Source organism: Streptomyces sp. NPDC051133 (assembly GCF_040682635.1).
Classification (GTDB): Bacteria; Actinomycetota; Actinomycetes; order Streptomycetales; family Streptomycetaceae; genus Streptomyces.
This window is the reverse complement of sequence record NZ_JBFBBK010000019.1, coordinates 55413-165822: the sequence shown is the minus strand read 5'-3', so window position 1 is coordinate 165822 and position 110410 is coordinate 55413. Positions and strand designations below refer to the sequence as shown.

At 73.1% G+C, this 110410-nt stretch carries 97 protein-coding genes and 3 pseudogenes (1 of these 100 running past the window's edge); 59 read left to right on the top strand and 41 right to left on the bottom strand.

What is annotated here, in order from left to right:
- Window positions 1–123: 123 nt before the first annotated feature.
- From AB0N17_RS21295 to AB0N17_RS21285, 3 genes are read right to left on the bottom strand one after another with little or no spacing between them, the layout of a single operon-like run.
- Window positions 124–1113 carry an acyl-CoA dehydrogenase family protein gene (locus AB0N17_RS21295; RefSeq protein ID WP_366012962.1) on the bottom strand — a complete coding sequence of 330 codons (990 nt, stop codon included), beginning with the start codon at window positions 1111–1113 and terminating at the stop codon, window positions 124–126.
- On the bottom strand, window positions 1113–2291 hold the full coding sequence (locus tag AB0N17_RS21290) for an acyl-CoA dehydrogenase family protein (RefSeq protein ID WP_366012961.1): 1179 nt from the start codon (window positions 2289–2291) through the stop codon (window positions 1113–1115). Before AB0N17_RS21290 ends, AB0N17_RS21295 begins: the two co-directional genes overlap by 1 nt.
- The gene (locus AB0N17_RS21285; RefSeq protein ID WP_366012960.1) at window positions 2291–3163 is read right to left on the bottom strand and encodes an enoyl-CoA hydratase; all 873 of its coding nucleotides are present in this window, start codon (window positions 3161–3163) and stop codon (window positions 2291–2293) included. The genes AB0N17_RS21290 and AB0N17_RS21285 overlap by 1 nt, the downstream gene beginning before the upstream one ends.
- A 75-nt stretch (window positions 3164–3238) precedes the next feature.
- Here AB0N17_RS21285 and AB0N17_RS21280 point away from each other — a divergent pair, with 75 nt between their 5' ends.
- The 4 genes from AB0N17_RS21280 (at window position 3239) to AB0N17_RS21265 (ending at window position 7101) form a co-directional block, all read left to right on the top strand.
- Window positions 3239–4405 carry an acyl-CoA dehydrogenase family protein gene (locus tag AB0N17_RS21280; protein WP_366012959.1) on the top strand — a complete coding sequence of 389 codons (1167 nt, stop codon included), beginning with the start codon at window positions 3239–3241 and terminating at the stop codon, window positions 4403–4405.
- A gap of 77 nt (window positions 4406–4482) precedes the next feature.
- A complete protein-coding gene (locus AB0N17_RS21275) occupies window positions 4483–5268 on the top strand; it encodes an SDR family oxidoreductase (protein ID WP_366012973.1) in 786 nt (261 codons plus the stop codon).
- A 42-nt stretch (window positions 5269–5310) separates the two neighbouring features.
- A complete protein-coding gene (locus tag AB0N17_RS21270) occupies window positions 5311–5934 on the top strand; it encodes a TetR/AcrR family transcriptional regulator (RefSeq protein ID WP_366012972.1) in 624 nt (207 codons plus the stop codon).
- Window positions 5935–5943: 9 nt separating this feature from the next.
- Window positions 5944–7101, top strand: a complete 1158-nt coding sequence (locus tag AB0N17_RS21265; RefSeq protein WP_366012958.1) for an acetyl-CoA C-acetyltransferase — start codon at window positions 5944–5946, stop codon at window positions 7099–7101.
- A gap of 264 nt (window positions 7102–7365) precedes the next feature.
- On the opposite strand, the gene AB0N17_RS21260 is transcribed toward AB0N17_RS21265, so the two are convergent.
- The 5 genes from AB0N17_RS21260 to AB0N17_RS21240 are packed head-to-tail and all read right to left on the bottom strand — an operon-like array spanning window position 7366 to window position 11794.
- On the bottom strand, window positions 7366–8301 hold the full coding sequence (locus AB0N17_RS21260) for a tyrosine-protein phosphatase (protein ID WP_366012957.1): 936 nt from the start codon (window positions 8299–8301) through the stop codon (window positions 7366–7368).
- A 52-nt stretch (window positions 8302–8353) separates the two neighbouring features.
- Complete coding sequence (locus tag AB0N17_RS21255; RefSeq protein ID WP_366012971.1) at window positions 8354–9403, bottom strand: nitronate monooxygenase; 1050 nt, start codon at window positions 9401–9403, stop codon at window positions 8354–8356.
- A gap of 8 nt (window positions 9404–9411) precedes the next feature.
- Window positions 9412–10176 carry a CoA-transferase gene (locus AB0N17_RS21250; RefSeq protein ID WP_366012956.1) on the bottom strand — a complete coding sequence of 255 codons (765 nt, stop codon included), beginning with the start codon at window positions 10174–10176 and terminating at the stop codon, window positions 9412–9414.
- Window positions 10173–11042: a CoA-transferase gene (locus AB0N17_RS21245; protein ID WP_366012955.1), complete on the bottom strand. Its 870-nt coding sequence runs from the start codon at window positions 11040–11042 to the stop codon at window positions 10173–10175. The genes AB0N17_RS21250 and AB0N17_RS21245 overlap by 4 nt, the downstream gene beginning before the upstream one ends.
- A complete protein-coding gene (locus AB0N17_RS21240) occupies window positions 11039–11794 on the bottom strand; it encodes an enoyl-CoA hydratase family protein (protein ID WP_366012954.1) in 756 nt (251 codons plus the stop codon). Before AB0N17_RS21240 ends, AB0N17_RS21245 begins: the two co-directional genes overlap by 4 nt.
- 79 nt (window positions 11795–11873) lie before the next feature.
- Between AB0N17_RS21240 and AB0N17_RS21235 the strand changes: the two genes are divergently transcribed.
- From AB0N17_RS21235 to AB0N17_RS21195, 9 genes are all read left to right on the top strand, one after another.
- On the top strand, window positions 11874–12650 hold the full coding sequence (locus AB0N17_RS21235; protein ID WP_366012953.1) for an SDR family oxidoreductase: 777 nt from the start codon (window positions 11874–11876) through the stop codon (window positions 12648–12650).
- A gap of 130 nt (window positions 12651–12780) precedes the next feature.
- Entirely contained in the window at window positions 12781–13692 is a 912-nt protein-coding gene (locus tag AB0N17_RS21230; protein WP_366012952.1) for an SDR family oxidoreductase, read from the top strand.
- A gap of 175 nt (window positions 13693–13867) precedes the next feature.
- Entirely contained in the window at window positions 13868–14668 is an 801-nt protein-coding gene (locus AB0N17_RS21225; protein WP_366012951.1) for a 2-keto-4-pentenoate hydratase, read from the top strand.
- Window positions 14665–15579 (top strand): acetaldehyde dehydrogenase (acetylating), encoded by a 915-nt coding sequence (locus AB0N17_RS21220; RefSeq protein WP_366012950.1) that lies wholly within the window; start codon window positions 14665–14667, stop codon window positions 15577–15579. Before AB0N17_RS21225 ends, AB0N17_RS21220 begins: the two co-directional genes overlap by 4 nt.
- Window positions 15580–15592: 13 nt before the next feature.
- A complete protein-coding gene (gene dmpG, locus AB0N17_RS21215) occupies window positions 15593–16651 on the top strand; it encodes a 4-hydroxy-2-oxovalerate aldolase (RefSeq protein ID WP_366012949.1) in 1059 nt (352 codons plus the stop codon).
- Between the two features lie 70 nt (window positions 16652–16721).
- Window positions 16722–17876, top strand: coding sequence for a Rieske 2Fe-2S domain-containing protein (locus tag AB0N17_RS21210; protein ID WP_366012948.1), 1155 nt, complete (start codon window positions 16722–16724; stop codon window positions 17874–17876).
- A gap of 1 nt (window position 17877) precedes the next feature.
- The gene (locus AB0N17_RS21205) at window positions 17878–18105 is read left to right on the top strand and encodes a hypothetical protein (protein WP_366012947.1); all 228 of its coding nucleotides are present in this window, start codon (window positions 17878–17880) and stop codon (window positions 18103–18105) included.
- Window positions 18106–18157: 52 nt separating this feature from the next.
- On the top strand, window positions 18158–19204 hold the full coding sequence (locus AB0N17_RS21200) for a ferredoxin--NADP reductase (RefSeq protein WP_366012946.1): 1047 nt from the start codon (window positions 18158–18160) through the stop codon (window positions 19202–19204).
- A gap of 34 nt (window positions 19205–19238) precedes the next feature.
- Window positions 19239–20012, top strand: coding sequence for an SDR family oxidoreductase (locus tag AB0N17_RS21195; protein ID WP_366012945.1), 774 nt, complete (start codon window positions 19239–19241; stop codon window positions 20010–20012).
- Between the two features lie 173 nt (window positions 20013–20185).
- Here the strand turns inward: AB0N17_RS21195 and AB0N17_RS21190 are convergent, their stop codons facing one another.
- On the bottom strand, window positions 20186–21067 hold the full coding sequence (locus AB0N17_RS21190; RefSeq protein WP_366012944.1) for an IclR family transcriptional regulator: 882 nt from the start codon (window positions 21065–21067) through the stop codon (window positions 20186–20188).
- Window positions 21068–21245: 178 nt separating this feature from the next.
- Here AB0N17_RS21190 and hsaA (AB0N17_RS21185) point away from each other — a divergent pair, with 178 nt between their 5' ends.
- The 9 genes from hsaA (AB0N17_RS21185) to AB0N17_RS21145 all read left to right on the top strand — a co-directional run bounded on the left by hsaA (AB0N17_RS21185) (window position 21246) and on the right by AB0N17_RS21145 (window position 32485).
- On the top strand, window positions 21246–22415 hold the full coding sequence (hsaA, locus tag AB0N17_RS21185; RefSeq protein ID WP_366012943.1) for a 3-hydroxy-9,10-secoandrosta-1,3,5(10)-triene-9,17-dione monooxygenase oxygenase subunit: 1170 nt from the start codon (window positions 21246–21248) through the stop codon (window positions 22413–22415).
- Between the two features lie 213 nt (window positions 22416–22628).
- Complete coding sequence (locus AB0N17_RS21180; protein WP_366012942.1) at window positions 22629–24278, top strand: FadD3 family acyl-CoA ligase; 1650 nt, start codon at window positions 22629–22631, stop codon at window positions 24276–24278.
- 105 nt (window positions 24279–24383) lie between these two features.
- Window positions 24384–25949: an FAD-dependent oxidoreductase gene (locus tag AB0N17_RS21175; protein WP_366012941.1), complete on the top strand. Its 1566-nt coding sequence runs from the start codon at window positions 24384–24386 to the stop codon at window positions 25947–25949.
- A 429-nt stretch (window positions 25950–26378) separates the two neighbouring features.
- Window positions 26379–27545: a 3-hydroxy-9,10-secoandrosta-1,3,5(10)-triene-9,17-dione monooxygenase oxygenase subunit gene (gene hsaA / locus AB0N17_RS21170; protein ID WP_366012940.1), complete on the top strand. Its 1167-nt coding sequence runs from the start codon at window positions 26379–26381 to the stop codon at window positions 27543–27545.
- 13 nt (window positions 27546–27558) lie between these two features.
- Entirely contained in the window at window positions 27559–28419 is an 861-nt protein-coding gene (gene hsaD, locus AB0N17_RS21165) for a 4,5:9,10-diseco-3-hydroxy-5,9,17-trioxoandrosta-1(10),2-diene-4-oate hydrolase (protein ID WP_366012939.1), read from the top strand.
- A gap of 13 nt (window positions 28420–28432) precedes the next feature.
- The gene (locus AB0N17_RS21160; protein WP_366012938.1) at window positions 28433–29326 is read left to right on the top strand and encodes a VOC family protein; all 894 of its coding nucleotides are present in this window, start codon (window positions 28433–28435) and stop codon (window positions 29324–29326) included.
- Complete coding sequence (locus AB0N17_RS21155) at window positions 29314–29814, top strand: flavin reductase family protein (protein ID WP_366012937.1); 501 nt, start codon at window positions 29314–29316, stop codon at window positions 29812–29814. The genes AB0N17_RS21160 and AB0N17_RS21155 overlap by 13 nt, the downstream gene beginning before the upstream one ends.
- A gap of 86 nt (window positions 29815–29900) precedes the next feature.
- On the top strand, window positions 29901–30809 hold the full coding sequence (locus AB0N17_RS21150; protein WP_366012936.1) for a MaoC/PaaZ C-terminal domain-containing protein: 909 nt from the start codon (window positions 29901–29903) through the stop codon (window positions 30807–30809).
- A 14-nt stretch (window positions 30810–30823) separates the two neighbouring features.
- On the top strand, window positions 30824–32485 hold the full coding sequence (locus AB0N17_RS21145; protein WP_366012935.1) for an FAD-dependent oxidoreductase: 1662 nt from the start codon (window positions 30824–30826) through the stop codon (window positions 32483–32485).
- Window positions 32486–32492: 7 nt separating this feature from the next.
- On the opposite strand, the gene AB0N17_RS21140 is transcribed toward AB0N17_RS21145, so the two are convergent.
- Genes AB0N17_RS21140 through AB0N17_RS21130 form a run of 3 tightly spaced genes read right to left on the bottom strand, consistent with a single transcriptional unit; the run spans window position 32493 to window position 35337 of the window.
- The gene (locus AB0N17_RS21140; protein WP_366012934.1) at window positions 32493–33455 is read right to left on the bottom strand and encodes an alpha/beta hydrolase; all 963 of its coding nucleotides are present in this window, start codon (window positions 33453–33455) and stop codon (window positions 32493–32495) included.
- Window positions 33452–34198, bottom strand: coding sequence for a glucose 1-dehydrogenase (locus AB0N17_RS21135; RefSeq protein ID WP_366012933.1), 747 nt, complete (start codon window positions 34196–34198; stop codon window positions 33452–33454). Before AB0N17_RS21135 ends, AB0N17_RS21140 begins: the two co-directional genes overlap by 4 nt.
- Window positions 34195–35337 (bottom strand): LLM class flavin-dependent oxidoreductase, encoded by a 1143-nt coding sequence (locus AB0N17_RS21130; RefSeq protein WP_366012932.1) that lies wholly within the window; start codon window positions 35335–35337, stop codon window positions 34195–34197. Before AB0N17_RS21130 ends, AB0N17_RS21135 begins: the two co-directional genes overlap by 4 nt.
- A 275-nt stretch (window positions 35338–35612) precedes the next feature.
- Here AB0N17_RS21130 and AB0N17_RS21125 point away from each other — a divergent pair, with 275 nt between their 5' ends.
- From AB0N17_RS21125 to AB0N17_RS21105, 5 genes are all read left to right on the top strand, one after another.
- Window positions 35613–36380 carry a glucose 1-dehydrogenase gene (locus tag AB0N17_RS21125; RefSeq protein WP_366012931.1) on the top strand — a complete coding sequence of 256 codons (768 nt, stop codon included), beginning with the start codon at window positions 35613–35615 and terminating at the stop codon, window positions 36378–36380.
- 224 nt (window positions 36381–36604) lie between these two features.
- Window positions 36605–37432 carry an FAD binding domain-containing protein gene (locus AB0N17_RS21120; RefSeq protein ID WP_366012930.1) on the top strand — a complete coding sequence of 276 codons (828 nt, stop codon included), beginning with the start codon at window positions 36605–36607 and terminating at the stop codon, window positions 37430–37432.
- Window positions 37429–40146 (top strand): molybdopterin cofactor-binding domain-containing protein, encoded by a 2718-nt coding sequence (locus AB0N17_RS21115; protein WP_366012929.1) that lies wholly within the window; start codon window positions 37429–37431, stop codon window positions 40144–40146. The genes AB0N17_RS21120 and AB0N17_RS21115 overlap by 4 nt, the downstream gene beginning before the upstream one ends.
- 6 nt (window positions 40147–40152) lie before the next feature.
- Window positions 40153–41127, top strand: a complete 975-nt coding sequence (locus AB0N17_RS21110) for an antibiotic biosynthesis monooxygenase (protein WP_366012928.1) — start codon at window positions 40153–40155, stop codon at window positions 41125–41127.
- Between the two features lie 110 nt (window positions 41128–41237).
- Entirely contained in the window at window positions 41238–43307 is a 2070-nt protein-coding gene (locus AB0N17_RS21105; protein WP_366012927.1) for a SpoIIE family protein phosphatase, read from the top strand.
- A 31-nt stretch (window positions 43308–43338) separates the two neighbouring features.
- Here the strand turns inward: AB0N17_RS21105 and AB0N17_RS21100 are convergent, their stop codons facing one another.
- Entirely contained in the window at window positions 43339–45711 is a 2373-nt protein-coding gene (locus tag AB0N17_RS21100; RefSeq protein WP_366012926.1) for a SpoIIE family protein phosphatase, read from the bottom strand.
- A gap of 160 nt (window positions 45712–45871) precedes the next feature.
- Here AB0N17_RS21100 and AB0N17_RS21095 point away from each other — a divergent pair, with 160 nt between their 5' ends.
- The 3 genes from AB0N17_RS21095 to AB0N17_RS21085 are packed head-to-tail and all read left to right on the top strand — an operon-like array spanning window position 45872 to window position 46684.
- Window positions 45872–46102, top strand: a complete 231-nt coding sequence (locus tag AB0N17_RS21095; protein WP_366012925.1) for a DUF2945 domain-containing protein — start codon at window positions 45872–45874, stop codon at window positions 46100–46102.
- Window positions 46103–46108: 6 nt separating this feature from the next.
- Window positions 46109–46441 carry a DUF3140 domain-containing protein gene (locus AB0N17_RS21090; RefSeq protein ID WP_366012924.1) on the top strand — a complete coding sequence of 111 codons (333 nt, stop codon included), beginning with the start codon at window positions 46109–46111 and terminating at the stop codon, window positions 46439–46441.
- Window positions 46442–46477: 36 nt separating this feature from the next.
- On the top strand, window positions 46478–46684 hold the full coding sequence (locus tag AB0N17_RS21085) for a hypothetical protein (RefSeq protein WP_366012923.1): 207 nt from the start codon (window positions 46478–46480) through the stop codon (window positions 46682–46684).
- Window positions 46685–46831: 147 nt separating this feature from the next.
- Here AB0N17_RS21085 and AB0N17_RS21080 read toward each other — a convergent pair whose 3' ends face one another.
- Both AB0N17_RS21080 and AB0N17_RS21075 read right to left on the bottom strand, forming a co-directional pair.
- Complete coding sequence (locus tag AB0N17_RS21080; protein WP_366012922.1) at window positions 46832–48049, bottom strand: cytochrome P450; 1218 nt, start codon at window positions 48047–48049, stop codon at window positions 46832–46834.
- A gap of 252 nt (window positions 48050–48301) precedes the next feature.
- Window positions 48302–48955 carry a GntR family transcriptional regulator gene (locus AB0N17_RS21075; protein WP_366012921.1) on the bottom strand — a complete coding sequence of 218 codons (654 nt, stop codon included), beginning with the start codon at window positions 48953–48955 and terminating at the stop codon, window positions 48302–48304.
- 101 nt (window positions 48956–49056) lie between these two features.
- On the opposite strand from AB0N17_RS21075, the gene glyA reads away from it, so the two are divergent.
- The 7 genes from glyA to AB0N17_RS21040 are packed head-to-tail and all read left to right on the top strand — an operon-like array spanning window position 49057 to window position 57243.
- Window positions 49057–50400, top strand: a complete 1344-nt coding sequence (gene glyA / locus AB0N17_RS21070; protein WP_366012920.1) for a serine hydroxymethyltransferase — start codon at window positions 49057–49059, stop codon at window positions 50398–50400.
- Window positions 50400–51644 (top strand): sarcosine oxidase subunit beta family protein, encoded by a 1245-nt coding sequence (locus AB0N17_RS21065; protein WP_366012919.1) that lies wholly within the window; start codon window positions 50400–50402, stop codon window positions 51642–51644. The genes glyA and AB0N17_RS21065 overlap by 1 nt, the downstream gene beginning before the upstream one ends.
- Window positions 51645–51670: 26 nt before the next feature.
- Entirely contained in the window at window positions 51671–51997 is a 327-nt protein-coding gene (locus tag AB0N17_RS21060) for a sarcosine oxidase subunit delta (protein ID WP_366012918.1), read from the top strand.
- Window positions 51994–54864 (top strand): 2Fe-2S iron-sulfur cluster-binding protein, encoded by a 2871-nt coding sequence (locus AB0N17_RS21055; RefSeq protein ID WP_366012917.1) that lies wholly within the window; start codon window positions 51994–51996, stop codon window positions 54862–54864. Before AB0N17_RS21060 ends, AB0N17_RS21055 begins: the two co-directional genes overlap by 4 nt.
- Entirely contained in the window at window positions 54854–55447 is a 594-nt protein-coding gene (locus AB0N17_RS21050; protein ID WP_366012916.1) for a sarcosine oxidase subunit gamma family protein, read from the top strand. Before AB0N17_RS21055 ends, AB0N17_RS21050 begins: the two co-directional genes overlap by 11 nt.
- Before the next feature lie 39 nt (window positions 55448–55486).
- Window positions 55487–56335: a formyltetrahydrofolate deformylase gene (gene purU / locus AB0N17_RS21045; RefSeq protein WP_366012915.1), complete on the top strand. Its 849-nt coding sequence runs from the start codon at window positions 55487–55489 to the stop codon at window positions 56333–56335.
- 53 nt (window positions 56336–56388) lie between these two features.
- The gene (locus AB0N17_RS21040; protein ID WP_366012914.1) at window positions 56389–57243 is read left to right on the top strand and encodes an alpha/beta fold hydrolase; all 855 of its coding nucleotides are present in this window, start codon (window positions 56389–56391) and stop codon (window positions 57241–57243) included.
- Window positions 57244–57278: 35 nt separating this feature from the next.
- Here AB0N17_RS21040 and AB0N17_RS21035 read toward each other — a convergent pair whose 3' ends face one another.
- From AB0N17_RS21035 to AB0N17_RS21000, 8 genes and pseudogenes are all read right to left on the bottom strand, one after another.
- On the bottom strand, window positions 57279–58937 hold the full coding sequence (locus tag AB0N17_RS21035; RefSeq protein ID WP_366012913.1) for a penicillin-binding transpeptidase domain-containing protein: 1659 nt from the start codon (window positions 58935–58937) through the stop codon (window positions 57279–57281).
- Between the two features lie 86 nt (window positions 58938–59023).
- On the bottom strand, window positions 59024–59839 hold the full coding sequence (locus AB0N17_RS21030) for a carbohydrate ABC transporter permease (RefSeq protein WP_366012970.1): 816 nt from the start codon (window positions 59837–59839) through the stop codon (window positions 59024–59026).
- Between the two features lie 29 nt (window positions 59840–59868).
- A complete protein-coding gene (locus AB0N17_RS21025) occupies window positions 59869–60723 on the bottom strand; it encodes a sugar ABC transporter permease (RefSeq protein ID WP_366012969.1) in 855 nt (284 codons plus the stop codon).
- Between the two features lie 64 nt (window positions 60724–60787).
- Window positions 60788–62032 (bottom strand): extracellular solute-binding protein, encoded by a 1245-nt coding sequence (locus AB0N17_RS21020; protein WP_366012912.1) that lies wholly within the window; start codon window positions 62030–62032, stop codon window positions 60788–60790.
- Window positions 62033–62243: 211 nt separating this feature from the next.
- On the bottom strand, window positions 62244–64991 hold the full coding sequence (locus AB0N17_RS21015) for an AAA family ATPase (protein ID WP_366012911.1): 2748 nt from the start codon (window positions 64989–64991) through the stop codon (window positions 62244–62246).
- Window positions 64992–65050: 59 nt separating this feature from the next.
- Window positions 65051–66115: a helix-turn-helix domain-containing protein gene (locus tag AB0N17_RS21010; RefSeq protein WP_366012910.1), complete on the bottom strand. Its 1065-nt coding sequence runs from the start codon at window positions 66113–66115 to the stop codon at window positions 65051–65053.
- Window positions 66116–66225: 110 nt separating this feature from the next.
- Window positions 66226–67077, bottom strand: a complete 852-nt coding sequence (locus tag AB0N17_RS21005; RefSeq protein ID WP_366012909.1) for an NmrA/HSCARG family protein — start codon at window positions 67075–67077, stop codon at window positions 66226–66228.
- Window positions 67078–67220: 143 nt separating this feature from the next.
- A pseudogene (locus AB0N17_RS21000) lies at window positions 67221–67541 on the bottom strand (ferritin-like domain-containing protein); the annotation flags it as partial.
- 336 nt (window positions 67542–67877) lie between these two features.
- On the opposite strand from AB0N17_RS21000, the gene AB0N17_RS20995 reads away from it, so the two are divergent.
- The 4 genes from AB0N17_RS20995 (at window position 67878) to AB0N17_RS20980 (ending at window position 71712) form a co-directional block, all read left to right on the top strand.
- Window positions 67878–68867, top strand: a complete 990-nt coding sequence (locus tag AB0N17_RS20995; RefSeq protein WP_366012908.1) for a pirin family protein — start codon at window positions 67878–67880, stop codon at window positions 68865–68867.
- 262 nt (window positions 68868–69129) lie between these two features.
- Window positions 69130–70101: an alpha/beta hydrolase gene (locus AB0N17_RS20990; RefSeq protein WP_366012907.1), complete on the top strand. Its 972-nt coding sequence runs from the start codon at window positions 69130–69132 to the stop codon at window positions 70099–70101.
- 30 nt (window positions 70102–70131) lie between these two features.
- Complete coding sequence (locus AB0N17_RS20985; protein ID WP_366012906.1) at window positions 70132–70848, top strand: alpha/beta hydrolase; 717 nt, start codon at window positions 70132–70134, stop codon at window positions 70846–70848.
- A gap of 366 nt (window positions 70849–71214) precedes the next feature.
- A complete protein-coding gene (locus AB0N17_RS20980) occupies window positions 71215–71712 on the top strand; it encodes a hypothetical protein (RefSeq protein ID WP_366012975.1) in 498 nt (165 codons plus the stop codon).
- Here the strand turns inward: AB0N17_RS20980 and AB0N17_RS20975 are convergent.
- The 10 genes and pseudogenes from AB0N17_RS20975 to AB0N17_RS20930 all read right to left on the bottom strand — a co-directional run.
- Window positions 71625–71867: pseudogene (locus tag AB0N17_RS20975) on the bottom strand (hypothetical protein); the annotation flags it as partial. The gene AB0N17_RS20980 and the pseudogene AB0N17_RS20975 overlap by 88 nt on opposite strands.
- Window positions 71857–72756: a DUF4231 domain-containing protein gene (locus tag AB0N17_RS20970; protein ID WP_366012905.1), complete on the bottom strand. Its 900-nt coding sequence runs from the start codon at window positions 72754–72756 to the stop codon at window positions 71857–71859. The gene AB0N17_RS20970 and the pseudogene AB0N17_RS20975, both read right to left, overlap by 11 nt.
- 95 nt (window positions 72757–72851) lie before the next feature.
- Window positions 72852–75296, bottom strand: coding sequence for a SpoIIE family protein phosphatase (locus AB0N17_RS20965; RefSeq protein ID WP_366012904.1), 2445 nt, complete (start codon window positions 75294–75296; stop codon window positions 72852–72854).
- A gap of 102 nt (window positions 75297–75398) precedes the next feature.
- A complete protein-coding gene (locus tag AB0N17_RS20960; RefSeq protein WP_366012903.1) occupies window positions 75399–76832 on the bottom strand; it encodes an aminobutyraldehyde dehydrogenase in 1434 nt (477 codons plus the stop codon).
- Window positions 76825–78138, bottom strand: coding sequence for an NAD(P)/FAD-dependent oxidoreductase (locus AB0N17_RS20955; protein ID WP_366012902.1), 1314 nt, complete (start codon window positions 78136–78138; stop codon window positions 76825–76827). The genes AB0N17_RS20960 and AB0N17_RS20955 overlap by 8 nt, the downstream gene beginning before the upstream one ends.
- Window positions 78139–78172: 34 nt before the next feature.
- Window positions 78173–79252: an ABC transporter ATP-binding protein gene (locus tag AB0N17_RS20950; RefSeq protein ID WP_366012901.1), complete on the bottom strand. Its 1080-nt coding sequence runs from the start codon at window positions 79250–79252 to the stop codon at window positions 78173–78175.
- Between the two features lie 5 nt (window positions 79253–79257).
- Window positions 79258–80139: an ABC transporter permease gene (locus AB0N17_RS20945; protein WP_366012900.1), complete on the bottom strand. Its 882-nt coding sequence runs from the start codon at window positions 80137–80139 to the stop codon at window positions 79258–79260.
- Window positions 80136–81029: an ABC transporter permease gene (locus tag AB0N17_RS20940; protein ID WP_366012899.1), complete on the bottom strand. Its 894-nt coding sequence runs from the start codon at window positions 81027–81029 to the stop codon at window positions 80136–80138. Before AB0N17_RS20940 ends, AB0N17_RS20945 begins: the two co-directional genes overlap by 4 nt.
- Window position 81030: 1 nt before the next feature.
- Window positions 81031–82155, bottom strand: coding sequence for a spermidine/putrescine ABC transporter substrate-binding protein (locus tag AB0N17_RS20935; RefSeq protein WP_366012898.1), 1125 nt, complete (start codon window positions 82153–82155; stop codon window positions 81031–81033).
- Between the two features lie 173 nt (window positions 82156–82328).
- Window positions 82329–83504, bottom strand: coding sequence for an aromatic ring-hydroxylating dioxygenase subunit alpha (locus tag AB0N17_RS20930; RefSeq protein ID WP_366012897.1), 1176 nt, complete (start codon window positions 83502–83504; stop codon window positions 82329–82331).
- 416 nt (window positions 83505–83920) lie between these two features.
- Between AB0N17_RS20930 and AB0N17_RS20925 the strand changes: the two genes are divergently transcribed.
- The 8 genes from AB0N17_RS20925 to AB0N17_RS20890 all read left to right on the top strand — a co-directional run bounded on the left by AB0N17_RS20925 (window position 83921) and on the right by AB0N17_RS20890 (window position 91982).
- Complete coding sequence (locus AB0N17_RS20925) at window positions 83921–84349, top strand: hypothetical protein (RefSeq protein WP_366012896.1); 429 nt, start codon at window positions 83921–83923, stop codon at window positions 84347–84349.
- Window positions 84346–85602 (top strand): NADH-ubiquinone oxidoreductase-F iron-sulfur binding region domain-containing protein, encoded by a 1257-nt coding sequence (locus tag AB0N17_RS20920; RefSeq protein ID WP_366012895.1) that lies wholly within the window; start codon window positions 84346–84348, stop codon window positions 85600–85602. Before AB0N17_RS20925 ends, AB0N17_RS20920 begins: the two co-directional genes overlap by 4 nt.
- Window positions 85603–85652: 50 nt before the next feature.
- The gene (locus AB0N17_RS20915; protein ID WP_366012894.1) at window positions 85653–85844 is read left to right on the top strand and encodes a ferredoxin; all 192 of its coding nucleotides are present in this window, start codon (window positions 85653–85655) and stop codon (window positions 85842–85844) included.
- 1 nt (window position 85845) lies between these two features.
- Complete coding sequence (locus AB0N17_RS20910; RefSeq protein WP_366012893.1) at window positions 85846–87912, top strand: acetate--CoA ligase family protein; 2067 nt, start codon at window positions 85846–85848, stop codon at window positions 87910–87912.
- A gap of 35 nt (window positions 87913–87947) precedes the next feature.
- Window positions 87948–89120 (top strand): acyl-CoA dehydrogenase family protein, encoded by a 1173-nt coding sequence (locus AB0N17_RS20905; protein WP_366012892.1) that lies wholly within the window; start codon window positions 87948–87950, stop codon window positions 89118–89120.
- Window positions 89121–89155: 35 nt separating this feature from the next.
- On the top strand, window positions 89156–90328 hold the full coding sequence (locus AB0N17_RS20900; RefSeq protein WP_366012891.1) for an acyl-CoA dehydrogenase family protein: 1173 nt from the start codon (window positions 89156–89158) through the stop codon (window positions 90326–90328).
- Between the two features lie 114 nt (window positions 90329–90442).
- Window positions 90443–91309 carry a 3-hydroxybutyryl-CoA dehydrogenase gene (locus AB0N17_RS20895; protein WP_366012890.1) on the top strand — a complete coding sequence of 289 codons (867 nt, stop codon included), beginning with the start codon at window positions 90443–90445 and terminating at the stop codon, window positions 91307–91309.
- Between the two features lie 58 nt (window positions 91310–91367).
- Complete coding sequence (locus AB0N17_RS20890; RefSeq protein ID WP_366012889.1) at window positions 91368–91982, top strand: TetR/AcrR family transcriptional regulator; 615 nt, start codon at window positions 91368–91370, stop codon at window positions 91980–91982.
- Between the two features lie 11 nt (window positions 91983–91993).
- Here the strand turns inward: AB0N17_RS20890 and AB0N17_RS20885 are convergent, their stop codons facing one another.
- A complete protein-coding gene (locus tag AB0N17_RS20885) occupies window positions 91994–92209 on the bottom strand; it encodes a DUF4177 domain-containing protein (RefSeq protein ID WP_366012888.1) in 216 nt (71 codons plus the stop codon).
- 204 nt (window positions 92210–92413) lie between these two features.
- On the opposite strand from AB0N17_RS20885, the gene AB0N17_RS20880 reads away from it, so the two are divergent.
- Window positions 92414–94531: a SpoIIE family protein phosphatase gene (locus AB0N17_RS20880; protein WP_366012887.1), complete on the top strand. Its 2118-nt coding sequence runs from the start codon at window positions 92414–92416 to the stop codon at window positions 94529–94531.
- A gap of 7 nt (window positions 94532–94538) precedes the next feature.
- Here AB0N17_RS20880 and AB0N17_RS20875 read toward each other — a convergent pair whose 3' ends face one another.
- A complete protein-coding gene (locus AB0N17_RS20875; protein WP_366012968.1) occupies window positions 94539–95285 on the bottom strand; it encodes a helix-turn-helix domain-containing protein in 747 nt (248 codons plus the stop codon).
- A gap of 233 nt (window positions 95286–95518) precedes the next feature.
- Here AB0N17_RS20875 and AB0N17_RS20870 point away from each other — a divergent pair, with 233 nt between their 5' ends.
- Window positions 95519–96184 carry a DUF4097 family beta strand repeat-containing protein gene (locus tag AB0N17_RS20870; RefSeq protein WP_366012886.1) on the top strand — a complete coding sequence of 222 codons (666 nt, stop codon included), beginning with the start codon at window positions 95519–95521 and terminating at the stop codon, window positions 96182–96184.
- A 131-nt stretch (window positions 96185–96315) separates the two neighbouring features.
- On the opposite strand, the gene AB0N17_RS20865 is transcribed toward AB0N17_RS20870, so the two are convergent.
- Window positions 96316–98766 carry a tetratricopeptide repeat protein gene (locus AB0N17_RS20865; RefSeq protein WP_366012885.1) on the bottom strand — a complete coding sequence of 817 codons (2451 nt, stop codon included), beginning with the start codon at window positions 98764–98766 and terminating at the stop codon, window positions 96316–96318.
- 209 nt (window positions 98767–98975) lie between these two features.
- On the opposite strand from AB0N17_RS20865, the gene AB0N17_RS20860 reads away from it, so the two are divergent.
- The 3 genes from AB0N17_RS20860 to AB0N17_RS20850 all read left to right on the top strand — a co-directional run bounded on the left by AB0N17_RS20860 (window position 98976) and on the right by AB0N17_RS20850 (window position 101046).
- Window positions 98976–99431 (top strand): carboxymuconolactone decarboxylase family protein, encoded by a 456-nt coding sequence (locus AB0N17_RS20860; RefSeq protein ID WP_366012884.1) that lies wholly within the window; start codon window positions 98976–98978, stop codon window positions 99429–99431.
- 165 nt (window positions 99432–99596) lie between these two features.
- Complete coding sequence (locus AB0N17_RS20855) at window positions 99597–100061, top strand: DUF1801 domain-containing protein (RefSeq protein WP_366012883.1); 465 nt, start codon at window positions 99597–99599, stop codon at window positions 100059–100061.
- A gap of 340 nt (window positions 100062–100401) precedes the next feature.
- Window positions 100402–101046: a class I SAM-dependent methyltransferase gene (locus AB0N17_RS20850; RefSeq protein ID WP_366012882.1), complete on the top strand. Its 645-nt coding sequence runs from the start codon at window positions 100402–100404 to the stop codon at window positions 101044–101046.
- Here AB0N17_RS20850 and AB0N17_RS20845 read toward each other — a convergent pair.
- Together AB0N17_RS20845 and AB0N17_RS20840 are read right to left on the bottom strand one after the other, a co-directional pair.
- Complete coding sequence (locus tag AB0N17_RS20845) at window positions 100983–101384, bottom strand: IclR family transcriptional regulator C-terminal domain-containing protein (protein ID WP_366012967.1); 402 nt, start codon at window positions 101382–101384, stop codon at window positions 100983–100985. The two genes, AB0N17_RS20850 and AB0N17_RS20845, sit on opposite strands and share 64 nt — an antisense overlap.
- A 629-nt stretch (window positions 101385–102013) precedes the next feature.
- Complete coding sequence (locus AB0N17_RS20840; RefSeq protein WP_366012881.1) at window positions 102014–103078, bottom strand: NAD(+)/NADH kinase; 1065 nt, start codon at window positions 103076–103078, stop codon at window positions 102014–102016.
- 353 nt (window positions 103079–103431) lie between these two features.
- On the opposite strand from AB0N17_RS20840, the gene AB0N17_RS20835 reads away from it, so the two are divergent.
- The 5 genes and pseudogenes from AB0N17_RS20835 (at window position 103432) to pqqB (ending at window position 108004) form a co-directional block, all read left to right on the top strand.
- Window positions 103432–103680, top strand: coding sequence for a hypothetical protein (locus AB0N17_RS20835; protein WP_366012880.1), 249 nt, complete (start codon window positions 103432–103434; stop codon window positions 103678–103680).
- 116 nt (window positions 103681–103796) lie between these two features.
- Entirely contained in the window at window positions 103797–105302 is a 1506-nt protein-coding gene (locus AB0N17_RS20830) for a cytosine permease (RefSeq protein ID WP_366012879.1), read from the top strand.
- 11 nt (window positions 105303–105313) lie between these two features.
- A pseudogene (locus AB0N17_RS20825) lies at window positions 105314–105862 on the top strand (isochorismatase family protein); the annotation flags it as partial.
- A 631-nt stretch (window positions 105863–106493) separates the two neighbouring features.
- Complete coding sequence (locus AB0N17_RS20820; RefSeq protein ID WP_366012878.1) at window positions 106494–106892, top strand: SseB family protein; 399 nt, start codon at window positions 106494–106496, stop codon at window positions 106890–106892.
- Window positions 106893–107113: 221 nt separating this feature from the next.
- Window positions 107114–108004 carry a pyrroloquinoline quinone biosynthesis protein PqqB gene (pqqB, locus tag AB0N17_RS20815; protein ID WP_366012877.1) on the top strand — a complete coding sequence of 297 codons (891 nt, stop codon included), beginning with the start codon at window positions 107114–107116 and terminating at the stop codon, window positions 108002–108004.
- 24 nt (window positions 108005–108028) lie between these two features.
- Here the strand turns inward: pqqB and AB0N17_RS20810 are convergent, their stop codons facing one another.
- The 3 genes from AB0N17_RS20810 to AB0N17_RS20800 all read right to left on the bottom strand — a co-directional run.
- On the bottom strand, window positions 108029–108427 hold the full coding sequence (locus tag AB0N17_RS20810; protein WP_366012876.1) for a MarR family transcriptional regulator: 399 nt from the start codon (window positions 108425–108427) through the stop codon (window positions 108029–108031).
- Window positions 108428–108503: 76 nt separating this feature from the next.
- Window positions 108504–108854 carry a VOC family protein gene (locus tag AB0N17_RS20805; RefSeq protein WP_366012875.1) on the bottom strand — a complete coding sequence of 117 codons (351 nt, stop codon included), beginning with the start codon at window positions 108852–108854 and terminating at the stop codon, window positions 108504–108506.
- A gap of 123 nt (window positions 108855–108977) precedes the next feature.
- Window positions 108978–110410, bottom strand: partial view of an FtsX-like permease family protein gene (locus AB0N17_RS20800; protein ID WP_366012874.1) — the 3' portion only. The gene runs 880 nt beyond the window's last position; only the last 1433 of its 2313 coding nucleotides appear in the window; its start codon lies off the right edge, out of view — the gene reads right to left on this strand; it ends in the stop codon at window positions 108978–108980.

Sequence of the window (110410 nt, the reverse complement as noted above, 5' to 3'; positions counted from 1 at the left end):
GAGGACGTCGGGGTGGCGCAGCAGGGTGAGGGTCGTGTTGGTGATGGCGTTGACGGTGGTCTCGTGGCCGGCGACCAGGAGCAGCACCCGGACGGGATGTCCGGGAGAGCGAGCCGTGGGGGTTCAGGGAGCGAGGACGCGGGCGCGGCAGACCGACGGCGTGCCCCAGGAGGAGCGCAGGGCGCGGGCCTTGCGGATCCACAGGGACAGGTCCAGCTCGTCGGTGTAGCCCAGGGCGCCGTGGACCTGCAGCGCGGTGCGGGCCGCGGCACAGGCCGCCTCGCAGGCGGAGACCTTCGCCGCGGCGATCTCCCGCCCGGCGCCCGGGTCGTGCGCGGCGAGGGCCAGGGCGGCGGCGTGGACCAGCGGCCGGGCGAACTCCAGGGCGAGGAGGGTGTCGGCCAGCCGGTGCTTCACCGCCTGGAAGGAGCCGATGACCACCCCGAACTGGACGCGGTGCCGGGCGTGTTCGACGGTCCGGTCCAGGAGGGCGCGGCCCAGCCCGAGGGCCTGGGCGGCGGTGGCCAGCCGGGCGACCTCGGCGGCGTACGCGGCCGCGGCGGCCACTTCGGGCCCCTGCGCCAGGACGGTTCCGCCGGCGGGGCGGGCCAGGCGGCGGGCCGGGTCGAGCGAGTGCTGCAGGGCGCCGTGGTCCTGTGCCAGCCGTACGGTGTCGCGCTCGACGACGAACACCGCGTCGGCGGCGTCGGCGTCCAGGGCGTAGGGGCTGTCGGGGGAGAGCAGGCACAGGGAGGCGATCGTCTTGCCGGAGGCGATTCCGGGCAGCCAGACGGCGGCCGTCCTCTCGTCGCCGAGGCGGTCCAGCAGCGCGGCCGCCGCCACCGTCTCCACCAGCGGGCCCGGCACCGCGTGACGGCCCAACTCGGTGAAGGAGACGGCCAGCTCGGCCGGCAGCACGCCGAGACCCCCCTGCTCCTCGGGCACCGCGAGGCCGAAGACCCCCGCCTCCGCCAGCCGGGTCCACAGGGCGCGTCCGGGACCGTGATCGCCCTTCGCCCAGGCACGGACGGCCGCGGGGGTGCCGGCCGCCGCCAGCATGCCGTCCAGCGAGCGGGCGAACTCCCGCTGCTCGTCGTCGAGGAGGAACCGCATCACCGGCGTCCCTTCGGCAGGCCGAGCAGCCGCTCGGCGATGATGTCGCGCTGGATCTCGTTGGTGCCGGCGTAGACGGGACCGGCGAGGGAGAAGGTGTAGCCCTCGGCCCAGCCGCCGTGCGCGGGCGCCTCCCCGGCATCGTCGGCGAGTTCGCCGTACGGGCCGAGCAGGTCCAGGGCGGTCTCGTGCAGGGCGATGTCCAGCTCGGACCAGAACACCTTGTTGAGGCTCGACTCCGCGCCGATCGCTTCTCCCGCCGCCAGGCGCGAGGCGTTGGCGTAGGTGAACAGCTCGTAGGCGCGGGCGCCGATCACCGCGTCGGCGACCCGGTCGCGCAGCGCGGTGTCGGCGGGGTCCGCCGCGGAGCGCCACAGCGCGGTGAGGCGGTCGGCCGCCGCCGTGAAGCGGCCGGGGCTGCGCAGGGTGAGCCCGCGCTCGTTGCCCGCGGTGCTCATCGCGACCCGCCAGCCCTGCCCGGGCTCGCCGATGACGTCCTCGTCCGGCACGAAGACGTCGTCCAGGAACAGCTCGGCGAAGGCCGGTTTGCCGTCGAGCCGCCCGATGGGCCGTACGGTCACCCCCTCGGCGTCCAGCGGGAACATCAGGTACGTCAGCCCCCGGTGGGGCTTGCCCGCGTCCGTTCCGGCCCGGTCGCTTCGGAACAGGCCGAAGGCGCGGTCGGCGAACGCGGCCCGCGACGACCAGGTCTTCTGGCCGCTGAGCAGCCAGCCGCCGTCGGTGCGCCGGGCCGTGGAACGCAGCGAGGCGAGGTCCGAACCTGCCTCCGGTTCGGACCAGGCCTGCGCCCAGATCACCTCGCCGCTCGCCATGGACGGCAGGACGCGGGCGCGCTGCTCGGCCGTGCCGTGCTCGAACAGGGTCGGGGCCAGCAGGCTGATGCCGTTCTGGCCGACCCGGCCGGGCGCGCCGGCCGCGTAGTACTCCTCCTCGAAGACCAGCCACTGGACGATCGAGGCGCCCCGGCCGCCGAACTCCTCGGGCCAGGAGACCACCGACCAGCGGTCGGCGGACAACGTGCGCTCCCATTCCCGGTGGGCCGCGAAACCCTCCGCCGTCTCCAGCGAGGGCAGCGGGTGCGCGGGCACGTGCGCGGCCAGCCAGGCCCGGGCCTCCGCCCGGAAGGCGTCGTCCGCAGCGGTGAAGACGAGATCCATCAGGCCCCCGCCTCCGCCCCGCCGGCCGCCTTCATCGCGCGGACGTCCATACCGCCGAGCGCGTCCTTCGCGGTCTCGGCGTTGTGCGCGTGGGCGAGGTGGTGCAGCCCGAAGACCGAGTCCATGCCGGCGTGCATCCCCTGCAGGTCCTCGGCCTGGTTGACGGCACGCTTGGTCAGGGCCAGGCCCAGACGCGGCATCTCGGCGATCCGGTGCGCCAACTCCATGGTGCGAGCGGCCAGTTCGTCGCGCGGTACGACACGGTTGACCATGCCGATCTCGTACGCCCGCCGGGCGCTCATCCGCTCGCCGGTGTAGAGGAACTCCTTGGCGATCCGCGGTGGCATCACCCACGGGTGGGCGAAGTACTCGACGCCCGGGATGCCCATGCGGACCACCGGGTCGGCGAAGAACGCGTCGTCGGCGGCGACGACGAGGTCGCACACCCAGGCCAGCATCAGCCCGCCGGCGACGCAGGCCCCCTGCACCGACGCGATCGCCGGCTTGGGCAGCTCGCGCCAGCGGCGGCACATGCCCAGGTAGACCTCCGACTCGCGGGCGAAGCGGCTCTCCGCACCCTGCTTGTCGGAGTGGTCCCACCACAGTCCCGCCGTGCGGTCGAACGGCAGCTGGGCGTCCCGCTCGGGGGTGCCGATGTCGTGGCCGGCGGAGAAGTGCTCCCCCGCTCCGGCGAGGACGACGACCTTGACCTCGTCGTCGTCGGCCGCGCGGTAGAAGGCCCGGTCCAGGGCGTAGGTCATCGCGGAGTTCTGGGCGTTGCGGTAGGCGGGCCGGTCCATCGTGACCACGGCGACGGGGCCGTGGCGTTCGTAGCGGACGGGCTGCGGGGTCGCGGTGCGGGCGGCGGACATCCACCCCTCCTTTTCTAACAAGTGTTTGGTAGGTTAACGTGCGAGCCGTCAGCCGTCGAGCGTCCGGAGCCGTCCATGAGCAGCGTCGAGGAGTTCCGCACCGAGGTCCGCGCCTGGCTGCGCGCCAACCTCACCGGCGAGTTCGCCGGCCTGCGCGGACGCGGCGGCCCCGGCCGCGAACACGAGGCGTTCGCCGAACGCCTCGCCTGGGAACGGCACATGGCGGCCGCCGGCTGGACCTGCGTCGGCTGGCCGGCGGAGTACGGCGGCCGGGGCGCGACCCTCGAACAGCAGGTGGCCTTCCACGAGGAGTACGCCCTCGCGGACGCCCCCGCCCGCGTGAACCACATCGGCGAGCAGCTCCTCGGGCCCACCCTCATCGCCTTCGGCACGCCGGAGCAGCGCGCACGCTTCCTCGCGCCGATCGTCGCCGTCGAGGAGCTGTGGTGCCAGGGTTACAGCGAGCCGGACGCCGGGTCGGACCTGGCGAACGTACGGACCCGGGCCGAACGCGACGGCGCGGACTGGGTGGTGACGGGGCAGAAGACCTGGACCTCGCTCGCGCACGAGTCCGACTGGTGCTTCGTCGTCGTCCGCACCGAACCCGGCTCCGTCCGCCACGCCGGACTGTCCTACCTGCTGGTTCCGCTGGACCAGCCCGGTGTGCGGATCCGGCCCATCACCCAGCTGACCGGCACCTCCGAGTTCAACGAGGTGTTCTTCGACGGGGCCCGCACCCCGGCCCGCAACGTCGTCGGCGCCCCCGGGGAGGGCTGGAAGGTCGCCATGGCCACCCTCGGCTTCGAACGGGGCGTGTCCACGCTCGGCCAACAGGTCGGCTTCCGGCGCGAGCTGGAGGCGCTGACCGAACTCGCCCGGCGCACCGGGGCGGCCGCGGACCCGCTGATCCGCGACCGCATCGCCCGCGCCTGGACGGGCCTCGCGACCATCCGGTTCAACGCCCTGCGCATGCTGGAGGGCGTGACGGCCGGAGCGCCGGGCCCGGAGGCGTCCATCGGAAAGATCTTCTGGGCCACATGGCACCGGGAACTGGGCGAACTCGCCATGGACGTCTGCGGCGCCGCCGGCACGCTGGCCGCCGGCGCACCGTACGACCTCGACCCCTGGCAGCGGCTGTTCCTCTTCGCCCGCGCCGACACGATCTACGCCGGCTCCAACGAGATCCAGCGGAACATCATCGCCGAACGCGTCCTCGGCCTGCCCAAGGAGGCCCGCCCGTGAACCCCTCCGCCCCGAAGCCCGCAGCCCCGACCCCCTCCGCCCCGGACCTGTCCGCCCCGAACCCGTGCACGCCGGACCTGTCCGCCCCGCCCCCGTACGTCCCCGGCCACTGCCTCCTGCGCGGCCGCACCGCCGTCGTCACCGCCGCAGCCGGCGCCGGCATCGGCGGCGCCACCGCCCGCCGGCTGCTGGAGGAGGGCGCCCGCGTCGTCCTCTCCGACGCCCACGCCCGCAGACTGGAGGAGTCCGCGGCCGAACTGACCGCGGACTTCGGCGCGGACCGCGTCGCCGCGCTGCCCTGCGACGTCACCGACGAGACCCAGGTCGCCGCACTGTTCGAGTTCGCCGAGGAACGGCACGGCCGCCTCGACGTCGTCGTCAACAACGCCGGACTCGGCGGCACCGCCGACCTCGTCGAGATGACCGACGAGCAGTGGGGAAGGGTTCTCGACGTCACCTTGAACGGCACCTTCCGCTGCACCCGCGCCGCACTGCGCCGGATGAAGGCGACAGGCGGCGGGGGCGTCGTCGTCAACAACGCCTCGGTGATCGGCTGGCGGGCGCAGAAGGGCCAGGCGCACTACGCCGCCGCCAAGGCCGGCGTCATGGCGCTCACCCGCTGCGCCGCTCTCGAAGCCGCCGAGTACGGGGTACGGGTCAACGCGGTGGCGCCCAGTCTCGCCATGCACCCGCACCTGGTGAAGGTCACCACGCCGGAGCTGCTGGCGGACCTCACCTCCCGCGAGGCGTTCGGCCGCCATGCCGAGCCGTGGGAGGTGGCCAACGTGATCGTCTTCCTGGCGTCCGGCTACTCCTCGTACATGACGGGGGAGATCGTGTCCGTCAGCAGCCGGCACGCGTGAGGCGACAATGACCGCGTGCCGAAGAACAGCAGCAAGAAGACCATGGTGAGCCCGTCCCCCGAGCGGCGGGAGGAACTCCTCGCGACCGCCGCCGAGGTGTTCGCCGAACAGGGCTACAAGGCCACCACCGTCCGCAGGATCGCCGACCACGCCGGGATGCTCGCGGGCAGCCTCTACTACCACTTCGACTCCAAGGAGTCGATGCTGGAGGAGATCCTGCGGACCTTCCTCGACGAGCTGTGGGACGGCTACGACACCGTCCTGGCGTCGGGACGCGGGCCGCGCGAGACCCTGGAGGCCCTGGTCACGGAGTCGTTCCGGGAGATCGACCGGCACCGCGCGGCCGTCGCGATCTACCAGAAGGAGAGCAGGCAGCTCGTCGCCCAGGACCGGTTCGCGTTCCTCGCCGAGTCCCAGCGCCGGTTCGAGAAGGCGTGGCTGTCCACGCTGGAACGCGGGGTCGGCGAACGCGTCTTCCGCGCCGACCTCGACGTCCGGCTCACCTACCGCTTCGTGCGCGACACCGTGTGGGTCGCCGCGTCCTGGTACCAGCCGGGCGGACAGCACAGCCCCGAGGAGATCGCCCGCCAGTACCTGTCGATGGTGCTGGAGGGCATCGCCCTGCGCACCCGACACGACGTCGCAGACACCGAATCAGTCGAATGAGGAGTGGCCATGGCCGAGGCATACATCGTCGAAGCGGTCCGCACGCCCGTCGGGCGGCGCGGCGGAGGACTCGGCGCGGTCCACCCCGCCGATCTCGGCGCCCACGTGCTGGCGGCGCTGATGACGCGCGCGGGCGTCGACCCGGCCGCCGTCGAGGACGTCGTCTTCGGCTGCCTGGACACCGTCGGCCCACAGGCCGGCGACATAGCCCGCACCTGCTGGCTGGCGGCCGGACTGCCCGAGGAGGTGCCGGGCGTCACGGTGGACCGTCAGTGCGGCTCCTCGCAGCAGGCCCTGCACTTCGCCGCCCAGGGCGTCCTCTCCGGCACCCAGGACCTCGTGGTGGCGGGCGGCGTGCAGAACATGTCGCAGATCCCCATCGCCTTCGCAAGCCGCCAGGCCGCGGAGCCCCTCGGGCTGACCGAGGGCCCGTACGCCGGCTCCCGGGGCTGGCGGGCCCGGTACGGCACCCGGCCGGTCAACCAGTTCCACGGCGCCGAACTCATCGCCGAACGGTGGGACATCTCCCGCCGCGCCATGGAGGAGTTCGCGCTCCGCTCCCACCAGCGGGCGGTCCGGGCCATCGACGAGGGCCGCTTCGCGCGCGAACTCGTCCCGTACGGAGACGTGACGGCCGACGAGGGCCCGCGCCGCGACACCAGCCTGGAGAAGATGGCGAACCTCAAGCCGCTGGTCGAGGACGGCCGGCTGACCGCCGCCGTCTCCTCCCAGGTCTCCGACGGCGCCTCCGCGATGCTGCTGGCGAGCGAACGGGCCGTGCGGGAGCACGGTCTGACGCCCCGGGCCCGCATCCACCACCTGTCGGTGCGCGCGGAGGACCCGGTCCGGATGCTGTCCGCGCCGATCCCCGCCACGGCGTACGCGCTGAAGAAGGCCCGGATGACGCTCGACGACATCGACCTGGTCGAGATCAACGAGGCGTTCGCGTCCGTCGTGCTGGCCTGGCTGAAGGAGACCGGCGCCGACCCGGACAAGGTCAACGTCAACGGCGGCGCCATCGCCCTCGGACACCCCCTGGGCGCCACCGGCACCAAGCTCATGACCACGCTGCTGCACGAACTGGAACGCACCGGCGGCCGCTACGGCCTGCAGACGATGTGCGAGGGCGGCGGCCAGGCCAACGTCACCATCGTCGAACGACTCTGAACCGCGCCGCCCGCCCGCGGACGGCCCGCCGGACCGGCCACGGGCGGGCGGTCGTCCACGCCTCGGGGCGACACCAGCACCGGGCCCTCGCTCCCGCGGAACACATGGGCCGTCCGGGCTCCACGATCCCGCCGCCGGGCACCTCGCCGTCGAACCACCGGTCCACGCAGGTCCAGTGGTAGGGATGGCCCAGATGCTCCCCGGTCAGGCCCGTGACGTCCGCGAACTCCTGCTCCCACAAGGTGATCAGGCCGGGGTGATTCCTCACTTCAGCAGATGGGCGCGGAGCTTCGCCAGGGTCGGGGCGTCCAGGCCGAGGCCCCGCGTCAGATAGCCGTACAGGCCGCCGTAGTCGCGTTCGGCCTGGTCCAGGGCTGCCGCGAGGTAGTCGCCGCGGACTTCCTGGAGCGGGACGAGCAGGTCCGGGTCCTGCATCAGGCCGGCCTGGCGCAGTCCCTCGCGGGTCTTGCGGTCGGCCTCGGCACGGAAGGAGTTGGAGAGCAGGTAGTCCCGCTCCGCGGTCCGGGACGGGACGCCGAGGGCGCGCAGCAGCAGATAACTCATCCAGCCGGTGCGGTCCTTGCCGGAGGTGCAGTGGTACAGCAGCGGGGACCGCTCGTGGTCCGCGATGTCCCGCAACGTGGCGGCGAATTGACGGCGGTCGTCCGCGTCGGTGACGAAGGTGCGGTAGACGGCGCGCATCAGCCGCTCCGCCTTCCCGTCGCCCAGCACCTCCCGCTGCCTGACCGGGTCCCGGGAGCCGATGACCCCCAGGACGGTGGCGGACAGGCCGAGGTCGTCCACGGGCCGGGAGACCGCGGTGAGGCCGTCCGGCAGGCGGTCGGCGCCGTCGCGGCCGACCTCGTCCGCAAGACGGAAGTCCACGACGGTGCGCAGGTGCAGCGCGGACAGTTCCGCGACGTCCGCGTCGGTCAGCTTCCCTAGGGCGTCGGCGCGGAAGACCCGGCCGTAGCGCACCTCGCGGCCCGTGCCGGTGCGGTAGCCACCGAGGTCGCGGACGTTGACCGCCCCGTCGAGCACGACGGGGCGTACGCCCGCCTCGCCGGTGGCACGAGGGGCGCCGGCGGTGGCCGCGGGCGGTGCCGGGGAAGCACCGGCCGCGACATGAGCGGGGACACAGCCGAGGGCCACGGCGGAGACCACCGCTGCGGTCGTCCGGCGGAAACGCGTAGCACGCATGAGATCGACTCCAAGGGTGGGGAGGTTCCCTGAGGGAGCGGGGTGCGGCCCGTCAGCCCGCGTGGGGCAGGGCGCGGAGAGTGGCCTGTGCCTCGGCCATGATCCGGTCGACGAGGTCGGCGCAGCTGGGCAGGTCGCCGATGAGCCCGGCGACCTGACCGGACGCCATCACGCCGAGATCGGTACGGCCCTCGACCATCGAGGCCTTCAGCAGCATGGGCGTGTTGGCGGCCAGCAGCACCTGACTCCAGGACAGGTCCCTGCCGTGCTTCATCGCCAGGCCGTCGCGCACCATCCGCGCCCAGCTCATACCGGTGTGCTTCTTGAAGGCCGTGGCGTGGCGGACCGCCCGCAGCAGCGCGGCGGCCCGGCCCGAACGCTCCAGCGCGTCCACCAGTTCGGTGCGCAGCATCCGGTGCGGCAGACCGTCCACCTTGGTGGTGACGGTGACGTCCCTGACGGTCGCGGCCAGGTACTCGGCCTTGACCGCGTCCGGGACGGTGCTGTCGGCGGTGAGGAGGAACCGGGTGCCCATGGCGATCCCGGCGGCGCCGTAGGCGAGCGCGGCGACCAGGCCGCGGCCGTCGTGGAAGCCGCCGGCCGCGATCACCGGGATGTCCACCGCGCCGACCACCTGGGGGAGCAGGACGCTGGTGGCGACGTTCCCGGTGTGGCCGCCGCCCTCCCCGCCCTGCACCAGGACCGCGTCGGCGCCCCACGCGGCGACCTTCACGGCGTGCCGCTCGGCACCGACGGACGGGATGACGACCACCCCGGCGTCCTTCAGCCGCGCGATCAGGTCCCGGGACGGCGCGAGCGCGAACGAGGCGACCTTCACTCCCTCCTCGACGATGATGCGGACCCGTTCGGCCGCGTCCCCGGCATCCGCCCGCAGATTGACGCCGAAGGGCGCGTCCGTACGGGACTTGACCTCGCGGACGGCGGCGCGGAGCCCGTCGGTGGTCATGGTGGCGGAGGCGAGGATGCCCAGGGCCCCGGCTCCGGCGGCGGCGGAGACCAGGCGGGGCCCGGCGACCCACCCCATGCCGGTCTGCACGACGGGGTGCCGCACGCCGACGAGCTTCGTCAGCGGGGTGTCGATCGTGAAGCTCATGCGGGCACCTCGCGCTCGCGCAGCCGCTTCGGGTCGAGGACCTCCCGGATCAGCCGCAGCTCCTCGGCGGTGGGCTCGCGCGTGCGGGGCACCTCGTCGGGGATCGTCAGCGTGAAGCCGGTGGCTTCTACGACCTGCTCGACCGTGACGCCCGGGTGGACCGAGCGCAGGCGCATCGTGCGGTCCGGGGTGTCGAAGTCGAAGACGCCGAGGTCGCTGACGACGTCAGCGATGCGGTGGTGACGGGTCGCGGACGGGCCGGCCGCGGCGGCACGGTCGTAGCCGACACCGCAGACCATGTCGACCCGCTCGACGAACACCCGAGGGGAGTGCCGGGGGACCCAGTAACTCGTCGGATTGTTCAGGGTGTTGACCGGAGCGCCGCGCACGCCGAGCAGTTGCCGGGTGGGCCTGGACCAGTCGCCGATGCAGGAGATGTTCTGGTTGCCGTACCGGTCGAGCTGGCTCGCGCCCATCATCACGTGCCGCCGCCCGGTGGCGACCAGCGCCAGGTGCCCGCGGTACGGCAGCCAGCCCTCGACCGTCCCGGCCCCGGCGCCGAGGGCCGGTACGTCGCCGGCGATCAGCGCCTCGCCGTCGGTGAGCAGCAGCTCGGGGGAGAAGGTGAGCTTCGCCAGCCGGGCCCCGATCGCTGGAACCGTCCCCATGGGGCCGGCCAGCACCTCGCCCGCGCCCCGCCACGCCTCGGCGCAGGCCACCACGCAGTACTCGGCCCGCGTCGTCGTCGTACCCCTGCTCATGCCGCTGCCTCCTCCTCGTGGAAGGCCGCCACCGCGGCCTGGTACGCCTCCTCGTCGCCGGACAGGAACCGCCCGGCGAAGGCCTGCCAGGCGTCGGGGTCGCGGGCGGCCCGGACGTAGGCGCGCTGGAACGCCTCGTCGCGGTCGTAGTCCGGTGCGCAGGAGGTGAAGTGCGCGCCGTTCGGCGTTTCCACCACACCCTCGACGAACGCCCGCTTGACCAGCAGGGTCTGCGGTCCGGCGTCCTTGAGCAGGTCGGCCGTGTCCACGATCCGCTCGCAGGAGACGAACGCTGCGTCGGCGGCCTCGCAGAACAGGTCGTCGAAGTACGGGTCCGGGCCGAGGTACTGGCCGTTGCCGTACGCGTCGGCCCGGTTGAGGTGGACGAGCGCGGCGTCCAGGCGCAGCGCGGGGACGGCGACCAGTTCCTCGCCGTCCTCGTACGGGGAAGTGACGGTCCGCAGCCCGGGGTTGACCCGCATCACGTCGGAGCCGAGGCCGGCCCGGACCGGCAGGAACGGCAGGCGCTGGGCGGCGGCGGTCAGCCCCCACATGAACATCGCCTCGTCCAGCTCCACCATCTCGAACGCACCGCGCTGCCGGGCCGCGGTGAAGTGGGGCTCCAGCGGGACGGAGTCGAGGGTGGCGAAGGCCGCCACCAGCTTGCGGATCTTCCCGGCGGCGGCGAGCAGACCGACGTCCGGGCCGCCGTAGGACACGACGGTCAGATCGGTGACGTCGGAGCGCAGCAGCGCCCGCACCAGCGCCATCGGCTTGCGGCGTGAACCCCAGCCGCCGATGCCGATCGTCATGCCGCTGCGCAGGCGGCCGACGACCTGCCCGGCGGTCATCGTCTTGTTCCTCAACGCCCTTCCTCCTTGGCCGATACGAACGCGTCACGGTGTCTGTCGGCGATGCCGCTGAGGTTCGCCTCGAAGGTGAAGCCCTGCTCGAAGCGGTAGCTGCGGCGGACGTCGACCGGGTCGATGCCGTTGATCGCCGCCTTGGCGAGGCGGATCAGCGAGCCGTCCTTGGCGGCGATCTCCCGGGCCAACTCCAGCGCCGAGGAGCTGAGTTGCTCGCGGGGAACCACCCGCCACACCGAGCCGTGCCGGAGCAGCTCCGCGGCGGTGACGGTGCGCGAGGTGTAGTACAGGGCCCGCATCAGGTGCTGCGGCACCAGCCGGGCGAGGTGGGTGGCCGCGCCCAGGGCGCCGCGGTCCAGCTCGGGCAGGCCGAAGGTCGCGTCCTCGCTCGCCACGATCGCGTCGGCGTTCCCCACCAGGCCGATACCGCCCCCCAGGCAGAAGCCGTGCACGGCGGCGACCACCGGGACCTCGCAGTCGTACACCGCGGAGAACGCCTCGAAGCAGCCGCGGTTGGCACCGATGAGGGCATCGTGCCCGGCCGTGCGCTGCATCTCCTTGATGTCGACGCCGGCGTTGAAGCCCCGGCCCGCGGCGGTGAGGACGACGCAGCGCGCCATCGGGTCGGCCCCGGCGGCGCGCACGGCGGCGGCCAGGTCGTACCAGCCCTGCACGGGAAGGGCGTTGACCGGAGGGAAGTCCACGGTGACGACGGCGACGCCCTCTTCCGGGACGGAGGTGGAGACACCCATGAGCAGATCAGCTACCTTTCCACCAAACGTTTGTTAGGTCGCAAGGTAGCAGCGGTCCGCTCGCTGCGGGAGGTGTCCATTGGCAGCGATCATCGATCTGTCCGGTTCCGTGGCCGTCGTCACCGGTGGAACGCGAGGCGTCGGCGCGGGAATCACCCGGGCCCTGCTCGCCGCGGGCGCGGAGGTCGTGGCCTGCGCGCGGCGCCCTCCGGACAAGCCCGTCGAGGCGGCCGGGCGCACGGCCCGCTTCCTCCCCGCCGACCTGCGCGACCCGGCCGCGGTCGACGCCCTGTTCGAGCGGGTCCGCGACGACCACGGCCGGCTGGACACGCTGGTCAACAACGCCGGGGGCACCCCGTTCCGGCTGCTCGGCGAGGGCGGGGCCGAACGGCACGCCCGGATCGTCGAACTGAACCTCCTCACGCCCCTGAACGCCTCCCTCGCCGCCTACGAGGTGATGCGCCGGCAGGACGGCGGCGGATCGATCGTGATGATCGGCAGCGTCAGCGGGACCCGCCCCTCACCGGGCACCGCGGCCTACGGGGCGGCCAAGGCGGGCCTGGACAACCTCGCCCGCTCCATGGCCGTGGAATGGGCGCCGGCCGTACGCGTGAACACCGTGACCCTCGGCATGGTCCGCACCGAACTGTCCCGGCTGCACTACGGCGACGAGGCCGGTGTCGCCGCCGTCGGCCGCACCGTGCCGCTCGGCCGGCTCGCCGAACCCTCCGACGTCGGCGACGCCTGCGTCTTCCTCGCCTCCGACCGCGCCGCGTACATCAGCGGCGCCAGCCTGCTCGTCCACGGCGCGGGAGAGCGCCCCGCCTTCCTCGACGCCGCAACCGTCAACAGGTGACCGCCTCCGCGGGGATGCGGCTCGGCCGGTCCCCGGGGGCCGGCCGCTCCCTCACCTCCTGCACCTCCTTCACCTCCTTGATTGATCTCATTCCGTCATCGCGTTCCTCGTCGAAAGGATCCAGAGAGCCATGACCACGGGAATCTGCACGGGACGCGTCGCCGTCGTCACCGGCGCGGGCCGCGGACTCGGCCGCGCGCACGCCCTCGCCCTCGCCGCCGAGGGCGCCAAGGTCGTCGTCAACGACCTCGGCGTCGGCCTCGACGGCACGGGCGGCGCCTCGGGGCCGGCCCGGCAGGTCGTCGACGAGATCCGGGCGCGCGGCGGCGAGGCGGTCGGCCACGGCGGTGACATCGCCACCCCCGATGGCGCCGCCTCGCTCATCGCCACCGCCCTGGAGACGTTCGGCCGCCTCGACACCCTGGTCAACAACGCCGGGTTCCTGCGCGACCGCATGCTCGTCAACCTCGACGAGGACGACTGGGACGCCGTCCTGCGCGTCCACCTCAAGGGCCACTTCCTGCCGCTCAGGCACGCCTGCGCGCACTGGCGCGCCGAGGCCAGGGCCGGCCGCACGCCCGAGGCCCGCGTCATCAACACGACCTCCGGCGCCGGACTGCTGGGCAGCGTCGGTCAGGGCAACTACGCCGCCGCCAAGGCCGGCATCGTCGCCCTGACCCTCGTGGCCGCCGCCGAGACGAGCCGCTACGGCGTTCAGGTCAACGCCATCGCCCCGGCCGCCCGCACCCGGATGACCGAGCGGACCTTCGCCGACACCATGGCGGCTCCCGAGGACGGCTTCGACACCATGGCCCCGGAGAACGTCTCCCCCCTCGTCGTCTGGCTGGGCTCCGCCGCCAGCGCCGGGGTGACGGGACGTGTCTTCGAGACCGAGGGCGGCCGGATCACCGTCATGGAGGGCTGGCGACCGGGCCCGACCGCCGACAAGGGCGCCCGCTGGACGCCGGCCGAGGCGGGCGAGGCGACGCTGAAGCTGCTTGCGGAGGCGGAGGTGCCGCAGGCGGTGTACGGGGCGCGGTAGGGAACCCGGACAGCAGCCCCCGTACGCCAAGCGAACGGCCCCGGAAGCCAAGGCCTCCGGGGCCGTTCGCCGTCCTCGCGCAGCACCTTTCCCGGTCAGCGGGAATTCGCGCTCCCCGCCCCCGGCCTCCCCCGCCTAGCCTCCCGGGACAGCCCAACGCCCCGCAGAGGACCCCATGCTCACGGACTTGCAGAGGCAGAACGCGGCTCGGATCCTGCACCGCGCCGAGCACGGCCGTACCCCGGTCGAACCGCTGACCGAGACCTTCCCGCGGATCGACACCGAGGACGCCTACGAGATCCAGCTGGTCAACATCCGGCACCGGCTCGCCGCCGGGGCCGAGGTGCGCGGTCACAAGGTCGGCCTGTCCTCCCCGGTCATGCAGCGGATGATGGGCGTGGACGAGCCGGACTACGGTCACCTGCTCGACGACATGGAACTGAGCCCCGCTCGGCCCGTGCCCGTCACCCGCTACTGCTCCCCGCGCGTCGAGGTCGAGGTCGGCTTCGTCCTCGGCGACGACCTGCCGGGCGCGGACTGCACGCCGGCGGACGTCCTGGCCGCCACCGAACGCGTCGTACCCGCCATCGAGTTGATCGACAGCAGGATCCGCGACTGGCGGATCTCCATCGCCGACACCATCGCCGACAACGCCTCCTCCGCCGGATACGTCATCGGCGAGGGCCGTGACCCGCGCGGGCTGGACCTGACGGCGATCGGCGCGCGGCTGACCGGCGGCGGTGAGCTGCTGGCCGAGGGCCGCAGCGACGCCGTACTCGGTGACCCGGCGCGCTCCGTCGCCTGGCTCGCCCGGACCGTGGCCCGCTTCGGGGTGCCCCTGAAGAGGGGCCATCTGGTGCTGCCCGGCTCCTGCACCCGGGCCGTCGACGTGGCGGCGGGAGCGACCTTCACCGCCGAGTTCACCGAACTGGGCTCGGTCTCCCTCTCGTTCAGCCGAGGTGATTCAAGGAAATGACGCCCACCAAGACCAAGGCGAGCGCCGCGATCGTCGGTTCCGGCAACATCGGCACCGATCTGCTGTACAAGCTGCAGCGCTCCGAACTCGTCGAGCCACGCTGGATGATCGGCGTCGACCCCGCCAGCGAAGGCCTCGCCCGCGCCCGCCGGGCCGGTCTGGAGACGGGCCACGAAGGCGTCGACCGGCTGCTCGCCCGATCCGAACTCCCCGACATCGTCTTCGAGGCCACCTCCGCCCACGTCCACCGGACCAACGCCCCGCGCTACGCCGAACTCGGCATCAAGGCGGTCGACCTGACCCCGGCGGCCGTCGGCCCCGCCGTCGTGCCGCCCGCGAACCTCCGTGAGCACCTCGACAAGCCCAACGTCAACATGATCACCTGCGGCGGGCAGGCCACCATCCCCATGGTGTACGCGGTCTCCCGTGTCGTCCCGGTGGCCTACGCGGAGATCGTCGCCTCGGTGGCCTCCGTCTCCGCCGGCCCCGGAACCCGGGCCAACATCGACGAGTTCACCCGCACCACCTCCCGCGGCATCGAGACCATCGGCGGTGTCGAACGCGGCAAGGCGATCATCATCCTCAACCCCGCCGAGCCGCCGGTCATCATGCGCGACACCGTCTTCTGCGCGATCCCCGAGGACGCCGACCGTGCCGCGATCACCCAGTCCGTCAAGGAGATCGCCGAGCAGGTCGCCGCCTACGTGCCCGGCTACCGGCTGCGCAGTGAACCGCAGTACGACGACCCGCGCCCCGAGAACGGCGGCATGGCGCGCGTCGCGATCTTCCTGGAGGTCGAGGGGGCGGGCGACTACCTGCCGCCGTACGCCGGAAACCTCGACATCATGACCGCCGCCGCCACCAAGGCCGGTGAGGAGTTCGCCAAGGCGCTCCTCGCCCCGGGCACCTGAGGAGCCCCGTCACATGCCCCACGCCGCACACGCCGCACACGCCGCACATGCCGCATATTCGGACACTCTCGACATCCGCGTCACCGACTCCTCGCTGCGCGACGGCTCGCACGCCACCCGGCACCAGTTCACGGCCGAGGACGTACGGTCCGTCGTCGCGGCCCTGGACGACGCCGGCGTGCCGGTGATCGAGGTGACGCACGGCGACGGACTCGGCGGCTCGTCCTTCACCTACGGTTTCTCCAAGACCCCCGAGCAGGAACTGATCAAGGCCGCGGTGGAGACCGCGCGGCAGGCGAAGATCGCCTTCCTGATGCTCCCCGGGCTGGGCGTGAAGGACGACATCCGGGCCGCCCACGGCAACGGCGCGCGCGTGTGCCGCATCGCCACGCACTGCACCGAGGCCGACATCGCCAACCAGCACTTCGGGCTCGCCCGCGACATGGGCCTGGAGACCGTGGGCTTCCTGATGATGGCGCACTCGACGACACCCGGTGAACTCGCCCGGCAGGGCCGCATCATGGCCGACGCGGGCTGCCAGTGCGTGTACGTGGTCGACTCGGCCGGGGCCATGGTCATGGACGACGTCACCGCCCGGGTCGAGGCCCTGGTCACCGAACTGGCGGGCGACGCCCAGGTCGGCTTCCACGGGCACGAGAACCTGGCCCTCGGCACGGGCAATTCGATCGCCGCGGTCAGGGCCGGTGCCCTGCAGATCGACGGCTCCACCCGCCGCCTCGGCGCGGGCGCCGGCAACACCGCCGTCGAGGCGCTGGTCGCCGTCTGCGCCAAGATGGGCATCCGCACCGGCATCGACGTTCTGAAGATCATCGACGCGGCGGAGGACGTGGTCCGCCCGGTGATGGACGACGAGTGCCGCCTCGACCGGCTCGCCCTGCTGATGGGCCACGCCGGGGTCTACTCCAGCTTCCTCAAGCACGCCTACCGGCAGGCCGAGCGCTACGGCGTCTCCGGTGCCGAGATCCTCCTGCGCGCCGGCGAGCGCCGCCTGGTCGGCGGCCAGGAGGACCAGCTCATCGACATCGCCGTGGAACTCGCCGCCCACCGGTGAACCCACCCCCGCTCCGAGCCGTATCCCAGAGCCGCACCCCACCCAGAGCCGCACTGCACAGGAGGAACGGATGACCGCACTCGACGAAGACGTCCGGGTCATCGACGCGGGCAAGCCGCCGGCGCGCTTCGCCCGGGGCTGGCACTGCCTGGGCCTCGCCGACAGCTTCAAGGACGGAAAGCCGCACGAGATCGAGGCGTTCGGCACCAAGCTGGTGGTCTTCCAGGGCCAGGAGGACGGCGAACTGCACGTCCTGAACGCCTACTGCCCGCACATGGGAGGCAACCTCGCCCAGGGCAGCGTCAAGGGTGACGCCGTCGCCTGCCCGTTCCACGACTGGCGCTGGTCGGGCGACGGCCGCTGCGCCGGCATCCCGTACGCGCGCCGCGTGCCGCCCCGCGCCCGCACCCGCGCGTGGACCACCTGCGAGGAGAACAAGCAGCTGTTCGTCTGGCACGACCCGCAGGGCAACCCCCCGCCGCCCGAGGCGGCCGTCCCGCGGATCGAGGCCGCCTTCAGCGACGAGTGGAGCGACTGGACCTGGAAGACCCTGCGGGTCGACGGCTCCAACTGCCGGGAGATCGTCGACAACGTCGTGGACATGGCGCACTTCTACTACGTCCACTACGCCTTCCCGACCTACTTCAAGAACGTCTTCGAGGGCCACATCGCCACCCAGTACATGGAGAGCAGTCCGCGGCAGGACGTGAACCTGGGCACCCTCAGCTCCCCGCTGCGCTCCGACGCCTCGTACTACGGCCCCTCGTACATGATCGACTACCTGTTCTCGCCCGCGGCCGAGGGCGTCGAGATGGAGATGGTGCTGATCAACTGCCACTATCCGATCGACGAGAACAGCTTCCTGCTCCAGTACGGGGCGATCGTCAAGAAGCTGCCGGGAATGTCGGACGAGGAGGCCGCGGAGGCGGCCCGGCTCACCGCCGCGGGCCTGGAGACCGGTTTCGAGCAGGACGTGGAGATCTGGAAGAACAAGACCCGGATCGACAACCCGCTGCTCACCGAGGAGGACGGCCCGGTCTACCAGCTGCGCCGCTGGTACGAGCAGTTCTACGTGGACGTCGAGGACGTCAAGGACGAGATGACGCGGCGCTTCGAGTTCGAGCTCGACACCAGCCGGGCCAACGACTCCTGGAAAGCGGAGGTCGCGCGGAACCTCGCCCGTCTCGACGCGGAGCGGACAGCGGCGACCGGGACCGGAGCCTGACATGCGGCCGGTGGAGTGCGCGGCCTGCGGCAACCAGGTCCTGTGCGAGAAGTTCAGCCCGGCCCACACCTCCGTGCAGTGGACCGCGGAAGCGGCGGTCGTCTGCGCGGAGTTCCGCGGCCGGGTGACCGAGGGCGGGAGCACCGCCCGCATCCGCACCTGCCGGGGTCTGCGCGACAGCATCGACCGCGCGGTCGAGGACGGCATCCTGGAGGTCGCCGATGCCTGAGCCGATGCCCGGGGCGATGCCTGAGCCGATGCCCGGACCGGAGTCCGGGGCGATGCCTGAGCCGGCCGCCGGGCCGCGTACCCGCCGGCTGCGCGTCACCGAGGTGATCGCCGAGACGGCCGACGCGCACTCCCTGGTTCTCCAGGCGCCACCGCGGAGCGCGGACCGCTTCGCCTACCGCCCCGGGCAGTTCCTCACCCTGAAGCTGCCCGGGGCGGACGGAGGGGCGGTCGCCCGCTGTTACTCCCTCGCCAGCTCACCGCACACCGGCGAGCCGATGAAGGTGACGGTCAAGCGGGTGGCCGGCGGGTACGGCTCCAACTGGGTGTGCGACCACCTGACGGCGGGGGACGAGCTGGAGGTACTGCCGCCGGCCGGCACCTTCACCCCGGAGTCCCTCGACGGTGACCTGCTGCTCGTCGCCGGGGGGAGCGGCATCACCCCGGTGCTCTCGATCGCCAAGTCGGTCCTGGTCGCGGGGCGGGGCCGGCTCGCACTCCTCTACGCCAACCGCGACGAGTCCTCGGTCATCTTCCGCGACGAACTGCGGGAGCTGGCCGACGACTTCCCCGGCCGGCTGGTGGTGATCCACTGGCTGGAATCGCTCCAGGGGCTGCCCGCCGCGGACCGGCTGACCCCCGCGCTCGCACCGTACGCCGGCCGTGAGGCCTTCGTCTGCGGCCCCGAGCCGATGACGGACGCGGTCGAGCGGGCGCTGCGCGCGCTCGGCGCACCGGCAGACCGGATGCACCGCGAGCGCTTCTTCTCCCTCGGCACCGACGTCTTCGACGCGCCGTCCGTGCCCGGGACCGCGGACACGGGCGGCGGCAGCACGGCGCGGGTGGAACTCGACGGCGAGACCCACACGGTCGACTGGCCTTCGCGGACCCCGCTGCTCGACGTCCTCCTGGCCGCGGGAGTGGACGCCCCGTACTCCTGCCGGGAGGGCGCCTGCAGCGCCTGCACCTGCCGGGTCGTGACGGGCGAGGTGAAGATGCTGCGCAACGACGTCCTGGACGACCGGGACACCGCCGAGGGCTACGTCCTGGCCTGCCAGGCCGTGCCCCTCACCGACCGGGTCGAGATCACCTACACCTGAGCCGGAAAGAAGCCGCGAGAAGAAGGAACCGACCATGTCGCGTACTTACCTGATCACCGGAGCGGCGTCCGGCATCGGCCGGGCCACCGCGGACCTCCTGCGCTCGCAGGGTCACGTCGGCATCGGGGCAGACCGCAAGGACGGCGACATCCGTGCCGACCTGGGCACCGCCGAAGGCAGGTCCGAACTCGTCAACTGCGCACGGCAGTTGTGCGACGGCCGGCTCGACGCCGTCGTCGCCTGCGCGGGTGTCGCGCACGCCGACCCGTCGACCATCAGGGTCAATCACTTCGGCGCCGTGGCCACGCTCGAGGGCCTGCGTCCGCTGCTGGCCTCCGGTACCGACCCGAGAGCCTTGGTCATCGGCTCGATCGACGCCGTGCACCCGGCCGACTCCGCGATCGTGGACGCAGCGCTCGCCGGCGACGAGGAGGCGGCGGTGGCCGCGTCCCGGCTGGCCGTCGACCGTGGCGAAGGGCACCTCGTGTACTCCTCCTCCAAGGCGGCGATCTCGCGCTGGATCCGTCGCACGGCGGTCACCGACGACTGGGCCGGTGCCGGGATCCCGCTCAACGCGGTCGGCCCCGGCGTGATCCTCACACCCATGACCCGGCCCCTGCTGGACGATCCCGAGATGCGCCGGCTCGTCGAGCGGAGCGTGCCGATGCCCCTGCACGGCCACGCCCGCCCCGAGCGGATCGCCCCGCTGATCGCGTGGCTGACCTCGCCCGAGAACACCCACGTGACCGGCCAGGTCGTCTTCGCCGACGGCGGCGCGGACGCCGTCCTGCGCGGCGACCGCTTCTGACGAACCGGCACACCGGGCGGAGCGCACCGATGCGCCCGCCCGTAGTGACGCGTCCGCACCCGCCGACCCGCCGACCCGCCGACCCGCCGACCCGCCGACCCGCAGGCTCGCAGGCTCGAACGGCCGACCGTGTTCCGGCTCTCTGGCCTCCCGGCTCTACGGCGTCCCGGCCCTCACATCCACTGGCTGAAGCGCAGCCAGGACACCATGTCGTCCATCACCGTCTGCGGAACACGGTGCGCGGGCGGCGCCTCGTCGGCCGGCTGCTGGCGCGCGGGCCTGTGCGTGTGCCGCCCGGGCCCGAACATGGACTGCCACACCGACCGTGCGCAGCCGAGCACGGCAGGGGCGATCCGCTCCAGCTCCCGGTGGGCGCCGTTGCCGCACACCGAGAGGGAGGCGACGGCCCGGCCCGCACCGCGCAGCGGAGCGGCCACGCAGGAGACGCCCCGGTACCCCTCCTCGTGGTCGAAGGCGACGCCGCGCTCCCGCACCATCGCCAACTCGTGCCGGAACGACTCGGGATGGGTGATGGTGCGCGGCGTACGCGGCCTGAGCCCGTGCCGGATCACCTGTTCCACCAGCGCACCGTCGCTGAAGGCCAGGATCGCCTTGCCCGCCGCCGTGCAGTGCGCCGGCTGCCGCCCGCCCACCCGCGACGGCACACCGGAGTCGTCCGACCCGCCGATCCGCTCCAGGTAGACCACCTCGGCGCCGTCGAGCACCGTCAGGTGCACCAGGTGCCCGGTGGACTCGTGCAGCGCGTGCAGATGCGGCAACGCCGCCCGCCGCAGCCGGTTGTGATGCGCGGCCAGCGCCCCCAGCTCCAGCATCCCCATGCCCAGCCGGTAGTCGCGGCCCTCCCGCTCCAGCCAGCGCAGCTGCACCAGCTGGTCCAGGATGCGGTGCGCGGAGGACCGGGCGATACCGGAGCGTTCCACGACCTCGGTCAGGGTGAGCCGGGGCTGCGCGCTCTGGAACGCGACCAGCACCTTCGCCGCCTTCTCCAGCAGCGACAACGGCGGATACCCGGACTCGACAGCATGCGTCGTCACGGCGCCTCACCTCCTGCTCGGACAGCCGACGAGCCCCGGGCCGCGGCCGTACAACCGGTGTTGCGGGGAGGTTGCCAGCGGATCCCATCTGCTGGGAAGAGGTATTCCTTTTCGAAACAGTAACGCGTAGGTTCCGTTGCGTCACCCAGGACGACCCGAGCACCTGAGAGGGATGCGCATGCGTGACGACGACGTGCTCGCAGCGGTCCGCGAACTGGCCCTCGCCCTGCGCGAGCGTGCTGCCGAGACCGAGGCGCTGCGCCGACTGCCCGACGCCACCGTGAAGGAGCTGGACGAGACCGGCTTCTTCCAGTTGCTGCAGCCGAGGGCCTTCGGCGGCAGGGCGGCCGATCCGGCCGTCTTCTACGCGGCCGTCGAGGAGATCGCCGGGGCGTGCGGCTCCACCGGCTGGGTCGCCGCGGTGAGGGGCGTCCACCCGTGGCACGTGGCCCTGTTCGACCCGCGGGCCCAGCAGGAGGTGTGGGGCCTCGACCCCAGGACCCGTATCGCCTCCTCGTACGCCCCGACCGGCGAGGTGACCGCGGCCGACGGCGGCTTCCGGCTCTCCGGCCGCTGGCACTTCTCCTCCGGCTGCGACCACGCCCGATGGGCCCTGCTCGGCGGCCTCGTCACCGACGGCGAGGGCCGGCCCGTGGACCTGCGGACCTTTCTGCTTCCCCGCACCGACTACCGCGTCGACGACGTCTGGGACACGGTCGGTCTGCGCGGCACCGGCAGCAACGACGTCGTCGTCGAGGACGCCTTCGTCCCCGGCTACCGCACCCTCGGCTACGGCCCCATGTCCGCCCTGGCGTGCCCGGGCCACGAGGTCAACGCCGAGCCGCTGTACCGGTTGCCGTACGGCGCGGTGTTCACCACCGCCATCTCGACCGCGATGATCGGCGTCGCCGAAGGCGCGTACGCGTCCTGCGTCGAGACCACCCGGCGGCGGTCGGGCGTCTCCTACGGGCAGAAGGCCGCCGAGGATCCCTTCGCGCAGGTGCGCATCGCGCGTGCCGCGAGTGACATCGACGCGAGCCGGCTGCAGCTGACCCGCAACATCGCGGACCTGTTCGCGGTCGCCCGGCTCGGCGAGGAGATCCCCATGTCGCTGCGCACCCGTACCCGCCGGGACCAGGTGCTCGCCGGCGAGCGCGCGATCGGCGCCGTGGACCGGTTGACGGAGAACGCCGGCGGCACCCCCGTGCGCGGGGACGGCAGCGTTCTGCAACGCGCCTGGCGGGACGTGCACGCCGCCCGCGGCCAGGCGGCCAACGACGTCGAGCGGGCCCTCGTCCTCTTCGGCAAGGACGCGCTCGGCATCGACGTCCAGGACCCCATGCTGTGACCGTCCGGGGTGTGTCCGCGCCGCGCACACCCCCTGAGCGCCACCGGCGGCCACCCGTCGTCGAGCGCACGGACGCCGTCGGGCGCATGCACACCGTCGGGCGCATGCACACCGTCGGGCGCACGCGGACCGTCGAGCGCAGGGACCTCCTCGACCGCCCCGACGTCATCGAACGCTCACGCAGCCACCTCCGACCACAGAGCGGAAAGAGCCATGACCAGCGTGTTCCACGATCATGCGGGGGCGCAGCCCCTCGCCGCCCCGGCCACCCTCGCGCGACTCGCCGACTACGCCGCGGACGCGTACGGACCCGAGGAGGCGCTCGTCGACGGTGAGGTCCGCTGGACCTTCTCCCGGCTGCGCGACGAGGTGCACGCGGCCGCGCGGGCGGCCCTCGCCCAGGGCGTGGGCCCCGGCGACCGGGTGGCCGTCTGGGCCCCCAACACCCGGTACTGGATCGCCGCCGTGCTCGGTGCCGTGTCCGTCGGAGCCGTCCTCGTCCCCCTCAACACCCGCTACAAGGCGGCCGAGGCCGCCGACCTCATCCGGCGCAGCGGCGCCCGGCTGCTGTTCACCGAGCGAGGTTTCCTCGGCATCGACTACGTGGAGATGCTGCGCGAGTCGGGCGAGGACCTCGGCATGCTCGGGGGCACGGTGGTGCTGCGCGGAGAGCCCGCCGAGGGGACGCTGGGCTGGGCGGACTACCTGGCGGCCGGCCGGCGCGTGGCGGAGGCGGAACGGGCCGCCCGCACTGCCGCGGTCCGCCCCGACGACCTGGCGGACGTCCTCTTCACCTCGGGCACCACCGGCCGCTCCAAAGGCGTGATGAGCACGCACGGCCAGACGCTGCGCGTCTTCGGGGAGTGGTCGCGCGTGGTCACCCTGCGCGCCGGTGACCGCTATCTGCTCGTCAACCCGTTCTTCCATGTCTTCGGCTACAAGGCGGGCGTCGTCGCCTGCCTGCTCAGGGGCGTCACCATGATTCCCGAGGAGGTCTTCGACCTGGAGGGGATCCTGCCCCGGCTGGCGACGGAGCGGGTCAGCGTGCTGATGGCCACGCCCACCGTCCTGCACAGCCTGCTGGACCATCCCCGGCGCGCCGTACACGATCTGGCGGGGCTGCGCCTCGTCGGCCTGGGCGGCAGTGGCGTCGGTCCGCAGCTGATCGAACGGATCCGTGCCGAGCTGGGCATCCCGGACGTGTTCAGCGCCTACGGCCTCACCGAGTCGACGGGGGTGGTCTCCGTCTGCCCGCCGGACGCGGACGCCGAGTCCGTGGCGACCACCGCCGGTCCGGCGCTGCCCGGCACCCAGGTCCGGGTGGCCGGCGCCGACGGCACGCCCCTGCCGCCGGGCGAACCCGGCGAGGTGCTGGTGCGCGGCTACAACGTGATGCGCGGCTACCTCGACGATCCCCGGGCGACCGCCCGGACCGTCGACGCGGACGGGTGGCTGCACACCGGAGACGTCGGCGTGCTCGACGAGCGCGGCTACCTGTCCATCACCGACCGGCTCAAGGACATGTACATCGTCGGCGGCTTCAACGCCTACCCGGCGGAGGTGGAGAACGTCCTGCGCGGCCATGCGCAGATCGCCGACGTCGCCGTCGTCGGCGCCCCCGACGACCGTCTCGGCGAGGTCGGCGTCGCCTTCTACACGCCCGCGCCGGGAGCGGACCCCGACCCGGCGGAGCTGACGGTCTGGGCCCGCGAACGCCTGGCCAACTTCAAGGTCCCGCGCCGCTTCCACGTCGTGCCGGCCCTGCCGCGCAACGCGGGCGGGAAGATCCTCAAGGGCGAGCTGCGGCGCGCCGCCCGGGAAGGGGGGAGCGGGCCGGGGAGCCGGGGCGGCCGGCTGACGTGACCGCGGTGGGAGGCGATCCCACTGTCCGGGAAACCGCTGTGGCCGCCGTCCTCCGTGTCGCGAATACTCCGCTTCCACCGGCAATCCACCACACGCGAGGACGACATGGCGAACACGCGAGACAGCTGGGACCAGGAGTGCGACGTGCTGGTCGTGGGCTCCGGCGGCGGCGCGCTCACGGGGGCGTACGGCACGGCGGCCCGTGGGCTGGACACCCTGGTCATCGAGAAGACCGGGTACACGGGCGGCACCACCGCCTACGCCGGCGCCGCCCTGTGGCTGCCCGGCAACCCCGCCCAGGAACGGGGCGGCCTGGCGGACTCCGCCGGCCTCGGCCGCGCCTACTTCCGCGCGGTGGTCGGCGACACCACCCCGCACGAGCTGCAGGACGCGTACATCGACCGTGCCGGGGAGACGGTCGCCTTCCTCGAGGACAACCCGCACGTCCGTTTCGAGTACCGGCCCTTCCCCGACTACTACGCCGCGCCCGGCCGGTTCGAGGCCGGGCGCGCCGTCTTCCCCGTCGACCTGCCCGCCCCCCGCGAGCCGCACCCGCTGCTGGCCGCGATCCGTCCGCCGGCCTGGGCCGAGCGGCTCGGACTGCCGGTCCCCGACGGTCCGTTCACCGACGGCCGTGCCCTGATCGGCCGGCTGCTCCTCGCCCTGGAGTCCACCGGAAACGGCCGCATTCTGCTGAAGACCGCTCTGACCCGGCTGCTCACCGAGGACGGCCGGGTGGTCGGCGCCGAGGCCGGACACGAGGGCCGTGTGCTGCGGATCCGCGCCCGCCGTGGCGTCCTGCTCGCGGCGGGCGGCTTCGAGGCCGACGCCGAGCTGCGCCGCGCGTGGCAGGGGCTGCCCGGCGCCGACTGGACGATGGGCGCACCCGGCGGCAACACGGGGCAGGCGCTGCTCGCCGCCGTCGAGGCAGGAGCCGCCACCGCGCTGCTCGACCAGGCCTGGTGGTGTCCCTCGCTGCGCTTCCCGGACGGTTCGGCCGCCTTCACGCTGGGCCTGCACGGCGGCATCTTCGTGGACGGCTCCGGCCGCCGGTTCGCCAACGAGTCACTGCCGTACGACCGGATGGGCCGCCGGATGCTCGCCGCCAAGGCCGGTACCGGCCCCGACAACCCGGTCTGGTGGGTCTTCGACGGCCGGTTCGGCGACGCGCTGCCCGGCATCACCGTCGTCCCCGCCGACCGCGCGGCCTTCACCCGGGCGGGCGCGTGGCACACCGCCGACACCCTCGGCGGCCTCGCCGAACGCATCGGCGTGGACGCGGCGGCGCTGCGCGGCACCGTGCGGACGTTCAACGGCTACGCGGCCGACGGCGTGGACGCCGACTTCCACCGTGGCGAGGACCCTTACGACCTCTTCTTCGCCCAGGGAGAGGGCGCCAACGCCTGTCTGGTGCCGATCGAGCAGGGCCCGTACCACGCCGTGCGGATCGTCCTCGGCGACCTGGGCACCAAGGGCGGTGTGCGGACCGACGCCCGGGCCCGGGCGCTGCGCGAGGACGGCACGCCGATCCCCGGTCTGTACGCGGCGGGCAACACCAGCGCCTCGGTGTCCGGCCCCACCTATCCGGGCCCGGGCGCGCCGATCGGCTCGGCGATGGTCTTCGGCCACCTCGCCGCACTCGACCTGGCCGGTCAGGAGGCGGGCCGCTGACCCGCAACGCGTCGCAGCCGGCGGGGAGTCCGGGCTGACGGGCGCTCTGGACGGGCCAGCCCTCACCCGAGGGCCGGCCCGTCCGCGTTCCGGAGGCGGGAACGGCCGCGTCGACGGCCCAGAGGCCACCGGCTGGCAACGCGCGTACATCGGTGCCCGGTTGACGGCGTTCCGGTTCCGCGCGGCGTCGAGCCCGTCGCCGATCTCGCGCCGCAGGACCTGCTCGGCTCCACATCCGGCGCAGTGCCGGCGCTGCTGCGGGCGTGCCGCACCCGCACCCTCGGCACCACTGCGCCGCAGGTCAGCAGCGTCCGACGGCGTGACCGCCGCTGCTTCCCGCTCAGTGGGAGCCGCGCATTTCGTTCCGGATCGGCGCGGCGTACGGTCCTGCCACTTCCGCCACCACGACCGCCCGAAAAGGGGATGCCCATGGCCGAAGATGTGCTGGCAGCGATCCGCGATCTCGCCCCCGCCCTGCGCGAGCGCGCGGCCGAGGCCGAAACGCTGCGCCGCGTGCCCGACACCTCCGTCAAGGAACTGGAGGACACCGGTTTCTTCCAGCTGCTGCAGCCCAGGGCCTTCGGCGGCCGGGCGGCCGACCCCCTGGTCTTCTACACGGCGGTCAAGGAGATCGCCAAGGCGTGCGGCTCCACCGGCTGGGTCGCCTCCGTGCTCGGCGTCCACCCCTGGCACGTCGCCCTGTTCGACCCGCGGGCCCAGCAGGAGGTGTGGGGCCAGGACCCCAAGACCCGCATCGCCTCCTCGTACGCCCCCACCGGCACGGCCACCCCGGTCGACGGCGGCTTCCGCCTCTCCGGCCGCTGGCACTTCTCCTCCGGCTGCGACCACGCCCGCTGGGCCCTGCTCGGCTGCCTCGTCCCGGACGCCGACGGCAACCCGGTGGACATGCGCACCTTCCTCGTCCCCCGCACCGGGTACCGCGTCGACGACGTCTGGGACACCGTCGGCCTGCGCGGCACCGGCAGCAACGACGTCGTCGTCGAGGACGTCTTCGTACCCGGCCACCGCGCCCTGAGCTTCGGCCCGGTCACCGCCCTGAAGGTGCCCGGGCACGAACTCAACCGCGAGCCGCTGTACCGGCTGCCGTACGCCGGCGTCTTCACCACCACCATCTCCACCCCCGTCGTCGGCATCGCCGAGGGCGCCTACGAGTCCTACCTCGAGGCCACCAGGCGGCGGTTCCGCGTCTCCTACGGCCAGAAGGTCGCCGAGGACCCGTTCGCACAGGTGCACATCGCCCGCGCCGCCAGCGACATCGAGGCGAGCTGGCTGCAACTGACCCGCAACATCGGCGAGATGTACGCCACCGCCGGGCGCGGCGAGGAGATCACGATGGAGCAGCGCACCCGCACCCGCCGGGACCAGGTGATCGCCACCGAGCGCGCGGTCGCGGCGATAGACCTGCTGATGGAGAACTCCGGCGGCAACGCCATGCGCACCGGACCCAGCCCGGTCCAGCGCGCCTGGCGCGACGCCCACACCGGCCGCGGCCACGCCGCCAACGACCCCGAGCGGGCGCTGGTGATGTTCGGGCAGTGCGCGCTCGGTATGGACATCCACGACTCCATGGCCTGAGAGGTGATCACCGATGGCAGAGCCCACCTACGAGTCGACCTCCCGCACCGCCGAGGCGGCGGGACTCACCCTGCACTACCACGAGGCCGGGCCGGCCGGCGCACCCGTCGTCGTGATGCTGCACGGCGGCGGCCCGGGCGCCTCCGGCTGGAGCAACTTCGGCCGTAACCTCCCCGTGTTCGCCGGGCACTTCCGCACGCTGCTTGTCGACCAGCCCTGCTTCGGCCGCTCCGACAGGCCGCAGCTCGACAAGGACTACTTCAGCTACAGCGCGGACGCCGTCGCCGCGCTCATGGACGAACTGGGCATCACCCGGGCCCACGTCGTCGGGAACTCGCTGGGCGGCGGAACCGCCGTCCGCATGGCCCTGAACCACCCGGACAAGGTCGGCAAACTGGTGCTGATGGGTCCCGGCGGAGTCTCCGTCAACCTCTTCGCCCCGGACCCCACCGAGGGCATCAAGCGGCTCTTCGAGTTCAACACGGCGCCCGAGCCGGCGAAGGAGCAACTCCGCGCTTTCCTCGGCGTGATGGCGTACGACCAGTCGATCGTCACCGACGAACTGGTCGAGGAGCGCTGGGCCTCGGCCACCGACCCCGACAACCGGCTGGGCAGCGCCCGGATGGCGGCCTCCTTCGCCGAACCGGCCTGGGCCGAGGACTGGATGCTCTGGCGCGAGGCCCACCGGATCACCCACCCGGTGCTGCTCACCTGGGGCCGTGAGGACCGCGTCAACCCGCTCGACGGCGCACTCGTCGCCCTCAAGACCATCCCGGACGCCCGGCTGCACGTCTTCCCGCACTGCGGCCACTGGGCCCAGACCGAGCAGGCGGACGAGTTCAACCGCCTGGCCATCGACTTCTTCTCCCACTGAGAGGCGACAGCTTATGGACATCCGTGCTCTCGGCTACCTGCGCCTGGAGACCACGAAGCTCACCGAGTGGCGCCGCTACACGCTCGACGTCCTCGGCATGGTGGAGGCCTCCGATCCCACCGAGGACACCCTTCGCCTGCGCATGGACGACCGCTCGTACCGCATCGCCGTCCAGGCGGGGGAGAGCGACCGGCTGCTGGCCGCCGGCTGGGAGGTGGCGAACGCCGCCGCGCTCGCCCAGGCCGCCCAGGAGCTGGAGGCGGCGGGCTTCGCCGTCAAGCACGCCGACGCCGTCGTCCTCTCCGAGCGCCGCGTCCAGGGCCTGATCCACGTGACCGACCCCTGTGGCAACCCGCTGGAGATCTACTGGGGCCAGGCACAGGACCACACCCCGCTCGGCACCCCGTACGGCAACCGCTTCGTCACCGGCGACCTGGGCCTCGGCCACGTCGTGCTCCCGGTGCCGGACATCGAGGCCGCGCTGGACTTCTACGAGAACGTGCTCGGTTTCCAGCTGCGCGACTCGATGAAGCTGCCGCCGCAGGCCGTCCCGACCGCCGGGCAACAGCGCGACTTCCACTGGATGCACTTTCTGAGCCCCAACCGGCGCCACCACAGCCTCGGCCTGTACCCGGGCGCGCTGCCTCCCGGCATCGTGCACTTCATGGTCGAGCTGGAGACCCTCGACGACGTGGGCCGCGGCCTGGACCGCATGAACGCCGCGGGCATCCCCATCGCGTCCAGCCTGGGCCGCCACACCAACGACCGCATGGTGTCGTTCTACGCGCAGGCCCCCGGCGGCTTCCAGGTCGAGTACGGCTGGGACGGCCTGGTCGTGGACCCCGCCACCTGGGTGGCCAAGGAGATCACCGCCGACAGCTTCTGGGGTCACCGGTGGAACGGGTGACCGGCCCCGGCACGGACGCGGCCGTCTTCCGGGACGTCCTCGGCCGCTTCGCCAGCGGCATCACCGTGGTGGCGGCGCTCGACGGCGAGGAGCCCGTCGGCTTCGCCTGCCAGTCCTTCGCCTCCCTCTCCCTCGACCCCCCGCTGGTCATGCTGAGCGTCGGCCGGACCTCGACCAGCTGGCCGAGGATCGAGCGGGCGGGCCGCTTCTGCGTCAACATCCTGGCCTCGGACCAGCGGGAGATCTGTGCGGCGCTCGGGGCCCGCGGCGGACGCAAGTTCGCCGACGTGCCCTGGCGCGCCTCGCCGCACGGCGGTGTGCGGATCGACGGCGCGCTGGCCACCGTGGAGTGCCGCCTGGCGGACGTCCACGAGGCCGGCGACCACTACATCGTCACCGGCGAGGTGACCGCCCTCGCCGCCCGGGAGGACGGCCGGCCGCTGCTCTACTTCCGCAGCCGCTACGCCACCGGAACGTTCGCGAACTGAGGACGACCGCGCACCCAGAGCCGCGCACCGGGCAGAGCCGCGCACCGAACCCGGCCTCGAACCGACCGCAAAGGAACCCACTCCCCATGCCGATCGACGTCGAGAAGGTGACCTCCGCCCCGCCCGTGCGCGCCGCAGCGGTCTGGGACGACCGGGACGTGCGCCTGTACCACCTGGCGCTCGGCGCGGGCGTCCCCGAGACCGACCCCGGTGAACTGCGCTACGTCTTCGAAGGACACGAGCGGGGCCTTCAGGTACTGCCCACCTTCGGCGTGGTGGCCGGCGGCACCGGGGGAGTGGGGTTCCAGGTCTTCGACACGCCGGGAATGGACATCGACCTGGCCGCGGTGCTGCACGGCGGCCAGGAGATCACCGTCCACCGCCCGCTGCCCGCCGCCGCCCGGGCGACCACCGTCACCCGGGTGCCCGCGGTGTACGACAAGGGGAAGGCCGCCGTCATCGTCCAGGAGTCGACACTCGTCGACGAGGACGGCGCGCCGCTCCTCACCCAGCGCAACCAGATCTTCGTCCACGGCGAGGGCGGATTCGGCGGGGACCGCGGTCCCTCCGAGCGCCTCCCCGCTCCGGACCGGGAGCCCGACCTGGTGCTGCAGGTCCCGACGCTCCGTCAGCAGGCGCTGCTTTACCGGCTCGCCGGGGACTGGAACCCGCTGCACGCCGACCCCGCCACCGCCCGTCGCGCGGGCTACGACCGTCCCCTCCTGCACGGGCTGTGCACCTTCGGCATCGCGGTCAAGGCCGTCACCGACCGCCTGCTGGGCGGCGACGCCACCCGCGTCACGGGGTGCCGCACGCGCTTCGCGGGGGCGTTCTTCCCCGGCGAGACCCTCCGGCTGCGCATCTGGGCCGCTTCCGGAGGAGGCCGGGCCGCCGACGGCCACCGGCTGACGGCCACGGCCGTCGAGCGCGACGACGCGCCGGTCCTCACCGACGCCCGGATAACCGTCACCGACACCCCAACGCCACTCCACTGATGAGGCAGAACACGATGAACGACACGTGGGACCACACGTACGACGTGGTGGTGGTCGGATCCGGGGCCGCCGGGATGGCCGCCGCCCTCACCGCCCGGCTCCGCGGACTGTCCGCCCTGGTGGTGGAGAAGACCGACGTCTACGGCGGCACGACCGCCCTGTCCGGCGGCGCGATCTGGGTGCCGGACAACTTCCACCTGGACGCCGCCGGACTCGGCGACACCCCCGAGAAGGCCCGCGCCTACCTGGCCGCCACCGTCGGCGACCGCGTCCCCGCCGCCCGCAGGGACGCCTACATCGAGCACGGACCCCGGATGGTGCGCGAGTTCCACGACCGCACGGACGTCAGGTTCGTCCACACCCCCGGCTACTCCGACTACTTCCCGGAGGAGCTCGGCGGCTGTCCCCAGGGGCGCTCGATCGAACCGCGGATCTTCGACCTCAAGAAGCTCCGGCCCGAGCAGCGCGCCACCATGCGCAGGGCCGGACTGCCCACGTACGGGCTCACCATCACCTCGTACGACTTCCGGTATCTGAACATGGTCGCCCGCACCTGGGCCGGCAAGCGGACCTCGGCCAGGGTCGGCGCCCGCGCGGTCAGGGCGCTGCTCTCCGGCCGGCGGCTGCTCTCCCTCGGCGAGGCGCTGATCGCCCGCATGCGGCACTCGCTGGACGCACTCGGCGGTGAACTGTGGCTGTCGGCGCCCTTGACCGAGCTGGTTCAGGACGGCGGCCGGTGCGTCGGCGTCCGGGTCACCCGCGACGGCAGGCAGCTGGCCGTCAGGGCGACCGGCGGGGTGGTCCTCGCCGCCGGCGGCTTCTCCCACAACCAGCGACTGCGGGAGAAGTATTTGCCGTCGCCGACCTCCGCCGAGTGGAGTTCCGCCCCCGAGGGCCAGACCGGTGACGCCCTGGAACTGGGCCTGGCCGCCGGGGCCGCCGTCGACCTGATGGACAAGGTATGGGGCGCGCCGTCCGTGGTGCCGCCCGGAGGCAAGCCGTTCTTCCTCGTCGCCGAACGCGGCATCCCCGGCATGGTGATCGTCAACTCGGCGGGTGAACGCTACGCCAACGAGGCGGCGCCGTACCACCGGTTCGTCGACGCCATGTACGCCCAGGACCGGCCGGAGGCGACCACCGTGCCCTCCTGGCTGATCCTCGACGCCACCTCCAGGGCCCGCTACCTCTTCACGGGCCTCTTTCCGGGCCAGGCGTTCCCCAAGCCGTGGCTGGAGAGCGGCTTCGTCAGGAAGGCGGGGTCCGTCGAGGAGCTGGCCGTGCGGATCGGCGCGCAGCCGAAGCGGCTGCGCGCCACCGTGGACCGCTTCAACGGCTTCGCCCGTGCCGGCCGCGACGAGGACTTCCACCGCGGCGACAGCGTCTACGACCGCTACTACGGCGACCCGACGCTGCCCAACCCCAACCTGGCCCCGCTGGAGAAAGGCCCCTACTACGCCCTCCCGCTGCACCCGGGTGACATCGGCACCAAGGGCGGCCTGGTCACCGATGCCACCGGCCGGGTGCTCCGGGAGGACGGGACGGCGATCGAGGGCCTCTACGCCTCCGGCAACGTCTCGGCCTCGGTCATGGGCGAGACCTACCCGGGGCCCGGCGCGACCATCGGGCCCGCCATGACCTTCAGCTGGCTCGCGGTCGGCCACATCGCACGCGCCTGACCACGCGTCATGGTCCGCTCGGCGGACGGAGGGCGGCCCGCAGGCCGCGCGCCGCCTCGGTGAGCGCCTCCTCGGCCTCCGGCAGCAGCCCACCGAGGCCGAGGAAGCCGTGGAACGTCCCGGGCCACACCCGCAGCCGCACCGCGGTGCCCGCCGCTTCCAGGCGGCGCGCGTGGCGGAGACCGTCGTCGCGCAGCGGATCGCACTCGGGCAGCAGCACGACCGCCGGCGGCAGGCCGCCCGGGTCGGGAGCGAGGCCGGGGGAGGCGTACGGGTGCGAGCCGTCCCCCCGGGGGCCCAGGTACTGCTCCCAGTACCAGCGCATGTGCGCCGTCGTGTGGAAGAACCCCCTGCCGTACGTCGTGTACGAGGGGGCCTCCATGCGGTGGTCGAGGACCGGGTACGCCAGCAGTTGCGCCGCGACGCGGGGGCCTTCGCGGTCCCGCGCCATGAGGGCCACGGCCGCCGCGAGGTTGCCTCCGCTGCTGTCGCCCGCCACGGCCAGCCGGCCCGGATCGCAGCCCAGCCGGGCCGCGTGCGCGGACACCCAGGCGGTGACGGCGTACGCGTCCTCGACCGCCGACGGGAAGCGGTGCTCCGGGGCGAGCCGGTAGGCCACCGAGACCACCACCGCGCCGGCGCGCAGGGCCAGTTCGCGGCAGATGCCGTCATGGGTGTCGAGGTCGCACAGCACCCAGCCGCCGCCGTGGAAGAAGACCACCACCGGCAGCGGGGAAGCGGGGTCCGCCACCGGCTGGTAGATCCGCACCGGTACGTCGGGCGCGCCCGCCGGCCCGGGCACGGACCGGTCGGTGACCCGGGGCAGCTCACGAACCGGCCGTGGCGGGGCGCCGGCCCGTGCGGCCTGCCGGATCGCGGCCGGCTCGACCGGACCGAGGGCGGGGTCGGGGAAGCCCGCCGACATGGCGTCGGCCAGCTTCCGGGCCCGTGGGGTGAGAGGGTCGTTCACTTGGCCGTCAGCCCGCCGTCGACGGCGAACTCGGCTCCGGTGACGTAGGCCGAGGCGTCCGAGACCAGGTACAGCACCAGCTCCGCCACCTCCTCGGGACGGCCCATCCGGCGCAGCGGCACGTTCGGCCAGTCGCGCTCCCCGGCGTCCGCGCCGAGCGCGGTGGCGACCATGGGGGTGTCGATCGCGCCGGGGTGCACGGAGTTGACCCGGATGCCGTGCGGGGCCAGGTCCAGGGCCGCGGACTTGGTCAGCCCGCGCAGGCCGAACTTCGTCGCCCCGTAGGAGGCGTGGCCGGGGATGCCGACCAGGCCCGCCGTCGAGGAGATGTTGACGATCGACCCGCCGTCCCCCGTGTCGCGCATGGCCGGGACGACGGCCTGGATGCCGAGGAACGGGCCGACGAGGTTCACCCGCAGCAGCCGCCGCAGGTTCTCCTCGGTGTCCTCCTCGATGGGGGCCGTGCGCCACAGCGCCGCGTTGTTGACCAGGGCGTCGATCCGGCCGAAGGCCTCCAGCGCGGCCCGGACGACCCGCCCCCAGCCGGTCGCGTCGGTCACGTCGTGCGCGACGAACAATCCTTGGCCGCCCAGTTCCCCGGCGATCGCGCGGCCCTCGTCCTCCCGCACGTCGGTGAGCACGACACGCGCGCCGTGCTCCGCGAACAGCCGTGCCTCGGCCGCCCCTTGGCCGCGGCCCGCTCCCGTGACGATGACGGTCCTGCCGTCGAGGCGCCGGGTCATCGCACGGCCTCCCCGCCGACGGCGCGGAAGTGCGGGATGACCTTCTCGCCCCACTGCCGGATGGTCTCCATGCAGGCCTCCTGCGGCACGGTGCCCATCTGGACCAGGCACATGACCTCGTCGACGCCGATCTGGCGCAGCTGCTCGACGTAGGCGATGGCGGTCTCGGCGGTGCCGTAGGCGTGCTTGGCGTTGAACTGTCCGGTGTCGGCCGGCCGGACCGGGATCTCGGCCTCGTGCAGTCTGGCGACCAGGGCGTCGCGATGGTGCTCCATGGCGGCCACGTGAGCCGCTGCCTCGATGTCCTCGCCGTACCCGGTGGGAGCGGGCCCGTTGCCGTACCAGTGGGCGATGGACTCGGCGAAGAACCGCTGTCCGCGGGTGCCGATCCGGTACGCCGTCTCGGCGTCGTCCAGCACGATGGTCGGGCACAGGGCGGAGAAATGGTTGTTGACCTCGGTGGAGACGAACCGGTCCGCCGTGCGGGTGGCGATGGCCTCGTCGTAGATCTTGCGCATCTCACGCACGTCGTCGGCCCCGGCGAAGCCCAGCACCAGGGCGCCGATGCCGAGTTCGGCGGCGAGCTTGAGGGTGTCGTGCTTGCTGCAGGCCATGAACAGCGGCGGGTGCGGATGCTGGACCGGGCGGGGCAGAATCGCGCCCGGGCCGATGTCGATCGACCCGTGCCACTCGAACTGCTCCTCGCGCCAGGCGTCGCTGAAGATCCGCAGCGCCTCCTCCATCTGCGGATAGGTGTCCTCGGGCCGGACCCCGTACATGGACATCTCCTGCCGGGTGGCGCCGCGGCCGGCGCCGATGTCGACGCGGCCGCCGGACAGCACGTCGAGCATGGCGGCGCGTTCGGCCACCCGGACCGGGTGCTGGTAGCCGAAGGGCATGGTGACCACGCCATGGCCGATGCGGATGCGGGAGGTCCTGGCCGCCACCCAGGTGAGGAAGATCTCCGAGGCGCTCATGTGCGCGTATTGGGTCAGCGCGTGGTGCTCCACCGCCCAGATCCGGTCGAAGCCCATCTCCTCGGCGTAGACGGCCTGTTCGACGCAGTCGTGGAGAACTCGGCGCTCCCGCTCGGGAGTCGGGTCGGCGATCTGCGCCTCGAAGATCATCGAAAACTTCATGGCGGGCTCCCTGTCAGGTGTTCCCTCTAGATATTTCTTTTAGAAATACTTCTAGCAGGAATACCTCGCCGGGGAAAGGCCGTGATCACGGTCGGCCGGGAGGGGTGCGCCGGCACGCCTCGGCGTTCCCGCTCAGTGGGAGGACGGCGTTCCGCCCGGGGGCGGGGGAGACGTACGGTCCTCCCGCCGTCGCACGGCCGGAGGCTTCACCGGGGAGCCCGCACGGGCCCGTGCCGACGGCTCAGCGGTCGCACGAGAAGGGAACGAGGACGTCGATGACGGACCTTCAGGGCAAGACGGTGCTCATCACGGGCGGGGCGCGTGGGCTCGGTGCGGAGGCCGGCCGGGTGGCTGTCGGGGCCGGTGCCCGGGTGGTGCTCACCGATGTGCGGGAGGACGAGGGCCGGGCCGCCGTCGAGAAGCTCGGGGACGCCGCCCGGTTCGTCCGGCACGACGTCTCCTCCGAGGAGGACTGGCGGCGGGTGGTGGCCTTCGCGGCCGCCGAGTTCGGCGGCGTCGACGGACTGGTCAACAACGCGGGCGTCTCGGGCGGTTCGCACCTGCTCGAAGAGCAGTCGGCCGACGAGTTCCGCCGGGTGATCGACATCAACCTCACCGGTGTCTTCCTCGGGATGCGGACCGTGATCCCGCTGATGAAGGAGTCCGGAGGCGGTGCGATCGTCAATGTCTCCTCGGCGGCGGGCCTGATGGGCCTGGCCATGACCGCCGGGTACGGGGCGGCCAAGTGGGCGGTGCGCGGGCTCACCAAGGTGGGCGCGGTGGAGCTGGGCACGGCGAAGATCCGCGTCAATTCCGTGCACCCGGGCATGATCTACACACCGATGACCGCCCATGTCGGCATCGAGCAGGGTGACGGCAAGTACCCGAACGCGCCCATGGGCCGGGTCGGTGAGGCCGCGGAGATCGCGGAGGCGGTCGCGTTCCTGCTCTCGGACGCCGCCTCGTACATCACCGGCGCCGAGCTGGCCGTCGACGGCGGATGGACCACCGGCCCGACCGTCCGGCAGCTCCTCGGCCGGTGACGTGGTCGCGCGGCGGCCGTCACTGGCGACGATCCGTGTCCATTCGGCTACTTATGGTTGCTTTCTTCTCCGCGGGCGTCGACCACATGCTGCGATACGCTGTGAAAAAGGTGTCTTTGCCTGCCTGGTCCCTCCCGGCGCAGTGACCCGGAACGATGTGGCCCGGCGGCCAAATTCGCATGGTCAACGGGTCGTCAGCTCCGTTCTCGCGTAGGTCGGTTCCCATGGACCTCAACACCATCACCGAAGTGGTCAGGCGACCGTCCGAGCGGCCGGGCACGGACTGGCACGAGGGCGACGCCTGGCTCGCAGGGGGGACATGGCTCTACTCCACGGAGCAGCCGGACCTGCGCAGGCTGATCGACCTGACGGCGCTCCCCTGGGAGCCGCTCGTCCCGACGGGCGAGGGCCTGGAGATCAGTGCCACCTGCACCGTCCGCGACCTGTACGGCTACCCGTGGCCGAAGGACTGGACCGCCGCACTCCTCTTCCGCAAGTGCTGCGAGGCGTTCCTGTCCTCGTTCAAGGTCTGGAACGCGGCGACCGTCGGCGGCAACATCTGCATGTCCCTGCCCGCCGGCCCGATGATCACGTTGACGGTCGCGCTCGAGGCACGGTACGAGCTGTGGGCGGCCGACGGTTCCGTGCGCTTCGTCGACGCCCTCGATTTCGTCACGGGCGACCACCGCAACGTCCTCCTCCCCGGGGAGATCCTCCGGCGCGTCCTCGTTCCGGGGCACGCGCTGCGCAAACGCACCGCGCACCGCCGCTTCACGCTGACCCGGCTCGGCCGGTCGACGGTGTTCCTCGTCGGCACGCAGCGGCTGGGAGGCAACGACCTGCTGCTCACCGTCACCGCGGGCACCACCCGGCCGGTCCGCATCGCCTTCGCGTCCCTGCCCGACGCCCGGGCCCTGCGGCAGAGCATCGACGCGATACCTGCCGGCGTCTGGTTCGCCGACCCCAACGGGACCCCTGACCACCGCCGGCACCTGACCCGGCACTTCGCCGAAGAGATCCGCCGCGAACTCACGGCTGGGGACCTGCCATGACCTGCCTCGTCAACGGCCGGAGGTTCGACCGGGAACCGGCCCCGGGCCAGTGCCTGCGCACCTTCCTGCGCGACCTCGGCCACTTCGGTGTCAAGAAGGGGTGCGACGCGGGCGACTGCGGCGCCTGCACGGTGTGGCTCGACGGCGTACCGGTACACAGCTGCATCACTCCCGCCTTCCGCGCGGACGGCCACGAGGTGACCACCATCGAGGGCCTCGGACGCCCCGGCGCCCCGCACCCCATGCAGCGGCAGTTCGAGGACGCCCCGGGGTTCCAGTGCGGCTTCTGCACGGCAGGGATGATCATGACGTCGGCGACCTTCACCGAGGAGCAGAAGGCGGACCTGCCGAGGGCGTTGAAGGGCAACCTCTGCCGCTGCACCGGGTACCGGGCGATCGAGGACGCCGTGAAGGGCGTCGGCGCGGTGGAGACGGCAGCGCCGGGCAGGGCCGTGGGGACGAGCGTCGGCGCGCCCGCGGGCCACGACGTCGTGACGGGGCACGCCGAGTTCACCATGGACACGCACATCGACGGCATGCTGCACCTCAAGGTGCTGCACTCACCCCACGCGCACGCCCGGATCGCCTCGGTCGACAAGAGCGCCGCGCTCGCGGTGCCGGGCGTGCACCGGGTCTACACCTGGCAGGACGTGCCCCGCCGGCGCTTCACCACGGCGATCCACACCGACCACCTGGTCGATCCGGACGACACCTACATCCTCGACGACACGGTCCGCTTCGCGGGCCAGCGCGTCGCCGCCGTCCTGGCCGACACCGCGGGAGCGGCGGAGGAGGGCTGCCGGCGGCTGGTGGTCGAGTACGAGGTGCTGCCGGCGGTGTTCGACCCCGAGGAGGCGATGGCCGAGGGCGCACCCCAACTGCACGGCTCGCACGACCCGTTCGTCCGCGACCCCGTCCACAACATCCTGGTCGAACTGCACGCGCACATCGGCGACGTCGACGCGGGATTCGCCGCGGCCGACGTGATCCACGAAGGCACGTACTTCTCCCCGCGCGTGCAGCACGCGCATCTGGAGACCCACGGCTCGATCGCCTGGCTGGAGGACGGCCGGCTGACCGTCCGCACCAGCTCGCAGTCACCGTCGATCGCCAAGGTCAAACTGGAGTACCTGTTCGCGCTGCGCCCCGACCAGCTGCGGGTGTTCTGCAAGCGCGTCGGCGGCGGATTCGGCGGCAAGCAGGAGGTGATCACGGAGGACCTGGTCGCGCTCGCCACCCTGGACACCGGACGCCCCACCTGCCTGGAGTTCACCCGCGAGGAGGAGTTCACCACGGCCTCGCCCCGGCATCCGATGACCCTGACGGTCAAGCTCGGCGCGAAGGCCGACGGAACGCTCACCGCGTGCCAGGTACGCAACGTGTCCAACACGGGTGCCTACGGCAACCACGGCGGCGAAACGCTGTACGCGGGCGGAGCCGCCGTCATGATCTACCGCTGCCCCCACAAGAAGTACGACGCCTACTCCGTCTACACGAACACCGTGCCGAGCGGGGCGCTGCGCGGGTACGGCATGACACAGCCCGCGTTCGCCGTGGAGTCGGCGATGGACGAACTGGCCCGCGCCCTGCACATCGATCCGCTCGAACTGCGCCGGCGCAACGTCGTGCGGCCGGGTGAGCCCCTGGTCGCCATGGACGACGGCCCCGACGACGTGCTCTTCACCGAGGACGGACTCGCCCGGTGCATCGACCTGGTGGGCGACGCCCTGGCCCGCACGGCCGGCCAGGCGCCCCCCGGCCCCGAGTGGCTCGTCGGAGCGGGCGTGGCGAGTTCCCTGCACGAGACCGCGCCGCCGACGGACCACCTCTCCGAGGCCTGGGTGACCCTGGGCGACGACCTCATCTACGAACTGGCCGTGGGGACGGTCGAGTTCGGAGAGGGAACCTCCACGGCCCATGTCCAGATCGCGGCCAACCAGCTGGGCACGACGCCGTCGCGGATCCGTCTGGTGCAGTCCGACACCGACCGGACGGGATTCGACACCGGTGCCTTCGCGAGCGCGGGCCTGTTCGTGGCGGGCAACGCGGTCCTGCGGGCGGCGGGCGCCGTACGCGACCGCATCCTGGAGTTCGCCGCGGCGCACACGGGCGTGCACGTCGTGATGTGCATGATGGACGACGACGGTGTCCTCTGCGGGGACCGGCGGGTGTCACTGGCCGAACTCGTCGCCCTGGCCAGGGCGCGCGGCATCCGGTTCACCGCCGCCCGCAAGGCGTACGGCTCGCCCCGGAGCGTCACCTCCAACACGCAGGGCTTCAGGGTCGCAGTGCACCGGGTGACCGGCGAGATACGGATCCTGTACAGCGTGCAGGCCGCGGACGCCGGGGTGATCATCAACCCGGCACAGGTCCGGGGACAGATCGAGGGCGGTGTCGCCCAGGGCATCGGCTTCGCGCTGACCGAGAACCATCACGTCGACGACGACGGAGCCATGGTCAACCCGAACCTCCGGAACTACCGCATCCCCGCCTACGCCGACATCCCGCGCACCGAGGTCCTCCTGGTGGGCTCGGCGGACTCGGTGGGCCCCATGCGGGCGAAGGGGATGGCGGAATGCTGCATCAACCCGGTGGCCCCCGCGCTCGCCAACGCGGTCCACGACGCCACGGGCGTCCGCTACCGTGCGCTGCCGCTGACCCCGGAGCGCATTTACGGGCGGCTCCCCGCGCAGCAGTCGGTGTCGGCAGGCTGATCCACCATGAGCACCCGGAAGAACGTAGCCGCCGCGGCGACGGCGATCATCGGCCAGAAGGTCCTGCCCGGCACGGAGCGGGAGTTCGAGAAGTGGCAGCAGGACCTCAACGCCGCGGCCGCCTACTACCCCGGTTTCCTCGGCGCCGAGGTCTCCCCGCCGACCCCGCTGCAGCCCGACTGGGTCGTCGTGTACCGGTTCGACTCGGTGGCGCACCTGCAGGCGTGGATCAACAGCGCGACCCGGCAGACGTATCTCGACGTCGGCGCCCGGTACTTCGACGGCCCCGCGACCCAGCAGGTGGTCAGCAGCGGCACGCAGGCCCTGGATCCGCTGGTCACCGTGGTGGTCACCCACCGCGTCCACCCCGGCCACGTCGACGCATTCCTCGAATGGCAGCACCGCATGGTCGAGGCGGAGAGCACGTTCGAGGGGTTCCGCGGGACCGAGCTGTTCCGCCCCATCGAGGGACTGCAGGAGGAATGGACCACCCTGTACCGCTACGACAGCGCCGAGCACCTCGACGCCTGGCTGACGTCGCCGCAACGGCAGCGGATCCTGGCCGAGGGCGAGAAGTTCAACGACTTCGGGCTGCGCACGATAGACAACTCGTTCGGCAGCTGGTTCGCCTTCGAGGGCAACGGCAAGCAGGCACCGGCGCCCCCCTCCGAGACCCGGACCTCCCTCGCCGTCTGGGTCGGCCTGTACCCGACCGTCGTCCTGCTCACGCTCGCTCTCTCCCCGCTGCACCTGCGGCTCTGGATCGGCCTGCTCGTGGGCAACCTGCTGTCGAGCTTCCTGATGAGCTTCCTCACCATGCCCTACTACGTGAACCCCCTGCTCGGGCGCTGGCTGCGGCCGCCACCGGACGAACCGGCGGCCAGGACCAACCTCCGCGGCCTCGGCGTCGTCGCGGTGGTGATGGCCCTGTGGGCCGCCCTCTTCTACCTGGTCACCGTCCGGTTCTGGACCCTGCCCTGACCGGACCGGTCCAGGTGTGGGGTGCCCCGGTCCCGTACGACCATGGAGGAAGGCAGCATCCCCGCCGCAGCCGCACGAGCCGAGGCATGGAGCGGGAGGGAAAATGAGGCATGGGCACGACTGACTCCTCCCGAGCGGGCGACGGCCGGTCGGCGGCGGCTTCCAGTGCGCCGCCCAGTGGCCTGCTCGACCTGCTCAGCGTCGCCGCGGTGGTGCTGAACGCCCAGGGGCAGGTCGTCTTCTGGAGCCCGAAGGCCGAGGAGCTGTTCGGCTACACCGCGGCGGAGGCGCTGGGCCAGTACGCGGCTCCGCTGACGATCCACGAGGAGCACCAGGACGAGGTGATCAGGCTGTTCGCCGAGGTCATGGAGTCCGGCACCGACTGGGCCGGAGCCTTCCCGATCCGGCACAAGGACGGCAGCACCCGCCTGCTGGAGTTCCGCAACATGCGGCTGCTGGACGTCCTCGGCGAGGTCTACGTCCTGGGCCTCGCCGCCGACCAGGCCACGGTGGAGCGGGTCGAGCGCAACGCCGCCCTGGCCATGCGCCTGGTGTCCCAGTCCCCGGTCGGGCTGGCCATACTCGACGCGGACCTGCGGTACGTGGCCGTGAACCCCGCTCTCGAACGCATCACCGGCCAGTCCGCCGCCGAGCGCCTCGGCCGGCCGGCGGGCGAGGTCCTGGCCTTCCTGGACACGAATCCCGAGGCACGCCTGCGCCGGGTCCTGGCGACCGGCGAGTCGGTCGTCGACCGGGACATCCTCTGCCGTCCCCCGAACGACCCGGACCACGACCATGCCTGGTCCGTCTCGTACTACCGGCTGGAGGACTCCGGCGGGAGGGTGCTGGGCCTGGCCTACTCCGTCATCGACGTCACCGAGCGTCATCGGGCCGCCGCGGAGGCGGCACGGGCCCGGCAGCGGCTCGCGCTGATCGCCGAGGCCTCCGCCTGTGTCGGCACCACCCTCGATCTGGAGACGACGGCGCGCGAGCTCGCCGACGTCGTCGTACCGGTCCTGGCCGACGTGGCCGCCGTGGACGTGCTCGACAGCGTCCTGGACGGCCGCACCGCGCCGCAGGAGGGCCCGGCCCTCTTCCGCACCCTCGCCGTCACCGCGGCCCACACGACCGAGGTGGTCCACGCGGCCGGCCCGCCGGGATCACTCGTCACCTACGACAGCGACCGTCTGATCACCCGGTGCGTGCGCACCCGCCGACCGGTCCTGGTGCCTCACACCACCCGTCGGGACCTGGAACACATCGCCCGCCACGGCGCGGCCGCCTCCCTCCTCGAGGCCGCCGGAGTGCACTCCTACCTGGCGGTGCCGCTCATGGCCCGGGGCGAGGTCCTGGGCGCCCTCGACCTCACCCGCACCCGGAACTCCGCTCCCTTCGACGACGACGACGCCGTCCTCGCCGCCGAGTTGGCCGCCCGGGCCGCGGTCTGCATCGACAACGCCCGCGGATACCAGGCCCAGCGCCACGCCGCCCTCACGCTCCAGCGCAGTCTGCTCCCCGAACTCCAGTCCCACCTGCCGGGGCTGGAGGTGGCCTGCCGCTACCAGCCCGCCGGCGCCACGAGCGAGATCGGCGGCGACTGGTACGACGCCATCCCGCTCCAGGGGGACAAGACCGCCCTGGTCGTCGGCGACGTCATGGGCAGCGGCATCAACGCGGCCGCCACCATGGGACAACTCCGCAGCGCCGCCCGCGCCTTCGCCGAACTCGACCTCGCCCCCGCCGAGGCCCTGCACCACTTGGATCACCTGACCGAAGGCGTCGAACAGACCATCACCACCTGCATCTACTGCGTCTACGACCCGCACCGCGGCCAGTGCGAGATCTGCCTCGCCGGCCACCTCCCCCCGGTCGTGATGCGGGCCGGCCACGCGGCGCAGCTGCTCGACCTGCCCACCGGCGCACCGCTGGGCGTCGGCGGGGTCCCCTTCGAGGCCACCACCATCGCCCTGCGCCCCGGTGACGCGCTGGCCCTCTACACCGACGGCCTGGTCGAGACCCGCAGCGAACCCATCGACGCCCGCCTGAACACCCTCCTCGACGCCTTCACCACTACCCGCGGCCACGAGCTGGAGGACACCTGCGACCGCGTCCTGGACATGCTGCGGTCGCCCGGCGGCGAGGACGACGTCGCGCTGCTCCTCGTCCGAGCCGGGCGCTGACGGGCCGGGCTCCTGGCTGAAGGGCCGGGCCCTAGGGGATGGCCAGCTCGGCCCAGATGGTCTTCCCGGAGGCGGTGTAGCGCGTGCCCCAGCGCTGGGACACCTGCGCGACGAGGAACAGACCGCGGCCCCCCTCCTCGTCCCGCCGCGCCCGCCGCAGGTGGGGTGCGGTGTGCGCGCTGTCGGAGACCTCGCACAGCAGGCAGCGGTCCCTGATCAGCCTCAGCATGACGGGCCCGGTGGCGTACCGGATGCCGTTGGTGACCAGCTCGCTCACCACGAGGGCGGCGGTGAACGACAGGTCGGACAGCCCCCAGGCCGCCAGCTGGCGCTCCGTGAGGGTGCGGGCCCGGGCCACCATCGCCGGCTCGGGCGGCAGCTCCAAATCCACCACGTGGTCGGCGCCGAGCCGCAGGGTGCGCACGAGCAGCAGCGTGGCGTCGTCCGCCTGCGCACCGGGCGGCAAGGTCGACAGCGCCCGGTCGCACAGCTCCTCCACGGGGCAGCGCTGCCAGCTGAGCACATGGACCAGCCGGTCGATGCCGCTGTCGATGTCGGTGCGCCGGTCCTCCACGACTCCGTCGGTGAAGAACGCCACCACGCTGCCGCTGGACAGGCTCATCTCGACGTTCTCGTAGGGCAGACCCCCCAGCCCCAGGGGCGGCCCCGGCGCCAGCGCGGACAGGGCGACCGAGCCGTTCGCATCGGCCACGATCGGCGACGGATGCCCCGCGCTCGCCCAGACGCACCGGCCGCTGACCGGGTCGTAGATCGCGTACAGGCAGGTCACCCCGAGCGTCTCCTCGCTCAGCCCGTCGTCCGCGTCGGATCCGGAGTCCTGCGCGACCAGGTCGTCCAGCCGGGTGAGCAGCTCGGCCGGATCCAGGTCCAGCAGGGCCAGGGTCCGCACGGTGGCCCGCAACCGGCCCATGGTCGCCGCCGCGTGCACGCCGTGGCCCACCACGTCACCGACGGTCAGGCCCACCCGGGCACCGGACAGCGGGATCACGTCGAACCAGTCGCCGCCCACGCCCACCCGGCTGTCGGCGGGCAGATAGCGGTACGCCACGTCGACCGCGCTCTGTTCGGGCAGGTGCTGGGGCAGCAGGCTCCGCTGCAGTACCAGGGCCGCCGCGTGCTGGCTGGTGTAGCGGCGGGCGTTGTCGATGCCGACGGCGGCCCGCTCGGCCAGTTCCACGGCGAGCGCCTGCTCCTCCGCGCCGAAGGGGTCGGGGTTGGCGCTGCGCCGGAAGGTGGCGAGGCCCAGGATCGCGTCGCGGGTGAGCAGCGGGACGAAGAGGCAGGACTGCGCGGGATCCGATCCCGCCCCGTCCGGTGCCGCGGACGGCGAGGTGTCGACGACGGGCCGGCTGGAGGCCAGGCTCAGCGCCTGCGGCGACGAGGGCGGATAGGAGACGGGACTGGTCCGGAACTCCTCCGGGGTCCGCCCGTGCATCCGCAGCAGGCTGTGCCCGGGCGCCGAGCCCGTCGGCGGCTGCCGCCCCTCGATGACCGCCGGCGGCAGGTCCACCAGCACCTCGTCGGCCAGCTGCGGTACCGCCACGTCGGCCAGTTCCGCGGCCGTACGGCGCACGTCCAGCGAGGCCCCGATGCGCTTTCCCGCCCGCACCAGCAGCGACAGGCGTTCCTGGGCGCGGTACCGGTCGGTGATGTCCAGGGACTCCTCGAACAGCCCCAGCGGTTCGCCCCGGGCGTCCACCAGCCGGTGGTACGAGCAGGACCAGACGTGCTCGCGCACCGGGTCGGCGGGGGCGCGCCCGCGGTAGTGCATGCCGAGGATCGGTTCACCCGTCTTCAGCACGTGCTCCATGATCTGGTCTTCGTCGGGTGGGTGGTGGCGGGAGATGAATTCGCCCTCGGGGAAGAGATCCGCGGCCGGCCGGCCGATGTACTGGGCGATCCCGGCGAGCTCCAGATCGGTGGAGACGTTCCCCCACACCACACGCCCGTCGGTGTCGAAGATCGTCAGGCCCACGGAGGACTCGGTCGCCAGTCCCTGCAGCAGCGCCAGCTGCGACTCCCAGCAGCGCTGCGTCTCCAGATCGGCCGCGAGCACGACGGTCGCGGCGACGCCCCGGTGCGCGAGCGGGCTGAACGTCACCGCCGCGCGCAGGGTACGTCCGTCCCGGCAGCGCAGGTCGAGGACGGCACTGCGCGGCCGGTGCGTCCTGCAGAGGGCGGACAGCCGCCGCCCCTGGGGCGCTGCCAGCAGCCGGGCGGCCGGGCGGCCCAGCACGTCCTCGGGCGCGTGTCCGAGCAGACGCTCGGCCGAGGACGCCCATCCGGAGACGCGGCCTTCGTCGTCCAGCACCGCAGCGGCGGCCTTGGAGAGGTCCAAGGGGCTGTGGAAATCGACATCGGCCGCCTTCGGAAAACGATCCATGGCACCGCTTCCCTTCCCGCCCCCTCAGCATCCCGTGTCACACGACGGACGACAACCTGGATGCCGGGCGGGAAGCTGCGCGACCGGCGCGCCGCCCGCACTCTGGAAGAGCGGTCCCGTCCGGAAGGACACTCCCCACGACCGCGAAGGAGCGTGGCGTATGGCGAAGAGCCGTGACGAGGACAAGAAGCTGCGCAAGGGCGACAAGGTGGCCTGGAGCAGTCATGGCAGCCGGACCGAGGGCGAGGTGACGAAGAAGATCACCGAGCGCACCGAGTCGGCGGGCCGCACCGTGGACGCGTCGCCGGACGACCCGCAGTACGAGGTCCGCAGCGAGAAGTCCGGCAGGTCCGCGGTGCACAAGCCGTCCGCGCTGAAGAAGAAGAAGTGAGTCGGCGTGGACGACGAGGAGCGCAAGGAGACCTGGGACGACTTCCGTGAGCTGGTGAACATGACACCGGCCGCACTGGACAAGTGGCTGGAGTCGGACGAGTCGCACAGCGCCGGACAGCACCAGGACGGCGGTGAGTCCACCGGGCACGCGTCCGGCCGCCGGATCACGCAGATCCTGCGGGCGAAGAAGGGCGACCTCTCGGACGACGACTACCGGCACATGCGCAAGGTCGTCGGCTACGTCCGCCGCCATCTGGCCCAGCGCCCCTCGGGAGACGTGCGGGACACCCGGTGGCGGTACTCCCTGATGAACTGGGGTCACGACCCGCTGGCCTGACGGGGAGACACGTACGAGGGGAGGCAGCCGTCGCCCATGCGTCACCGGCTGACGAAAGGCGGCCGGGGCCCGGGCCGGACCATGGCCGTCGGCGCGCTGTGCGTCTCGGCCTCGGCCGTCCTGCTCGGCCTGGCGCCCACCGCCCACGGATCCGGGACGGGCAAGGGCCCGTCCGCCGGGCTCCGCCGAGGGGACACGCACGCCGCTCCGGGCCAGGGGCGACGCGCGGACGCCGGGGACTGAAGCGGCGCCGGGCGGTGTCCGGCGGCCCGGAGGGCGTCGGCCCGGTGGCCGTGCCGCGGTCGGCAGGCCGGGAGGGTGACGCCTGAGCGCGCCGGACCCGGGGCCGCGGAGCCCCGGGTCCGGCGGGGCGGGCGGGCCCGCCCGGCGTCACCAGGTGACCGGCAGGCGCACCGGGAAGCGGCGGATGGTCCCGGTGTCCCAGTGGATGTCCTCGGGGGCGACGTCCAGCCGCAGGTGGGGGAAGCGGGTCAGCAGACCGGTGACCGCGCTCTCCAGCTCCGCCCGCGCGAGCGGCGCGGCGAGGCAGTGGTGGCCGCCCCAGCCGAACGTCATGTTCGGACGCACCGACCGTTCCAGGTCGAGCCTGTGCGGGTCCGTGAAGACGGACGGGTCGCGGTTGGCGGTCAGGTACGACACGTGCACGAAGTCACCGGCGCTGATGACGGTCCCCTCCACCTCCACGTCCTCCAGCGCGAGCCGGGGGATGCCCACGCCCTTGCGGAAGGGGATGAACCGCAGCAGCTCCTCCAGCGCGCCGGAGAACCTCTCGGGGTCGGCCGCTAGTGCGGCCCGTTCCTCGGGCCGGGTCAGCAGCATGTAGACGATGTTGCTGATCTGGCAGGTTGCGGTGTCGTTGCCGCTGAGGATGAGCGTGACGGCCAGGACCGCCAACTCGTCGTCGCTGAGGGGCTCCTCGCCCTCCGGCACCGGGGCGGCGGCCATGGCGCTGAGCAGGTCCTCGCCCGGCGTGGTCCGCCGTTCCGGCACCAGCGCGGCGAAGTACGCGCGCAGGGAGGCCTTGGCGTCGGCCGCGTCCTGCCGGGCGTCCGGCGAGGTGGCCAGGAGCCGCATGGTGCACGCACGCAGCGGCTCGCGGTCGGCCTCGGGGACGCCGAGGAGCTCGCAGATGGTCAGGTGGGGCAGCGGGACGGACAGCCGCGTGACCAGGTCCGTGGGCGGCCCCACCTCCGCCATCTCCGCGAGCAGCCCGGCCGTCACCCGGTCCACGGCCGGCCGCATGCGTGCCACCCGGTCGCGCGTGAACGCCTGCGCCGCCACGTGCCGCAACCGGGTGCCGTGCGGCGGGTCCGCCACGTTGATCGACTCCGGCGACACGATGGGCTCGGGCGTCATCCTCGGGTAGTCGCGCCCGACGATCGCCGCCCGGCTGAACCTGGGGTCGCACGTCACCTGGCGCACTCCGGCGAAGCTGGTCACCAGCCACGCCTCCGCCTCGCCGTAGGGCAGGCGGATCCGGCTGACCGGACCGTCCTGCGCCAGCGAGGCCAGCGCCGGGTCGAACTCCAGGGCGTGGGCGAAGTCGAAGGGGCATTCGGGCACTGCTGCGGTGTCGTGGAACGACATACATCCTCCTCTGCGCGCCGCGGGGCGCATCACTTCCGAGGGTGTCGGCCTTCCCCGTGTCGGCCTTTCAGCGCCGTCGCGGCGGCCGCGTGGGCTGAAGGCGCTGATCAGGCAGTTGCGGTAGCCGAGGCTCCGGCTCACCTGAGTGAGGCGACATGGACCCAATATGGGGCAGCCCGACCGGTCTCGCAGAACATGCGCTTCAGGCAACGAAGTGCTCGGGGGTGACGCAGCGGGCAGCGGAGCCGGTCCTCAGATGACGCCGCGGATCGCCGCCTCGAACCCTTCGACATGGCTCGCGGCGAGAGCCCTGGCCTTCTCCGCGTCGCGGTCGACGATGGCGCGCAGCAGCGGTCCGTGTTCGTGGACGTGACCCGCCAGGCCCGGGAGACGGTCGAGGAACAGGCACCAGATGCGGGTGGCCAGGTTGTCGTACCTGATCAGGGTGTCCTCGAGGTAAGGATTGCGGGTGGCGGCGTAGATGGCGCGGTGCACGGTCATGTCGAGCCGGATCAGGTCCGCCCCGCCGCCGGCCGTGTCCGACAGCCGTTCCAGCAACCGGCCGAGCGCGGCGCGGTCGCCCTCGGCGGCGCGTTCGGCGGCCAGGGCCGCGGCGAGCGGCTCCAGCTGGCGCCGGACCTCCGAGATGTGCCCGAGATCGGCGATCTGGACCTCGGTGGCGAAGGTGCCGCGCCGCGGGTAGGCGACGATCAGACGCTCGTGCTCCAGCCGCTTCAGGGCCTCGCGCACCGGTGTGCGCCCGAAACCCAGCTCCGCGGCGATCCGCTCGTCGTTGATCGGCTCCCCGGGGCGGATCCGGAGCGTGACGAGACGGTCCGAGATGCTGCGATAGGCCTGGTCGGCCAGCGTCTGGCCGCCGTGACCGGCGACGGTGGACGAAGTCACCGCGCATCCCTCCCTTGACGCTCCCGGATCGCCTGCCTACTGTACCGCACACAGCACGTTGATATATCAGTCGTCTTTTAGTTGCTCCCGCTGGAGTTCCCATGACTGACCCCGCCCCCGGGCAGGCACCGGCCCGAGCCCACCGCTCCGCCCTCCTCGGCGCCCGGCTCCACGACGTCGATCCCGAGATCGCCACGGCCATCGACGCGGAGCTAGCCCGCCAGCGCGGCACGCTGGAGATGATCGCGAGCGAGAACTTCGCGCCGCTCGCGGTCATGCAGGCCCAGGGCTCGGTACTGACCAACAAGTACGCCGAGGGTTACCCGGGGCGCCGCTACTACGGCGGCTGCGAGCACGTCGACGCCATCGAGCAGCTCGCCATCGACCGCGTCAGGGAGCTGTTCGGAGCCGAAGCCGCCAACGTGCAGCCCCACTCCGGCGCGCAGGCCAACGCCGCCGTGATGGCCGCCCTGCTGCAGCCCGGCGACACGATCCTGGGGCTGGACCTGGCCCACGGCGGCCACCTCACCCACGGCATGCGGATCAACTTCTCCGGACGCCTGTACAAGGTGGCCGCCTACCAGGTCGACGAGCGCGACCACCGCATCGACATGGAGCAGGTCCGGGGGCTCGCCCACGAGCACCGGCCGCAGCTGATCGTGGCCGGCTGGTCGGCCTACCCCCGCCGGCTCGACTTCGCCGAGTTCCGCCGCATCGCGGACGAGGTCGACGCCTATCTGATGGTCGACATGGCCCACTTCGCCGGCCTGGTCGCCGCCGGGCTGCACCCCTCTCCCGTCCCGCACGCGCACGTGGTGACCACCACCACCCACAAGACCCTCGGCGGCCCCCGCGGCGGTGTCATCCTGTCCACCGCCGACCTCGCCAAGAAGATCAACTCCTCGGTGTTCCCCGGCCAGCAGGGCGGCCCCCTCGAACACGTCGTCGCGGCGAAGGCCGTGGCCTTCAAGATGGCCGCGCAGCCGGAGTTCGCCGACCGCCAGCGCCGCACGCTCGAAGGGGCCGCGATCCTGGCCGAGCGGCTGCTGGCCGAGGACACCCGGTCCGCCGGGGTCAGCGTCCTCACCGGGGGCACGGACGTGCACCTGGTCCTGGTGGACCTGCGCCACTCGGAACTCGACGGCCGGCAGGCCGAGGACCGGCTGCACCGGATCGGCATCACCGTCAACCGCAACGCCGTCCCCTTCGACCCGCGCCCGCCGATGATCAGCTCCGGCGTCCGCATCGGCACCCCCGCCCTCGCCGCCCGCGGCTTCGGGGCCGAGGAGTTCACGGAGGTCGCCGACATCGTCGCCACGGCTTTCCTGCCCGGCTTCGACGACGCGGTGGCCGCCGCACTGCGGGCGCGCGTCCAGGTCCTGACCGACCGCTTCCCGCTCTACCCCGCCGATCCGCGGCTCGCGCCCCAGGAGGCTGCTCAGTGATGCGTCCGTACGACACTGCCGCCACGCCCGGCGACGTCCTGCCCGACCACCCCGACTTCCTGTGGCGCAACCCCGACCCCAAGCCGTCCTACGACGTCGTCATCGTCGGCGGCGGCGGACACGGCCTGGCCACCGCCTACTACCTCGCCAAGAACCACGGCATCACCGACATCGCGGTCCTGGAGAAGGGCTGGCTCGCGGGCGGCAACATGGCCCGCAACACCACCATCATCCGCTCCAACTACCTCTGGGACGAGAGCTCCGGCATCTACGAGCACTCGCTGAAGCTGTGGGAGACCCTGGAGGAAGACCTCGACTACCCCATCCTCTTCAGCCAGCGCGGAGTCCTCAACCTCGCCCACAGCCTCCAGGACGTCCGCGACAGCAAGCGCCGCGTCTACGCCAACCAGCTCAACGGCATCGACGCCGAGTGGCTCGAGCCGGACGAGGTAGCCAAGGTCTGTCCCATCGTCAACACCTCTCCCGACGTGCGCTATCCGGTGCTCGGCGCCACCTACCAGCCCCGCGCGGGCATCGCCAAGCACGACTACGTCGCCTGGGGCTTCGCACGCAGGGCCGACGACTACGGCATCGACCTCATCCAGGACTGCGAAGTCACCGGCCTCGACATCCAGGGCGGCCGGGTGAGGGGGGTCCGGACCACCCGCGGCCCGATCGCCGCCGGCAAGGTCGCCCTCGCCGCCGCGGGCCACTCCTCGGTGCTGGCCGCCATGGCCGGCCTGCGGCTGCCCCTGCAGAGCCACCCGCTGCAGGCACTGGTCTCCGAACTCCTCGAACCGGTGCACCCGACGGTCGTGATGTCGAACGCCGTGCACGTGTACGTCTCCCAGGCCCACAAGGGCGAACTCGTCATGGGCGCCGGCATCGACAGCTACAACGGCTACGGACAGCGCGGCTCCTTCCACATCCTGGAACGCCAGATGGCCGCCGCGCTGGAGCTCTTCCCGGTCTTCGCCCGCGCCCACCTGCTGCGCACCTGGGCCGGCATCGTCGACGTCACCCCGGACGCCTCACCCATCGTGGGCCTCACCCCCGTCGAGAACCTCTACCTCAACTGCGGCTGGGGCACCGGCGGCTTCAAGGCGACACCGGGCGTCGGCTGGGCCTACGCGCACACCATCGCCACCGGCGAACCCCACCCCTACAACGCGCCCTTCACCCTCGACCGCTTCACCACCGGCGCGCTGGTCGACGAGCACGGCGCAGCGGCAGTCGCCCACTGACGGCCCGGCGTGCCAAGGAGGTTCCCATGCAGCTCATCACCTGCCCCTGGTGCGGCGAGCGCGAAGAGATCGAATTCCACTACGGCGGGCAGGCGCACGTCGCCTACCCCGACGACCCGTACGCGCTCGACGACGAACAGTGGGCCCAGTACGTCTTCTTCCGCGACAACCCCAAGGGCCCGTTCGCCGAGAGGTGGGTGCACGCGGCCGGCTGCCGGCGCTGGTTCAACGCCGTGCGCGACACCGTCACCCATGAGTTCCTCGCGGTCCACGACACCCGGGACCCGCACCCCCGCACCCCGGGCACCGCCCCGGGCGCCGAGCCGCACACAGGCCAGGAGGCCGGCCGATGACCCACCCGTTCCGTGTCCGCGGCCACGGTCACCTGGACCGCGACACCACGCTCACCTTCGTCTTCGACGGCACCGCCTACACCGGACACCCCGGCGACACCCTCGCCTCGGCCCTGCTCGCCAACGGCGTGCACCACGTGGCCGACAGCATCAAGTACGGACGGCCCCGCGGTGTCCTGGCCGCCGGTGCCGAGGAGCCCAACGCGCTCGTGCAGATCGAGGCCCCCTTCCCCGAGCCCATGCTCACCGCCACCACCGTGGAGCTGTACGACGGCCTCGCCGCCCGGGGACTGTCCGGGCAGGGACGGCTCAGCAGCCAACCCGACCCGGCCCGCTACGACACCATGCACGCCCACTGCGACCTGCTGGTCGTCGGCGCCGGCCCGGCGGGACTGGCCGCCACCCTGGCGGGCGCCCGGGCCGGGGCCCGGGTGATCCTCGTCGACGAACTCCCGCGGCCCGGCGGTTCGCTGCTGGGCGGCCAGGAACTGCTCGACGGCAGGCCCGCCACCGAGTGGGTTGACGAGGTCGCCGCGGAACTCGCCGCCTGCCCCGACGTCCGGGTACTGCCGCGCACCACGGCTTTCGGCCACTACGACGACGGACTCGTCCTCGCCCTGGAGAAGCGCACGGACCACCTCGGCGCCGCGGCACCCGCCCACCTCTCGCGGCAGCGGGTCTGGCGCATCCGCGCCAAGCAGGTCGTCTACGCCACCGGCGCCTATGAACGTCCGGTCGCCTTCGACGACAACGACCGCCCCGGCATCATGCTGGCCGGCTCGGCGCGCACCTACCTCAACCGCTTCGGCGTCCTGCCCGGGCGGCAGGCGGCGGTGTTCACCACGAACGACAGCGCCTATCCGGCAGCCCTCGAACTGGCCGACGCGGGCCTGCGGATCGCCGCGGTGATCGACGCCCGCGAGGAGGTGCCCGCCCACTGGCGCACCGCCTGCCACGAACGGGGCATCGACGTCCGCGCCGGCCACGTCGTCACCGGCACCAGCGGCGTCGAACACGTCTCCCGCGCCCACGTGGCCCCGTTCCGCCAGGGACGCCCCGGCGACCGGCAGGGCATCGACTGCGACCTGCTGATGGTCTCCGGCGGCTGGAACCCCGCGGTGGCCCTGTTCAGCCAGGCCCGCGGCACGCTGCGCTACGACGCCGCGACCGGAGCCTTCGTGCCCGCGCAGGCGCCGGACACGGTGCGCACGGCGGGAGCGGCCGGCGGCACCTTCACCCTGGCCGGCTGTCTCACCGACGGCGTGGACGCCGCCGGGCGGGCCTTGTCGGCCCTCGGCAGGTCCGGCGGGACGGTCGGCCTGCCGGCCGCCGATCCGCCGCCGGAAGGGGCGCCGGGCCGGGTGCTGTGGCGGGTCCCGAGCCCCCAGGACGGCCCGGACGGCCGGGACGGTACCCACCAGTTCGTCGACCTCCAGCGCGACGCCGTCGTCGCCGACGTGCTGCGGGCGACCGGGGCGGGCCTGAGGTCGGTGGAGCACGTCAAGCGTTACACCACCATCGGCACCGCCCACGACCAGGGCCGCACCTCGGGCGTGATGACCTCGGGCATCGTCGCCGAGGCGCTCGGGGTGGACGTCGCCGACCTCGGCACCACCCGCTTCCGCCCGCCCACCGTGCCCGTGCCCTTCGCCGCCCTCGCCGGCCGCAACCGCGGGGAGCTGTTCGACCCGGTCCGGGTGACCGCGCTGCACCCCTGGCACGTCGAGCACGGCGCCCTGTTCGAGGACGTCGGCCAGTGGAAGCGTCCCTGGTACTACCCCCGGGCGGGCGAGACCATGGAGGAGGCGGTGCTGCGCGAGTGCCGGGCCGCCCGCACGGGCGTCGCGATGATGGACGGCTCCACGCTCGGCAAGATCAACGTGCAGGGACCGGACGCCGGTGTGCTGCTGGACCGGCTCTACACGAACCTGATGAGCACGCTCAAGGTGGGCCGGATCCGCTACGGCGTGATGTGCGGCGTCGACGGCATGGCCCTCGACGACGGCACGGTGATCCGGGTGGCCGAGCAGGAGTTCCTGCTGACCACGACCACCGGCAACGCGGCCAGGGTCCTCGAATGGATGGAGGAGTGGCTGCAGACGGAGTGGCCGGACCTGCGCGTGCACCTCACCTCGGTCACCGAGCACTGGGCGACCGTCCCGCTGGTGGGCCCCCGCTCCCGCGAGGTGCTGGCCCTGGTGGCCCCCGGACTGGACGTCGACAACGACGCGTTCCCGTTCATGTCGTGGCGCGACACCACCGTCGCCGGCATCCCGGCCCGCGTGTGCCGCATCAGCTTCTCCGGTGAACTCGCCTACGAGATCAACGTTCCCGCCTGGGACGGCATCACCGTGTGGAAGGCCCTGTACGCGGCCGGTGGCCCGTTCGGCATCACCCCGTACGGCACCGAGACGATGCACGTGCTGCGCGCCGAGAAGGCGTACCCGATCATCGGGCAGGACACCGACGGCACCGTCACCCCGCAGGACCTGGGCATGTCGTGGGTCGTGTCCAAGAAGAAGCCGGACTTCGTCGGCAAGCGGTCCTTCTCGCGCGAGGAGAACCGGCGCGGCGACCGCAAGCAACTGGTGGGCCTGCTGCCGGCCGACGAACGGGTCCTGCTGCCCGAAGGCGCCCAGATCATCGCCACGAGCACGGTGCCGGAGCCGCCCGTGCCCATGCTCGGCCACGTCACCTCCAGCTACCGGAGCGACGCACTGCGGCGCACGTTCGCCCTGGCCCTGGTGCGCTCCGGAACCGAGCGCATCGGCGACACCCTCTACGTCCCCCTGGACGGCCGTACCGTCCCGGTGACCGTGACCGACCCCGTGCTCTTCGACAAGGAGGGAGCTCGCCGTGACGGTTGAGACGCCCGCCCGCTTCAGCCCGCTCGCCGCGTGGCAGGACCGTCTGGACCGGCTGCCCACCGGGGTGCAGGCGAGGGAACTGCCCTTCCTGACCCAGCTCAGCCTGCGCGTGCGGCCCGGCAGCCGGGCGGCGAAGGCCGTCGAGGCCGCCCTGGGCATCACGCTGCCGGGCCCCGTGAGCGCCGAACTGTCCGGCGACGTCAAGGCGCTGTGGGCGGGCCCGGACGAATGGCTGCTGGTGGCGCCCGACGGCCGGCAGACCGAGCTTGTCGCCCGGCTGCGGGCGGCCATCGGGGACGAGTTCGCCACCGTCACCGACGTCTCGGCGCAGCGCACCACCCTGGCCCTGTCCGGGCACCTGGTCCGCACGGTGCTGGCCCAGGGCTGCGCCATCGATCTGGACCGGCGGGTGACGCCCGTCGGCGCCTGCCTGACGACGTTGCTCGCCCAGGCCCCGGTCACCCTGGTGGTGCGGGGCGAGGCGGCCTCCGCCGTCTGGCTGCTGGTCCGCTCCTCGTTCGCGTCCTACCTGGCCACCTGGCTCGTCGACGCCTGCACGGAGTACGGCTCAGGCACCGCATGAGCATCAGCGTCTTCGACCGAGGAGCCCTTGGAGCCCCGCATGAACAGCGAGTTCGTCCTCACCCTCAGCTGCCCCGAGCGCCCCGGCGTCCTCCACGCCGTGACGTCGTTCCTCCTGCGGCACGGGTGTGACATCACCGAGCACCAGCAGTTCGACGACACCGACGGGGGCAGCGTCTTCCTGCGTACGAGCTTCACCTCCGCCCGGACCGGCCTGCACGGGCTGCGGGACTCCTTCGCCCCCGTGGCCGCCGAGTTCGGCATGGAATGGCAGCTCAGGGACGCCGCCGCGAAGCCGCGCGTGCTGGTGATGGTGTCGAGGTTCGACCACTGCCTGGCCGATCTGCTCTACCGGTGGCGCAGCGGTGAACTGGACGCCGAGATCGTCCTGGTGGCCTCCAACCACCCCGACCTCCGCCCGCTGGCCGCGGCACAGGGCGTGCCCTACGAGCACGTCCCGGTCACGCCCGGCACCAAACCACAGGCGGAGGCCCGGCTGCTGGCGCTCGTCGAGGAACACCGCGTCGACCTCGTCGTCCTCGCCCGCTACATGCAGGTGCTCTCCGACGACCTGTGCAAGCGGCTGGAAGGCCGCGCCATCAACATCCACCACTCCTTCCTGCCGAGCTTCGCCGGGGCCAAGCCCTACCACCAGGCGCACCGCCGCGGAGTGAAGCTCGTCGGGGCCACCGCCCACTACGTCACCGCCGACCTCGACGAGGGCCCGATCATCGAGCAGGAGATCATCCGAGTCGATCACCGCGCGAGCCCCGACCAGCTCGTCACCGTCGGCCGTGACGCCGAACGCCTGGCGCTGGCCCGCGCCGTCAACTGGCACTGCCAGAGCCGCGTCCTGCTCCACGGCAACCGGACCGTGGTCTTCAACTGACGTCCCCTTGTCCGGTGTCGGTCATAGGGGGTGCCCACTACAGTGCACCCCATATGACTCTCCTGCACACTCACGACCATGGGGGCGACGGCCCGCAACTGCTTCTCCTGCACGGCTTCGGACGCTCGCTGAGCGACTGGGACGCCTCGGCGGCCCTGCTCACCGCCGGGCACCGCGTCCTCGCCGTCGACCTTCCCGGCCACGGCCGCTCTCCCGGCATCTCTCCGTGGACCATTCCCACCGTGGTCCGGCTCATCGCGGACACGCTCGACGCGCACGGAGTGCCGGAGGCCGTCGTGGTGGGCCATTCCCTCGGCGGACTCGTCGCGGTCGAGTACGCCCGTGCGCACCCGGGCCGGGCCCGTGCCGCCGTGAACCTCGACGGCTTCTGGTGGGGACGCGAGTACCCCGGCGCCGAACGGGTCGGTGAAGGGCTGCTGGCGTCGGCCGGGGCCGTCGCGCCACCCGCACACATCGAGAACCAGGTCGCCGACGCCGTCCGGTTCGGGATTCCCGCCGGCCGCGCGGAAGCCGCCGCCCGCGCGGCCGCACGCCCGCTGCCCGACGGCACGTGGCAGACGCTGCCGGAACGGGCGACGGCGCTGCAGATCGTCGACGAGCTCCACCGGCTCGGCGCGCTCGGTGTCACCGCGTGGCTGGACGGAGTCGACTCCCCGCTGCTGCTGGTACAGGCCGGGCGCCGGCTGCCGCCCGCGCCCGGCATGGAGTGGTTCGGCGACTTCAGTGCCCGGTTCGCGCGCGAGGTCGCCGACGACTTGGCCGTGCTCTCCCGCCGCCGGGCGGCCATCGACGTCCAGCGGATCGACGCCACCCACCCCATGGTCCTGCAGACTCCCGAAGCGGTGGCGGCGCTGGTCGCCGGGTTCGTGCGAAACCTGCCCGACTGAGCGCACGGTCGGCTGGTCGTGGCCCGCCGGGGGCGTCAGCTTCCCGTCAGCAGTCGCCGGACGACGTACCCGGCGGAGTCCACGCCGGAGCTGCCGCCTTCGACCAGACTCGCCACCGCCATGCGGGAGTCGTACGCGGTGAGCCAGCCGTTGGTGTGGTCCCCCTCCTCGGCCGTGCCCGTCTTGCCGCCGACGCCCGGCAGCCCGCCGAGCCGCGGTGCGGCGGTGCCGCTGGTGGCCACGCCGCGCATCATCGACCGGAGGTAGCCCGCGGTGCGGGCGGTGATCGGCCGGGGCGCGGTCTGCTGGTGCTGCCCCGGCAGGATGACGGGCTGCTCGAACGCGCCGCCTCGTACGGTGGCCGCCACGGACGCCATGAACAGCGGTGTGGCCGTGACCCGGCCCTGTCCGATGAACTGGGCCGCCTGGTCGCCGCCTTGGGCGTCCGTGGGGATGCTCGGATCGGTCGTGGCCACCCCGCCGCCGATCGACCAGCTGCCCATGCCGAACACCTCGACCGCCTCGTCGTGCAGGGCGGAGGCGTCACCGTCGTGCACGAGGTAGTGGAAGCCGTCCTTGATGAAGGAGGTGTTGCACGACACCGTGAACGCCTGGGCGAGGGTGGAGCCGGAGTCGGCCTTCACTCCCGGGTCGTTGTGGAACTGCTGGCTGTTGGCGGTCAGTGAGTCCGTGCAGGGCGCGGGGCTGTTCGGGGTGAGGCCGGCCCGGTCGAACAGGGCCGCCGAGGAGATGATCTTCATGGTGGAGCCCGGGGACTTGATGCCGTTGATGGCGATGTCCCCGTCCGAGCCGGTGTGCGCGAGCGCGAGGATGTGGCCGTTGCGCCAGTCGAGTGCGACGGTACCGGCCGGCTTGTCCTGGAGATGAGGGTCCGTCACCGCCCGCTCGGCCACGGCCTGGAGGCGGGCGTCGATGGTCGTCCTGACGACCGGGGTGCGGCCCTTGGAGAAGACCTTCAGGGCCTTGACCCCGGCTCCGCCGTCGTCGACCACCGCCACTCCCGTACCGGTACTGCCGCCCGTGGGCCTGGCGTTCCGGCGGACGGTCGCCGCGATGTCCCGCAGCGAGGAGAACGTGGACAGGTCCGTCCTGCCGTCGCTCGCCACCACCTTCGCCGACGTGGCGCCGGCGGGGAGTCTGCCCGCGCTGAGCGACTGCTCCGCACCGAGACCCGGATACAGCACCGAGTTGTTCCAGCGCACCGCCGGCACGCCGTTCGTGCTGTGCACGACGGCCACGGCGCCGGAGTAGGTCCAGGTGCCGCCCGCCACCCGGGCCCGCACGTCGAACGTGACCTTGGTGGCCCCGGGCGTCACCGGCGACGGACCGGCCGACAGGACGTGGTCGAACGTCAGGCTCTTCAGCCGCAGCCCGTCCTTGTAGTGCCGCAGCGCCCGAGCGGCCGCGTCGGGCGTGTCGGTGTCCGCTGCCGCTCCGTCGAGACGCTGCCGGGACCAGCTGTCCAGGAACGCCCGGGCCAGCCGGACCGCGTCGGCGTCCGACGGTGGCGTGCTCGACAGGGCGGACGGATCGAAGCCGCGGGCCGCGTCGGTCCGGTCGTCCCCCGAGGCCCCGGCGGTCAGCCCGTGGACGATGTTGTACGCGCCGATGCCCCCCACGACGAGCAGCGCGGTGCAGGCCCCGGCCATGCCGAGCTTCACAGGTCTGTTCACGACAGGGATTGTTGCGGCCCCCGGCCGGTCGGGCCTGAGTACGGGTACTCAAACCCCGTGAGGACGCAGGGCGCCGGTGGCGCACCTCACTTGACGGCTCCGCCGGTGATCCCCGCGGCGATGTGGCGCTGGGCGGCCACGAGCAGGGCCGCCGCCGGGAGGGACGCGAGGACCGCGGTCGCCATGACGGCGTTCCACCGGTTCGTGTGGGCGCCGATGTACTGGTAGATGCCGAGGGTGACCGGGCGCACGGCGTCCGTGGTGTCGAGCGTGAGGGCGAAGAGGAAGTCGCTCCAGGCGAGGAGGAAGGCGAAGATCCCGGCCGTGATCAGTGCGTTGGTGCTCAACGGCAGCACCACGGACCGGAAGACGCGCAGCTCGCCGGCGCCGTCCACCCGGGCGGCCTCGACGATCTCCCGTGGGATGCCCTGCATGAACGCCCGCAGAACGACGATCGCGAAGGGCACCCCGGCGGTCGAGTCGGCCAGGATCAGCCCGAGGTGGGAGTCGAGCAGCCCCAGGCCGGCGTAGGCGCCGTAGAGCGCGTCGGCGACGGCGATGCCCGGCACCGCCTGGGTGACCAGAACGCCGAAGACGACGAGGGTGCCGCCCCGGAGGGGGAACCGGGCCAGGGCGTAGGCCGCCGGTGCGGCGAGCGTGAGGCTCAGCGCCGCGCTGCCGAGGGCCACGACGAGGCTGGTGACGAGGTGGCGCCCCTGGTCGCGCAGCGCGGCGGCGTAGCCGCCGAGGTCCGGGTGGACGGGGAACCAGTTCTCCCGCGCGGCGGCATCGGCCGGCTGCAGGGAGACGTTCACCGTCCAGTACACCGGGAACAGCATCAGCGCGAGCAGGACGATCCCCGCGATCGTCGACGCCCACCCCCGTGCGGGCGCGCGCTTCACCGGCCCCCGCTTCACGCGGTCGCTCCCCTTCACGCGTCGAGGGCACGCCGGTGGGCGCGCAGGTGGACGACGGCGAAGACCAGCGAGAGGACGATGAGCACGTTGCCCAGGGCGGCGCCGCGCCCGAACTCCAGCTGCTGGAAGGACAGGTCGTAGGAGCGGGTGGCCAGGGTCTGGGTGGCGTCGGCCGGTCCGCCGCCCGTCACGACGAGGATGATGTCCAGGGTCCTGAACGTGCAGACCGCGCCCAGCACCAGCACGACGCCGGCCACGGGCCGCAGCAGCGGCCAGGTGACGTACCGGAACGTGTCCAGCCGGCCCGCTCCGTCCAGCGTCGCCGCCTCGTACAGATGCGCCGGGATGTCCTGCAGGGCGCCGTACAGGATCGCGGTGTTGAACGGGATCCCCACCCAGACGTTGACCAGGATCACCGACACGAGCGCCTGCGAGGTGCCGGTCAGCCAGGGGACGCCGGAGGACACGAGGTGGAGGTCGCGCAGCGCGCGGTTGACGACGCCCGTGTCGGTGTCGAGCATCCACCGCCAGGCCGTACCGGACACGACCAGGGGGAGCAGCCACGGCAGCAGGAGGAGCGACCGCAGCACGCCGCCGAGCGGGAACCTGCGCCGGAAGAACAGGGCGATGGCCAGACCGAGCACGAACTGCCCCGCCAGCGAACCGGCCGTGAAGACGACCGTGGTCAGCAGGGTCTTCGACCACCAATCGGAGGAGAGGACCGCCGAGTAGTTCCGCAGCCCCGCGAACGGCGCGGCGCCGGTGTAGAACGTCGTGGCCGTGTACCGCCGGAAGCTCATCACGACGTTCTGGACGACCGGGTAGCCGAAGAACAGCACGAGGTAGGCCACCGCGGGTGCGGCGAACAGCCACGGGGCGACCGGCTCCCGCGAGCGTGCCCCGCCCCCGCGTGCCCGGGGGAGTGGCGAGCGGTCAGGAACCGGTCGCGGTCTGCTGCGCAACGCTGAGCGCTTCCTGCGGTGTCGACTCGCCCGTCAGGGCGGCCTGGACGGCGGTGTAGAGGGCGGTGGCCGTCCTGGGCCACTCGGCGCCGAGCCGGCCGGTGCGGGCCCGTGCCCGCTGCGTGCTCCGGACGAACGCGGCCATCGACGGGACCTCTTCGGCGTACCGGGACGCCACCGTGGTGCGGGAGGGCACGGTGAAGTTCTGCCGGGCCTCGGCGAGCATGTGCGCGGAGTCGTTCAGACAGGCGAGCACCCGGGCGGCCTTGCGCTGCCTGTCGGGGGAGGCGTTCTGCGGGACCGTCCACACCTCACCGCCGAGCGGGGTGACCAGGGTCTGCCCCGGCTGCCGGACGGGCAGCGGGGCCACTCCCCAGTGCAGGTTCTTCTCCTCGTTCAGGGCGGATATCCGCCAGGGGCCGTTGACCATCATGGCCGTCCTGCCCGCGGCGAACTGGTCGTGGACGTCCGCCTGATTCCAGTTCAGCACCGACGCCGACATGGATCCGCTCTTCACCAGGTCGACCCAGAGCCGCAGGGCCTGGGCGGCCTGCGGGCTGTCCAGGTGCCTCTCGTCCCCACCGTTGGACCACAGGAACGGGAGGAACTGCCAGGCGCCCTCGAACGTGGCGTTCGCGTCCACCGCCATGCCGTGACGTCCCGGGCGGGTCAGCGCGGCCGCGGCCGTCTTCAGCTCGTCCCAGCTCCGCGGCACGGTGACGCCGGCCTCGGCGAGCATGTCCTTGTTGTAGAAGAGGGCGGTCGTGCTGACCGTGGGGGCCAGCCCGTACACCTTTCCCCGGTAGGTGCCCGCCGACAGGATGCCCGGGGTGTAGCCGCCGGAGTCGACGCCGTACCGGTCCAGCGGGGTCAGCGCACCGGTCCGCGCGATCTGCTGCAGATCGGGGTTGTCCAGCATCAGCAGATCGGGAAGGGTCCGCGACGACGCCTCCCGGAGCACCGTCGGGACGAGCGACGACCCCGGCACGCTCCGCTGCTCGACCGTCACGCCGGCCGACCTGCCGCAGGCGGTGAGCCGCTCACCCCATCGGGCGTGCTCGGAGGCGTCGGTGTAGTAGTCGAGGGCCGTGATGGCGGTCGCCTCGCGCGAAGCGGACCCGCTGCCGGTGCCGCAGCCGCCGGCGGTCAGGGCCAGGACGACGGCTCCGAGGAGTGCGGCCGCGCGCCGGGCCGACGGGCCGACCGCTGACATCATGATGGCTTCCCGACGGGTGTCTGTGGCTGGATCTGTGGCCGGAGTGCCGAACTCGGACGGGCGACGCGAGACGGCCCATACCGGCGTGTTCCGGTCCGAGCGGGGATATTACCTTATTCAACAGATCGGATGATCAAGTGCTTGGCGGGCGTCCACCACGTACGCGCCGGCCGCCACGCACTGTGCCAGGGGGCCCTGTGCACGAGGCCGCTCAGGCCGCGGGCAACGCCCTGACCAGATTGGCCAGCTGCACCCGGGAGTTGACCGACAGCTTGCGGAAGACGGAGGTCAGGTGCGTGTTGACGGTGTGCGGGGAGACGACGAGCAGATCCGCGGCCGCCCGGTTGGTGTGTCCCTCGGCGATCAGGCGCGCGACCTTGCGCTCCGAGGCCGTGAGGGCCTCCCACCCCTGCACGGGGCGCGCGCCGTTCGCCGCCCGGCGACCCCCGGCCCCCGCACCCTTCAGGTCCCGTTGCAGGCGGGCCGCCGCGGCGTCCGCGCCGGCCGCCGCGAACACGGCCCGGGCCTGCGTCAGGGCCGCCACCGCCTCCGGTTTCCGGCCCGTTGCCGCGAGCGCCTGCCCGAGGGCCACGTGTGCGCAGGCCCGCACCAGCGGCCGGGGGCCCGCACGGAGCAGGGTGACGGAGCGTTCCAGCAGGCCGAGGTCGTTCCGTACGAGACCACGGGCGTGCGCCGCGAGACCGGTGGCCGTGGGCACCCGGGGGTTGCGTGCGGCGTGGGCCTCGGCCTGCGCGGCCAGGTCCTCGGCGAGCCCCTGGTCCCCGCCGCGCAGGGCCATGCGGATCGCCGCGTCGACCCAGGTGCGCAGCAGCCGCCAGCGCATGAACGGGCCCTGCTCCTGCACCTGGCGGATCCCGTCGACGGCCGGTGCGGCGTCCCCGTCGGCGTCGGCGTGCAACGCTTCCAGGAACCGCACCGCGGCCGTGTTGCCCGGGTTGGGTCTGGCCGCGAGCCGCTTCCTCGCCTCGGCCAGGTGCTGCCCCGCCGCCTCCCGGTCGCCGCGCTGCAGGGCGATCCAGGAGCGGATCACGCGCCCGTTCACCTGCTGGACGGGGACCTGTACGGCGTGCTCCAGCCGCTCCATCGTCACGAAGTCGGCCTCGGCGTCGTCGAGCCGGCCCAGCCCCAGATGCTGCTGCCCCTGCGCCCACAGCAGCATCGCCTCACGCATCCCGCCGCCCTCGTCCGCCGCCTTCCGCAGCAGCCGCGCGCCGGTCTCGAAGTCGTCCATGTGCTGATGCGCGACGATCTCCTCGGGAAGGAACGCCGCATCGACCGCGCACAACGCGGAGAAGCGTTCCCGTGCGGCGGCGCACTCACCGGCGTTGAGCGCGATCTCACCGAGCGCGGACAGGGCCTGGACATGCGCCTCCCGGTCACCGACCGCGAGGGCGGCGCGCAGCGCGTCCTCACCGGCCGCCCGCGCCGGGACGAGGTCCTGCGCCCGGGACAGGGCCAGCGCACGCAGGGCGGCCAGCCGCGCCGCGATCTCCGGGGCGGCGCCGCCGACCGCGAGGGCCGCGTCCGTGCGGCGGCGCAACTCGTCGGCCATGTCCATGTTCCACAGCGTCCCGCCGAGGGCGGCCTGCAGCCGGCCGAAGGTCTCCACGGGCGGCCGGACCGCCAGCAGCCGGTCACCGGTCGTCAGGGCCTCCCTGTTCCGGCCGGCCCGGGTCAGGCAGACGACGGCGTGCTCACCCACGGCGAACCACGACGGCCTTGCGGTCGGCACCAGTTCCAGGGCGCGCGTCACCAGGTCGGCCGCGAGGCCCGGCGTGACCGCCAGGACGTCGTCGGCGGCCCGCCGCAGCAGCGCCGCCGCCGCCTCGTCCCCGGGCAGGGCGCCCCTGAGGAGGTGCGAGACGGCGTCGATCGGCCGGTGGCCGGCGGAGACGAGGTGGCCCGCGGCCTCGCGGTGCAGGGCCTTGCGGGCCGAGGGCGGGATGTCCACGTACACCGCCCGGCGCAACAGGTCGTGCCGGAAGACCAGCTGGTCGCCGTCGTCGTCCAGGAGCCCCGCGCGCACCGCCTCCTCCAGCGCCGGGACCAGCGCGGCGGGCGGCCGGCCGCAGAGCGCGGCGGCGTCGTGGAAGCCGAACGCGCGGCCCAGCACCGCGCCCATCCGCAGGAAGCGCAGGGTGTCGGGGTGCAGGGAGCTCAGTCTGCCACGTACGCCCACCACGAGCCCGGTGGGCACGGGCTCCCCCGAGGGGGCGGGGGTGCTCAGTCCGGCGAGCAACTCGACCGCGAGGAAAGGGTTGCCGCCGGCTCCTTCGAGCGCGTCACGCACCCGCTCGTCGACGGCCTCGCCCAGGGCGTCACCGGCGAGTTGGCCGATGGCCGTGCCGGACAGCGGGCCCAAGGACACGATGTGCGTGGGGAGTTCGTCCCGCACGGCGGCGACGGTCTCCTCGGCAGGTCCGCCGAGGCCCTGGCGCGCCGTGAGCATCCACAGGACCGGCGAGGACCGCAGGCGGCGGGGGAGCTGCCGCAGCGCGAACCGGCTGAGCGCGTCGGCCCACTGGACATCGTCCAGGGCGATCAGCACCGGCACGCTGCCGGCTCGCGCCTCGATCGCCTCCGCCAGGCGCTCCACCAGCCAGATCCGCTGATCGTGGCGGCGGGCGAGATCGACCAGCGCGTCGGCGGACAGCAGCGGCCGGTCGCCGTGCAGGACGCAGGTCGCCAACGACGAGAGCGGGACGACGTGATGCAGTTCGTCGGCCTTGCCGAGACTCACGGAGAAGCCCGCCGCCCCGGCCCGGGCGACGGCCTCGGCGAGCAGCGTGGTCTTCCCGATCCCCGCTTCCCCGCGGATCACGGCCAGGGCGCCGCTTCCGCCGCGGGCCACCGAGGTGATCAGGGTGCGCAGCTCGTCCAGTTCGGCTTCCCGGCCGCGCAGACCGCTCCGGGACAGCGATCCGTCCGGCCCCGCCACTGCCCGCCCTCCCTGGTTCCGTACCGCACTGGGACCTGCAGTATGGCAAGAACGGCAGCTCAGCGCATATGCGGTGGGGTGAGGGACACCGTGGCGGCGGCAGGCCGGCCGGGTGGGGAGGGGGCAGGCCTGGGCTCTCGCAGGGCCGAGTCGCGCCACTCGGCGGGGGAGACGCCGTACGCGGCCCGGAACACCCGGCTGAAGTGGGAGGCGCTGGCGAAGCCCCAGCGGTGAGCGACCGCGGCGACGGTCACGTGCGCCGCCTCCCGGCGGGCCAGGTCACGGCGGCACCGCTCCAGCCGGCGCTGCTGGATCCACCGGCTCACCGTCATGTCCTCCAGCTGGAACAGCTTGTGCAGGTAGCGCACGGAGACGTGGTGCGCCCGGGCGATGGTCTGCGGCGTCAGATCCGGATCGGCGAGACGCCGGTCGATGTACGCCCTGATCCGCAGCAGCGACACCCGGGCGGCACTCGGCGTGTCCGCGTCGGCCCCGCCCAGCCGCTCGTCGGCCAGCGTCCGCAGGAGGTCCACGACGTTGCGCGCGACCGAGTCGGCCGTGCGGTGCGGATACGTGTCCGCCGTGTCCACGAGCCGGGACAGGAACGGCGACAGCAGACCGCCGAGCACCGTCTCGGAGTCGAGCGGGGACGCCGTGAGCCGCCGCAGCTCCGACTCGCTCAGGCCCAGCACCTGGCGGGGCAGGACGAGGGACTTCGTCCGGAAGGGCTCCGGGAAGGTCAGCCGGACGGGCCGCGCCATGTCGTAGACGAACAGCTGACCCGGCCGTACCTGGGCCTCACGGGTGTCCTGCTCGACCCGGGCCACCCCTCGGCTCAGCAGCTTCACGACCACGTAGTCGTCGTTGTCGCTGCCCGCGATGAGCCGCCGGGTGCGCAGCCCCCGCATCGGATCGCCCTCCACCGTGACGGCCTGCACCGGGCCCAGCAGCGACGTACGGATCGTGCCGCGGCCGACCTCGTCGGAGACGGCCATGTCCACGGCGCCGAAGGTACGGGACAGCGCCTCGCGCCAGTACGCACGACGCCGGTGGGCGGACACCGCGTCCGTGCTGTAGACGGTGCCCGAGAGCCCGGGATCCGGTGATGAGACATACGGCGACATGGTCTTTTGCCCTTCGGCCGGTGTGCTTTCGCGACACCGTGCCAGCGGGCCCCGGCCGCCACATCGCGTGAATCCGTGAGATCCGGATGTGGCGCCGCTCACCGGGTTGTTCAGCGGGCGGTGGCGAACGTGCGGTGCGCCCAGTCGGCGAAGGGGGTCCATCCGATGTCCGGGTGGGCGGCGTGGAGTGCGGGGATGTCGACGCGGTAGCCGGGGCCGTTCAGGAACGTCCACATCGCGTGCATGTCCGGATCGTCGACCGCCGTCAACGGCACCCGCTCGTACCGGACCTCACGCCCGAGCGCCGCGCCGAGCGCGACCGCCATCTGCGCGGGTGTGGGGGCGTCACTGGCCAGCTCGACGCGCTGCCCGGCCCAGCGGCCGGGGGCGAGCAGCACGTCCGCGGCGAACGCGCCCAGGTCGGGGCGGGCGAGCTGCTGCAACGGCCGGTCGGGTGGCAGCGGCAGATCGAGCACACCGGCGCGGATGCGCTCCGCCCCGCCCAGGGCGTTGTCGAAGAAGTACGTGGGCCCCAGAATCGTGTACGGCACGTCGCCGGAGGCCAGCTCCGCCTCGACGCGTGCCTTGCTGTGGAAATGCGGTACGCCGCTTCGCTGGTCGGCGCCCGCCACGGAGCTGAAGACGAGGTGCGGTACGCGCTGCCGCGTCGCGGCGTCCAGGATGGCGCGACCCTGGGCCACCTCGGCCTCCACCCCGGCCTCGAAGGGGGTCGTGAACGCGAAGACGCCCGACACCCCGCTCATCGCCGCCGTGAGCGACCCCGCATCGCTCAGGGAGCCCGCCACCACCTCGACGCCCCGCTCGGCCAGTTCACGCGCGGCGGGCCGGCCGGGGTCCCGCACCAGGGCACGGACCCGGGCCCGGCGGGCCAGCAGCGCGTCGGTCACGGCCCCGCCCTGTCCGCCGGTCGCGGCAAGCACCAGGATCGGCTCGTCGGCCATCGGAGTACTCCCTTCCTCGCGGTCCGGCGGCACGGGGAGCGCCGGCCGGTCCTCACGGTAACGATCCGTCACCGGCGACACGCTCGGGCGCGCGGCACGCCGTACCGCGGACTTGACGGTGCGCCGGGTGGGGCGCCCGTCGCTCAGGCGCGCACCAGCGGGGTGTCCACCAGATGCTCGGCCAGGAACCAGGACTGCAGTTCGCCGGTGCGGATGATCCGCGAGACCAGCAGGTCGTCGGTGCCGTCGTCGCCCAGCTCGGCGGTGCGGGCGGCCGCGTCATGGGCCTGCGTCAGGATGATCTCGTGGGCTTCGAGCAGCCGCGAGAGCATGGCCGGGACCTCCTCCACCCCGTCCGGCGGGCGCGGGACCGAGGTGATGTCGGCGACGTGCCGGGGGTCGCCCACCGCGACGCCGCCCAGGGTCTGGACGCGCTCGGCGAGGGTGTCGACGAGCTCCAGCTGCCGCGCCCTTCTGATGCAGCCATGGCCGGCTGCCTGCGGGCCGGGAACCGGTGGTCATGACGCGCCTCCTGCGAGGGGGTGTCGGAAGGGAACGCGGTCGACGCCAGGGGCCGGACCGGCGGGCGCGTTGGCCCGGAGCGCACGTGCGCCTGCCCGTCGGCGCACGGCCGTCCCGCCGGGCGTGCGCTCTCGGGACGACGTCCGTGCGCGCACGGACGTGGGCCGCCGTGCCCCCGCCCCTAGCCTCTCTGCCCGGCCTGTCGTCGGTGGCGGACCGCCCTTCCCCGCCGCATGATGGTTGAATGTAGAACAATAATCGGCTGAGAGGTGGCCAGGATGAGCAACGTCGAGACGCGGCCCGTGGAAGTGCGGTGCGGCACGCCGGCGGACGCCGAGCACCCGGCCGGGGCGGCGCGGGTCGAGGTGCTGACCCCGCGTGACGTGCCCCTGGGCGGCCCGCGGGCCATGACCGTGCGCCGCACGCTGCCCCAGCGCGGCCGCACCTTGATCGGCGCCTGGTGCTTCGCCGATCACTACGGACCCGACGACGTGTCCGAGACCGGTGGCATGGACGTCGCCCCGCACCCCCACACCGGGCTGCAGACGGTGAGCTGGCTGTTCAGCGGGGAGATCGAGCACCGGGACAGCCTGGGCAGCCACGCCTTCGTCCGGCCGGGCGAACTGAACCTCATGACCGGCGGGTACGGCATCAGCCACTCCGAGGTCTCCACCCCGCGGACCACCGTCCTGCACGGCGTCCAGCTGTGGGTGGCACTGCCCGAGGCGGACCGGGACACCGCGCGGGACTTCCAGCACCACGTCCCCGAGCCGGTACGGCTCGACGGGGCGCGGGTCAGCGTCTTCCTGGGCGCGCTCGCCGGGGTCACCTCACCGGTGCCGACCTTCACGCCCCTGCTCGGCGCGGAGATCACCCTCCAGGCGCACTCGTCCGTCACGCTGGCCGTCGACCCCGGCTTCGAGCACGGTCTCCTGGTCGACCGGGGAGACGTCCGGCTCGCCGGCACCCTCCTGCGCCCCGCCGAACTGGGTTACGTCCCGCCGGGCCCCGGCACCCTGACGCTGACGAACGAGTCGGACGGCCCCGCCCGGACGGTTCTGCTCGGCGGGACGCCGTTCGAGGAGGAGATCGTGATGTGGTGGAACTTCATCGGCCGGAGCCACGAGGACATCGTCAAGGCCCGTGAGGACTGGCGGAGCGGGTCCGACCGGTTCGGCGCCGTCCAGGGGTACCCCGGAGACCGGCTCCCCGCGCCCGCCCTGCCCCACGCCCACATCAAGCCGCGCGGGAACCCGCCGCGTCACTGACGCCGTGCCGTGCGGCGTCGTGCTGCGGCCCGCCCGCCTCTTCCGGGTCCGATCACGGTCGAGCCGGACCCCCGGGCCGGCGCCCGTGCGCTCTGGGGCTGTCGGGCGTGCGCTCTGGGGCTGTCGGGCGTGCGCTGCCGGACAACTGCCGTACCCGCAGCGGTCCTACTGTGCGGATCGACGGCGCCGGAGTGCCCAGCACGACGATCCGGGTCGCCCGCCGGACCGACCGGCGTTCCCGAAGAGATCCCAGGAGACACCCATGTCTGATGCCCTCGCGCCGGTCCAGCCGGTGCTGGAACCCGCGGCGGCCGCGTTCGCGGAGGCGACCGCCCGCCCGCCGTACCTGTTCGACCTGCCGCCGGCGGAGGGCCGCAAGGCCGTCGACGAGGTGCAGTCCGGCGGGACCGGGAAGCCGGCCGTCGACGAGGAGTGGATCACCGTCTCCGGCGGTCCCACGGGCACCGTCCGGGCGCGCATCGTCAAGCCCGCCGGCGCCGAGGGCACCCTGCCGGTGATCCTGTACATCCACGGCGCGGGCTGGGTCTTCGGCAACGCCCACACCCATGACCGCCTCGTGCGTGAACTCGCCGTCGGCGCGCGGGCCGCGGTGGTCTTCCCCGAGTACGACCTCTCACCCGAGGCCCGCTACCCGGTCGCCATCGAGCAGAACTGGACCGTCGCCCGCTGGGTCGTGGAACAGGGCGCCGCCAAGGGCCTCGACGGCACCCGGCTGGCCGTCGCCGGCGACTCCGTCGGCGGCAACATGACCGCCGCCCTCACCCTGATGGCCAAGGAACGCGGCGGCCTGCCGCTGGTGCAGCAGGTGCTGTTCTACCCGGTGACCGACGCGAACTTCGACACCCCGTCCTACCACCAGTTCGCCACCGGCTACTTCCTGCGCCGCGACGGCATGCAGTGGTTCTGGGACCAGTACACCACCGACGCCTCCGAGCGCGCGCAGATCACCGCCTCCCCGCTGCGGGCCACCACCGAGCAGCTCGCGGGCCTGCCCCCGGCCCTGGTCATCACCGGCGAGGCCGACGTCCTGCGCGACGAGGGCGAGGCCTACGCCAACAAGCTCCGCCAGGCCCAGGTGCCGGTCACCGCGGTCCGCTTCCAGGGCATCATCCACGACTTCGTCATGCTCGACGCCCTGCGCGCCACCCACGCCGCCGAAGCCGCCATCGCCCTGGCCGTCCGCACCCTGCACACCGCCCTGCACACCGCCTGAGGCCGGGAACCCGAGGAGAGCAACGCAGACATGACCACCACGCCCACGGTCGTCCTGGTCCACGGAGCGTTCGCCGACGCGGCCGGCTGGTCCGGGGTCGTCGCGGAACTGCGCAGCCACGGCATCCCCGTGATCGCGCCGCCGAACCCGCTCCGCGGCCTGGCCTCCGACGCCGCGTACATCGCCTCCGTCGCCTCCCAGATCGACGGTCCGGTCGTGCTCGTCGGCCACTCGTACGGCGGTGCGCTCATCACCGTGGCCGGCACCGCCGACAACGTCGTCGGCCTCGTCTTCGTCGCCGCCTACGTCCTGGAGGAGGGCGAGAGCCTGGGCGAACTGCAGGGACGCTTCCCCGCCTCGCCGCTGGTGAGCCACCTCAAGCAGTGGACGTACCCCGTCGCCGGCGGCGATCCGGCCGTCGAGGTCACCATCGCCGAGGACGCCTTCCCGTCGGTCTTCGCCGCCGACCTGCCCGAGGAGGTCACGGCGGTCCTCGCGGCGGCGCAGCGCCCGCTCGCCGCCGCGGCCTTCGAGGAGACGGCCTCCGCCGCCGCCTGGCGGACCAAGCCGTCCTGGGCACTGGTGGCCGGTGCGGACAACGCGATCAACCCCGAGGTGGAGCGCTTCGCCGCGAAGCGCGCCGGGGCCACCGTCGTCGAGGCCGGGGGCGCGTCGCACGCGGTCGCCCTCTCCCGGCCGAAGGAGGTCGCCGACCTCATCCGCGAAGCCGTACGCGCGACGAGCTGATCCGGGGGCCCGGACCGCGCGGACGCCGTCCCCGCACCACGTCCGCGCGGTCCGGCGGTCCTGCGCGGCCCGGCTGTCCCGCGCCCGCGGGCGGCACCGTCACGTCGAGTCCGGAACAGTGTCGTCACGAGGCCGCCGCGGGTCTCGGCCGTCGGGCTGATCGCGTCTGCCGCCAGCCCCAGTTGCAGCGCTTTGCGCGGGTCGCCGGCGCGTGCCGTTTCCGCCTCCGCCAGCAGCGCTCGTACCGACGCCAGCCGCCGCTGCTGCTCCGCGGTGGTCTTCGCCCGCTCCGCGGCCGTGCGCTGGCGCCGGGCCTCTTCACTCTGGGTGACTGCCTCCTTGCGCCGCTGCTCCGCCTGGTAGCCGGTGATCACCGTCGCCACCAGCGCCAGCACCAGGACGACGACACCGGTGGCCAGGAGCCGGACGGTGGACCTGCGCTGCCGGACGTCCTCGCTGTCCAGCTCGTCCTTGGCCATCCCGTGGAGCGGTGCGGCCAGCGATCCGACCGCGCTGCGGAACCGGGTGTCGTCCAGGGACAGCTGGGCCTCGCTGTGCGCCCACCTGAGGTCCGTCCACAGCGGTTCCGCGGAGAACCAGCCTTCGAGCAGCCGGGGGAGGGCCGTGGTGCGCTCCCAGTCGAAGTCACCCGCGTCGTCGTCCCAGTGGATCTCTCCTCCGGTGAGCGCGATCAGGAAGGTGCCGGGCGCGCGTTCGCGCCTCCAGAAGGCGACCTCCCGGCGCACCCACTCGGAGGCGGCCGATTCGGCGGACGCCATGAGGACGAAGTGGGACGAGTCGCGCAACGCCTTCTCGATGCTGCCCCACACGTCCTCGGTGACCGAGAGGCTCGACCGGTCGTAGAACACCCTCAGCGCGCGCGGCCGGTGCCAGGGTCTCGCCAGCCGGTGCAGCCCCCGCTGCAGGGCCGGCGCCAGCCGTCCGTCCACCGCGTGGCTGTAGGAGATGAACGCGTCGTAGGCCCGGGAGGGGCGGGGACGTCCGGGGTCAGCCGCCATGGGAGGCTCGCCACAGGGTGTGCTCCCGGGAGATCGCCTCCTCGGCGTCGGCCACGAAGGACGCCCAGGTCTCCTCCGACGGCGCCGACGGCACGCGGACGGCGATCGCCGACAGCTCATGTCCGGTGACGGCGTACGCGGTCGCCAGGTTCTGGTGCTGTTTGGCCTGGACCCAGGCGGTGCCGGCCGCCGCCAACGCGGCGGCGAACCCCATCAGATCGACGTCGATCATTCCCGCTGCCCTGGCGATCCCCGCGGCCAGACCGAGCAGTTCGAGTACGGCCAGGGTGACGGACCAGCGGACGGCGACGCGTGCGTTCCAGCGTGCCTTGCGCCGGTACCAGTCGAGTTGATCGTTGATCCGGTGCGCCAGGTAGAAGGCGCGACGCTCGGCGAGCGGCAGTTCACGGATCCGCCGCATCGCGGGGGTGATCTGTTCGGGGCTCCCGCCGTCCGGGATGAGCCACAGTCCCGGTACGTCGGCCTCGATCTGGGCGAAGCGTTGGAGGAGCAGTGTGTCGGCGCTCGTACCGTCCGCGTCGACGCGCAGGGGCGTGCCGCCGACGAGGTAACGCCAGGTGAGTGTCTTCGCGGACTCGGCCACCGCCCGTCCGGTGTACCACTCCCTGTCCGGGCGCTCCTTCAGCATGTAGATCTCGCTGACCAGAGCGGTCGCGAAGGCCACCGCCGCCAGGACCGCGGCCACGTCCGTACGGCCCACGCGCCACGCGAAGACGGCGAACAGGGAGGCGGCGACGAGGGATCCCAGCTGGAGCCGGGTGGTCCGTAAGTATCTTCTCTGTCCGCTGAGGGAGTTGGAGTCGGCGGCACGGTAGAGAGCTGGAAAGTCACCGTACTTGATGGCAGACGTCGGCGTGCCCCCGGTCACGGAACCGTCCCTCCGGGCGGTGGCCCGCCCCGCATCGCCCAACCCTGCCCCAGCATTTAATCAGGTCGAGCAGGCGGACGACACCCGCTTCCGGCTCAGCCGCACGGGCCGCCCGGCAGCTGCAGCTCCGCCCAGATGGTCTTCCCCGTGGCGGTGTAGCGGGTGCCCCAGCGCTGGGCGACCTGCGCGACCAGGAAGAGGCCCCGTCCTCCCTCGTCGGTGCTGTGGGCACGGCGCAGATGCGGCGAGGTGTTGCTGGCGTCCGACACCTCGCAGATGAGGGCCCGCTCGTGGATCAGCCGCAGGCTGATCGGCCCGCAGGCATGCTTGATGGCGTTCGTGATCAGTTCGCTCACGATCAGCTCGGTCGTGAAGGCGGCGTCCTCCAGCCCCCACGCGGCCAGCCGGCGGACCGCGTTCTCCCGCGCCTCGTGCACGGCCTGCGGATCGGCGGGCACCTCCCAGGTGGCCACGCGGTCGGAGGAGAGCGCACGGGTCCGGGCGATGAGGAACGCCACGTCGTCGTGCGGATGCTCCGGCAGGAGGATGCGGACCATCGTGTCGCAGATCTCCTCCAGTGGCCGGTCGGGGTGGGCCAGGGCGAAGCAGAGCCGCTCGAAGCCGATGTCGACGTCGCGGTCCGAGGCCTCGATGAGACCGTCGGTGTAGAGGGCGACCACGCTGCCCTCCTCCAGCTCGATCTCGGCCGACTCGAAGGGCAGGCCACCGAGGCCCAGCGGAGGACCGGCGGGAATGTCGGGGAGTTCCACCGGCTCGCTGAGGTGGGCGATGGCCGGCGTGGGGTGCCCGGCACGGGCCACGACGAGCTTCCGCGAGATCGGGTCGTACACCGCGTAGACACAGGTCGCGCCGATCACCACCGGTCCGTACGTGCCCGCCTCCGCCTCGTCCGCCAGCCGCAGGACGAGGTCGTCGACGCGGGCGAGCAGCTCGTCCGGCGGCAGGTCCATGTCGGCGAGTGTCTGTACGGCCGCGCGCAGCCGGCCCATGCTCGCGGCGGCATGGATGCCGTGCCCGACGACGTCCCCCACCACCAGGGCGACGCGCGCTCCGGACAGCGGAATGACGTCGAACCAGTCACCGCCGACGCCCGCCTCCGCGTCGGCCGGCAGATAGCGGTAGGCGACCTCGACGGCGCAGTGAGCGGGCAGGTCGGGCGGAAGGAGGCTGGTCTGCAGGGCGAGGGCCGCGTGGTGCTCCCGGACGAACCGCCGGGCGTTGTCGACGCACACCGCGGCACGCGCGACCAGCTCCTCCACCAGCAGCAGGTCGTCCTCGTCGAACGAGTTCGGGTTCTCCCAGCGGAGCAGCGACACCACCCCCATGGTCACGCCCCGTGCCCGCAGCGGCACCACCATGTGCGAGTGCACCCCCAGATGGATGAGCCGGGACAGGCGCTGCGCGTCGCCGGCGAGCCACCAGGTCGCCGGCGACAGGACCTGGTCACGGACCGGCCGGCCGGTGTTCAGACAGCGCTGCTGCGGAGACTTCGGCGAATATCCGCTGGGCGCCCCGATGGGGATGGTCGCCTCCGGCAGCTCCTCGCGGATCGACAGGTGCGCCGCCCGCTGCAGCGTGCCGCCGGTGATCGGTCCGGGCGTGAGGTCCCGGGCCGCGAGGACGCCCTGGAACAGGTCGATCGCCACGAAGTCGGCGAGCTGCGGCACCAGCACCTCGGCCAGCTCCTGCACCGTGCGGTCGAGGTCCAGGGTGGTGCCGATCCGCTGCGCCGCCTCGTTGACCAGGGCGAGCCGCTCGCGTGCCCGGTCCTGGGCGGTGAAGTCCACGGCGGTGTGGCACACCCCGAGCGTCTTGCCCTCGAAGTCCCGCAGCGGGAACGACGAGCGGAGCCTGAGGTGCCCCTGCGAGTTCCGGCGGGACATGCCCTGCGGCGGCGTCACGTGCTCCACGGCGGGCGTCACCCGGCCCGACAGCAGCGCCTGGCGCGCCTGCCAGTCCACGGCCGGCGGCACCTGGCCGACCTGGCCCGGTCCGGCGGCAGCGGCGAGGCGGTCGGCCCCGTGGTGCGGCGGCAGGCCCTCCATCCCGGCCAGCACCTGGTTCACCCACTGCAGGCGCAGCTCGCTGTCGAGTACGGCGATGCCGATCGGTGACTCCTCCAGCAGGCCGCGCAGCACCGCCTCGTCGAGCTCCCACCGGCGCGATTCGGAGACGTCGCAGGCCACGGCGAGCCAGGCGGAGCCGTGGTCCGTGTGCAGCGGACACGCCTGCACCGCCAGCTCGACCGGGTGGCCCGCACGGTGCCGCGCGGTGACCAGGCCCTCCCAGCCGTCCCCGGCCCGCTGCGCCGCGGACAGCGTGGACGCCGGCGCGTCTGCGCCGAGGAGCAGCGAGGTCGCCGGGTGTCCCAGGACATCCGGCGCGGGATAACCGAGCAGGGCCTCCGCCCGGCCGTTCCAGTAGCGGATCAGGCCGTGTGCGTCCACGAGGGCGACGGCGGCAGACGTGATGCCGAACGGATCCCCTTGGTGCTGGGCGGCCAGATCCTTCAGACCCATGGTGTCGGCCCCATCCGCGGGCGGGCTTCCTCAGACCACGGTCTCACATGGCATCCGGCGTGTCCTCGCATCACCGGCCGGTACCCGGCCCCCTCCGGTCCCTCACAGCATGACGTGCTTCGGCTGGGTGTAGTCGAGCAGGCCGGAGAGGGAGAGGTCGCTGCCGTAGCCGGAGTGGCGTACTCCGCCGTGCGGCATCTCCGAGACCGTCGTGCCGTGGGTGTTGACCCAGACGATGCCGGTGCGCAGCGCCCGGCAGGCGCGCATGGCGCGGTCGTGATCGCGGGTCCAGACGCTCGCCGCCAGCCCCTGGGGGACACCGTTCGCCATCCGCAGGGCCTCGGTCTCCTCGGTGAACCGCTGGACGGTGACGACCGGCCCGAACACCTCGCTCTGCACGATCTCGTCCCCCTGCCGGACGCCGGCGATCACTGTTGCCGGGTGGAAGTAGCCGGGCCGGTCCAGGGGAGTGCCGCCGGTGATCAGTTCGGCATGTCCCGGGAGCCGGCTCAACAGCCCGCTGACGGCGGAGAGCTGAGCCGCGTTGGCGAGGGGGCCGAAGTCGGCGTGCGCGTCGTCCGGGGCGCCGGGTCTGCGCCGCGCGGCTCGTTCGGCGAAGGCGGCCAGGAAGCGGTCGTGGATCCGGTCGTGGACGAGGATCCTGGTGGCGGCCGTGCAGTCCTGGCCCGCGTTGTAGTAGGCCAGCGACGACAACTGCCCCACCGCGTCGTCCAGGTCGGCGTCCTCGTGGACCAGCACGGGCGCGTTGCCGCCGAGTTCGAGATGGAGCCGCTTGAGGTCGGCGGCCGCCGCGGCGGCGATCTCCTGCCCGGCGCGGACGCTGCCGGTGACGGCCACCAGCCGGACGTACGGGTGGGCGACGAGCGAGCGCCCGGTGTCACGTTCGCCGCACACCACGTTCAGCACACCGGGCGGCAGGTGCTCGGCGGCCAGCCGGGCCAGGAGCACGGCGGAGGACGGCGTCGTGTCGGACGGCTTCAGCACGACGGTGTTGCCGGCCGCCAGCGCGGGAGCGACCTTCCACACGGCCATCATCAGCGGGTAGTTCCACGGGGTGATCTGGGCGCACACGCCGACCGGCTCGCGGCGCAGGACGGAGGTGCGGCCCGGGGTGTACTCCGCGGCCGCGGCACCCGGCAGGTTCCGGGCGGCCCCGGCGAAGTACCGCAGCACGTCCACGATCGCCGGCAGCTCGTCCGCGAGGAAGAGAGCGCGCGGCTTGCCCGTGTCGGCGACCTCCGCGCGCGCCACCGCGCCGGCCTGTCGTTCCATGGCGTCGGCGATCCGCAGCAGCGCGCTCTGCCGTTCGGCCGGGGTCGTGGCGGACCAGTTCCCGAACGCCTCCTGCGCCGCCCGGCAGGCCTCGTCCACGTCCTCGGGACCGGAGAGCGGGGCCGTCCCGTGGGGGAGCGCGGTGGCGGGGTCGACCAGCCGCAGGGTGGCGCCGGAGGCGGCCGGTACGTCCTTGCCGCCGATGTGGTTCAGGACCGTCGTGGGGCGGGCGGTGTCAGCCACGGCGCAGCGCCTCCTCGGCGGCGGCGCGGCCGGTGCGGACGGCGCCCTCCATGTACCCGGCGACCCACTGGTCGGAGCCGCAGACGTAGAACGGCGGTTCGTGGCGGCCGTGCAACGGGCCGACCGCCATGACCTCGCCCGGCGGCCACTGGGTGACGTACCCCTGGGTCCATGGATCGGTGCCCCACAGCCGCAGGTGGCAGGCGGTCGGCCGCAGCGCCTCGGTGCCGAACATGCGGGCGATCTCGGCGAGCAGTTCCGGGGTGCGCGCGTGCGGCGGGGTGCCCAGCAGGACGCCGTACCGCTCGGGCGGGACCAGCGCCGACAGCACGCCCTCGTTCTGCGGCCAGGTGCTGCCCAGCACTCCCTCGCTCTCGGACAGGCCGTTCAGGCCGTCGGCACGCCAGAACGGACGGTCGTACACGGCGGCGAACTTCGCGGCCACCGCCTGCCGTTGCCGGTGCAGGGAGGCCAGGCGGGCCTCGCTCACACCGGTGACGGCGACCGACCGCAGCGGCCCCACCGGCAGGGCGCTCACCACGGCCCCCGCGGTGACGGCCTCGCCGGTGACCAGGCGTACCGTGCACCGGCCGGGGCGTACGTCGACCGCGGCCACGGGCGAGCCGAGGCGGACCCGCGGGCCCAGCTCGCGGCCCATGACCTCGGTGAGCGTGGCCGACCCCGCCGCCAGGCGCAGCCCCTCCCAGTCGTCGTAGTCGTAGTCGCCGGTACCGGGCACCGCCGCGCTCTTGCGTAGCGCGGCGAGCAGCGAGATCCGCTCGTACGACCCTCCGGCCAGGCCCAGCTGGCCGATCTCCCACAGCCGGACCACGGCGGGCGTGGCGTGGCGGGAGCGCAGCCAGCCGGCCACGGAGAGCCGGTCCAGGGCGTCCGCCTCCGGATGGGACCAGGGGTCGTCGGGATCGACCATGGCGGCGAGGTCGCTGAACTCCCGGCCGAGCCGCTCGTGCTGAGCCGCGTCGCCCGGGCCGAACCAGTGCGGTGGATCGCCGGCCGAGAGCCCTTCGGGGGTGGCGCGGGTGATCCGGCCGGGCTCGGCGACATAGCTGGGCACCAGCTCCAGGCCGAGCTCCTCGGCGAGCCGGAGATAGGCGGTGTGGGCGCGGCCGACGACCTCGCCGCCGAGCTGGACGGTACGGCCGTCGGGGGTGCGGGTCTGCTCGACCCGACCGCCGACGCGGTCCCGGGCCTCCAGGACGAGCACGTCGGTGCCGGCGGCCGACAGGTCCCGGGCGGCGGCGAGTCCGGCCAGCCCGGCGCCGAGCACGATCACGTCGTGATGCATCGGTTTCGCTTTCGTCATCTCGTCGGGACGGCGCTCAGGCCAGGACCAGGCAGTGTTCGGGCCGCCAGCCGAACTCCACCGTCTCCCCGCCGCTCCAGCGGTCCTCCATGCGTGCGCGGGCCGTGTTCTGCTCCAGCACGGACAGCGTGACGCCGGGGGCGAGTTCGATGAGGTAGGTGGTCGTCGGGCCGCTGTAGACGGTCTCGCGGATCACCCCGGACAGCATCGACATGCCCGGTTCGAAGTCGGACAGCCAGATCTTCTCGGGGCGCACGGAGACGCTGACGGCGGTGCCGTCCGCGATGCCGCCGCGGCGGCCGACCGGCAGCGCGGGACCGGTGTCGAGGGCGACCGCACCGTCCCGGTAGGTGCCGGTCATCAGGTTGGAGGTGCCCATGAAGGAGGCCACGAACCGGGTGGCCGGGTGCTCGTAGACGTCCTCGGGTGTGCCGCACTGCTCGATGCGGCCCTCGTTCATCACGGCGATCCGGTCGGACATGGTCAGCGCCTCGTCCTGGTCGTGGGTGACGAAGACGAAGGTGATGCCGACCTCGCGCTGGATCTGCTTGAGCTCCACCTGCATCTGCCGGCGCAGCTTCAGGTCCAGGGCGGCCAGCGGCTCGTCCAGGAGCAGCACGGCCGGGCGGTTGACGAGCGCGCGGGCCAGCGCGACCCGCTGCCGCTGTCCGCCCGAGAGGGTACGGGGCTTGCGGTCGGCCAGGCCGGAGAGCTGGACCAGGTCCAGCATCTCGCCGACCCGCCGGCGGGTCTCGGCCTTGTCGACGCCCTTGCGCTTGAGGCCGAAGGCCACGTTGTCGGCGACGTCGAGGTGATCGAAGAGCGCGTAGCTCTGGAAGACCGTGTTGACGTTGCGCCGGTTGGGCGGCAGCGCCGTCACGTCCTCGCCGGCGAGCAGTACCGAGCCCTCGGTCGGGTCGCTGAACCCGCCGATCATGCGCAGCGTGGTGGTCTTGCCGCAGCCGGAGGGGCCCAGCATCGAGAAGAAGTGGCCGGCCTCGATGTCGAGGTCGAGGCGGTGGACGGCGTAGGAGTCCTGGAACCGCTTGGAGACACCGTCGAGCCGGACGGCCGGGGTCGTTGCGGTCGCGTCCATAGGAGTCACTCCCCGGAGAGGATGTCGAGGCCGCCGCGGCGGCCGAAGAGGCGCGGGATGAACAGGGCCAGGGCGATCAGGACGACGGAGCCCGCGAGCATGAGCGTGCCGACGGCGTTGATGGTGGGCTGCACGCCGAAGCGGATCGCCGAGTAGATCCGCACCGACAGCGGCTGGGGGTCGACGCCGGTGGTGAAGTAGGCGAGGACGAAGTCGTCGAAGACGAGCGCGAAGATCAGGACGGCGGAGGCGAGCACGGCGGGCAGCAGGGCGGGCAGGGTGACCAGGCGGACCGCCTGCCAGCGGGTGGCGCCGAGGTCCATGGCGGCCTCCTCCACCTCCGGGTTCAGCGCGGCGACCCGGGAGCGCAGGATGACGGTGACGTAGGAGATCGAGAAGGTGATCTCGGCGAGCATCACCGTGCCGGTGGACAGCGCCACGCCGAGGCCCTTGAACAGGAGCATCGACGCGACGCCGGTGACGATCTCCGGAGTGATCAGCGGCACCAGCATGACCAGGCCGGCCAGCGAGCCGAGCCGGGTGCGGCAGCGGACCAGGCCGAGCGCGAGCGCCACCCCGAGGACGACCGAACCGGCCATCGCCACCAGCGAGATCCGCAGGCTGGTGCCCAGTGAGGAGATCAGCACGTCGTCGTGGACGAAGGCGCGGTACCAGCGCAGGCTGAACCCGCCGAAGACGGTCAGCGACTTCTTGGAGTTGAAGGAGAACAGGGCGACGACGCCGATGGGCAGGTACAGCAGCGCGAAGAAGACCGCGGTGACGGCGACGAGGAGGCGGGGTTTGCGGTCGGCGCGGCCACGTCGGGCGCGGGACCGTACGGCGCGCCGCGCGGGGGCGGTGGCGGGGGGTTCGCGGAGCAGGGTCATGGGCGTGCCTCCGCCTCGTCCTTGCGGGTGCGCCGCAGATAGCCGAACATCCCGATCAGCAGCACCAGCATCAGCAGCATGGTGAGCGCGGAGCCCAGCGGCCAGTTCTGGCCCTGGAAGAACTTGTCCTGGATGAGGTTGCCGATCATGATCTGGTCCGGGCCTCCCATGAGCTGTGCGCTGACGAAGTCGCCCATGGCGGGCAGGAAGACCAGGACGAGCCCGGCCGCCGCGCCCTGCCGGGTGGCGGGCAGGGTGACGAAGAAGAAGGTGCGGACCGGGCCGCCGTACAGATCGCGGCCGGCCTCGATGAGGGAGACGTCCAGCCGTTCCAGGGCCGCGTACAGCGGGATGATCATGAAGACGACGAAGCCGTAGACGAGTCCCGCGACCACGCCGACGCCGGTGTTGAGGATCTTCGTGTCGCCGTCGGCGAGACCCACCGCGCGCAGGGCGCGCAGCAGGGGCCCGTCGTCGGAGAGGACCACCGACCAGCCGTACATGCGGACCAGGTAGTTGGCGAAGAACGGCACCACGATCGCGGCGATCAGCGCGTGCTTGTACCGTCCGCCGTGCAGGGCGACGGTGTACGCCACCGGGTAGGCGATCAGCAGGCAGATCACGCAGGTCAGCAGGGCGTAGCCGAGGGAGCGGAGCATGACCTCGGTGTAGGCGGGGTCGGCGAGGGCGCGCACGCCGGCCAGGTCGAAGCCGAAGCGCGGGTTGCCCAGTTCGTCGGTGGTGCCGACGGCGAGGACGGCGACCAGCACCAGGGAGGCGATCAGGAACCCGGTCATCCACAGGGTGCCGGGCAGCATGAACCAGGTCCACATGCGGGTGCCGTCGGCGCGGCGCCGGCGGGTGCGCGAGGAGGGGCGCGGCAGTGCCATGTCAGCCCGCCTTCACATGGGTCCAGGCGGTGTCGCGGGCGTCCTCCGCCGCGCGGCTGCCGTTGCGGAAGAACAGGTCCGCCTTCAGGTCGGCCTGGGTGACGAGGCACTCGGGGAAGGGTTTGACCAGCTCCGCGTAGGTCTTCTCGGTGCCGGCCACCGGCATGGGGTAGCCGATGTACTCGATGTTCTTCTTCACGTTCTCCGGCCGCAGCATGTAGTCGATGAACAGCATCGCGGTGCCGGGGTGGGGGGCGTTCCAGGGGATGGCGTAGCAGTCGGAGTTGATCGGCGTGCCCTCCTTGGGGGCCTCGAAGCCGAACACGGAGGGGTCCTTGGCCTGGTTGAGCATGGCGGCCATGTCGCCGCTCCAGGCCTGGGTCATGAGCGCGTTGCCGTTGAGCAGGTTGTTGTAGCTGTCGCTGGAGAAGCCGCGCAGCCGGGGCCGCAGGGTGCCCAGGAGCGAGGTGATGCGGTCGAGGTCGCGGCGGTCGCCGGTGCTGACGTCCATGCCGAGGGCGAGGGCGCCCATGCCGAGGACCTCGTCGCGGTCGTCCAGCAGGAAGACCTTCCCCCTGACCTCGTCGCTCCACAGGTCCTTCCAGGACCCGGTCAGTTCGCCGATCCGGTCGCGTCGCCAGCCGATGCCGGTCTTGTACGCGGTGAAGGGGACGGTGTGCGCGGAGCCGGGGTCGTACCAGGGGTCGGTGAAGTAGTCGTAGGTGCCGAATATGGCGTGGGCGTTCGGGAGCTGCGCGTGGTCGATACGGCGCAGCCGGCCGCCGCGGACCAGGCGCTGGGCCCATTTGGCGGTCGGGAAGACGATGTCGTAGCGGTTGCCGGCGTTGAGCTTGGCGACCATGCCCTCCATCGAGTCGAAGTTCGACTGGACGACCTGGACGCCGTATTCCTTCTCGAAGCCCTTGAACACGGACGGGTCGACGTAGTCGGCCCAGTTGAAGTAGACGAGATCGCCGTCGACGCGCGCCTTCACGGGGGCGAGCGCCTGCGCGTCGGGCGTTTTGGCGGGCATGAACCCGCAGCCGCCGGCCGCGGCGCCGAACAGGCCGAAGGCGCCTGCCCGCAGCATGGCGCGTCGGGTCGGTGGGAGTACCTCGGGGGACACGGAACGTCCTCTTTCGTCGAGGAACGGCACGACTCCAGGGCTGGACCGGCGGTGCGGCTCACGGAGGCCCTGACTCCATGGGAATGACCGGTCTGGGGAGGGTGCGAGCGTGCGTCAGCGGGCGAGGGGTAAGCCCGTGCGGAGGCATGCGGGGTGGGGCGCGCGGGAGGACGTCACTGCGCCGCCCCTTCCAGGTCGTCCCGGACCCGGCGGGCGAACCAGCCGACGGCGGCCTCGCGCTGCGACAGCGGACCCGGCTCGAAGCCGGGCGTGCTCAGGCCGGCCTGCACGCGCTCCACCAGCTCGGCGTCCTCGTCGTTGGTGACCCAGCCGATGTGGATGTTCAGCCGGCGGGCCAGCCGGGTGCGGACGCTCTCCCCGTGCTTCGTGTAGAAGGCGCCGGGGATCGCCGCCCGGTCCTGGGCGGTGGGCAGGGCGGTCCACGCGAGCACGTGGTCAGGGTAGAAGTCGATGAGCGTGTTCGGGTAGATCACGGCGTACCGCCACACGCGCCGGTCGGCCTCGGCCAGCCCCGGCATGGGGGTCGCGAGCCGCTGGTAGAGCCGCTCGGTCCAGTTCGAGGAGGGCTTGTCGCGCAGCGGTGACTCGAACAGGACGTAGTTCTCCTGCACGTCCACCGTGTACGCCTGGTAGTCCAGCAGCCGCATGAGCGCCGGGTGGGCCACGGGGACGTGGTAGCCCTCCAGGTAGTTGTCGACGATCACCTTCCAGTTGGCGTTCTGCTCCTCGCCGCCCGCCAGGTCGTGGATGCGGTGTTTGCCGACGGGTACGAGGTCCGCCCCGGCGTAGCGGCCGACGGCCTCGGCGAGTCCCTTGCAGGACTCGGCGAGGGGTGTCGCCTCCATGTCGAGGTTGACGAAGACGAAGCCCAGGAAGGACTCCACGTTGACCGGGTGCAGCCCCAGCCCCGGCTTGTCCAGGCAGGGGATCCGGCGCGCCTCGGGGGCGCCGACCAGCCGTCCGTCCAGCTTGTAGGTCCAGCCGTGGTAGGGGCAGCGGATCGCCTTGCCGGAGGGCTCCGGCTGCGTCACCAGGCGGGTGCCGCGGTGCCGGCAGACGTTGAGGTGGGCGGCGAGGCCGCCGTCCTCGGTGCGCACGACCAGCACCTCCCGGCCGGCCGCGGTCGCGGTCAGCCGGGCGCCGGGGCCGGGCAGGTCGGATTCGTGGCAGACGAGCTGCCAGGACGTGGCGAAGATGCGGGCGGTCTCGGCCTCGGCGACGGCCGGATCCGTGTAGTAGCGGGCGGGCAGCGCTTGCCCGGGATGCCCGGGGGGCGGCCCCGGCGGGGCAGGGGAGACGGCGGCTGCCCGTGTGGTCGAGGGGTTCATGGAGTCCTCCTCCGCGCCGCGGCGGCGGCGATGGGCGGTGAGGCTGTACCAGCAAAGGGCGGCGGGGCCGGCAGCGCGCTACCGCGCCGGGTCTGCCGCGTTTTCGGCTGACTAATTGGTTAGTCAGAGTGGGACCGGCGGGAGGGCAAGTCAAGACTTGTGGCCTGACTAATTAGTTAGTTAGTGTCGTGGCAGGCCGACGGCCAGGGGTTACGGCCCCGGCCGCGCTCCTCGCACTGGTCCGGACAGCTCTCGTCCCCCGTGCACGGCCCCGAGGCCTGCACCGCGCACCCTCTCCCCGCCACCCGCTCCCCGCCCCGTCCTCCCCTCCGGGCGCCGGAGCACCTCCCACCCACGCCATCGCCGCGCCACCCCGTTCCCGGCCGTCCGGGAACGGCGCGACCCCGGAGGCACGCATGAGCGCTCGCCGAAGTCTGGTATGGCTCGGCCTCACACCGGAGCCCGAACAGGAGCTGCCCGCCGCGGTGGCCGCCCTGCGGACCCCCGCGCCGGGCCGGCCACCCGCGGCCCTGGTCACCGCCGAGCGGCGCCGCGTCGAGCGGCTGGTGCTGCGCGGCACCCAGCGCGGCTGGCTGCGCTACCTCCGCGAAGTAACCGACCTGGTCGTCGAGGCCGCGACGGCCTCCCCGGCCGCCGACCCCGAATCGGCACTCCTCGCCGGCGAGGTCGTGCTCGACCACCACCGCATGCTGATCGGCCTGCCCGGCGCCGCCTACGCCTGCACCGCCCCGCAGCGCCACGACCTGGAACGGGCACTGGCGCGCCTGCGCGACCGCCCGCGCCCCGCCCCGTCCGGCCACCGCGACTTCAGGAGCACCGTATGACCGGCGTCTTCTCCCTCCTCCCCGAAGGACAGCCCGGCCTGCTCGTGTCGCCGGTGTTCGGTCCCGAGCCGCACCGCGGCGCCGAGGATCTCGCCCGCTACCTCGCCACCGGCGGCTACGGGCCACTGAGCCCGCGCCACCGGTTGCTCGACCGGATCGCCGCCGTCGGACTGCGCGGCCGGGGCGGCGCCGGCTTCCCCGCCGCCGTGAAGCTCCGGGCCGTCCGCGACGCCCCCGGCCCGCCCGTCGTCGTCGCCAACGGCGAGGAGGGCGAGCCGGGCTCCGTCAAGGACCGGTGGCTGCTGCGGCACCGGCCGCACCTGGTCCTGGACGGACTGCGGCTGGCCGCCGCCCTGACCGGTGCCGCACGCGGCGTCGTCTACCTCTCCGACACCCCCGCCGAGCACGCCGTCCGGGGCGCCCTCGCCGAACGCCCCGCCGGTCTGCCCGTCGAGGTCGTCCGCACGGAACACACCTACGTGGCGGGGGAGGAGACCGCGGTCGTACGGCGCGTCGACGGCGGTCCGGCCCTGCCCACGGCCAAGCCCCCGCGCCCCTTCGAGGCGGGGGTCGGCGGCGCGCCCACCCTGGTCGCCAACGTGGAGACACTGGCGCGCATCGCGGTGCTGCACGCCTGCCCGGACGCCGCGGCCGCCGTCGCCGGTGCCCATCTGGTGACCGTCTCCGGACCGGTCGGGTCCGTGGCCGCGCTGGCCGAGGTGCCCGCAGGCACCCACCTGAAGGTCCTCGCCGACCTGGGCGGACACGGCAGGGCCGCGGCGGTCCTGCTGGGCGGCCTGTTCGGCGGGCTGTACGGCGACGGCTGGCCGGACCTCCCGCTGGACCACGACCGCCTGAACGCGGCCGGTGGAGCCCTCGGCTGCGGGGCCCTGCACTTCCTGCACCCGCGGGACTGCCCGGTCGCCGTGGCCGCCGAGGCGGTCGGCTACCTGGCGGCGCAGAGCGCCCGGCAGTGCGGGGTGTGCGTCTCCGGCACCGGCGCGCTGGCCCGGACCCTCACCGCCGCCGCCCGCGGCGCGGTGGCCCACGACACCACCGACCGGCTGCGCCGCTGGTCGGGCCAGCTGCCCGGCCGCGGGGCCTGCGGACTTCTCGACGCCGCCGCCCGCGTCGTCGCCAGCCTGCTCGCCCACTTCCCCGGCCGGATCGAGACCCACCGCGGCGCCGCCTGCCCGGCGTGCGCGGACGCGGCATCCGAGGACGGGCGCCGCTTCACGGTGCCGGTGCCCTGACCCCGCCCCGCCCCGCCTCCGAAGACCCCGAGCACCGAAAGGACCGCACCATGAAACTCCTGCTGGACTCCACCCGCTGCCAGGGCTACGGCCTCTGCCAGGAACCGGCACCCGGCCTCGTCGACCTCGACGAGTGGGGCTACGCCCAGGTGCGCTCGGCCGACGTGCCGCCCGGCGCCGAAGCCGGCGCCGAGGCCGCCGTCGCCGCCTGCCCCAACTCCGCCCTGCGGCTGGTGAAGTGACATGGGACGCGACCTTTCCGCCCTCTTCGACCCCGTCTGCGTCGCCGTCGTCGGCGCCAGCGACGACCCGGCCAAGTACGGTCACGCCATCGCCGCCCAGGCCCTCCGGGCGAACGGCCGCCGCCCCGTCCACCTGGTCAACCGCCGTGGCGGCACGGTGCTCGGACGCACCGCCGCACCCAGCCTGAGCGCGATCGGCGAACCCGTCGACCTCGCGGTGGTCTCCGTGCCCGCCGCCGGCTTCGAGGAGGCCGTGGACGAGGCCCTGCGCTGCGGGGCCCGGGCGATCGTCGCGATCACCGCGGGCTTCGCGGAGACCGGCGACGCCGGGCGCGCCCGCCAGCGCGCCGTCGCCGAACGCGTGCGCGCCGCGGGCGCCGTGATGGTCGGGCCCAACTGCCTCGGCCTCGCCGACAACACCACCGGCCTCTTCCTGGCCTCCGACACCTTCGACCCCGGCGGTGTCGCCCTGCTCAGCCAGAGCGGCAACCTCGCCCTCGAACTCCAGCTTCGCTTCCGGCCGCACGGGCTCGGCTTCTCCCGCTTCGTCTCCCTCGGGAACCAGGCCGACGTCACCCTCGTCGACCTGCTCGCCGACTGCGCCCGGCACGAGGGCACCCGTGCCATAGCGGTCTACGCGGAGGACTTCGCCGACGGACGCGCCTTCGCCGAGGCGGCCGCCGACGCCGGCAAGCCCGTGGTGCTGCTCACCGGCGGACGCGGCGACGCCTCCGCGCGCAGCGCACAGTCGCACACCGGGGCCCTGACCACCTCGGCCGACGTGGTGAGCGCGGCGTGCCGGGACGCCGGGGTGGAACTGGTCGCCACCCCCCGCGAACTCACCGTCGTCCTGGCCGCGTTGCGGGGCGCGCGCCGCGCGGCCGGCCGCCGGGTCGCGGTGCTCACGGACGGCGGCGGTCACGGCGTCGTCGCCGCCGACTCCGTCGAGGCGGCCGGCCTGACCGTGCCCGAACTCCGCCCGCCCACCCAGGACCGCCTCCGGCACGGCCTGTGGGAGCAGTCTGCCGTCGCCAACCCGGTGGACCTCGCCGGGATGGGCGAGCAGAACCCGGGCTCCTACGCGGACACCGTCACCGCGCTGCTCGCGGCCGAGGAGGTCGACGCCGTCCTGATGACGGGCTACTTCGGCGGCTACGCGGCGGCCGAGGACGGGCTCGGGGGAGGAGGTACCGCGCTCGCGGACGGGGAGCAGGAGGCCGCGCGCCTCATCGCCGCCCGGCACCGGGCCACCGCCAAGCCCCTCGTGGTGCAGTCGATGTACCCCGGGTCGCCCAGCTGCCGCACCCTCGCCGCGGCCGGCATCCCGGTCTTCTCCGCCACCGAGGACGCCGCCCGCGCCCTCGCCGCCACCGCCCCCGCCGCCTCCTCCGCCGCCGTGCACACCGGCGTCACACCCCTGCCCCGCCCCGACGCCCCGCTGCGCGAGACCGGCTACCTTCGGACCCGCCGGGCCCTCGAAGCGGCCGGACTCTCCTTCCCCGCCGCCCGCGAGATCCACGACGAGGCCGAACTGCTCGCGGCGGCAGAGGAGTTCGGCGGACCGTACGTCCTCAAGGCACTCCACCTCCTGCACAAGTCCGACGCGGGCGGCGTGGCGCTGCGCCTGGCCGGACCCGGCGAACTGCTCGCCGCCTTCCGCGAGATGCACGCCCGGCTCGGCGCCCCCTCCTACTCCGTGGAGGCCATGGCGGACCTGACCGACGGCATCGAGCTGATCGTCGGCGTCAACCGGGACCCCCGCTTCGGCCCGGTCGCCATGGTGGGACTCGGCGGAGTACTGGCCGAGTCGCTGCGCGACGTCTCCTTCGCCCTGGCCCCCGTGCCCGCCGAGCGCGCCCTGCGCCTGCTGCGCCACCTGCGCACCGCCGCCCTGCTCGACGGGGCGCGCGGCAGGCCCGCCGTCGACGTGTCCGCCGCCGCGGCGGCCGTCGAGACGATCACGGCGTTCGCCGCCGCCCACCCCGAGATCGCCGAGATCGAGGTCAACCCGCTGCTCGTCCGCCCGGACGGCGTCCTCGCCCTCGACTCCCGCGCCGTACTCGCCTGACCGACCCCTCGCGCACCGAACCCGAAGAGGCCCCCATGGACATGCGCTACACCCCCGAGCAGGCCGACCTCAAGCGCCGCGCCGCCGACTACGCGCGCCTGCTGATGCGCTACGAGGACCAGTCCGAGCAGGCCGGCGGCCCGCTGCCGCAGCAGCTCGTCACCGAACTGACCCGGGCCGCGATGGACGCCGGCGTCTACGCCATCAACATGCCCGCCGAGTGGGGCGGAGCCGGCCTCGGCCTCCTCGACCAGGTCATCGTCGAGGAGGAGTTCGGCAAGGTCACCAACTGCCTCTGGGACATCCCCTGGCGGCCCGCCAACGTCCTCGCGTACGGCGACGAGCGGCAGCGCGAGAAGTACCTGCTGCCGGTGATCCGCGCCGAGAAGTTCGACGCGTTCGCCGTCACCGAGCCGGGTGCGGGATCCGATCCCTCCGCCGGGACCTCGACGGCCACCCGCACGGACGGCGGCTGGCTGCTCAACGGGGAGAAGTGGTTCGTCACCTGCGGCGACATCGCCGACTTCCTGCTGGTGCAGGCGGACGCCGGACCCGACCGGCTGCCCACCCTGTTCTTCGTCGACAAGGCCGCGCCCGGCGTCGAGATGACGCGCGTGCCGCACTTCATGCACTCCGCGGTCAACGGGCACCCCGAGTTCACCTTCACCGACGTCTTCGTGGCCGACGAGGACGTGCTGGGCGGTGTCGGCAACGGCTACGAGCTGACCAAGGAGTGGTTCACCGACGAACGCCTGATGATCGCCGCACGCACCGTCGGAGCGGCCGAGCGCGCGCTCCAGCTGGCCCGCGACTGGGCGGTGGAGCGCGAGCAGTTCGGGGCGCCGATCGCCTCGTACCAGCTGATCCAGGGCATGCTCGCGGACTGCGCCGTGGACATCGCCGTCAACCGCGCCTACACCCACCAGGTCGCCTGGGAGGCCGACCGGCCGGGCACCGACCGCAAGACGCTGCACGCCAAGGCCTCCACCGCCAAGCTCGCCGCCAGCGAGGCCGCCGGCCGGGTCGCCGACCGCTGTCTGCAGATCTTCGGCGGCCGCGGCTACGACCGCACCTACCCCGTCGAGCGCATGTACCGGGAGCTGCGCGTCGACCGGATCTGGGAGGGCACCTCCGAGATCCAGCGCCTGATCATCGCCAACGAGCTGATCAAGCGCGGCACCCGCGCCCTGGCCCTGCCCACCCACTGAAACCGCCCCCGCACCACCACTGAGCGAGGACTTCCATGGACTTCCGTCTCACCCCGCGCCAGGCGCAGCTCAAGGCCGACGCCCGCGCCCTCACCGACTTCATCACCGCCTACGAGACCCAGTGCGAGGAGAACAACGGCCTGCCCGCCGACGTCCACGCCAAGATCCGTGACGCGGTGCTCGACTCCGGCCTCCAGGCCGTCAACATGCCGGCCGAGTGGGGCGGCGCCGGACTCACCATCGCCGAGCAGGTCACCGTCCAGGAGGAGCTGGGCCGGCTCACCGGCGCCCTGTGGGACATGGTGTGGCGGCCCGCCAACGCCCTGCGCTTCTGCACCCCGGAGCAGCGCGAGCGCTTCCTCGTCCCGGTGATCAAGGGCGAGCGGCGCGACTGCTACGCCGTCACCGAGCGCGGCGCCGGCTCGGACCCGCAGAACATCGCCACCACGGCGACGAAGAACGACCGGGGCTGGGTGCTCAACGGCGAGAAGTGGTTCGTGACGGTCGGCGACCACGCCGACTTCATGATCGTGCTCGCCGCGGCGGGACCGGAGCGCGCGCCGACGCTGTTCCTCGTCGACAAGGACACCCCCGGCATCGAGATGACGCGCGTGCCGCGCTTCATGCACACCTTCGTCTACGAGCACCCCGAGTTCACCTTCACCGACGTCCAGGTCGGCGAGGACGCCGTGCTCGGCGGCCTCGGCGAGGGCTACGACATCACGCGCTCGTGGTTCACCGAGGAGCGCCTGATGATCGCGGCCCGCACCACCGGCGCCGCCGAACGCGCCCTGGAACTCGCGCGTGACTGGGCGGTGGAGCGGGAGCAGTTCGGGGCGCCGATCGCCTCGTACCAGCTGATCCAGGGCATGCTCGCGGACTGCGCCGTGGACATCGCCGTCAACCGCGCCTACACCCACCAGGTCGCCTGGGAGGTCGACCGGGCCGCCGCCGAGGACCGCAAGACGCTGCACGCCAAGGCGTCCATCGCCAAGCTCGCCGCGAGCGAGGCGTCGGGCCGGGTGATCGACCGGTGTCTGCAGATCCACGGAGGGCGCGGCTACGACCGCTCCTACGCCGTCGAGCGGCTCTACCGGGAGCTGCGCGTCGACCGGATCTGGGAGGGCACCTCGGAGATCCAGCGCCTGATCATCGCCAACGAGCTGATCAAGCGCGGCTCGGGCGTCCTGGACCTGCCCACCGCCTGACACCACGGTTCACACGCAGAGCGCGTCACACAGGTCGATGTGCACACAGATCGATGTGCACACAGAGCGATGCGCACACAGAGCGATGCAGACACAGATCGAAGGGAAGCTCGGATGACCGGCATCGAACGCGTCGGAGTCGTGGGCTGCGGCCTGATGGGGGCGGGCATCGCGGAGGTCTGTGCGCGGGCCGGCCTGCCGGTGACCGTGGTGGAACGCGACGCGCAGGCGGTCCGCTCGGGCCGCCTGCGCATCACCCGCTCGCTCGACCGGGCCGCCGCCCACGGCAGGATCGGCGCCGACCGGCGCGAGGCCGCCGCCGCCCTGATCACCGTGACCGACCAGATCGAGGCCCTGGACGACCGGGACCTGGTGGTGGAGGCCGTCGCGGAGGACGAGCGGCTGAAACTCGACGTCTTCACCCGCCTCGACTCCGTGGTCGGCGGCGACGACACCGTCCTCGCGACGAACACCTCCTCCATCCCGGTCATCCGGCTCGCCGCCGCGACCGCCCGCCCCGAGCGCGTCGTCGGCGTGCACTTCTTCAACCCCGTACCGGTCCTCAGGCTCGTCGAACTCGTCCCGTCGCTGCTCACCTCGCCCGCCACCGCGGCACGGGCCGAGGCCTTCGTGACCGGCGCCCTCGGCAAGGAGGTGGTGCGGACCCGGGACAAGGCCGGGTTCGTCGTCAACGCGCTGCTCGTGCCCTACCTGCTGGCCGCCGTCCGCATGGTGGAGTCCGGCAGCGCGAGCGTCGAGGACATCGACCGCGGCATGGTCCTCGGCTGCGCGCACCCGCTCGGCCCGCTGGCCCTGACGGACCTCATCGGCCTGGACACCACACGCGCCATCGCCGAGTCCCTGTACGCCGAGTTCCGCGAGCCGCAGTACGCGCCGCCCCCGCTGCTGTCCCGGATGGTGGAGGCCGGACTGCTGGGGCGGAAGTCGGGACGTGGCTTCCACGCGTACGACGAACAGTGAGCCACAGGTGAGGGAAAATGGTCATGGCGTACGACCACCGAACGAGGGGAGCCGCAGGGTGTCCACCAAGGTGCGCACGGCAGACACGCGCGAGCGCATCCTGACCGCGGCGTGCGAGGCCATCGCCGAGATCGGTTTCGAGAAGATCCGGATGCGCATGGTCGCCGAGCGGGCCGGCGTGTCCACGGCGCTGCTCCACTACCACTTCGACACGCGCGAGAAGCTGTTCACCGAGGCGATGACCCACTCCTTCGCCAACACCGCCGTCGACGTGGAACGCGACGCGGAGACGGCGCCGGCCGCGGTCATCCTGGCCCGTATCGTGCGCAACCTGCTGCCCACCGACCCCGAACTGCACCAGGACTGGCGGCTGTGGCAGGAGCTGTGGGTGCGGGCGCTGCGCGACGAGGCCACCCGGACCTACGCCGTGGACCTGTACGCGCAGTTGCACGCCTGGGTGGCCGGCGCCGTACGCCGGGGCATCGACTCCGGCGAGTTCACGCCGACCGACGTGGACGAGCTGTGCACGCTCGTGCTGTCCCTCAGCGACGGCTACGGCATCCGCCTCATGCTGCGCGATCCGGCGGTCACCCTGGAGACCGCCCTCGGGGCCGTCTGGCGCCATGTGGCCGGCCCCCTGGGCCTGCCGGACACCGTGCCCGAGGGCGGCTGACTCCGCGGGAGTTACGAGCGCGGGCGCTCGAAGGTCAGCAGCAGGCCCTCGACCGCGCCCGGGCCTATGCGGCCCTTGACGTCGGCGGAGGTGAGGGCCTTCAGGGCCCAGCCGTCCTCGGCGTGCTTGTTCAGGACCTTCTCCAGCTTGTCGCTGTCCAGCGCGTCGCCGATCAGCGACTCCCGGAAGGTGACGACCTTGTACTCGTAGGTGTAGGCGCTGCTCATGCTGCGAAGTCCTCCTGACTGCCGGGCCGGTGGCCGGGTGACGGCCGGGGCAAGCTAACCACCCTCGGGGCCCCGTGCGGAGGGCGGGTCACAGGGGGAGGCAGCCGCGCGGACCGGCGCCTGCGGCGGAGCGGCAGACGTGCCGACCGCCGCGCAGGGGCGTAGCGTCCGATACGAGGCCGGGTGCCAGGCGGGAGGTGCCTCGTGACCGGTGTGGGCGAGGGGGCGACGGGCACGGACCCGCTCGATGCCGCGTTCGCGGAGACGGTGCGCCGCACGGGCGCCACCATCGGCGCCCTGTACCTCCTCGCACCGGACGAGCAGCGGCTGTTCCTGCACGTGCTGTACGGGGCCCCCTCCGACTTCGCCGAGCCCTGGTCGACGATCCCGGTGACCGCCCCGGCTCCGGTGGCCGAGGCGGTGCGCGAGGACCGCATGGTGTGGGTGGCCAGCCAGGAGGAGATGGCGCGGGCCTATCCGCGCACCGCGATGGCGCTGCCGTATCCGCTGACGCTCGTCACGGCGCCGGTCACCGGTGTCCGCCGCTGGGGCTCCCTGGTGCTGATGTGGCCGGCCACCCGTCCGCCGTACATGACCCGGCGGGAGCGCGGGCACGTCGCCGCCAGCTGCGGACGGCTGGCCCGGATGCTCGAGGAGGCCGTCCAGCACGGAAGGTTCCCGGCTCCGGGTGACCCGCCGCACGTCCTCGCGGCCGGGGCGGGGCGCCGTCCCACCACCCCGGCGATGGCGGCCGCCGACTTCGTCGAACGGCTGCCCGGCGGCAGCTGCGCCCTGGACCTGGAGGGGCGTTTCACCTATCTGAGCTCGGGCGCCTGCGAGCTGCTGGACCGCGAGGCCGGTGAGCTGCTCGGCACCCTGCCCTGGCATTCCCTGCGCTGGCTCGACGATCCGGTCTACGAGGACCGCTATCGCGCCGCGGTGATCAGCCGCGAGCCCGTCGTCTTCACGGCGTGCCGCCCGCCCGACCGCTGGCTGGACTTCCACCTCTATCCGGACGCCAGCGGCATCAGTGTCCGCGTCGTCCCCAGCGAGACGGAGGCCCCGCCCGCCCTGGTCGAACGGGTCCCGGGCAACCCGGTGCCGCCCCGCGCGGGCCGGCTGCACCAGCTGATGCACCTGGCCGCGGCGCTGACCGAGGTCGTCGGGGTCCAGGACGTCATCGATCTGGTCGCCGACCAGATCATGCCCGCCTTCGGTGCCGAGTCCCTGGTCCTGTCCACCGCCGAGGCCGGGCGGCTGCGGATCACCGGGCACCGCGGCTACGACGCCCGGTCCATCGAGCGGCTCGAGGGTCTGTCGCTCGACACCGGCTTCACCCCGGCCGGGCAGACCCTCGCCACCGGCATCCCCGCGTTCTTCGACAACCGCGAGGAGATGGGGCGCGTCTACCCCGACGCCCTGCTGATCAGCTCCAAACAGGCCTGGGCCTTCCTGCCGCTGATCGTCTCCGGCCGGCCCGTCGGCTGCTGCGTGCTGTCCTACGACCGGCCGCACACGTTCACCGCCGAGGAACGCGCCGTCATGACGTCGCTCGCCGGCCTCATCGCCCAGGCCCTCGACCGCGCGCGCCTCTACGACGCCAAGCACGACCTCGCCCACAGCCTCCAGCAGGCGCTGCTCCCGCGCACCCTGCCCGCCGTTCCCGGGCTCAGGGTCGCCGCCCGCTATCTGCCCGCCACCCGGGGCATGGACATCGGAGGCGACTTCTACGACCTCATCCCGCTCGGCGTCAGCGCCGTCGCCGCCGTCATCGGCGACGTCCAGGGGCACGACGCGGCCGCCGCCGCCCTCATGGGGCAGGTCCGCACCGCCGTCCACGCGCACTCGGCGCTCGGCGTCCCCCCGGACCAGGTGCTGTCCCGGACCAACCGGCTGCTCACCGATCTCGGACCGGACCTGTTCACCAGCTGTCTCTACGCCTCCATCGACTTCGCCGGCCGCCGGGTGACGCTGGCCGGCGCCGGCCATCCGCCGCCGCTCATGCGGCTGCCCGGCCGGGAGACCCGGCCCGTCGACGTGCTGCCCGGTCCGCCGCTGGGCATCGACCCCGACGCCGTCTTTCCCGTGACCGAGCTGCCGCTCACCCCCGGGCTCCTGCTGGCCTTCTACACCGACGGTCTCGTCGAGAGACCGGGGGCCGACCCGGACGACTCCATCGCCGGCCTCGCCCACCACCTCGCCCGCGCCGACGACCGGGACCTGGACCTGCTCATCGACGCGCTCGTGCGCGAGGCGGGGCCCAGCGCCCAGCGCACCGACGACATCGCCCTCCTCGTCGTGCACCACACGGCGCACGGGTGAGGCACGGTCACGACCCCGGCGGAGTCTCGGCGTGCGAGGCCGTTCCGGGCCTGGTGTAGAGGATCTCGCGGGCCTGCTCCGCGGCGCGGACGAGGCTCTCGGAGACGAAGTCGAGGAAGCGGGCGACGTTCTCCAGGCGGGTGGCCGCGGGGGTGTGGGGACCGAGGACGGCGACGCCCTGCCGGGCCGTCTCCACCAGCTCGTCGTTGGCCCGGGCGCTGCGGAGCATCGACTGGTACCACAGGTCGTCGTCGACGATGTAGCGCTCGCGACGGCGTTCGTCGCGCTCCCGGCGGACGAGGTCCATGTTCGCGAGGAACGTGATCGCCTTGGAGACGGACGCCGGACTGACCCGGAGCCGCTGGGCGAGTTCCGAGGCGGTGAGGCTGCCCGTGTCGGTGACGTAGAGACAGGCCAGCACCCGGGCCGTCATCTTGGGCAGACCCGACGTCATGAAGACGGTCGTGAGCCTCTCCTGGTACTCGGTCACGACCTCGTCGTCCCGGCCGCCGGACCGGGGGACCGGCTCCGGCCCCCGGGGGGAGGCGGGCCTGCGCCGGTGAGCGCGGTGTTCGGTGGCGCGGTGGGCCAGGTCGGCCCGGTAGGCGGTGGGACCGCCGTTGCGCATCACCTCACGGGTGACCGTCGAGGTCGGACGGTCGAGGCGGCGGGCGATCTCGGCATAGGCGAGGCCGTCGGCCAGTCCCAGCGCGATCTGCTGGCGTTCCTGCTGGGTGAGCCTGCCTCCCGGCATCGCGGTCTCCTCGGTGGTCGTACGCGGTGGTTCCTGCCCCAGCATAGCGTTCACTTCTCATCCATTGCAACGGAAGGTCGTGCTTCGTTGCGTTGCCTTCAGGGCTGTTGCAACGCTTTTATGGATCTGAGCTGTGCAAATACAGAAAGTCTGCAACGACAGTGTTGCCGTGAATTGGAAAGCAACGTAGCGTTTCCGGTGTCAGAAACAAGGTGCACGCAAGGGAGAGCGCGATGCAGAAGTTCAACACCCCCGCCACGATCACCGCCGTCCTGGACATCCCCGCCGGACGCATCCAGCTCATCGCCGCCGACCGCTCCGACACCACCGTCGAGGTCCTGCCCGCCGACCCCGGCAAGCGGCGCGACGTCCAGAGCGCCGAGCAGACCACCGTCACCTACGCCGACGGCGTCCTGCGGATCGGCACCGCCGAGCCCAAGAACCAGCTCTTCGGCCCCTCCGGCTCCCTGGAGGTCACCGTCAAGCTGCCCGCCGGCTCCTCCGTCGAGGCCAGGACCGCCGGCTGCGAACTGCGCGGCGTCGGCCGCCTCGGTGACGTCGCCTTCGACGGCGCGTACCGCCGGATCAAGGTCGACGAGGCCGCGAGCCTGCGCCTCACCGCGGTCGACGGCGACGTCGAGGTCGGCCGGCTGGGCGGCCCGGCGGAGATCAGCACCGCGAGGGGCGACATCCGGATCGCCGAGGCCGTGCGCGGCACGGTCGTGCTCCGCACCCGGTCCGGCGACATCACGGTCGGCGCCGCCGTCGGCGTCTCGGCCGCCCTGGACGCCGACACCGCCTACGGGCGCATCAGCAACGCGCTCAAGAACGACGGCACCACCGGACTCGACATCCGCGCCACCACCTCGCACGGCGACATCACCGCCCGCAGCCTCTGACGGCGGCCGGCGCGAGAACGCGAGCCGATGCGGACACCACCGGCGCGCTACGGACCGCGGACCGCTGCACCGATGCCCCCCGAGGCCGTCCCCCGGTCGGCCGCACGCCTTTCGGGCCGGCCGCCGAGGGGTCAGCGCGCGTGCAGCTCCCGCAGGACGGCCTGCCCGGCCGCGCGGTGCCCGGCCGCCGCGGCCGGGTCCGTCGCGTCCAGGACGACCGCGATGCCGTCGTGGGCCCGCGCCTCCTCGTACCGGTTGCCCAGCCCCGGGGCCAGCTCCAGCGCCTGCCGGTGCAGCCGCAGTGCTTCCTCGGGCAGGCCCGCGAGCCGGCAGGTCTCGGCATAGCCGTTGAGGAAATGGATCTTCCAGTGTTCCTCGAACAACTCGTCGAGCAGCGCGAACGCCTCCCGGTGGGCGGCCAGCGCCTCCTCGTACCGGCCCATCTGCCGCAGCGCGACCCCCAGGCAGTTGAGGCACCACGCCTGGTTGTGCAGGTGCCCGTCCTCGCGGGCCAGCTCCAGTGCCCGGTGCAGGTGCTCCACCGCCTCCCCGGGTTCGTCCCCGGCGATGGCCACGCCGAGCGTGATCCTGGCCGTCAGCGCCGGCGGCCAGGCGGGGTCGGAGTGCGGGACGTCCAGCACCTCACGGGCCCGCTGCGCCGCCTCCGCGCGGTGCCCCAGCTGCAGCATCGTCCAGGCCTCCGACGCGGCGGCGTCGGCCACGCCCGTGGGGCAGCCCGCCCGCTCGTACAACGTGCCCGCCAGGCGGAACAGGGCGAGCGGCTCCTCGACGTGGCCCTCGTCCCAGCTCATCCAGCCGCGCCGCATGGCCAGTTCGGCCTCCGCCCGGACGTCCCCCGCCTGGGACACCCGGAGTCCGGCCGCCTCGTACGCGGCGGCGGCCTCCGCCATCCGGCCCGCGTTGTAGCGCGCGAAGCCCAGATCGCTGTGCGCCTCCGCCAGTTGAAGCGGATCGCCCAGGCGTTCGGCGGCGGCGAGCGAACGCTCGAAGAGGACGTTGAGGTGCGTCGTGCCGCAGCGCCGCGCGAAGTACGCCCGCAGGAAGCGGGGCAGCTCGCACACGTGCAGGTCGGCGCCGACGGCGGCGGCCGTCTCGAAGGCGGCCAGCAGATTGCCGTACTCCGTGACGAGCCAGGCGAAGGCCGCGTTCTTGTCCTCGAACCGCGGCAGTTCGGCCGGGCGCCGGCCCGCGGAGGCCGTCCGGCCGGACGACACGAACGGCATCGCGGCGTCGGCGGCGGCCGCCGCGTGCACGTAGTAGTCGAGCACCCGGTTCAGTGCCCGCTCCCGCTCGGCGGCCGAGTCCTGTTCCTCCGCGGCCCGCCGGGAGTGCTGGTGCACCAGGTCGTGCAGCCGGTAGCGGCCCGCGGTCGGCTGCTGGACGAGGTGGGCGTCGACCAGGTCCTCCAGCATCGCCCGGGCGCTCGGCAAGGGCACGTCCGCCAGCGCCGCCACCACGTACTCGTCGAAGGACGCCCCGGGCAGCAGGCCCAGCATCCGGAACAGGCGGGCCTGGGACCGGTTCAGCTGCCGGACCGACATGGCGAACGCGGTGTCGAACTCGCCGGCCCCCTCGGCCATCCGCTCGACCAGGATGCCCACCGTCCACCCCGGCCGGTGCCGCAGCCGGGCCGCGGCCAGCCGCAGGGCCAGCGGCAGATGGCCGCACAGCCGCAGCACCTCGGCGGCGGACTGCGGGTCACGGCCCAGCCTGCCGTCGGGGCCGCCGGGGTCCCCGCTGGCGCGGGCCAGCAGCTCCGCGCTCTCCCGCGGGCTCAGCACGTCGAGCGAGACCGGGGGCACCTCGTCCAGGCCGAGGAGCCGGTTACGGCTGGTGATCAGGGCGACGGACGGGCCGGCGCCGGGCAGCAGCGGCCGTACCTGGTCGGCGTCGGCGGCGTTGTCGAGGACCACGACGACCCGGCGGCGGGCCAGTTCCGACCGCCAGCAGGCGGCCAGCTGCTCCAGCCCCTCCTGCGGCACCCGCTCGGACGGCACGTCGAGCGCGGCCAGCAGCATCCGCAGCGCGGAGTCGGGATCGAGCGGGGGCCGGCCCTCGGTGAACCCGTGCAGGTCCACGTAGAGCTGGGCGTCCGGGAAGTCGGCGGCGAGCCGGTGCGCGGCGTGCACCGCCAGACAGCTCTTGCCGACGCCCGCCATGCCGTCCACGGACACCGCCCGATGGCTGCCGATCGCGGCGAACACGGCCGCGAGCTGCTCCGCGCGCCCCGTGAAGTCCGGCACGTCGCGCGGCAGGTCGTTGCGGGGCAGCGGCCGCACCTGACGGCTGCTCCTCGGGGGCGCCGGCAACGGGTTGGAGGCCCGCTCCCACAGCGGACGCAGCGGACGGGGATCGCGCTTGACGAGCCGGCACAGCGCGACCACCGCGGGCCAGGGCGGCGCGGTCCGGCCGGTGAGGTAACGGGACAGCGAGGAGGAGCTGAGACCGGCGTCCCGCGCCAGGGCCCGTACGCCGAGCCCGGACAGTTCCTGCAGCAGACGCAGCCGGGCGGCCAGCTCCTCCTGCGGTCCGGTCTTCCCCGACCGGTCCTGTACGTCCACCGTTCCCCGCTCTCCCGTCCCGCTCCGGAACGTCCCCGGCCTTCCGTCCCGCCCCGGAAGAACTTTCCCGGGCCAAGTCGCCGCTGGTCAAAGCCGTTTCAGCTGTCCCACGGTGTCCCATCGCCGTGGTCGATGGCAAGTCGGTCCGCTGTGATCGAGTCATGCCCCGACGACAGCGGGGCACCGACCCGGAAAGAGGAGCGGACCCCATGCAGTCCCGCATGCAGAACCCCGCCGTCGTGCTGTCCGGCGCGATGCAGCCCATCCAGGAGATCCTCAAGACCGTGCACACCGGTGGCGTGGACGGACAGACGCTGGAACTGGTTCATCTGCGGGTCAGTCAGATCAACGGCTGCAGCGCCTGCGTCGACGGCGGTGCCAAGGCGGCCCGCAAGGCCGGCGCGAGCGACGAGCGGCTGGCCGCGGTCGCCGCCTGGCGCGAGGCCCCGTACTTCACCGACGAGGAGCGCGCGGCCCTGGCCCTGGCCGAGGCGTCCACCCGGATGGCCGACCGTCCCGACGCGGTGAGCGACGAGATCTGGGACGCCGCCGCCACCTACTTCGACGAGAAGCAACTGGCCGCGATCGTCCTGATGATCGGCGTCACCAACCTGTTCAACCGGCTCAACGGCACGACCCGGCAGATCGCCGGCGCCTGGGGATGAGCCCCGCCGCCGAGCTCGAGCCGTTCTCGAGCCGGATCCGATACTGATCGAGTCGTACGGGGCCCGCCCCCGTGACCGCCCAGCTTCGACGAAGCCGCCCCCGCGGCGACCCTCCACCACGAAGATGTACCTGCCGCACCGGCTGACGGGAAGGAACCCCCACAGATGTCCGACAAGAGCGTGACCGACACGTCGTCCGAGGCGTTCACCGACGAGGAGCGCGCCGCGATGAAGGAGCGCGCCAAGGAGCTGAAGTCGACCGCGCGCCGCGGCAGCTCCAAGGCCGCCGCCAAGGCTGCGGAGGACGAGGCCGCCGTGGTCGAGAAGATCGCCGAGATGCAGGACTCGGACCGCGTCATGGCCGAGCGGATCCACGCCGTCGTCAAGGACAGCGCGCCGGAGCTCGCCCCCAAGCTCTGGTACGGCATGCCCGCGTACGCCAAGGACGGCAAGGTCGTCTGCTTCTTCCAGAGCGCGGAGAAGTTCAAGTCCCGGTACGCCACGTTCGGCTTCAGCGACAAGGCGAACCTCGACGACGGCAACCTGTGGCCGGCCTCCTACGCCCTGACGAAGCTGACCGCCGCCGACGAGGCCCGCATCGCCGAGCTGGTCAAGAAGGCGGTGAACTGACGGCCGCGGGGCCGTCCAGCACGGGGCGGGGCCGCCCAGCACGGGGCGGGGCCGCCTGACGCCGCCCGGCCCGCCCGGCCGTCCGCACGGACCGCCGGGCGGGCCGGCGTGCGGACCGCCGTGCGGCTGCCGGGCGGCGCGTGGCCCATGTGCGCGGCGCCTGACCCCGGCGGGCGGGTGGTCGCCCGCGCCGGCACAGACGCCGTACGCGGCACGCGCACGCGGCAGGCCGCCCGCGGTACGCACCGCACGGTCGGCGCGCCGGGGCGTTCGGGTGGAGCATGGAACCAGCTGCCGCCCGGGCCGGGCCGCGGCCCGCTCGCACCCGAAGGAGGCCGAGATGTCCCTCACCGGCCGCAAGGAACTGCAGCACCCGCACTTCTCCCGCCAGTACCTGAAGATGGCCGCCCAGTCCGACCGACGCGGCGGTGCCGGGCACCGGTACCGGCTGCTCGCCGGGCTGCGCGGGCGGGTGCTGGAGGTCGGCGCCGGGCAGGGCCGCAACTTCCGGCACTACCCGGCCGCGGTGACCGAGCTGGTCGCCCTCGAACCCGACGACACCCTGCGCGCGGTCGCCGAGCAGGCCGCGGCCTCGGCGCCGGTCCCCGTGACCCTCGTCGTCGGAGAAGCGGCCCGGCTGCCCGGGGAGGACGGCGCGTACGACGCCGTCGTCGCCTCACTCGTGCTGTGCACGGTCGACGACCTGGCCGGCGCCCTGGCCGAAATCCAGCGCGTGCTGCGGCCGGGCGGGCAGCTGCGGTTCTACGAGCACGTCCGCTCCCCGCACCGCTGGGCGGGCCGGCTGGAGGACGCGCTCACCCCGCTGTGGAGCCGGGCCGGCGGCGGCTGCCGTCCCAACCGCGACACCGAGGCCGCCATCCGTGCCGCCGGGTTCACCGTCACCGACATCGAGCGGTTCGGCTACTCGTTCGCGCCGTACGTGCCGAACACCCTGCACATCATCGGCACCGCCGTACGGCCCTGACGCCGCGAGGGTCGGCCGGCGCTGCCCAGCGGATGGTCGAACCCCTGGTCGGAGATGAGGCGGGCGGCCTCGGCGAGGTCCGCGGCGAAGCGCTCGACGGCCTCGTGCGGGAAGCGGTGGCTGGGGCCGCTCAGCGAGAGCGGGGCGACGACCCGGCCGGTGCCCGCGGTGACCGGCACCGCCAGGGCGGTCAGTCCCTCGTCCCACTCGCCGGTGCTGACCGCGTGGCCGCGCTCGGCCGCCTCCGCCGCCCAGCTCCCCGGCTGCCCGGTCAGGGCCTCGCCGTACGGCGAGGACAGCGCGATGCGGCGCAGCCGGGACTCGGAGGCGTCGCGCAGCAGGACCTTGGAGGAGGCGCCGGCCCACAGCGGCTGCTCGTCACCGACGTTTACGACATGACCCCCTGCCGGCCCCCGCCCCGCCCAGGCGCAGGACCGCCGAGGACGTCCCCCTGGAGCCGATCGCGGGGCCGGACGGCACCGAGGTCCTCTTCTGCGCCATCAGGAGCCTCGGACTCCCCGACTGGACGGACGACTTCGAGCGTACGGCCGGGAACCCGCCCCCCCACGGACGTCACCGGCTGCGACCACCTCGCGCTCACCCAGCCCTGGCACCACTTCGACGAAGCCGTCCTCTTCCACCGCGCGGTGCTGGGCCTGAGCCCCCAGGGCACCGTCGAACTCGCCGATCCCTACGGCCTGTTCCGCAGCCGCGCCCTGTCCGCCCCGCGAGGCGGACCCCGGCTGGTCCTCAACCTCGCCCACGGCTCGGCGGACGAGGACGGTCCGCGGCCGCAGCACGTGGCCTTCGCCGTGACCGACGGTTCCGGCACTGCTGCACACGGACCGTCGGGGACGTCTTCTTCGAGTTCGTGCAGCGCACCGGGGGCTACCGCGGCTACGGCGCCGCCAACGCCGGCGTGCGCCTGGCCGCCCAGCGCCGCTAGGTACGCCGCACAGGTCCGGCGTCACAGCCGGTGCTCGGAGGCGCCGGGCAGGGCGAGGTGGGCCAGGTCGCCCGGGGGCGGTGTCTTCACCGGCCACAGCGGAGCGGCCGAGCCGTCGGCGAGCGCGGCCGGCGCGTCGGTGAGGTTCATCCGCTCGCGCAGCCGGCCGTAGAAGTCCATCGGTCCCAGCCGGACCGCCTTGAGCCGGTGCGGAGCGGCGTACACCCCGATCCAGTCCCCGGGGCTGAGCACCCCCCGCAGCTGTCCGTCGATGCTGACCGCCGCCTGGCCCGACCGCTCCAGCACCCGCAGTGCGATCGGCTCGTCGGGAGCGGCGACGACCGAGCGGTTGAACACCATGTGCGGGGCGACCGGCGTGAAGACGAGGCCCTCCGCGCGGGGCGAGACCACCGGGCCGCCGGCGGCGAAGCTGTACGCGGTGGAGCCGGTGGGCGTGGCCACGAGCAGGGCGTCGGCGGAGTAGCAGGCGAGCAGCCGGCCGGCCAGATAGACCGCGACCGACACCTGCCGGTCCCGGGCCAGCTTCTCCACCACGACGTCGTTGAGCGCGGTGACGTTCAGGGCGACGCCCCAGTCGTCCCCCGCCACACAGTCCGCGCGCACGCGGGGCGGGGGCAGCATCGGCCCGCGGCCGTACCGCAGCAGCGCCTCCATCTGCCCGGGCACCTCCAGCCGGCACGACGCCCGCATGGTGAGCAGCATCCGGCTCTCGACGTCGATCCGTTCCTGCCGTACCGCGTCCAGCGCCGCGCGCACCGCCGAGGCCGGGACCTCCGTCAGGAAGCCGACCCGCCCGAGGTCGACGCCGAGGACCAGGGCGTCGTTCTCGGCCGCCAGCCGGGCGCCGCGCAGAAAGGTGCCGTCGCCGCCGAGAGTGACGATCAGGTCCGGATCTCCCGCGGAGTCGACCTCCTCGCGGGCGCTGTGCCGCGCGCCCTCCTGCCACACGTCGATGTCCGTGCATCCCACCGCGTGCTCGGCGCACCACTCGCGCACCGTCCGCGCGGCCGCCACGGCCTCGGGCCGGCCGCCGTGCACGACCAGGCCGATCCGGCTCACCGTCATGGGCACCTCCCCGTCGGCTGCTCCCGGGCGCCATCCTCATGCTGCACCGCCCGGCACGGCACGCGCCACGCCGCAGGCGCCCGTCTCCTTCCAGCCGTCACTCCCCGGCGCCCTCCACGGCCGGTCCACCAGCGGCTCCCGCCACTTCCGAGCCGGCCGGGTACTCCGCGCCGGACAGGGGGTCTGTTCCACCGGCGCCGCATGCTGCGCCGGACCGGTCAGGTACCCACCCGGCGGAAGCCGATTCACCTGTTCACGCCGCTCATGGGAGTCCGGCCGGAGGGTACCCGGATGCCTTCCGGACTGGCAGGCAAGGCGTGCGGAACAGGCAGGCAAGGCGTGCGGAGGCCCCGATGAGCGAACACACCCCTTCCCAGGCGGAGGGCGAGCCGGAGCCCGGCGAGGCGCAGGGACGGCAGCCGCCCCGCACCACTCCGTCCCAGGCGGAGGGAGAGGACACCGCGGTCCCGGACACCGACGAGAGTGACCCGGGCGATGCCGCGCAGCGGGCGGAGCGGGCCCGGAAGGGCGGCAAACCCGGCTTGGCCCAGCACCTGCGCGAGGAGCCGCGGACGCCGATCCAGGAGGAGTTCGACCGCTGAGCGCGCGAGCGGCCCGTCGGCACCGTCCCTTCCGGGCGGGGCCGGACCGGGCCGCCTTGACGCTCCGTGCGCACCTTCCTAGCGTGACGTGAACACGTCTAGACAGGCAGGTCGCGATGACGCTCCCGCAGGACCCTTCCGACACCGGATCCCCCGGCCGCCCCCCGCGGGTGGAGACGCACGGCCTCGACGTGATCGGCGACGCCGAGCGCAAGGGCACCCCGCGGGCGCTGCTGTGGCCCTGGTTCGGCGCGAACGTCTCCGTCCTCGGGATCGGCTACGGCGCCTTCGCGTTCGGCTTCGGCATCTCCTTCTGGCAGGCCCTCGCCGCGGGCGTGCTCGGCATCGTCGCCTCCTTCCTGCTGTGCGGCTTCGTCGCGGTCGCCGGGAAGCGCGGCTCCGCGCCGACGATGGTCCTCAGCAGGGCCGCGTACGGGGTGCGCGGCAACCGGCTGCCGTCGCTGATCTCCTGGATGCTCACCGTCGGCTGGGAGACCGTCCTCACCGCCCTCGCCGCGCTCGCGACGGCGACCGTCTTCACCCGCCTCGGCTGGGGCGGCGGCACCGGGACGAAAGTGGTCGCGCTGCTGGTCGTCGCCGCACTCACCGTGACCGGCGGCGTCATGGGGTTCGACCTGATCATGCGGCTGCAGACCCTGATCACCGTCGTCACCGGAGTCCTCACGCTCGCCTACGTCGCGCTCGTCGCCGACCACGTCCACTGGGACACGGTCAGCGCCGTCCCCGCCGGCTCCGCCCAGCAGTTCGTGGGCGCGCTGGTGTTCATGATGACCGGCTTCGGCCTCGGCTGGGTCAACGCCGCCGCCGACTACTCCCGCTACCTGCCCCGCAGTTCGTCGAGCCGGGGCGTCATCGGATGGACCGCGCTCGGCGCCTCGGTGGCCCCCCTGCTCCTGCTGGTCTTCGGGCTGCTGCTGGCCGGTTCCTCGCGGAAGCTGAGCACGGCCGTCGCGGCCGACCCGGTCGGCGCGCTGACGACGATCCTGCCCACCTGGTTCCTGGTGCCGTTCGCCGTGGTCGCCGTCCTCGGCCTGGTCGGCGGTGCGGTCCTCGACATCTACTCCTCCGGGCTGGCCCTGCTCTCCGCCGGCCTGCCGGTGCCCCGCTATCTGGCCGCCCTCCTCGACGGTGTCCTGATGACCGCCGGCTCGGTCTACATCGTGTTCTTCGCCGGCGACTTCCTCGGCCCGTTCACGGGCTTCCTCACCACGCTCGGCGTCCCCATCGCCGCCTGGTGCGGCGTGATGCTCGCCGACATCGCCCTGCGCCGCCGCGACTACGACGACGCCGACCTGTACCGCCCCCACGGCCGCTACGGCGACGTCCCGCTGCGGCCCCTGCTCCTCACCCTCGCCGCCACGGCCGTCGGCTGGGGCCTGGTCACCAACACCGCCGCGCACTGGCTGAGCTGGCAGGGATACCTGCTGGGGCCGCTCGGCCTCGGCGGCAGGAGCGGTGCCTGGGCCTACGCCAACCTGGGCGTGCTGGCCGCCCTGGCCCTGGCCTTCGCGGGCACCTTGCTGCCGGGCCGGGCACCCGTCCGTGAACAGGAGGCCCAGGCGCCGAGCCCGTCCCCGAACGAGGGGGTGTGCCGCACATGACCGCCGTACCCGGACATCTCGCCGTCATCGACATGCAGCGCGTCTTCGCCGATCCGGCGAGCCCGTGGGCCACCCCGCGCTACGCCGACGCCGCTCAGGGCGTACGACGCCTGCTGCCGGCCTTCGCCGGCCGCGTCACCTTCACCCGCTTCCTCGCCCCCGAGCGGCCGGCCGGAGCCTGGCGCGCCTACTACGCCCGGTGGCCCTTCGCCCTGCAGCCACCGGACGCCGAACTCTGGGACCTGTCCGACGAGTTCACCGGCCTGGCCGGCCATGTCGTGGACGCGCCCACGTTCGGCAAGTGGACCCCGGACCTCGCCGCCCGCGTCGCCCCCGGCGGCCGGCTGGTCCTGGCCGGCGTCAGCACCGAGTGCTGCGTCCTGTCCACCGCCCTGGCCGCGGCCGACGCCGGCGCCGAGGTGCTGGTCGTGGCCGACGCCTGCGCGGGCGTGGACGACGACTCCCACCTGAAGGCCCTGCAGATCATGGAGCTGTCCCGGCCCCTGATCAGGGTCACCGTCATCAGCGACCTGCTCACGCCGCCCGAACCGTGCCCGTAACCCCGCCGAGGTTCCGGCGGACCGGCCCCACCCTCACCCGGACACCCCCGGCCCCGGCGGGGGAGGGGCCGCGGGACGAACGCGCGCCCCGCCGGGCGGTTCGGTGCCGCCCGCACGACCGACCCCGCTCGGGCCGTGCCCCGGCCCTGCGGGGCCGCCCACCCCGGGTGCGGACCGTCGCACGTCGCCGTACAGGAGACGCGGGACGGCGTGCCCGCCGCCGGACGCGGCCCCGGGCCCCCTGAGGCGGGCGTGGCGCGGACCCGGAAACCCGGACGCGCCCCTCAGGTCCGTCCCCTCCATCCCCGAGACCCGGGCGGGCCCCTCAGGTCCGTCCCCGCCCTTCCCGGAGATCCGGGCGGGCCCCTCAGGTCCGTCCCCGCCCTTCCCGGAGATCCGGGCGGGCCCCTCAGGTCCGTCCCCGCCGTCCCGGGGACCCGGACGCGCCCCTCAGGTCCGTCCCCGCCATCCGCCGCCATCAGCCCGCCATCAGCCCGCCACCGGCCCGCCACCGGACCTCCCGCCGATCCTCACGCATGGTCCCGCGGCGCCCCGGGTACGCGAGGCGGAGCACACCCGGGCGCGCAGCCGCCCGGGAGGCCGTACGACCGCCGCTACCTGGGGATCTGCCATGGACACACCTGCACACGACGACCTGCCCACGCCGGCCCAGCAGGCGCTGGACGCACTGGCCGTGAACGCCGAGGACCAGCGCGCCCTGGACACCCTCGCCCACAGCGACGTGCTCGTCCCGGTGCCGGACGACGCGATCGACGGGGAGGGTGCCGACGCGACGACGGTGGCCCTGCCCATCCTGGAACAAGCCGACGGCGACCCCGTCGTCCCGGTGTTCACCTCGGAGGGCGAGATGGCCGAGCTGCTGCCGTTCGTCTCGCGCTACCGCCTCATCCCGCTGGGCGCGCTGGCCTCCCAGTGGCCGGAGGAGGACCTCTCCCTCGCCATCGACGGCAGCTCCGCACACGGGCTGACGCTCACCTCGCAAGGGGTGCGCACGCTGCTCGCCCGCTGATCCGGCGACCCGGCCGGGGTGAGCGGCGCCGGCCTCCGCTCACCCCCGCGGCGACTGCGCGGCGTACACGGCGTGCGTGCACGCGGCCCGGTCGGGTCGGTTATCGGCCGTGGGCGGCCCAGGACGGCCGGAACTGCTCCCCGCTCCGGGGTGGGTGCCCGGCTCCCACAGGGAAGATCCCAGCGGGAGACGTCCGGGCGAGCGCGAAGGAGCCGATGGTCGTGAGGGTCGTCCTGCTGGGCACCGCCGCCGGGGGCGGCTTCCCGCAGTGGAACTGCGCCTGCGCGCTGTGCGCCGCCGCCCGGGCCGGCGAGCTGCCCTCGCGCACCCAGGAATGTGCCGCGGTCACGGGCAACGGCCGCGACTGGTGGCTGCTCAACGCCTCGCCCGACCTGCGCACCCAGCTCATCGCCACCCCGGCCCTCTGGCCCGGCCCGGGGCCCCGGGCCACCCCGCTGCGCGGAGTTCTGCTGACCGACGCGGAGGCCGACCACGTCGCCGGCCTCACCGAGCTGCGCGGAGCGGTGGGCCTGAAGGTCTACGCGCCCCCGACGGTCCGCGCCGTCCTGGCGCCGGTCCGCGCCGCCCTGGACCGCTACACGACCTGGGAGTGGGCGGACAGTCTGGGCGACGGCGGCTTCGTGCTGGCCGGCGGGCTGGTCGTCACCGCCCACCCCGTCGGCGTGAAGATCCCGAAGTACGTGCCGGCGCAGGTCCCGGGGCCCGCCGCCCCCTGGGTGACGGCGTACCGCATCGAGGACCTGGCCAGTGGCGGAGTGCTGGTGTACGCGCCCTGCGTCGGCGCCTGGAGCCCCGCCCTGGACGAGCTGTGCGCGGAGGCCGACTGCGTACTGCTGGACGGCACCTTCTACGCGGACGACGAACTGGGTACGGCGGTACGCTCCGGCGCCTGGCAGGGCGCCACGGGCCACCTGCCGGTCACCGGCCCGGACGGCACCCTCGCGGCGATCGCCCGCCACCTCGGCGTACGCCGGATCTACACCCACCTCAACAACACGAACCCGCTGCTCGACCCCGCCTCACCGGCACGCGCGCGGGTCGCCGAGGAGGGCGTCGAGGTTCTGCCGGACGGTGCCGAGCTGGTGCTCTAGCGCTCCTGCTCCGGCGCTTCTGCTCTAGCGCTCCTGCTCGGCCAGCATCCGCTCCAGCACCGCCCGTTGCAGGGGCAGTACCTCGGTGTGCAGTTCGCGGCCCCTGGGGGTGAGGGCGACCCACACCCCACGCCGGTCCTCCGCGCACACCGAGCGCTCCACCAGGCCGTCCTTCTCCAGCCGGCCGATCAGCCGGGACAGCGCGCTCTGGCTGAGATGGACCCGCCCGACCAGGTTCTGCACCCGGCACTGGTCGCCGTGCCCGGGCGGCTCGGCCACCAGGATGTCCAGCACCTCGAAGTCGCTGGCGCCCAGCCCGTACGGGTGCAGGGCCCGGTCGATCTCGCACATCGTGCGCGCGTGGACCGCGAGGATGCCCCGCCACCGCTCCTCGAGCCGGGCGTCGGCCGTCTTGACTGCCATACCGGCACCGTAGCACCGATTTCGCCAATTGTTGAGTGTGCAACTAGTGGCCTGTGCAGTCGATTCCGCGGAGTGCTCAGGCGGCGCCGTCCTGGAGGAGGCCCACCAGGTTGCCGTCGGGGTCCTTCACCGAGGCGATCAGCCGGCCGCCGCCGACGTCCTGCGCGTCCTGGAGCAGCTCCGCCCCGGCGTCGAGCAGGGCGGCGAGACGTTCCCGCAGGTCCGTCACGTGCCAGTACGGTACCGGCCCGGTCATGCCCTTGGCGTGCCCGCTCGGGTCGAGGCCGATGTCCTGACCGGCGGCCTTGTAACCGACGTAGTACGGCTCGTCGACGTACGGCTCGACGCCCAGCAACGCGGTGAACAGGGCCTTGCTGCGGTCCTTGTCCTTGACGGGGTAGATGATCGTCTGCTGGCCGGCGGTCATGGCATTCACTCCTCTTGGCAGGGGGCCGACGGGTTCCTCGTCGGTGCCTCCACGCTAGGGCCGGGGGGCCCACCACGGCTTCTCGGATCCTGACCGGTCGCGGCGAACTCCCCGGCGGCGCGGTCACTCGCTGTGCAGGACCTCCGCGACGGTCAGGCGCGCCGCACGCCGGGCGGGGACGAACGCGCCGAGCACGGAGATCACGAGCCCCGTCAGCGCCGGCCCGGCCAGCTGCGCCGCGTGCCAGACGTCCGTCATGCGGGCCGGAAGGACGATGTCGACCCCCGCGGCCATCCGTGGGACGACCGCCTCGTAGGCGGCGATGCCCAGCGGGACACCGAGCGCCGATCCGGCCGCGCCGAGCACCGCCATCGACGTCACCGTCATCGCCGTCACCTGGCGCGGAGTCATGCCGATCGACTTCAGCATGCCGAGGTCGCGGCGCCGGTCGTGGGTGTTGAGGACGGCCGTGTTGAAGACGCCGAGGCCGGCGACAAGGGTCAGCATCAGGGTGAGGGCGGCCGCCGAGTCGTTGACGGTCCGGGTGGTGCTGTCCGGGCCGGGCAACTCCGCGGCGAGCCCCCGGTCGACGGCGCGGGCCGCGCGCGCGTACGCCGCCGGATCCGCGCCCCGGCGCAGTTTGACGTGGTAGGAGAAGGCCTTTCCGCCGGGGACCAGGGCGGCGAACGTCGGCCACGTGCCGACGACGGTCCAGTCGTTCTGCCACATCAGCTCACCGACCACGGTCACCTCCTCCTCACGGCCGTCCTTGCGCAGCCGCAGACGGTCACCGACGTTCACCCCCTTGCGGCGCGCGAAGGCCGAGCCGACCATGACCTCCCCGGGGCTGCGCATCCACCGGCCCCGCAGGAGCACGTTGTCCAGGGGCAGGTCCGGCCCGCGCCTGCCCTCGATCCAGATCTTCTGCGTGGAGCCCACGAGCCGCGCGTCCTCGTCGCTCTGGGCCGTCACCCCGGCCGCGCCCGGCAACGAGGCCAGCGCCGACTGGAGTTCCCGGTCGCCGTGGACCGGCAGTACCTGCTTGCCGTCCACGTCGTTGCTCGCGTACACCGTGACGTCGTACGCGCCCTTGCCGGCGTCTCCGAAGCGGGTCATGGTCGTCGCCAGACCCGTCGCGAACGTCACCGTCGTCACACCCAGGACCACCGCGGCCATGGTGAGCGCGCTGCGCGCGGGCCGGGCGAACGGCAGCCCCGCCCCGAGGGTCAGCGACCGTGGCAACCGCAGACCCGCGAGCCGCCGTTGGACGCCGAGGGCCCGTCCGGCGCGCGGCGCGCTGCCCGCGCTGATCGCCCGCGCCGCCGACAGCCGCTGCGCACGCACCGAGGGGCCGAGCGCGGCCAGCACACAGACGAGCGGCATCCCGGCCAGGGCGAGGACGTTCACCCAGGGGGCGATGCCGACGCTGTCGTGCAGCACTCCCGCGTCCGGGCCGGTGAACACGAACCGGAAGAACGGTCGGGCCAGCAGATTCCCGGTCAGCGTGCCGAGCGCGCAGCCCAGTACGGCCGGTACGGACACCATCACGAGATAGA

Excerpts from the sequence above, each read along its gene's own strand:
- AB0N17_RS20955 (WP_366012902.1), bottom strand. The coding sequence starts at position 78,138 with ATGCATCACGACGTGATCGTGCTCGGCGCCGGGCTGGCCGGACTCGCC.
- AB0N17_RS21085 (WP_366012923.1), top strand. The coding sequence starts at position 46,478 with ATGCGTCACCGGCTGACGAAAGGCGGCCGGGGCCCGGGCCGGACCATG.
- AB0N17_RS21130 (WP_366012932.1), bottom strand. The coding sequence starts at position 35,337 with ATGAAGTTTTCGATGATCTTCGAGGCGCAGATCGCCGACCCGACTCCC.
- AB0N17_RS20900 (WP_366012891.1), top strand. The coding sequence starts at position 89,156 with ATGGACTTCCGTCTCACCCCGCGCCAGGCGCAGCTCAAGGCCGACGCC.
- AB0N17_RS20945 (WP_366012900.1), bottom strand. The coding sequence starts at position 80,139 with ATGACCCTGCTCCGCGAACCCCCCGCCACCGCCCCCGCGCGGCGCGCC.
- AB0N17_RS20870 (WP_366012886.1), top strand. The coding sequence starts at position 95,519 with ATGCAGAAGTTCAACACCCCCGCCACGATCACCGCCGTCCTGGACATC.
- AB0N17_RS21285 (WP_366012960.1), bottom strand. The coding sequence starts at position 3,163 with ATGTCCGCCGCCCGCACCGCGACCCCGCAGCCCGTCCGCTACGAACGC.
- AB0N17_RS21175 (WP_366012941.1), top strand. The coding sequence starts at position 24,384 with ATGGCGAACACGCGAGACAGCTGGGACCAGGAGTGCGACGTGCTGGTC.
- AB0N17_RS21120 (WP_366012930.1), top strand. The coding sequence starts at position 36,605 with ATGGACCTCAACACCATCACCGAAGTGGTCAGGCGACCGTCCGAGCGG.
- AB0N17_RS20875 (WP_366012968.1), bottom strand. The coding sequence starts at position 95,285 with ATGCCGGGAGGCAGGCTCACCCAGCAGGAACGCCAGCAGATCGCGCTG.
- AB0N17_RS21290 (WP_366012961.1), bottom strand. The coding sequence starts at position 2,291 with ATGGATCTCGTCTTCACCGCTGCGGACGACGCCTTCCGGGCGGAGGCC.
- AB0N17_RS20950 (WP_366012901.1), bottom strand. The coding sequence starts at position 79,252 with ATGGACGCGACCGCAACGACCCCGGCCGTCCGGCTCGACGGTGTCTCC.
- AB0N17_RS20940 (WP_366012899.1), bottom strand. The coding sequence starts at position 81,029 with ATGGCACTGCCGCGCCCCTCCTCGCGCACCCGCCGGCGCCGCGCCGAC.
- AB0N17_RS21005 (WP_366012909.1), bottom strand. The coding sequence starts at position 67,077 with ATGGCCGACGAGCCGATCCTGGTGCTTGCCGCGACCGGCGGACAGGGC.
- AB0N17_RS20810 (WP_366012876.1), bottom strand. The coding sequence starts at position 108,427 with ATGGCAGTCAAGACGGCCGACGCCCGGCTCGAGGAGCGGTGGCGGGGC.
- AB0N17_RS21280 (WP_366012959.1), top strand. The coding sequence starts at position 3,239 with ATGAGCAGCGTCGAGGAGTTCCGCACCGAGGTCCGCGCCTGGCTGCGC.
- AB0N17_RS21160 (WP_366012938.1), top strand. The coding sequence starts at position 28,433 with ATGGACATCCGTGCTCTCGGCTACCTGCGCCTGGAGACCACGAAGCTC.
- AB0N17_RS20840 (WP_366012881.1), bottom strand. The coding sequence starts at position 103,078 with ATGACGGTGAGCCGGATCGGCCTGGTCGTGCACGGCGGCCGGCCCGAG.
- AB0N17_RS20835 (WP_366012880.1), top strand. The coding sequence starts at position 103,432 with ATGAGCGAACACACCCCTTCCCAGGCGGAGGGCGAGCCGGAGCCCGGC.
- hsaD (WP_366012939.1), top strand. The coding sequence starts at position 27,559 with ATGGCAGAGCCCACCTACGAGTCGACCTCCCGCACCGCCGAGGCGGCG.
- AB0N17_RS21010 (WP_366012910.1), bottom strand. The coding sequence starts at position 66,115 with ATGTCGCCGTATGTCTCATCACCGGATCCCGGGCTCTCGGGCACCGTC.
- AB0N17_RS21250 (WP_366012956.1), bottom strand. The coding sequence starts at position 10,176 with ATGAGCAGGGGTACGACGACGACGCGGGCCGAGTACTGCGTGGTGGCC.
- AB0N17_RS21105 (WP_366012927.1), top strand. The coding sequence starts at position 41,238 with ATGGGCACGACTGACTCCTCCCGAGCGGGCGACGGCCGGTCGGCGGCG.
- AB0N17_RS20855 (WP_366012883.1), top strand. The coding sequence starts at position 99,597 with ATGTCCGACAAGAGCGTGACCGACACGTCGTCCGAGGCGTTCACCGAC.
- hsaA (WP_366012943.1), top strand. The coding sequence starts at position 21,246 with ATGCGTGACGACGACGTGCTCGCAGCGGTCCGCGAACTGGCCCTCGCC.
- AB0N17_RS20925 (WP_366012896.1), top strand. The coding sequence starts at position 83,921 with ATGAGCGCTCGCCGAAGTCTGGTATGGCTCGGCCTCACACCGGAGCCC.
- AB0N17_RS21210 (WP_366012948.1), top strand. The coding sequence starts at position 16,722 with ATGACCGCACTCGACGAAGACGTCCGGGTCATCGACGCGGGCAAGCCG.
- glyA (WP_366012920.1), top strand. The coding sequence starts at position 49,057 with ATGACTGACCCCGCCCCCGGGCAGGCACCGGCCCGAGCCCACCGCTCC.
- AB0N17_RS21040 (WP_366012914.1), top strand. The coding sequence starts at position 56,389 with ATGACTCTCCTGCACACTCACGACCATGGGGGCGACGGCCCGCAACTG.
- AB0N17_RS21135 (WP_366012933.1), bottom strand. The coding sequence starts at position 34,198 with ATGACCCGGCGCCTCGACGGCAGGACCGTCATCGTCACGGGAGCGGGC.
- AB0N17_RS20805 (WP_366012875.1), bottom strand. The coding sequence starts at position 108,854 with ATGACCGCCGGCCAGCAGACGATCATCTACCCCGTCAAGGACAAGGAC.
- AB0N17_RS20860 (WP_366012884.1), top strand. The coding sequence starts at position 98,976 with ATGCAGTCCCGCATGCAGAACCCCGCCGTCGTGCTGTCCGGCGCGATG.
- AB0N17_RS20910 (WP_366012893.1), top strand. The coding sequence starts at position 85,846 with ATGGGACGCGACCTTTCCGCCCTCTTCGACCCCGTCTGCGTCGCCGTC.
- AB0N17_RS21265 (WP_366012958.1), top strand. The coding sequence starts at position 5,944 with ATGGCCGAGGCATACATCGTCGAAGCGGTCCGCACGCCCGTCGGGCGG.
- AB0N17_RS21205 (WP_366012947.1), top strand. The coding sequence starts at position 17,878 with ATGCGGCCGGTGGAGTGCGCGGCCTGCGGCAACCAGGTCCTGTGCGAG.
- AB0N17_RS20920 (WP_366012895.1), top strand. The coding sequence starts at position 84,346 with ATGACCGGCGTCTTCTCCCTCCTCCCCGAAGGACAGCCCGGCCTGCTC.
- AB0N17_RS21260 (WP_366012957.1), bottom strand. The coding sequence starts at position 8,301 with ATGCGTGCTACGCGTTTCCGCCGGACGACCGCAGCGGTGGTCTCCGCC.
- AB0N17_RS21110 (WP_366012928.1), top strand. The coding sequence starts at position 40,153 with ATGAGCACCCGGAAGAACGTAGCCGCCGCGGCGACGGCGATCATCGGC.
- AB0N17_RS21180 (WP_366012942.1), top strand. The coding sequence starts at position 22,629 with ATGACCAGCGTGTTCCACGATCATGCGGGGGCGCAGCCCCTCGCCGCC.
- AB0N17_RS20905 (WP_366012892.1), top strand. The coding sequence starts at position 87,948 with ATGGACATGCGCTACACCCCCGAGCAGGCCGACCTCAAGCGCCGCGCC.
- AB0N17_RS21065 (WP_366012919.1), top strand. The coding sequence starts at position 50,400 with ATGCGTCCGTACGACACTGCCGCCACGCCCGGCGACGTCCTGCCCGAC.
- AB0N17_RS21195 (WP_366012945.1), top strand. The coding sequence starts at position 19,239 with ATGTCGCGTACTTACCTGATCACCGGAGCGGCGTCCGGCATCGGCCGG.
- AB0N17_RS21100 (WP_366012926.1), bottom strand. The coding sequence starts at position 45,711 with ATGGATCGTTTTCCGAAGGCGGCCGATGTCGATTTCCACAGCCCCTTG.
- AB0N17_RS21230 (WP_366012952.1), top strand. The coding sequence starts at position 12,781 with ATGACCACGGGAATCTGCACGGGACGCGTCGCCGTCGTCACCGGCGCG.
- AB0N17_RS21150 (WP_366012936.1), top strand. The coding sequence starts at position 29,901 with ATGCCGATCGACGTCGAGAAGGTGACCTCCGCCCCGCCCGTGCGCGCC.
- AB0N17_RS20830 (WP_366012879.1), top strand. The coding sequence starts at position 103,797 with ATGACGCTCCCGCAGGACCCTTCCGACACCGGATCCCCCGGCCGCCCC.
- AB0N17_RS21270 (WP_366012972.1), top strand. The coding sequence starts at position 5,311 with ATGGTGAGCCCGTCCCCCGAGCGGCGGGAGGAACTCCTCGCGACCGCC.
- AB0N17_RS21080 (WP_366012922.1), bottom strand. The coding sequence starts at position 48,049 with ATGTCGTTCCACGACACCGCAGCAGTGCCCGAATGCCCCTTCGACTTC.
- hsaA (WP_366012940.1), top strand. The coding sequence starts at position 26,379 with ATGGCCGAAGATGTGCTGGCAGCGATCCGCGATCTCGCCCCCGCCCTG.
- AB0N17_RS21125 (WP_366012931.1), top strand. The coding sequence starts at position 35,613 with ATGACGGACCTTCAGGGCAAGACGGTGCTCATCACGGGCGGGGCGCGT.
- AB0N17_RS20850 (WP_366012882.1), top strand. The coding sequence starts at position 100,402 with ATGTCCCTCACCGGCCGCAAGGAACTGCAGCACCCGCACTTCTCCCGC.
- AB0N17_RS21115 (WP_366012929.1), top strand. The coding sequence starts at position 37,429 with ATGACCTGCCTCGTCAACGGCCGGAGGTTCGACCGGGAACCGGCCCCG.
- AB0N17_RS20885 (WP_366012888.1), bottom strand. The coding sequence starts at position 92,209 with ATGAGCAGCGCCTACACCTACGAGTACAAGGTCGTCACCTTCCGGGAG.
- AB0N17_RS21240 (WP_366012954.1), bottom strand. The coding sequence starts at position 11,794 with ATGGGTGTCTCCACCTCCGTCCCGGAAGAGGGCGTCGCCGTCGTCACC.
- AB0N17_RS21055 (WP_366012917.1), top strand. The coding sequence starts at position 51,994 with ATGACCCACCCGTTCCGTGTCCGCGGCCACGGTCACCTGGACCGCGAC.
- AB0N17_RS21225 (WP_366012951.1), top strand. The coding sequence starts at position 13,868 with ATGCTCACGGACTTGCAGAGGCAGAACGCGGCTCGGATCCTGCACCGC.
- AB0N17_RS21220 (WP_366012950.1), top strand. The coding sequence starts at position 14,665 with ATGACGCCCACCAAGACCAAGGCGAGCGCCGCGATCGTCGGTTCCGGC.
- AB0N17_RS20990 (WP_366012907.1), top strand. The coding sequence starts at position 69,130 with ATGTCTGATGCCCTCGCGCCGGTCCAGCCGGTGCTGGAACCCGCGGCG.
- dmpG (WP_366012949.1), top strand. The coding sequence starts at position 15,593 with ATGCCCCACGCCGCACACGCCGCACACGCCGCACATGCCGCATATTCG.
- AB0N17_RS21095 (WP_366012925.1), top strand. The coding sequence starts at position 45,872 with ATGGCGAAGAGCCGTGACGAGGACAAGAAGCTGCGCAAGGGCGACAAG.
- AB0N17_RS20995 (WP_366012908.1), top strand. The coding sequence starts at position 67,878 with ATGAGCAACGTCGAGACGCGGCCCGTGGAAGTGCGGTGCGGCACGCCG.
- AB0N17_RS21145 (WP_366012935.1), top strand. The coding sequence starts at position 30,824 with ATGAACGACACGTGGGACCACACGTACGACGTGGTGGTGGTCGGATCC.
- AB0N17_RS21295 (WP_366012962.1), bottom strand. The coding sequence starts at position 1,113 with ATGCGGTTCCTCCTCGACGACGAGCAGCGGGAGTTCGCCCGCTCGCTG.
- AB0N17_RS21060 (WP_366012918.1), top strand. The coding sequence starts at position 51,671 with ATGCAGCTCATCACCTGCCCCTGGTGCGGCGAGCGCGAAGAGATCGAA.
- AB0N17_RS21020 (WP_366012912.1), bottom strand. The coding sequence starts at position 62,032 with ATGATGTCAGCGGTCGGCCCGTCGGCCCGGCGCGCGGCCGCACTCCTC.
- AB0N17_RS20930 (WP_366012897.1), bottom strand. The coding sequence starts at position 83,504 with ATGAACCCCTCGACCACACGGGCAGCCGCCGTCTCCCCTGCCCCGCCG.
- AB0N17_RS21200 (WP_366012946.1), top strand. The coding sequence starts at position 18,158 with ATGCCTGAGCCGGCCGCCGGGCCGCGTACCCGCCGGCTGCGCGTCACC.
- purU (WP_366012915.1), top strand. The coding sequence starts at position 55,487 with ATGAACAGCGAGTTCGTCCTCACCCTCAGCTGCCCCGAGCGCCCCGGC.
- AB0N17_RS20820 (WP_366012878.1), top strand. The coding sequence starts at position 106,494 with ATGGACACACCTGCACACGACGACCTGCCCACGCCGGCCCAGCAGGCG.
- AB0N17_RS20915 (WP_366012894.1), top strand. The coding sequence starts at position 85,653 with ATGAAACTCCTGCTGGACTCCACCCGCTGCCAGGGCTACGGCCTCTGC.
- AB0N17_RS20965 (WP_366012904.1), bottom strand. The coding sequence starts at position 75,296 with ATGGGTCTGAAGGATCTGGCCGCCCAGCACCAAGGGGATCCGTTCGGC.
- AB0N17_RS20985 (WP_366012906.1), top strand. The coding sequence starts at position 70,132 with ATGACCACCACGCCCACGGTCGTCCTGGTCCACGGAGCGTTCGCCGAC.
- AB0N17_RS20895 (WP_366012890.1), top strand. The coding sequence starts at position 90,443 with ATGACCGGCATCGAACGCGTCGGAGTCGTGGGCTGCGGCCTGATGGGG.